At 48.5% G+C, this 96,491-nt stretch carries 72 protein-coding genes, 1 rRNA gene and 1 riboswitch; of the genes, 69 read left to right on the forward strand and 4 right to left on the reverse strand.

Translation table 11 applies throughout. From position 1 onward, the window contains the following. Both rrf and LCF57_RS21895 read left to right on the forward strand, forming a co-directional pair. A 5S ribosomal RNA gene (rrf, locus tag LCF57_RS21890) occupies positions 1-100 on the forward strand; the annotation flags it as partial. 231 nt (positions 101-331) lie between these two features. Beyond that, positions 332-751: a hypothetical protein gene (locus tag LCF57_RS21895; RefSeq protein ID WP_226002609.1), complete on the forward strand. Its 420-nt coding sequence runs from the start codon at positions 332-334 to the stop codon at positions 749-751. 371 nt (positions 752-1,122) lie between these two features. Here LCF57_RS21895 and LCF57_RS21900 read toward each other — a convergent pair whose 3' ends face one another. Continuing rightward, a complete protein-coding gene (locus tag LCF57_RS21900; protein ID WP_226002610.1) occupies positions 1,123-1,650 on the reverse strand; it encodes a hypothetical protein in 528 nt (175 codons plus the stop codon). Between the two features lie 396 nt (positions 1,651-2,046). Between LCF57_RS21900 and LCF57_RS21905 the strand changes: the two genes are divergently transcribed. From LCF57_RS21905 to rsmI, 10 genes are all read left to right on the forward strand, one after another. Next, on the forward strand, positions 2,047-2,232 hold the full coding sequence (locus LCF57_RS21905) for a sigma factor G inhibitor Gin (RefSeq protein ID WP_226002611.1): 186 nt from the start codon (positions 2,047-2,049) through the stop codon (positions 2,230-2,232). 144 nt (positions 2,233-2,376) lie between these two features. Beyond that, on the forward strand, positions 2,377-4,002 hold the full coding sequence (locus tag LCF57_RS21910) for an aminotransferase class I/II-fold pyridoxal phosphate-dependent enzyme (RefSeq protein ID WP_226002664.1): 1,626 nt from the start codon (positions 2,377-2,379) through the stop codon (positions 4,000-4,002). 63 nt (positions 4,003-4,065) lie between these two features. After that, on the forward strand, positions 4,066-4,713 hold the full coding sequence (gene tmk, locus LCF57_RS21915) for a dTMP kinase (RefSeq protein ID WP_226002612.1): 648 nt from the start codon (positions 4,066-4,068) through the stop codon (positions 4,711-4,713). Between the two features lie 74 nt (positions 4,714-4,787). After that, positions 4,788-5,117, forward strand: a complete 330-nt coding sequence (locus tag LCF57_RS21920) for a cyclic-di-AMP receptor (RefSeq protein ID WP_007427998.1) — start codon at positions 4,788-4,790, stop codon at positions 5,115-5,117. Positions 5,118-5,313: 196 nt separating this feature from the next. Then, a complete protein-coding gene (locus tag LCF57_RS21925) occupies positions 5,314-5,757 on the forward strand; it encodes a YaaR family protein (RefSeq protein WP_226002613.1) in 444 nt (147 codons plus the stop codon). A 127-nt stretch (positions 5,758-5,884) separates the two neighbouring features. After that, entirely contained in the window at positions 5,885-6,880 is a 996-nt protein-coding gene (holB, locus tag LCF57_RS21930; RefSeq protein ID WP_226002614.1) for a DNA polymerase III subunit delta', read from the forward strand. A 138-nt stretch (positions 6,881-7,018) separates the two neighbouring features. Further along, positions 7,019-7,819, forward strand: coding sequence for a stage 0 sporulation family protein (locus tag LCF57_RS21935; protein ID WP_226002615.1), 801 nt, complete (start codon positions 7,019-7,021; stop codon positions 7,817-7,819). Positions 7,820-7,846: 27 nt separating this feature from the next. After that, positions 7,847-8,221, forward strand: a complete 375-nt coding sequence (gene yabA, locus LCF57_RS21940) for a DNA replication initiation control protein YabA (protein ID WP_010349522.1) — start codon at positions 7,847-7,849, stop codon at positions 8,219-8,221. A gap of 90 nt (positions 8,222-8,311) precedes the next feature. Then, positions 8,312-9,067, forward strand: coding sequence for a tRNA1(Val) (adenine(37)-N6)-methyltransferase (locus tag LCF57_RS21945; protein WP_226002616.1), 756 nt, complete (start codon positions 8,312-8,314; stop codon positions 9,065-9,067). Next, the gene (gene rsmI, locus LCF57_RS21950) at positions 9,064-9,945 is read left to right on the forward strand and encodes a 16S rRNA (cytidine(1402)-2'-O)-methyltransferase (RefSeq protein ID WP_226002617.1); all 882 of its coding nucleotides are present in this window, start codon (positions 9,064-9,066) and stop codon (positions 9,943-9,945) included. Before LCF57_RS21945 ends, rsmI begins: the two co-directional genes overlap by 4 nt. 124 nt (positions 9,946-10,069) lie before the next feature. Here the strand turns inward: rsmI and LCF57_RS21955 are convergent, their stop codons facing one another. Continuing rightward, complete coding sequence (locus LCF57_RS21955) at positions 10,070-10,324, reverse strand: AbrB/MazE/SpoVT family DNA-binding domain-containing protein (RefSeq protein WP_007428005.1); 255 nt, start codon at positions 10,322-10,324, stop codon at positions 10,070-10,072. A gap of 332 nt (positions 10,325-10,656) precedes the next feature. Between LCF57_RS21955 and LCF57_RS21960 the strand changes: the two genes are divergently transcribed. The 13 genes from LCF57_RS21960 to LCF57_RS22020 all read left to right on the forward strand — a co-directional run bounded on the left by LCF57_RS21960 (position 10,657) and on the right by LCF57_RS22020 (position 23,244). Further along, positions 10,657-11,940 carry an HD domain-containing protein gene (locus LCF57_RS21960; protein WP_226002618.1) on the forward strand — a complete coding sequence of 428 codons (1,284 nt, stop codon included), beginning with the start codon at positions 10,657-10,659 and terminating at the stop codon, positions 11,938-11,940. A 42-nt stretch (positions 11,941-11,982) separates the two neighbouring features. Then, complete coding sequence (locus LCF57_RS21965; RefSeq protein WP_226002619.1) at positions 11,983-12,753, forward strand: TatD family hydrolase; 771 nt, start codon at positions 11,983-11,985, stop codon at positions 12,751-12,753. Between the two features lie 201 nt (positions 12,754-12,954). Continuing rightward, positions 12,955-13,234, forward strand: a riboswitch (cyclic di-AMP (ydaO/yuaA leader). 270 nt (positions 13,235-13,504) lie between these two features. Then, entirely contained in the window at positions 13,505-14,653 is a 1,149-nt protein-coding gene (locus LCF57_RS21970) for a 3D domain-containing protein (RefSeq protein WP_226002620.1), read from the forward strand. 146 nt (positions 14,654-14,799) lie between these two features. Continuing rightward, positions 14,800-15,345, forward strand: a complete 546-nt coding sequence (gene rnmV / locus LCF57_RS21975) for a ribonuclease M5 (protein WP_226002621.1) — start codon at positions 14,800-14,802, stop codon at positions 15,343-15,345. A gap of 7 nt (positions 15,346-15,352) precedes the next feature. Further along, entirely contained in the window at positions 15,353-16,237 is an 885-nt protein-coding gene (gene rsmA, locus LCF57_RS21980) for a 16S rRNA (adenine(1518)-N(6)/adenine(1519)-N(6))-dimethyltransferase RsmA (RefSeq protein ID WP_226002622.1), read from the forward strand. Positions 16,238-16,292: 55 nt separating this feature from the next. After that, positions 16,293-17,189, forward strand: a complete 897-nt coding sequence (gene yabG / locus LCF57_RS21985; RefSeq protein ID WP_226002665.1) for a sporulation peptidase YabG — start codon at positions 16,293-16,295, stop codon at positions 17,187-17,189. A gap of 205 nt (positions 17,190-17,394) precedes the next feature. Next, positions 17,395-17,676, forward strand: a complete 282-nt coding sequence (veg, locus tag LCF57_RS21990; RefSeq protein WP_007428012.1) for a biofilm formation stimulator Veg — start codon at positions 17,395-17,397, stop codon at positions 17,674-17,676. 164 nt (positions 17,677-17,840) lie between these two features. After that, on the forward strand, positions 17,841-18,020 hold the full coding sequence (locus tag LCF57_RS21995; protein WP_007428013.1) for a small, acid-soluble spore protein, alpha/beta type: 180 nt from the start codon (positions 17,841-17,843) through the stop codon (positions 18,018-18,020). Positions 18,021-18,163: 143 nt separating this feature from the next. After that, positions 18,164-19,018 carry a 4-(cytidine 5'-diphospho)-2-C-methyl-D-erythritol kinase gene (gene ispE / locus LCF57_RS22000; RefSeq protein ID WP_226002623.1) on the forward strand — a complete coding sequence of 285 codons (855 nt, stop codon included), beginning with the start codon at positions 18,164-18,166 and terminating at the stop codon, positions 19,016-19,018. 181 nt (positions 19,019-19,199) lie between these two features. Further along, a complete protein-coding gene (purR, locus tag LCF57_RS22005; protein WP_226002624.1) occupies positions 19,200-20,039 on the forward strand; it encodes a pur operon repressor in 840 nt (279 codons plus the stop codon). Positions 20,040-20,201: 162 nt separating this feature from the next. Beyond that, positions 20,202-20,489, forward strand: coding sequence for a septation regulator SpoVG (gene spoVG, locus LCF57_RS22010; RefSeq protein ID WP_007428016.1), 288 nt, complete (start codon positions 20,202-20,204; stop codon positions 20,487-20,489). 344 nt (positions 20,490-20,833) lie between these two features. Beyond that, positions 20,834-22,231 carry a bifunctional UDP-N-acetylglucosamine diphosphorylase/glucosamine-1-phosphate N-acetyltransferase GlmU gene (gene glmU / locus LCF57_RS22015; RefSeq protein ID WP_226002625.1) on the forward strand — a complete coding sequence of 466 codons (1,398 nt, stop codon included), beginning with the start codon at positions 20,834-20,836 and terminating at the stop codon, positions 22,229-22,231. 59 nt (positions 22,232-22,290) lie between these two features. Next, positions 22,291-23,244, forward strand: a complete 954-nt coding sequence (locus LCF57_RS22020) for a ribose-phosphate diphosphokinase (RefSeq protein ID WP_010349537.1) — start codon at positions 22,291-22,293, stop codon at positions 23,242-23,244. Positions 23,245-23,311: 67 nt separating this feature from the next. Here the strand turns inward: LCF57_RS22020 and LCF57_RS22025 are convergent, their stop codons facing one another. Further along, positions 23,312-23,512 carry a hypothetical protein gene (locus tag LCF57_RS22025; RefSeq protein WP_043890646.1) on the reverse strand — a complete coding sequence of 67 codons (201 nt, stop codon included), beginning with the start codon at positions 23,510-23,512 and terminating at the stop codon, positions 23,312-23,314. Between the two features lie 75 nt (positions 23,513-23,587). Here LCF57_RS22025 and pth point away from each other — a divergent pair, with 75 nt between their 5' ends. The 44 genes from pth (at position 23,588) to LCF57_RS22245 (ending at position 94,746) form a co-directional block, all read left to right on the forward strand. Continuing rightward, on the forward strand, positions 23,588-24,148 hold the full coding sequence (gene pth / locus LCF57_RS22030) for an aminoacyl-tRNA hydrolase (protein ID WP_226002626.1): 561 nt from the start codon (positions 23,588-23,590) through the stop codon (positions 24,146-24,148). An 85-nt stretch (positions 24,149-24,233) separates the two neighbouring features. Continuing rightward, positions 24,234-24,464: an anti-sigma-F factor Fin family protein gene (locus LCF57_RS22035; RefSeq protein ID WP_226002627.1), complete on the forward strand. Its 231-nt coding sequence runs from the start codon at positions 24,234-24,236 to the stop codon at positions 24,462-24,464. Between the two features lie 134 nt (positions 24,465-24,598). Next, a complete protein-coding gene (mfd, locus tag LCF57_RS22040; protein WP_226002628.1) occupies positions 24,599-28,126 on the forward strand; it encodes a transcription-repair coupling factor in 3,528 nt (1,175 codons plus the stop codon). Next, positions 28,110-29,228, forward strand: coding sequence for a peptidylprolyl isomerase (locus LCF57_RS22045; RefSeq protein ID WP_226002629.1), 1,119 nt, complete (start codon positions 28,110-28,112; stop codon positions 29,226-29,228). Before mfd ends, LCF57_RS22045 begins: the two co-directional genes overlap by 17 nt. A gap of 167 nt (positions 29,229-29,395) precedes the next feature. After that, on the forward strand, positions 29,396-29,938 hold the full coding sequence (gene spoVT, locus LCF57_RS22050) for a stage V sporulation protein T (protein ID WP_226002630.1): 543 nt from the start codon (positions 29,396-29,398) through the stop codon (positions 29,936-29,938). 140 nt (positions 29,939-30,078) lie between these two features. Then, positions 30,079-31,884 (forward strand): polysaccharide biosynthesis protein, encoded by a 1,806-nt coding sequence (locus tag LCF57_RS22055; protein ID WP_226002631.1) that lies wholly within the window; start codon positions 30,079-30,081, stop codon positions 31,882-31,884. Between the two features lie 155 nt (positions 31,885-32,039). Continuing rightward, on the forward strand, positions 32,040-33,539 hold the full coding sequence (gene mazG, locus LCF57_RS22060; protein ID WP_226002632.1) for a nucleoside triphosphate pyrophosphohydrolase: 1,500 nt from the start codon (positions 32,040-32,042) through the stop codon (positions 33,537-33,539). A gap of 386 nt (positions 33,540-33,925) precedes the next feature. Further along, positions 33,926-34,198: an HU family DNA-binding protein gene (locus LCF57_RS22065; protein ID WP_007428028.1), complete on the forward strand. Its 273-nt coding sequence runs from the start codon at positions 33,926-33,928 to the stop codon at positions 34,196-34,198. Continuing rightward, entirely contained in the window at positions 34,198-34,476 is a 279-nt protein-coding gene (locus tag LCF57_RS22070; RefSeq protein WP_226002633.1) for an RNA-binding S4 domain-containing protein, read from the forward strand. Before LCF57_RS22065 ends, LCF57_RS22070 begins: the two co-directional genes overlap by 1 nt. Positions 34,477-34,655: 179 nt before the next feature. Next, positions 34,656-34,940, forward strand: coding sequence for a sporulation protein YabP (gene yabP / locus LCF57_RS22075; RefSeq protein ID WP_025721301.1), 285 nt, complete (start codon positions 34,656-34,658; stop codon positions 34,938-34,940). Beyond that, the gene (yabQ, locus tag LCF57_RS22080) at positions 34,937-35,515 is read left to right on the forward strand and encodes a spore cortex biosynthesis protein YabQ (RefSeq protein ID WP_226002634.1); all 579 of its coding nucleotides are present in this window, start codon (positions 34,937-34,939) and stop codon (positions 35,513-35,515) included. The genes yabP and yabQ overlap by 4 nt, the downstream gene beginning before the upstream one ends. A 4-nt stretch (positions 35,516-35,519) precedes the next feature. Further along, entirely contained in the window at positions 35,520-35,849 is a 330-nt protein-coding gene (locus LCF57_RS22085) for an FtsB family cell division protein (protein WP_226002635.1), read from the forward strand. Between the two features lie 122 nt (positions 35,850-35,971). Next, complete coding sequence (locus LCF57_RS22090; RefSeq protein ID WP_025721295.1) at positions 35,972-36,490, forward strand: S1 domain-containing RNA-binding protein; 519 nt, start codon at positions 35,972-35,974, stop codon at positions 36,488-36,490. A gap of 505 nt (positions 36,491-36,995) precedes the next feature. Then, positions 36,996-39,503: a stage II sporulation protein E gene (spoIIE, locus tag LCF57_RS22095; RefSeq protein WP_226002636.1), complete on the forward strand. Its 2,508-nt coding sequence runs from the start codon at positions 36,996-36,998 to the stop codon at positions 39,501-39,503. Between the two features lie 126 nt (positions 39,504-39,629). Further along, complete coding sequence (locus LCF57_RS22100; protein WP_226002637.1) at positions 39,630-40,379, forward strand: vWA domain-containing protein; 750 nt, start codon at positions 39,630-39,632, stop codon at positions 40,377-40,379. Next, entirely contained in the window at positions 40,363-41,301 is a 939-nt protein-coding gene (locus tag LCF57_RS22105) for a protein kinase domain-containing protein (RefSeq protein ID WP_226002638.1), read from the forward strand. The genes LCF57_RS22100 and LCF57_RS22105 overlap by 17 nt, the downstream gene beginning before the upstream one ends. A 66-nt stretch (positions 41,302-41,367) precedes the next feature. Further along, positions 41,368-42,816, forward strand: coding sequence for a tRNA lysidine(34) synthetase TilS (gene tilS / locus LCF57_RS22110; protein WP_226002639.1), 1,449 nt, complete (start codon positions 41,368-41,370; stop codon positions 42,814-42,816). Positions 42,817-42,863: 47 nt separating this feature from the next. Then, a complete protein-coding gene (gene hpt / locus LCF57_RS22115; RefSeq protein WP_226002640.1) occupies positions 42,864-43,403 on the forward strand; it encodes a hypoxanthine phosphoribosyltransferase in 540 nt (179 codons plus the stop codon). A gap of 97 nt (positions 43,404-43,500) precedes the next feature. Beyond that, positions 43,501-45,540 (forward strand): ATP-dependent zinc metalloprotease FtsH, encoded by a 2,040-nt coding sequence (ftsH, locus tag LCF57_RS22120; RefSeq protein ID WP_226002641.1) that lies wholly within the window; start codon positions 43,501-43,503, stop codon positions 45,538-45,540. Between the two features lie 265 nt (positions 45,541-45,805). Beyond that, complete coding sequence (gene nadB, locus LCF57_RS22125) at positions 45,806-47,419, forward strand: L-aspartate oxidase (RefSeq protein ID WP_226002666.1); 1,614 nt, start codon at positions 45,806-45,808, stop codon at positions 47,417-47,419. Next, a complete protein-coding gene (gene nadC, locus LCF57_RS22130; RefSeq protein ID WP_226002642.1) occupies positions 47,409-48,299 on the forward strand; it encodes a carboxylating nicotinate-nucleotide diphosphorylase in 891 nt (296 codons plus the stop codon). Before nadB ends, nadC begins: the two co-directional genes overlap by 11 nt. A 6-nt stretch (positions 48,300-48,305) precedes the next feature. Then, positions 48,306-49,073, forward strand: a complete 768-nt coding sequence (locus LCF57_RS22135) for a type III pantothenate kinase (RefSeq protein WP_025716064.1) — start codon at positions 48,306-48,308, stop codon at positions 49,071-49,073. Between the two features lie 217 nt (positions 49,074-49,290). Beyond that, positions 49,291-50,175, forward strand: a complete 885-nt coding sequence (gene hslO, locus LCF57_RS22140; protein WP_226002643.1) for an Hsp33 family molecular chaperone HslO — start codon at positions 49,291-49,293, stop codon at positions 50,173-50,175. A gap of 20 nt (positions 50,176-50,195) precedes the next feature. Continuing rightward, on the forward strand, positions 50,196-51,140 hold the full coding sequence (locus LCF57_RS22145; protein WP_226002644.1) for a peptidyl-prolyl cis-trans isomerase: 945 nt from the start codon (positions 50,196-50,198) through the stop codon (positions 51,138-51,140). A gap of 227 nt (positions 51,141-51,367) precedes the next feature. Then, positions 51,368-52,306, forward strand: coding sequence for a cysteine synthase A (gene cysK, locus LCF57_RS22150; protein ID WP_226002645.1), 939 nt, complete (start codon positions 51,368-51,370; stop codon positions 52,304-52,306). 125 nt (positions 52,307-52,431) lie between these two features. After that, on the forward strand, positions 52,432-53,997 hold the full coding sequence (locus tag LCF57_RS22155) for an anthranilate synthase component I family protein (protein WP_226002646.1): 1,566 nt from the start codon (positions 52,432-52,434) through the stop codon (positions 53,995-53,997). A 5-nt stretch (positions 53,998-54,002) separates the two neighbouring features. Next, positions 54,003-54,578 (forward strand): aminodeoxychorismate/anthranilate synthase component II, encoded by a 576-nt coding sequence (pabA, locus tag LCF57_RS22160; protein WP_226002647.1) that lies wholly within the window; start codon positions 54,003-54,005, stop codon positions 54,576-54,578. A 3-nt stretch (positions 54,579-54,581) separates the two neighbouring features. Then, on the forward strand, positions 54,582-55,478 hold the full coding sequence (locus tag LCF57_RS22165) for an aminotransferase class IV (protein ID WP_226002648.1): 897 nt from the start codon (positions 54,582-54,584) through the stop codon (positions 55,476-55,478). Next, entirely contained in the window at positions 55,475-56,341 is an 867-nt protein-coding gene (gene folP / locus LCF57_RS22170; RefSeq protein ID WP_226002649.1) for a dihydropteroate synthase, read from the forward strand. The genes LCF57_RS22165 and folP overlap by 4 nt, the downstream gene beginning before the upstream one ends. Before the next feature lie 205 nt (positions 56,342-56,546). Then, entirely contained in the window at positions 56,547-56,909 is a 363-nt protein-coding gene (folB, locus tag LCF57_RS22175) for a dihydroneopterin aldolase (protein ID WP_025716858.1), read from the forward strand. Positions 56,910-56,917: 8 nt separating this feature from the next. Further along, a complete protein-coding gene (gene folK, locus LCF57_RS22180; RefSeq protein WP_226002650.1) occupies positions 56,918-57,475 on the forward strand; it encodes a 2-amino-4-hydroxy-6-hydroxymethyldihydropteridine diphosphokinase in 558 nt (185 codons plus the stop codon). Then, positions 57,418-57,618, forward strand: a complete 201-nt coding sequence (locus tag LCF57_RS22185; protein WP_226002651.1) for a helix-turn-helix domain-containing protein — start codon at positions 57,418-57,420, stop codon at positions 57,616-57,618. Before folK ends, LCF57_RS22185 begins: the two co-directional genes overlap by 58 nt. A 46-nt stretch (positions 57,619-57,664) precedes the next feature. Then, positions 57,665-58,693, forward strand: coding sequence for a tRNA dihydrouridine synthase DusB (gene dusB, locus LCF57_RS22190; RefSeq protein ID WP_226002652.1), 1,029 nt, complete (start codon positions 57,665-57,667; stop codon positions 58,691-58,693). 214 nt (positions 58,694-58,907) lie between these two features. Beyond that, positions 58,908-59,384, forward strand: coding sequence for a transcription elongation factor GreA (greA, locus tag LCF57_RS22195; protein WP_007428055.1), 477 nt, complete (start codon positions 58,908-58,910; stop codon positions 59,382-59,384). A 110-nt stretch (positions 59,385-59,494) separates the two neighbouring features. Then, positions 59,495-61,015: a lysine--tRNA ligase gene (gene lysS, locus LCF57_RS22200; protein WP_226002653.1), complete on the forward strand. Its 1,521-nt coding sequence runs from the start codon at positions 59,495-59,497 to the stop codon at positions 61,013-61,015. A gap of 95 nt (positions 61,016-61,110) precedes the next feature. After that, complete coding sequence (locus tag LCF57_RS22205; RefSeq protein WP_226002654.1) at positions 61,111-62,448, forward strand: TrkH family potassium uptake protein; 1,338 nt, start codon at positions 61,111-61,113, stop codon at positions 62,446-62,448. A gap of 294 nt (positions 62,449-62,742) precedes the next feature. Further along, entirely contained in the window at positions 62,743-63,270 is a 528-nt protein-coding gene (locus tag LCF57_RS22210) for a hypothetical protein (RefSeq protein WP_226002655.1), read from the forward strand. Positions 63,271-64,026: 756 nt separating this feature from the next. Next, positions 64,027-64,797, forward strand: a complete 771-nt coding sequence (fabI, locus tag LCF57_RS22215; protein WP_226002656.1) for an enoyl-ACP reductase FabI — start codon at positions 64,027-64,029, stop codon at positions 64,795-64,797. A 12-nt stretch (positions 64,798-64,809) separates the two neighbouring features. Further along, on the forward strand, positions 64,810-66,270 hold the full coding sequence (locus tag LCF57_RS22220; protein ID WP_226002657.1) for a class I adenylate-forming enzyme family protein: 1,461 nt from the start codon (positions 64,810-64,812) through the stop codon (positions 66,268-66,270). Positions 66,271-66,333: 63 nt separating this feature from the next. After that, positions 66,334-67,557: an aldehyde dehydrogenase family protein gene (locus LCF57_RS22225; protein ID WP_226002658.1), complete on the forward strand. Its 1,224-nt coding sequence runs from the start codon at positions 66,334-66,336 to the stop codon at positions 67,555-67,557. After that, positions 67,554-69,254 (forward strand): thiamine pyrophosphate-binding protein, encoded by a 1,701-nt coding sequence (locus tag LCF57_RS22230; protein ID WP_226002659.1) that lies wholly within the window; start codon positions 67,554-67,556, stop codon positions 69,252-69,254. Before LCF57_RS22225 ends, LCF57_RS22230 begins: the two co-directional genes overlap by 4 nt. A 23-nt stretch (positions 69,255-69,277) precedes the next feature. Then, positions 69,278-70,519, forward strand: coding sequence for a beta-ketoacyl-ACP synthase II (fabF, locus tag LCF57_RS22235; RefSeq protein WP_226002660.1), 1,242 nt, complete (start codon positions 69,278-69,280; stop codon positions 70,517-70,519). A 4-nt stretch (positions 70,520-70,523) separates the two neighbouring features. After that, positions 70,524-70,931 (forward strand): 3-hydroxyacyl-ACP dehydratase FabZ family protein, encoded by a 408-nt coding sequence (locus LCF57_RS22240; protein ID WP_226002661.1) that lies wholly within the window; start codon positions 70,524-70,526, stop codon positions 70,929-70,931. An 88-nt stretch (positions 70,932-71,019) separates the two neighbouring features. Beyond that, entirely contained in the window at positions 71,020-94,746 is a 23,727-nt protein-coding gene (locus LCF57_RS22245) for a non-ribosomal peptide synthetase (protein ID WP_226002662.1), read from the forward strand. A gap of 113 nt (positions 94,747-94,859) precedes the next feature. On the opposite strand, the gene LCF57_RS22250 is transcribed toward LCF57_RS22245, so the two are convergent. Beyond that, the gene (locus LCF57_RS22250) at positions 94,860-95,894 is read right to left on the reverse strand and encodes an alpha/beta hydrolase (protein ID WP_226002663.1); all 1,035 of its coding nucleotides are present in this window, start codon (positions 95,892-95,894) and stop codon (positions 94,860-94,862) included. Between the last annotated feature and the right edge of the window lie 597 nt (positions 95,895-96,491).

Genomic DNA, 96,491 nt, shown 5'->3' on the forward strand with positions numbered 1-96,491 from the left:
AGGGGTTCCACACGTACCCATCCCGAACACGACCGTTAAGCCCTCCAGCGCCGATGGTACTTGGACCGCAGGGTCCTGGGAGAGTAGGACGTTGCCAAGCAACAAATAAAGAGGATCATGATCTCAATGAGATTGTGATCCTTTTTTGCATATACATATATTTTAGAAATGTCCTTACAAAAGGAAGGTAACATTTTTGTTACGGAATGTAAGAGTAAACCCTGTATAATAGGTATTGAATCCCATACAAACACGCTGCATTATTGCAGAATTATGCAACTTCCTATGTTGGAGTTTGTATAATCAATCAGGCTGGTAAGGAGGGAAGATCATGCGGCGAAATAAATGGCTTGCTCTATTGGTGCTATTCAGTGTCGCTGTCGCGATTCTTACCGGGTGCGTGGAAGAGGAGCCTTCTTGGACATCGTTTGAGGGAGCAGCTAACGAGAAGACATTTCCGGTCCCCAAAGAAGCTAGTAAAACCGATCGGGCCAGCAGTAACTCGGATATGGACTATGTTCGCTATGCACTGCCAGCGTTGAAGGAAAGTGATAGCCTGCCTGCTCCTTATTTGGAGGAGATTGCAGCTTGGGGCTGGACGGAGGAACCGAATTTATCCACTTCTAATCAGAAGGTGTTTCAGAAAAATAAGCACATGGTGCATTTGTCTGTGCATGATGGTTCTTTTACTGTACTGGTTCCGAAGGATGGAAAGGCTGCTGCGAAGAGCAAAAGTGTTGACCTTAATTAGTGAGGGCACAATTTTCAGCAAGGGTGCAAGGGCATGCAGCACAAAAATTGTTGTATGTCATTGTTAACTCCAAATCATGTGGGTAGAATGATGTCTATAATACTGAATGAAGAGATTAGATAAGGGAGCACTCAAAACTGCTGTTGAAGTAGGGGAGTGGCTTCCTTTTATATATTATTTATAGGTCATATTTTCTATCTGCTAATGTTATGAGGATATAGATGATGGATACCCACTCTAGGGGGAAATAAAGGCAATGTTAACACAAAAAAGGAGCAACCTCACAAGGGTTGCTCCTTTTTGATATAGATGATTGGAGACAGTCAGATCGGACCTGGGTTTCTATCTGTATGAAAGATGATGTTAATAATTTATTGTTGATAATAGGAGGCATCTTCATCAGTGAATTTCAACATGCCGTCCTTTCTCTCGCCTGTAAGTCGACTCAGAATGTATAGACGTGGTGCAATAAGCCAGAGATGCCAGAAGATTAAGGATACAGTAAAGGCTGGTGGAGACCAGAGTATAAATACAGCTGACAAGCAAATGCCGATCCAGAGTGTATGTATGTGCACACGACGAAAGATACCGTAGCCTATGTATTGGTCTGTCATATATCCCAGCCAAGGCAGCTTGCGGTGGAATGTCCAGCGTTTGCGGAAAGCTGTTCCGCCACCTATGAATAGTACAGATCGCGAAATTACGAATTGTACCCATAAGGTCAAGAAAAAGGCGAGGGCAAACAAAAATACGCTGGTCCAGGAGAAGGCAAGAAGTAAAAAGAGAAGCATAATGACAGGCAGTGAAATGTGGCTCCATATCAACTGACGCGGTATACTGATTTTTTTAATGAGCTTATAGTGATAGTAGGTAGCTTTGGTTCCGGTTTCCTCTGTCATGCAAACAGTCCTTTCATTAATCTACTGCATCACAAGTGGCTTCCCGCCCACAGCCGGATAAAGGGACGGTACTTCGCTCATGCCGCTTTAAAGAAGCTTCAAATCGTTTTTATAAAAGTACAGAATGATTGGCATCTAGCGTTAGCTAACCTATTCTATAATTAGAGGGAAAGCTATCACTAATGAGTGTACAAGGCTCCCATGAAAGGGTATCCAGCCATAGGGGCTTTTCTTATTATATCGGCATCAGCGACAGTTTTTTAAACATACGCGTACAAACACCATAAGGGCCCAGAGGGAATATATATAGAGTATATCGTCGAGCTGGCTATGAAAAGGTTTAAAATAGTAGAAAGTGCCCCATACTAATAGTAAAAGAAACAAGGTGGGATGGATATGCATGATCAAAACGGCCACCGCTGCATTATATGCGGCCAACACAAGCATGAAGGCATTTTTATCGTTTCCGAGTTTATCTGCGATGCGTGTGAAGCTGAAATGGTGCACACGGATGCAACAGACGCCAAATATCATTTTTTTATTGATCAGCTTAAGCAAATTTGGGTTCAGAAAAATGCATAATATCCTTTGTCAGCTAGTCTTTAAAGGAATGCATTCCAAGGTCTGTCGATACGGGCCTTTTTTTCTGTGAGTAAAAGTAGGATTCCGCTTGATTTTACGATAAAATAGGGTAGATATAAAGCTTTGCTTCGGAAGGATTGCAGAATAATGGGGAAAAAGACGGGACATGCACCACTAATGGAAGCCCTCATACGTTATCGGGATAAGGGCAATGCTTCTTTTCATGTACCGGGTCACAAAAATGGACAAGTATATGAGCATGAAGATATCGCGTCTCTGCTCCAAGAGGTGATGTCGATTGATGCGACGGAAATTACGGGACTGGATGATTTGCATTACCCAGAAGATGTGATTCGTGAAGGGCAAGAACTGGCTGCGAAGTGTTTTGGTGCGGAGGAGAGCTTTTGGCTTGTTGGAGGAAGCACGGTCGGTAATTTGGCTATGATTCTGACTGTATGTACAAAGCCGGGAGATTTACTGCTGGTTCAGCGTAATGTACACAAGTCTGTCCTGAATGGTCTTATGCTGTCAGGGGCTACTGCGGTGTTCCTGGAGCCCGAAATAGATACGCTTAGTGGGTTGGCGGTTGCTCCGTCGACAGATACGGTAAAGGCTGCGCTAAAGGCCTATCCCTCGGCTAAAGGGGTGCTGCTTACGCTACCTAATTACTATGGGATGGGGTATGAGCTGGAGACAACGGCTAGAGCCTGTCATGCGGCCCATGTGCCGCTATTGGTAGATGAGGCACATGGCGCTCATTATGGTCTGCATCCTCGTTTGCCAGCCTCTGCTCTCTCCTGTGGGGCTGATGTAGTTGTTCAGTCGACACATAAAATGCTCCCAGCTATGACCATGGGGGCCATGCTGCATGTGCAGGGAGAGCGAGTCCATCGAGAGCTGCTCCGTCAGCGGCTAGCTATGGTGCAAAGCTCCAGCCCTTCGTATCCGTTAATGGCCTCTCTGGATTTGGCAAGATGGCATATTGATGTTCATGGCGAGGACGCCTTTACGGAGGGGTTAGCAGCGGTGGATGCTTTTAGAAAGGGTCTGGAGCAGCTCCCACGCTTTCGCTTGGTAGAGCCTACACAGCAAGTGGTACATGGGGAAGACGCTCATAAGGACAGCTCTGAAGGCTTAGAAAAGGACGGGGAGAGGACCAGCGGGTATTCAACCCAGGACCCCTTTAAAATAGTATTGTACGATACGTTGGGTGTATTGGATGGCTTTGGACTAAAGCATGAGCTGGAGACTTACGGATGTATTCCGGAGATGAGTGACGAAAAACATGTTGTTTTACTGTTTACGTTAGGCTCTACGGCCAGAGATGCGAGTCACCTGTTGCAGGCGTTTGTGCATATAAATAATGATATAAGGTTTAAGAAGACGGCTGGTGAGCTGTGTTCCATGGGGATGGAGCAGCATGGACTAGATTTGGATTTTTCCACGTGGAACAATGACCGCATGACAGCTTATTCTAATCCGGTGCAGTTTGGACTTCAACCGATTAACCCGGAACAGATAGAGGTCGTGCCTGTAGAGGACTCGGTCGGCAGGGTAGCTGCGGAAATGATTATCCCGTATCCTCCAGGAATTCCACTGCTATATGCAGGAGAGAAAATCACGGAGGCGAATGCTCTGCGGATGAGACGTCTACGTGATTTGGGAGCCAAGTGGCAAGGAGTAGCAGACGAAAGTATGCTTACGATTCGGGTATTCCGTTTAGAATATAGGTTAGACACGAGAGACTTAACGACAAATACAGAAGGCTGAATAAAAGAAGCATACGAGCCTGTGGGTGACTTTTATTTTTCAGACTGGAAAGCAGGGAACGATATGAATCGCAAAGGCATTTTTATTACGCTAGAAGGGGGAGATGGCTCCGGTAAAACAACCATGATCCAACGACTGGCCAAGTTCATGGAGGAGGAAGGGCGTCCTGTCATCACGACGAGGGAGCCAGGTGGCATCGAAATTTCTGAGAAGATTCGTGCTATCATTTTAGACCCGGCCCATACCAGTATGGATGCCCGGACAGAGGCGCTTTTATATGCGGCAGCCCGGCGCCAGCATTTGGTGGAGAAGGTAAAGCCGGCAATTGAGCAGGGAGCTATCGTATTATGCGATCGTTTTGTAGATAGCAGCTTGGTCTATCAAGGATTTGCAAGAGGAATCGGGATAGATGAGGTTGCTTCAATTAATCGTTTTGCGGTCGATGATTGGGAGCCGGATGCTACGTTTTATCTGGATATCGAACCCGAGTTGGGATTAGCGAGAATTAATGCATCACGGGGAGAGGGAATGGATCGCCTCGATATGGAGAGCATATCGTTTCATCATAAGGTGAGAGAGGCCTATCTGGAGCTTGCTCGTAAATTTCCGGAGCGAATTACGATTGTCGATGCATCTCCTGCACCGGAGCAGGTAGAGCAGATATTGAAGGATTTGCTGAAAAAGCGATTTATTCAGAATTTTAACGTGTAATTGTCGAAGGATATACGGTAAAATTGAGCTAGGGACAAGGTGATCCCTAATATGGCTTGAAGGAGGAATACAGGATGAAGCTGATTATTGCGATTGTACAGGATAAGGATAGTAATAGATTATCCAGCGGACTGGTGAAAGCTAATTTCCGTGCTACCAAATTGGCGAGCACAGGGGGATTTCTGCGTGCAGGTAATACGACGTTTATGATCGGTGTCGATGACAATCAGGTGGACTCATTGATGAATGTCATTCGCAGCAGTTGCAAGGTTCGTGAACAGCTGGTCACACCCGTTACCCCTATGAGCGGAACGACGGACTCCTATCTGCCATTGCCTGTTGAAGTACAGGTGGGCGGAGCTACGGTGTTCGTGATGCCTGTAGACCGTTTCGAGCATTTCTGAATCTACACAATAGGACCTATTCTGCCGATATGATAGGGGAAATGCCTGTGTCTTGCTCATATGATGGGAGTGAGGGCAGATCCACTAAAACGGCAGCGCTAAAGCGCAGTCCCCGGAAAGCCGATGGACCCTCAAGTTCCAGATTGAACTATTAAAGAGGGGAAAAGTGGAGCACCCGGGGAGAAAGCAGGTTTATATGAAAATAAATCCGGGCTACCGCCCTTTACAAAGTACATTGTCTACGAATGAGATGAGCACGAAGCCGATTCAGCCCAAGAGTTTTTCCGATGTTATGCAGCAAAATGGGGAGCAGGCTTCACAGCAGGAATTGAATCGGCGCTTTAAGGAAATTCAAATGCAGGGAGATCGTCTTGCACGCTCAATGACGATTCGTGAGCTAAAGGCCTATAAAATGCTGGTCAAACGGTTTTTGGAGGATACAGTTCGGCGAGGCGTGTCCATGAAGGATACGAAGGGCTGGGATCGGCGGGGGCGCAGCAAGCGTTATAAGCTGATTGATGAAGTGGATGAGTTATTGCTCAAGATGGCGGATGAGTTGCTCGAAACCGAGCAAGGGAAGATAGAGCTTTTGCAAGGAGTCGGCGAAATAAGAGGATTACTGATTAATCTCTCTTTTTAATGCGGACTTTATGTTATAAATGAATACAACGGGCTGTCGCCACGAAGAAATAATCTGCTTGCTGATCATGCTGGCAGATTATTTTTGACTATGTGGTGCATGTCGGCAGACGTGAAAGTGAGGAATTATGTCTTTCCAACATATAATGGGGCAGGATATAGCCAAAAAGATGCTGCAAAACGCGTTGCGGAATCACACGGTCAACCATGCCTATGTTTTTAGTGGTCCGCCGGGAAGCGGGCAAATGAAAATGGCGCAGACTTTTGCCAAGGCTTTATTTTGTGAGCAACGGACGGATGATGCATGTGGAGAGTGTTTGTCCTGTCGTAAGGTAGAACACGGGAATCACCCGGATTTGCATATTGTAGAGCCGGATGGAGCTACGATTAAAATTGACCAGATTCGTGGGCTTCAGCGTATATTTTCTTACAGATCAGAAAGCTCCAATCCGAAGGTATATATCATCCAGCGGGCGGATACCATGACAGTGCAAGCTGCAAACAGCCTGCTGAAATTTCTGGAGGAGCCCCAGTTACCCGTAGTCGGCATACTCATTTCTGAAAATGGACAGGCTTTACTGCCTACGATCCAATCACGGTCGCAGATGGTTCCTTTTCATGCTTTACATCCGGAAATGATGATGCAGGAGTTGATTGGGGAAGGCTATACGGCAGGGCTTGTCCGGTCGGTGGTTCATATGGCTTCGGGACTGGAAGCATGTAGAGAAATTCTCCAGCAGAATTGGTTTGCAGAAATTAGAAACGTAGTGTTACAATTAGTGAAGGAGTCCATGAGCCGGGGGAGTTCGTCCATTATTCTGGCTCAACAGAAGATTTTTAAAACTGGACTTTCTGAACACCTGGATATTCTGTTTCATCTGTTTCATTTGTGGTTTAAAGATATGCTTCATTTCCGTTACGGAAGGCACGAAAGCATTGTTTTCATAGATCATTTGGAGTCCGTCTCCAAATTGGCAATCACCCGCAGCACGGAACAATGGGTCTCTTATATGGATTTGGCCGCGAATTGCAGGAAGAAGCTCCGTTTTAACGTCAATGGACAATTATGCGTGGAGCAGCTTCTGATTGGTTTGTCCGATACAAGCGGTTCTATCACCGGCTAACAGGAAGGCGCGCTTGTTCCACTCTGCACAATCCGCGACGCCAGGTTCCCGGTTTGTGCGACAGTGAGACTTCAATTGCGGCCATTCGTACAATGTCGGCTTCAAATGAGGTTTAGTGGCATACAAGGGGGTTAATTTTTGTATAGTGTAGTGGGTGTCCGTTTCAAGAAGGCGGGCAAGACTTATTATTTTGACCCGCTGGATCTTCCAGTGGAGAAAGAAAACTGCGTCATTGTAGAGACCGCACGCGGTATTGAATATGGCAAGGTTGTGGTGGGCAAAAAAGAGGTAAATGACTCGGATGTTGTCCTGCCTTTAAAGAAAGTCATTCGTATTGCCGGAGATGATGACGCTCTTGTTGTAGAAGAGAATAAATTGGCGGCCAAGGATGCATTCGGTACGTGTTTAAATAAAATTAAAGACCATAGCCTTAAAATGAAACTGGTGGATGTAGAATTTACATTTGACCGCAATAAGATCATTTTTTATTTTACGGCAGAGGGTCGGGTGGATTTTCGAGAACTTGTAAAGGATTTGGCCAGTATCTTTCGTACACGGATTGAGCTGCGGCAGATCGGGGTACGGGATGAGGCTAAAATGCTCGGCGGGATCGGACCATGTGGACGTATTCTATGCTGTTCCTCATGGCTGGGAGATTTTGACCCGGTATCTATCAAGATGGCGAAGGATCAGAGCTTGTCGCTGAATCCGACGAAGATTTCCGGGTTGTGTGGAAGATTGATGTGCTGTCTCAAGTTCGAACATGATAACTACGAGAGCATGAAGGAAGAACTCCCTCAGGTGGGTAAGATGGTTATCACCTCTTTGGGGGAAGGTAAGGTTGTAGGCGTAAATGCAGGTCATCGTACGGTGCATGTTCAATTGTTTGAGATCAGCAAGGTCAAGGAACTTCCAATGGACGATGTAGTCGTCAAGTAAACCATTAGGTTGCTTCGGGGTGGAAACTTGGATAAATTAAATGTTTTTGCGCGTATTCACGAAATGGAAACCCAAATGGGACAGTTGTATAGCGATCTGGGTGAATTGAAACTGGCAGTGAAAGAGCTGCTGGAGGAAAATCAACGACTAACGATTGAAAACGAACAGGTGCGTAAGATGCTCAAGCGTGAAACCTCTGGAGAAGAAAAGCCGGCAAGCAAACCGAAGCTTCCTCCTCCAATCGTCATTAAAGATGAAGAGGGAACGGGCGAGGTCGTGGGCGAAGGCTACGACAATCTGGCACGGCTGTATCATGAAGGATTTCATATATGCAACGTGTATTACGGACATTTGCGAACAGAGGGCGATTGCCTCTTCTGTCTGTCATTTTTGAATAAATAAAAACAAGCCGTAGGAGTAAGATGCCTACGGCTTTTTTGTAAGGAAGTAAGAGTGAAGAGTGATTCTGGTTATAGAAGATGGGAGAGCACTATGTACGAAAATGAAAAGAAGTCCGAACGGATTGACGATCTGCTTTCACATAATTTGCGCATTATTCAAAGCGATGAGGTGTTCAGCTTCTCAATGGATGCAGTCCTGCTGGCACGGTTTGCTGGTATTCCGCAGCGTGGAAAGATTTTGGATCTGTGTACAGGTAATGGGGTTGTTCCTATACTACTTACGACACGAACCAAAGCAGCTATTGAGGGAATTGAGATTCAGCCTCGCTTGGCGGATATGGCTAGACGCAGTGTCAGTTTGAATGGATTGGAGGAAGTGATTCAGATTCGGGAAGGTGATCTGCGTGAGCTGGTTCAAATTACGGGACACGGTGTTTATGATGCAATTACCGTGAATCCCCCCTATATGCCGTTAAACGGCAGCGATTTGAAGGTGAACCCTCATCAGGCCATTGCGCGTCATGAAGTTAGCTGTACATTGGAAGAAGTTATTCAGGCGTGTACCCGGCTCGTTCGCAATGGGGGAAAAGTGTCCATGGTTCATCGCCCGCAGCGGTTGGGTGAAATTATATCTCTGATGCGTGCCCACAGTCTTGAACCGAAGCGGATTCGTTTTGTTCACCCACGGGCTCATATGGAGGCCAATATGGTATTGATTGAAGCGTTGCGTGACGGTAAGCCGGAGGTTCGTTTATTGCCCCCGCTCATTGTTTATCAGGAAAATGGGGATTATACTCAGGAAATAAGGGATATCTATGGGGAAGTAAGCAAGGAGGATTCAGTGTGAAAGCAGCTGTACAAAAAAGCTTTAGTACCAGCGAGGAAGAACGGGGCAAACTGTATCTCGTTGCAACACCGATTGGTAATTTGGACGATATGACCTTTAGGGCGATTAACACCCTAAAATCGTGCAGTATTATAGCGGCAGAGGACACACGGCAGACACGCAAACTGCTGACACATTTTGAAATTACGCCGGAAATGCTCTTCAGTTATCATGAGCATAATAAGGCTGCTAGTGGGCCTGAGTTAATACGGTATATAATAGAAGGAAAAAATTTGGCACTGGTCAGCGATGCTGGTTTACCAGCCATTTCAGACCCCGGTTCAGATTTGGTCAAGCTGGCATTGGAAGCGGAAATTAGCGTCATTCCCATTCCGGGAGCGAATGCGGCATTATCAGCTTTAATTGCCTCTGGGCTGGATACAGAAAGGTTCACCTTTGCTGGATTTCCACCACGGGAGAAAAAGGACCTGGAGAAGCTGCTGCAATCGTTTCAGGTATCTCACGGTACGATCCTTTTTTATGAATCGCCACATCGTATTGTGAAGACACTGACGGTATTAAAGGAAACATTGGGATTACGTAAAGTGGTGCTTGCGCGTGAGCTGACCAAGCTGCATGAAGAATGGGTGCGGGGAACGGTTGAGCAATGCCTTGTTCAACTGGAGGAGTATCCGCCGATTGGTGAATATTGTCTGGTGGTTGAGGGAAAGAACGAAGCGGAAGAGGAGCAGGAGCGTCAGGCATGGTGGCAGTCCTTATCCTTGGAGGCTCATGTCGCTCATTACGAGGCAGAGGGCCTTACACGCAAGGATGCGATGAAGCGTACAGCCACGGATCGCTCCATTTCCAAGAGGGATGTTTACAACGCACTTCTGTGAATACCTGTTCAGACAAAAAAGGGCCTTCCAACGGTTGGGTTCAAACCGTGGAAGGCAACAAGGAGTATATATGAAAAAGGTTAGAATTAACAATCTTTGATAAGTCTATTATATACTAAAATTCTCAGTTTGTCACAGGTGTTGGGATTTCAGAAATGCAATCTTGGCAAACAATTTTTCCTTTGAAGTAAATTACGTTCTCAGCATTGCCGCAGAAGATACAAGCAGGCTCGTATTTTTTAAGCATGATGCGCTCGCCATCAACATAAATTTCCAGGGCGTCTTTCTCTCCGATTCCCAGAGTACGGCGCAATTCGATTGGAATAACAACACGTCCGAGCTCGTCAACTTTTCTTACAATACCAGTGGATTTCATCATAATAAATCAGGCTCCTCTCGCCGTTTAAAATTAATATAAGTGTCATGATTCGACAAAATTTTCTCTTTTCTGATAATTACTATACCAACGATTCCCAAAACAGTCAACCTAAAAAAATTAGTAACAGGCTGATTATGCAAAAGTATTTGGATTAAAGAGCTTGATGTGTGTGTATTACCTTATTTTATAGATGATTTATCACGTTTGTCGATTTGGAAATGCTTAAAAACTATAATTCGACATATTACGACAAATAGTGTCGAATGGAGGAAACGATTTAGGATTTTATTGTATTTTAATCCATTATTCCGAATATTAAAGGAGTTGATATCTTGCACCAGCCACTTAGTGAAGAAAAAGTTTTTAAAGACCCGGTACATAACTATATCCATGTTCAGGATACAGTGATATGGCGGCTGATCAACACGCCGGAGTTCCAACGTTTGCGCCGCATCCGGCAGCTGGGTACATCTTATCTTACGTTTCATGGAGCGGAGCATAGTCGTTTTTCACATTCACTGGGCGTATATGAAATTACGAGGCGTATTATTTCGCAATTTGAACGCGGGGATTTTCCCGATTGGCCAAAGGAGGAAGGATTGGTTGCTCTGTGCGCCGCTCTGTTGCATGATGTGGGGCACGGTCCATTTTCCCATTCCATAGAAGAAGCCTTTCATATGAACCATGAGGATTGGACCTGTCGCATTGTATTAGGGGATACGGAGATCAACGCCGTGCTGCGGCAGGTCGATGAGGAGCTTCCGCAAAAGGTAGCTGCGGTTATTGCTAAGACGTATGACAAGCCAATCGTTGTTAACTTGGTAACCAGTCCGCTGGATGCCGACCGTATGGATTATTTGCTGCGAGATGCTCATTCGACAGGTGTCAATTACGGTACCATTGACTTGGATCGTATTTTGCGGCTGCTGCGCCCTCATAATGGAAGAATCGTCGTAAAGGAGTCGGGCATGCATGCCGTAGAGGATTATCTGATGTCACGCTATCAGATGTATTGGCAAATTTATTTTCATCCTGTAACACGCAGCTCGGAGATCCTTTTGCGTAAAATTTTCAAGCGGGCGAAGGAATTGTTTAAAAACGGATATGAGTTTGGTTTTCTGTTGGACCCGCTTCCGGACCTTCTCAAGGGAGAGCTTACGGTAGAACAGTATCTGATGCTCGATGAGTCTCTGATTCAGACGGTATTCAGCCAGTGGAAACGTGAAAAGGACGATATTTTAAGCGATTTGAGCGCTCGTTTTATGGATCGTAAATTGTATAAATATGTAGAGATTGAAAATATGGATACAGATACCATTGATAGTGTTCGAGGAGCTTTGGCCGAGGTCGGTTTACACCCGGAATATGATCTTGAAATTGATTTTCCGACCGATCTTCCTTATGATGTGTTTCGGAAGGGTGGCTCGACGGATAACCAGATTTTACTGCTTGGTCATCAGGGTGAAGTGAGAGAGATTTCCGAAGTGTCGGAAATTGTACGCTCTATTAGTGGCATTCACCGAGGGAAATATCATATGTATTATCCCCAAAATAAATTAAATGGGGTAAAAGACAGGCTTCCTGCTGAAATAAGGAATTATTTTGTCAAACAATAGACAACTATATAACAATGAAAGTAAAAAAAGGAGATCAGAACCTTGGAATTATTCGACACTCATACTCACTTGGATGCGCCGCAATTTGACGAAGACCGTGAAGAAGTTATAGCGCGTGCTGTCGAATCGGGAGTAACCCGGATGATTAATATCGGATTCAATCGGGAGACGATTCCATCTACCATGAAATTGGCCGAGACGTATGATTTTATTTACGCGGCAGTCGGATGGCACCCACAGGATGCCATTACAATGCAGGAGGGTGACCTGGAGTGGATTGCATCGTTATGCAGTCACAAAAAAGTTGTAGCCATCGGGGAGATTGGTCTAGATTATTATTGGGATACATCACCGAAGGATGTACAGCATCGTGTGCTGCGAAGTCAAATTGGTCTGGCTCGCGAGCTGAACATGCCCATTGTTATCCATAACCGGGATGCACATGAAGATATTATTAAGATTTTACGTGAGGAAAAAGCGAGCGAGGTTGGCGGAGTTATGCACTCTTTTTCGGGAAGCTGGGAGACAGCTAAAATGGTGCTGGATATGGGCTTTCACCTCTCCTTCGGTGGGCCAATTACGTTTAAAAATGCAAAGCAGCCCAAAGAGGTGCTTGCGCAGGTTCCGCTGGACCGTCTGCTCATTGAAACGGACGCACCTTATCTGACACCTCATCCATTTCGTGGAAAACGAAATGAGTCTGCACATGTGAGACTGGTAGCAGAGGCTGCTGCCCAAATCAAGGGGATTACGGTGGAGGAATTGGTGTCTATAACGACCCAAAATGCCTTGGAACGATTTGACATTCAGTGAAAAAGAGAAGAAACTAATCAAAATAATGAGATAGACGGAGCTAATCATGAATTTGTTGCAGGAAACTCGAGAATATTACAATATTTTAACCGAATATTTTAAAAAATGTACTTGAAACCTGCTTTACAACATGCATAGAAACAGGATATCATCTTTTCAGTGAATTGTTGTTTGAATGTAAACTCCAACAAGTCATTTCATGAACCAGTCTCGCTGAGTCCCTTTACAGGGAACGGGGGAACCAGTATGGCTTACTGCAGGTCCGGCATAAGGGACGAAGAGATGGTCTCTTTCGTCAGTCGGCTCGACCGAAGCTTTATCCCAAATGGGATAAACTAGGTGGAGAAGCCATATTTCGATTTCTTTCTGGGTCTTCGGGGTGAATGTGAAGGCGACCGCCATGAGCGGTTGACCCAAGCTAGGGCGACTCTCTACGTCCGAACCCGACAGCTAACCCCGTAAGCGTAACAAGAGAGAAGCCATCTCGTGCATGATTTTTCCGCATATTCACTACATGCCGGAAGCCACGAAAGAGCTCTCTAGTCTCTTTCTCTGGCTTTTTTTGTTGTGAATAAAAGAAAATCTGTCATCATACTGTGGTTAAACAGGGAGGACAGCATGCCGCGAAGACGGGTACATGGTGCAGGACAGTCGCAGTACGGGCTTGTCTTGTAGAAAATCTGTTATAGTCACGTCAAATCTCAACTATGTCTTACTCTAGACGGCGGGCTATGTAAGGAGGACGGAGGAAATGGGCATTTTCCAAAAAGAGGAGACCCATGAGTCACGCTCATCCAGCATGTCTTACGTATTACGTTGGAAGAAGGAAAATGTGCGCCAGGCTGCTTTGGTTGCTATTTTTCTAATTGCACTAACGATTATGATTTCAATTCTGGTGTACACTCAAGCTAAAAAACAGGTCTTTTTTGTCATCAATGGTAAGGCATCTGCGGTAGAAACCCGGGAATCCAAGCTCCAAGATTTGCTCAATGAGCATTCCATTTCACTTCAGCCGCATGATACGGTTTCTATGCCGCTGAACGGAGCAATACAGGATGGGGATCGCATCGTCATCAAACGTGCCAATCAAGTTAAAGTATCCTCAGGCAATGAGACGAAAAAGCTGTACACAACAGAAAATACAGTAGAGGGTGCCATTCGCACTTCGGGCTATAAATTATCGTCAAATGACAAGGTTTATCCTGCGTTGGATGCTTCTGTTTCGTCTAACATGGACATAAAAATCGTCCGCGTGAAGAAACAGCAGGTTGAACAAAAGAAACAAGTGCCTTATCAGGTCATCAAAACGTCCGATCCGAGTCTTTATAAAGGCGATAATCGGGTCATCCAAAGCGGTAAATCAGGTGTTGTAGTCCAGCACGTTCAGAAGGTATACCATGACGGAAAATTGGTATCCAAACAGCTGGTCAATAAGAAAGTCGCACAGAAGCGTGTAGATAAGGTAATTGCGGTAGGAACGAAGAAAAAACCGGTCGTTCTGGCTGCTTCTGTCGGTCCAGAAGATGCCGTTAAGGCGACACGGGTGAGTTCGGGCAATGCTGTCCGTAAAGCAGGTGTAGATTTTAAATACAGCAAAGTATTGCAAAACGTCTCCATGACGGCGTACTCCTCACAAGAGTCAGGTATCGGTACACGTACCGCTTCCGGCACACGTGTCACGGAAGGACGCACTATCGCTGTCGATCCAAGCATTATTCCAATCGGCTGGTGGGTGTATATTGAAGGGGTGGGCTTCCGCCGTGCGGAGGATACCGGTGGCGCCATTAAAGGCCACAAAATCGATGTGTATTATGAGAGTTTGAGCCGGGCTAATCAATTTGGTCGCAAGCACGGCAAAACCGTATATGTAATCGGGCCGGTAAAGCCTGAAATCAACTAAAACGGGTTGTGTATGTTCAGGGCGATGCGATAGTATTAACATCATAGTTATACCATGCTAAGAAGAGGATACCCTCTTCTTATTTTGTTTTCAAAAGCAGGGAAAGATAAATATAGCATGCTGTGTAGCAGTGGGGGGAAACGTAAATGATCAAGGAAGTGATCGTGGTCGAGGGTCGGGATGATACGGTGGCGATTCGCCGTGCTGTCGAGGCGGACACCATAGAAACTGGCGGCTCCGCCATTAATAAAATGACGTTGCGCAAAATTGCATTGGCGCAAGAGCGGCGGGGTGTCATTATTTTGACCGATCCCGATCATGCGGGAGAGCGCATCCGCAAAATTATCGCCTCCAAGGTACCTGGCTGTAAACAAGCCTTTATACCCGAAGCGGAAGCGACGCGCAAAGGGGATATTGGAGTGGAGAATGCCTCACCGGAGGCAATTAGACACGCTCTCGCACGAGTACATACGACGGTGGAAGGAGCCGCTCCACTGATTGAATGGGCGGATCTGATTGACGCCGGACTAATCACCCATCCGAACGCTGCTGCTCGTCGTATGGCGTTGGGCAATATACTGGGTATTGGCTATTGTAACGGAAAGCAGCTGTATAAACGGCTAGCTGTATTTCAGATCAGCCTTGAGGAATTTGCCAGTGCGCTGGCACAAATCGAAAGTGAAGGATTGTGATATCCGTATGACAGAGATTCAAGATATAGCGACACCGCGGCGTACGAAGGAAATTATTCAGCGGCACGGTTTTTCGTTCAAAAAGAGTTTGGGGCAAAATTTTCTGATTGATCAAAATATTCTAAACAAGATCGTGAGTGCTGCTGGCTTGGATGACACCAAGGGCGCACTTGAGATCGGTCCCGGGATTGGTGCTTTAACCGAAAAGCTGGCGCAATCGGCCAAGGTCGTAACTGCTGTCGAGATTGATCAGCGGCTGCTGCCTATTCTCGAGGAAGTGCTGGCTCCTTATGAGCACGTAAAGGTGCGTCACGGGGACGTGCTGAAGCTGGATTTGCGCGAGGTGTTCGCCTCTGATTTTGCAGGGGTCAGTAAAGTGAGCGTGGTGGCTAATCTGCCGTACTACGTGACTACACCGATTCTAATGAGACTTCTGGAGGACAAGCTCCCTCTGGAGAATATCGTGGTCATGATCCAAAAGGAAGTGGCTGAGCGTATGGCTGCGTCTCCGGGTACGAAGGATTATGGCAGCCTGAGCATTGCGGTCCAATATTATAGCGAACCTGAGCTGGTCTGCGTTGTACCGAATACGGTGTTCATTCCTCAGCCGAATGTAGAATCGGCAGTGATTCGTCTGCGTGTGCGAGAAACCCCTCCGGTGGAGGTGGGGGATGAGAAGCACTTTTTTGAAGTTATTCATGCCGCTTTTGCCCAGCGCCGCAAGACGATCTCTAATAACTTGAAAAGCCGCTTCTTCACCAAAGAGAATAGGGACACGCTGGAGCCGTTGTTGCATCAAGCTGGTATTGAACCTTCCCGTCGGGGTGAAACGCTAAGCATCGAGGAATTTGCGCGTCTCAGCGCCGTGCTGCTGGAGGCTGGGATTTCCTAAGCTGTAACCAAACTGTGCATTCACCCATACGATATAGGAGGGGTGATACAGTGTGATGATTTTAGGAGACTTGGTCGTTCGAAAATCGTATGGCGGAGATGTCACGTTTCGCGTCGAGGACATCCAGCGGGATAAAGCGATCATCAAGGGGACGGAATTTCGGCTGTTGGCTGATTCCCCGGTGAACGATCTGGTCAAGGTGCCTGCGGACCAGATTAGCGGTAAGACTCGGCAGGCCCATATTAAGGCTGGAGAGTCTCTTAATCTGTTGCAGCAGGCAAGGCAGCGGCAAGCTGCCCGCAGTCAGGCGGCGCTGATTGGAGAGTGGAGTGATCCGGTAGAGTCGACTTACTTTGAAATGCCCGGAAAGGTACTTCATCTGGATGGAGACCCTGGCTACTTGAAAAAATGTCTCAGCCTATATGAGCAGCTCCGTGTTCCCGCAGAGGGACATCACGTTCATGAATCGGCGATGGCCGACACGTTGTACCGGCTGCTTCCCCGTATTCGTCCAGATATCGTAGTCATTACTGGACATGACGGTGTACTGAAGCATCCTCAGCCTTATGACTTGTACAGTCTGAAAAGCTACAAAAATTCGCAAAATTTTGTGGCGGCGATTCAGGTAGCGAGACAATATGAACGTCATTTGGATTCACTGACGATTGTAGCAGGGGCGTGCCAATCCCATTTTGAGGCGCTGCTGCGTGCAGGAGCGAACTTTGCCAGTTCACCAGGGCGAATCCTGATTCACGCGCTGGACCCGGTTTACGTGGCTGCCAAGGCTGCCTTTACGTCAATCCGTGATACGGTCAACATGGGTGATCTGTTTCACCAGACGATCAGTGGCAGCCGTGGAGTGGGTGGTATTGAAACTAGGGGAAGTTATCGCATCGGCCTACCGAAGCTTGAAAACTTGTCGACCCTTAAAGTAACGCCTTCCGCTATCTAGGTTTGAGCGTGCGAATGCTGAATAGAATTTGCCTGAACAAAAGCCTCTGTCTGCAGGGGCTTTTTGTCATTTTTATACGGACCATTCCTGTTCGCAAAAATTTAAATTGACAACTTATTTTTCGTGTTGTTATAATATTTAGCTTGATTTGACAATCTCTCTAAAATTCGTTATAATGGACAAGGAAAGAGGTGGTCGTTAGGCAATGGCTAAAAATACGCTGTTGGAAATCAAACGCAGTCTCGACGCACATGTAGGGCAAAAAATTTTGCTGCGGGCTAACGGCGGACGCCGTAAGACCGTCGAACGAACTGGTGTCTTGGAAGAAACGTACCCTTCTGTTTTTATCGTCAAGCTGGATCAGGAGCAACAAACGTTTAAACGTGTCTCCTACAGCTATGCTGACATTCTTACCGAATCGGTGGAAGTCACTGTATATGATCCCGACTCCCATACAAGTGTAGTCGAGTATTTTGAAGCACCTTAATTGGTTTTACGTAATTTATACCAGCTTTGCAGGTTTAACGGCGGCTTCGTCATTCCAAATGACGAGGTCGTTTTGTATATGTGGAGAAGGATGAAGCCTGGCATCTCTGCGCATACTAAGGCGGGAATGATCTTCCTTATTCCATTGCCGAAGGAGGCGTATGCATGAGCCGAAGAAGACGGAGTGTTATGTCGGAGGAGCTGAAGTACGAGCTGGCCAAGGATCTCGGGTTTTACGATACGGTCAAGGAAGAAGGCTGGGGAGGCATTAAAGCCAAAGATGCGGGCAATATGGTCAAGCGGGCCATTCAGCTTGCGGAGCAGGCGGCTTCCCGCAAATCGTAATCATCGCTGGTGCTATGAAAAAGCGGGGATATCCGGTCTATACCGGGTAATCTCCGCTTTTTTGACCCTCATGACTTGACACGCTGAGTCTGATATAATATGTTAAGCTGTCTTGAGGGAAAAGTTGAAGGTGGGTGAACGCCTTGAAAATATACGAAAAAGCACCGGCGAAAATCAATTTAATGCTTGATGTTTTACACAAGCGGAATGATGGATATCACGAGGTCGAAATGATCATGACCATGGTCGATTTGTCCGATCGTTTGACGATGTCCGAGTTACCGCGTGACACCATTATTATTTCAAGCCAGGCCGGGTACATACCGTTGGATGAAAAGAATTTGGCCTTTCAGGCTGCACGCCTGATTAAGGAACGTTATAACGTGTCTACGGGGGTGCATATCCATCTGGATAAGCATATCCCGGTGGCGGCAGGATTGGCGGGCGGAAGTAGTGATGCCGCTGCCGCACTGCGTGGGTTGAACAAGCTGTGGAGGCTTGGCATTTCGGATGCAGAATTAAGAGTGCTGGGTGCGGAGCTGGGCTCTGATGTGCCTTTCTGTATTACAGGGGGCACAGCTTTAGCAAGCGGACGCGGAGAACTGCTCAAGCCGCTTCCGAACCCGCCCCAATGCTGGGTGGTTCTTGCCAAGCCGCCGATTAATGTATCGACCGCAGAAGTGTACGGACGCGTCAAAGCGGACCAGATTGCATACCACCCGTCTGCCCGGCAGATGGAGAATGCGATCCGTAACGCTTCTTTTACCGAAGTGTGCAATGCGCTGGGGAACGTACTGGAGGATGTAACACTGAAGCTCTACCCAGAGGTGGAGCATCTCAAAAACTCCATGATTCGGTTGGGAGCAGATGGTGTGCTGATGTCAGGCAGCGGACCTACAGTGTTCGGACTGGTATCGAAGGAAGCAAAAGTACCACGGATTTACAACGGCCTGAGAGGTTTTTGTAAAGATGTGTACGCAGTACGACTTTTGACCTGATTTTAATTATTTTTTGACGATTATAGTGGTAATCGTTGTACAAATACGTACGAAGATGATATATTTACTATTAAATATTCGGATTTTACTATATCACTTACATTCCGCCAGCAACCGGCCAGTCCGCCGGTGCTTTACTGTACGAAGCGGGCGGCAGGAGAATAGATCGCGAGGAATTGTTGTGAAGAAACTTAAAAGAAGCTCACGATTGGTGGAAATGACGCAATTTTTGTTGTCACGGCCGCATACGCTGGTGCCTCTTACTCATTTTGCGGATCGCTATGGGGCGGCCAAGTCATCTATAAGCGAGGATCTGGCCATCATTAAGGAAGTATTCGAGGATGAGGGCATTGGCGAGCTTCTGACGCTTGCAGGAGCGGCAGGAGGCGTTAAGCTCATCCCAAGGCTTTCCAGGCAGCATGCGCTTGCGTTTGCAAACGACCTGTGTGCCCAACTGGAGCAGCCTGATCGCATATTGCCAGGGGGATATCTCTATCTGTCCGATTTATTGGGTCAACCGGCGATGATGAACGAAGCGGGTAAAATATTTGCGACCGCTTTTGCGAATCGCCAGATTGATGTGGTAATGACGGTGGAGACGAAGGGGATTCCTCTGGCCTATGCAACGGGGGCGCAGCTCAATTTGCCAGTCGTTCTCGTACGGCGTGACCATCAGGTGACAGAAGGCTCGGCTGTAAGTATTAATTATGTTTCAGGATCGCAAAAGAGCCTGCATACGATGTCTTTGTCCAGACGTGCGATGCGCGAGAAATCACGTGTGCTCATCGTGGATGATTTTATGAAGGCGGGCGGGACGATTCAGGGAATGGTCGATTTGCTGGCTGAGTTTGATGCTGAGGTAGCCGGAGTAGGTGTGCTGGTAGAATCGGGCGAGGTCGAGAATGAAGAGCGCCTGCTGCACGATTATATTTCATTGGCTAATTTGACGGCAGTCGATTCTCGAAGCAAACAAATTACGGTCAAGCTGGGTAATTATTTTGATGACTTAACAGGGCAGTAAATTGTCACAATCCATCATAAAATACCTAAATATGTCGAAAAGAAATCTTTTCAAAAAAATTACCTGAATTTAGGATACGAATTGTCCAAAAAAAGAAGGAATTCGAATTGCTGTGTGGAATAATACACCAAGTCCTATTTGGAAAAAGGTGGTGAAACACATATGCAGATTACGGATGTTAGACTTCGCCGAGTGAACTCAGAGGGAAGAATGAAGGCGATTGCATCCATTACGATTGATAACGAGTTTGTTGTTCATGACATCCGAGTTATCGACGGTAATAACGGAATGTTCGTGGCTATGCCAAGCAAACGAACTCCGGACGGAGAGTTTCGCGATATCGCTCACCCGATATCTTCAGGAACCCGTGAGAAGATCCAGGCTGCTGTTTTGACTGAGTACGAACGCGCAGCTGTGGATGAAGAAGTCGCTATTGAAGAAGGCGCTTAATTCGCCTAAAACAGGATTGGGGTATAAAAGAAAAGAGAGCCACTAACTGTGGCTCTCTTTTCTTTTTGTCTGGAATGAGATATATTCTTTAGTGAGTTAACAGTCAGTTTTAAGGCAACTTGGAGTCATCCGGGCTGCCGAAGCGGCTTTTTCATAAGACAGGGACTGGGCAGCTATGCGCCCCGGGGATGAATGTCCAGCACAAGCTGGCCTGAAAAAATAGCCATTAACCAAAGGTTCGCCGTTATTTTTCAGGAGGATTGTGAAAAGTTAAGCAAAATCTGATCTGGGAATTAACGTTTTAGCCAAGAGGTAACTGTTATTTTCAGGATAGGAGGTTGGACTTGTTGGAAAGGTTGGCAGTCATTCTTGCCGCAGGGCAGGGAAAACGTATGAAATCCAAATTATATAAAGTTCTGCATCCGGTGTGCGGAAAACCGATGGTTGGCCATGTACTCGACACGGTTCGTGAAATCGGGGTATCCCGAAGTGTAGTTGTCGTAGGTCACGGTGCAGAAGCGGTACAGTCTTACTTGGGGCCGTCAGCAGAATATGCGCTTCAGGCAGAGCAATTGGGAACAGGCCATGCCGTCAAGCAGGCCAAAGACTTGCTCGGTCAGGAGAAGGGTACGACCATCGTCATCTGTGGAGACACTCCACTGATCACAGCGGAAACGCTGGAGGGCTTGGTTCAACTGCACGAAGGCCGTGGAGCGGCTGCTACGATTCTGACCGCTGAGATGGATGACCCGAAAGGATATGGACGAGTTATCCGTGATACTTCAGGAGCCGTGCTCAAAATTGTAGAGCAGAAGGATTGTTCACCTGAGGAGGATGCTGTTCGGGAGATCAACACGGGAACGTACTGTTTTGACAATGCCAAGCTGTTCGCAGCGCTGGACAAGGTAACGAACACCAATGCGCAGCAGGAATACTACCTGACAGATGTCATTGGTATTTTGCATGGCGAAGGTGAGCAGATCGAGGCATATTTGACAGATGACGTGTCGGAATCCATCGGTGTGAACGACAGAGTCGCTTTGTCGGTGGCTGAGGGTTATATGCGTGAACGTATCGTGCGTAAGCACATGTTGAATGGTGTCACTATCATTGATCCGTCCTCTACCTATATCGGGAGCGAGGTTGTCATTGGTTCCGATACGGTGCTGTATCCGAACACATGGCTGCATGGTCAGACGCAAATTGGCGAAGATTGTGTCATTGGCCCGCAGGCTGAGATTCAGAATACGATTGTTCATTCGGGCGCAACGGTAAAACATTCGGTGTTGAACGAAGCGGAAGTGGGAAGCAGCACGTCTGTAGGTCCGTTTGCTTATCTGCGTCCAGGCGCGAAGCTTGGCGAACATGTGAAGATTGGTGATTTTGTTGAGGTGAAAAATGCGACCATTGGGGATCATTCCAAGGTGTCTCATTTGAGCTATGTCGGTGATGCCAAGGTGGGAACAAACGTAAATATTGGCTGCGGGGCAATAACGGTCAATTATGATGGATATAATAAATCCATTACAGAAATTGAAGACGATGCCTTTATTGGCAGCAATGTGAATCTGATCGCCCCGATTAAGATTGGAAAAGGTGCTTATGTCGTAGCAGGCTCCACTGTAACACATGCTGTCCCTGATAATGATTTGGCCATTGCCAGACCACGTCAAGAGAACAAAGCCGGATATGCGGATAAAATCCGCGCGCGTGCCAAAGCGAAGAAAAAAAGATCAGAATGACCTTAATCAGCAAGCTGTTGAATCTGTAATGAATGAACCAGCACGGAGGGTTTCTATTAATGACTTATTGCGATTCCAAACTCAAAATATTTACTTGTAACTCCAATCCGAAGTTAGCCCACCAGATTGCGGACTACATCGGAATCCCAATGGGGGAATCCCATACCACATCGTTTAGTGATGGTGAAATCCAGGTTAAGCTGTCGGAAAGCGTACGCGGCTGTCATGTGTATGTTGTACAGTCCACTTGTCTGCCGGTTAACGATAATTTGATGGAGCTATTGGTTATGATTGATGCACTTAAACGCGCTTCTGCGAAAAGCATCAATGTCGTTATGCCATATTACGGTTATGCTCGTCAGGATCGTAAAGCCCGTTCGCGTGATCCGATTACAGCGAAGCTTGTGGCCAACCTGATTGAAAAGGCAGGAGCTCACCGCGTAATCAGTATGGATTTGCATGCCATGCAGATTCAGGGATTCTTTGATATTCCAGTGGATCATATGCTGGGAGCGCCAATTTTGGCCCAATATTTCCGTTCCAAACAAATTGAGAACCCGATTGTCGTTTCACCCGATCATGGCGGGGTTGTTCGTGCGCGCAAGCTGGCGGACTTCCTGAGTGCGCCGCTCGCTATTATTGATAAGCGTCGTCCAGAGCCAAATGTCAGTGAAGTCATGAACATTATCGGGAACATCGAAGGAAAAACGGCTATTTTAATTGATGATATCATTGATACAGCCGGAACGATTGTGTTGGGGGCAAATGCGCTTAAAGAGGGCGGCGTCAAAGACGTATATGCGTGCTGTACACATGCCGTGCTGTCCGGTCCTGCGATGGAAAGACTGGAGAATTCGCCATTAAAAGAGGTGGTCGTGACGGATACTATTCCGATCGTTCACCCGAATCCGACAAGCAAGCTGAAGGTACTGTCTGTGGCCCCGTTAATGGGAGAAGCCATCATCCGTGTGCATGAAGAATTGTCGATCAGCAAACTGTTTGAAATCGAATAGCGCTGGCTCATTAAAAAAGGGGTTGCTTTTTCCATACGGAAAAGGTAACCCCTATCAGCATGTCAGGCTAAAAGCCTGGCCGAGAAATAAATGTAAAGCGTTGACGATTGTATAGCGTGTCCTCTATTTCGACAAAATGCTCATTAAAACGTGCAATGATGCCAATCTGGATGTGTACATTCCCGTCATAAATCTGGACAGGAACGGAATGTTTTAAATGATATAGAAAATGGCTGTCGTATAAGAGGATATCACCCTGATTGAGCATACCGGCACGCACCTTCCTGTTCAATATAACTATTTTACCAAAAAATAAAGACTTCGAAAGAGGGTGTGATGGTTAATGAAGTGGATTGTAGGATTGGGCAACCCCGGTCCCCAATACGAGAAAACGAGACATAATGTGGGGTTTATGGCGTTAGATGCACTTGCCTCACGTCATAACATCCAGATCAATCAAAGCAAGTGTAAGGCGTTGATTGGAGAGGGGCATATCGGCGGCGTAAAAACCGTACTGATCAAGCCAATGACGTATATGAATCTCTCAGGCGAGTCTTTGCGTGCTTATATGGACTACTATAAAGCGGACCTCGAAGATTTGATCGTCGTGTATGATGATCTGGATACAGAGGTTGGTAAAATAAGATTGCGTTACCAAGGTAGCGCAGGCGGCCATAACGGCATCAAATCGATCATTCAGCATACAGGAACACAGTCCTTCAACCGGATTCGCATGGGCATTTCCCGCCCAGAGCCTGGACATGCTATTGTCGATTACGTTCTGGGGACATTCCCCAAGAAGGAAAAGGATTTGTTGAACGGTATGATAGAGGATACGTGCAACGCCCTGGAATATAGCTTGAGTCATCCTTTTGAACGAACGATGGCTGAATTCAATAAGTAGTTCAGGCAGAGGCAGACGGGCTTAAATGGAAGATTGTTGGACATACTGAAAGGTATAGAAAACTTTCAGGAGGCATATACATTACATGATTGTTAATTATGTATGCAGACATTGTCGAACTTTCTTGGGACGCATTGATTCCGCGGCAGTAACCGAAGAAAGGTTGGGCTTCCATTCCTTGACCCCTGCCGAGCGTAGAGATATAATAGCGTATAATTCGGGCGGCGAAGTGACTGTCAAAGTCATTTGCGAGCATTGCAGTCAAGCGCTGGAAAATAATCCAGAGCTGAGTTTGCTCACAAATCCGCTCCAATAACAGGTATTCAACTGGTCAGATGTACCAGCTTGAGAGGTGAAGCGGATTTTTCGCTTATGGAGCCTTGGCAGCATTGCTGAGGCTTCTTTTTCGGTTTACATGTAACTATTTATAAGCATAAAGGGGTGCCTTTTTTGTTACAAGCACTTATTCAGGCTTTTACGAAGGATGCTGATTATGCATCCATTGCAGCAGGCATATCATCAGGCATGAAGGAACAGCTGATATCGGGTTTATCAGGCTCTTCAAGGCAGGTACTGATGGCCGCGCTTGCCGAAGATACCGGGCGACCGTTAATGGTCATGACGCACAATATGTTTTCCGCTCAAAAAATAGCAGATGATTTGCAGGAAGCGCTTTCTCCTGATCAGGTTTTACTGTACCCTGCTAACGAACTGGTAGCTGCTGAAGCAGCGATATCCAGTCCAGAGACATTATCCCAACGAATTGACGTATTGATACGATGCGCCCAGGGTTTCCGTGGGGTTGTTGTTGTGCCTTTTTCCGGTGTTCGGCGTTTACTGCCGGTTCCGGAAACATGGCGTGAGGCTCGTATCGAGCTGAAAGAAGGCGAGACGATTCAGCTAGAATCGTTTTTGCTGCATATGGTTGAAATGGGATACCAGCGTGTAGAGCGTGTAGAGTCACGTGGTGAGATGAGTGTACGCGGGGGAATTATTGATTTCTATCCGATGACAACCCGTTGGGGCTATCGTGTAGAGCTGTTTGATGATGAAATTGACTCTATCCGTATGTTTGATCCGCAGGATCAGCGTTCAGTAGAAAAGGTACAGAATGTGATCGTAACGCCGTGCAAGGAAGTTATTGCCAGCAACCAGCGTATGGATCAGGCGGCGGATGCCGCTGCCATTCTACTGGAGGAGCAGCTGGGCAAAATGAGTGATCGTCAAGCCAAGCAGCATCTGAAAGAAGAGATTCATCGTGAAATTGAGCTGCTACGTGAGCATGTGTATTTTGACGAAATCTATAAATATATCTCTCTTCTGTATCCTGAGCGCAAAACCTTGGCAGATTACATGCCGGAGGATACGATCCTGGTGATTGACGAACCGGCGCGAATGCTGGAAACAGCCAAACAACTGGAGCGGGACGAGTCTGAATGGAATCTGCATTTGCTTCAAAACGGTAAAACGTTACCGCAATTAGAGCTGTCGGATAACTCGGATAATCTGTTGTACAATCGGAGATTTCAGACCCTGTTCCTGTCGATCTTCCTCCGTCAGGTTCCGCATACCCAGCCGCAAAATATTTTGAATTTCATATGCCGAGGCATGCAGGATTTCCACGGTCAAATGAATGTGCTTAAGACGGAAATGGATCGTTGGCGCAAGGCGGGTACACAAGTTATGATGCTGGCAAGTGGCGATGAACGACTGGATCGGATGCGTCGGGTGCTTCAAGACTACGGTATTGATGAGCCTACGATGGCTATTGGCAATCTGCAAAGCGGCTTTGAGATGCCATCTATTCATTTGGCGGTCATTACCGAGGGCGAAATGTTCTCTCAGAAGCAGCGCAAAGCGCGTAAGCAGGGCCGCCATGTGGACAACGCTGAACGGATTAAGAGCTACAGCGAGCTGAAGGTGGGCGATTATGTCGTACACCAGAATCATGGGATCGGGAAATACATGGGGATCGGCACGCTGGAGGTTGGCGGTATCCATAAGGATTACATGCACATTCTCTATGCGGGCGGCGATAAGCTGTCTGTGCCGATTGAACAGATTGATCTGATTCAGAAGTATGTTGGCTCGGAGGACAAAGAGCCCAAGATTTATAAGCTGGGCGGCAATGAGTGGACACGAGTTAAAAGTAAGGTGCGCAGCTCGGTTCAGGACATTGCGGATGACTTGATCAAGCTGTATGCAGAGCGCCAATCGGCACCGGGGTTTGCTTTTGAAAAGGATTCACCGGAGCAGCAGGAATTTGAGGATATGTTCCCGTATGAAGAGACCCGTGACCAGGTTCGGGCTATTGAAGAAATTAAGAAGGACATGGAGCAGAGCCGTCCGATGGATCGTTTGCTGTGCGGCGATGTAGGCTACGGCAAGACCGAAGTCGCTATTCGGGCTGCCTTTAAGTCTGCTATTGAGGGCAAACAGGTAGCGGTGCTGGTACCAACGACGATTTTGGCACAGCAGCATTATGAGACGTTCCGTGAACGTTTTTCCGGGTATCCGTTCAACATTCAGGTGTTGAGCCGTTTCCGTTCGCGCAAAGAACAGAATGAGACGACCAAGGGAGTTCGACAAGGCACTGTTGATATCGTCATCGGAACCCACCGTCTACTTTCACAGGATCTGGTGTTTAAGGATCTGGGGCTGCTGATTGTCGATGAGGAGCAACGTTTTGGCGTGACCCACAAGGAAAAGCTGAAAAAGCTGAAAACGAATGTAGACGTATTGACGTTAACGGCTACGCCTATCCCGCGTACGTTGCATATGTCCATGCTGGGTGTGCGTGACCTGTCGGTCATTGAGACCCCGCCGGAAAACCGTTTTCCGGTGCAGACTTATGTGGTTGAGCACAGCCAGACGCTGGTACGCGAGGCCATTGAACGTGAGATGGCACGTGGAGGGCAGGTATATTACCTGTACAATCGTGTGCAGGGCATTCAGGAAATGGCTGCAGAGATCAATGCGCTCGTGCCGGAGGCCAAGGTGGGTGTAGGCCATGGACAAATGTCGGAAACCGAGCTGGAGAAGACGATTTTGGACTTCCTGGATGGTGAATATGATGTATTGGTCAGCACCAGCATTATCGAAACCGGAGTGGATATCCCGAATGTGAATACGCTCATTGTGCATGATGCTGATAAAATGGGGCTGTCCCAGCTTTATCAGCTCCGTGGCCGTGTAGGCCGTTCTAACCGGATCGCCTATGCTTATTTCACGTACCAGCGGGATAAGGTGCTAACGGAAGTAGCGGAGAAGCGTCTTCAGTCTATCAAGGAGTTTACGGAGCTGGGCTCCGGGTTCAAGATTGCAATGCGCGACTTGTCCATTCGCGGAGCGGGTAACTTGCTGGGCGCAGAGCAGCATGGATTCATCGCATCCGTCGGTTTTGACCTTTATTCGCAAATGCTCGCTGAGGAGATTAATAAACGTAAAGTCAGCGTGCTTGGAGAAGAGGACCTGTCGAATCGGAATTGGAGTACGTCGATTGATTTGAGCGTCGATGCTTACCTGCCGGGAGACTATATTTATGACAGTATTCAGAAGATTGAAATTTATAAAAAGGTTGCGGCAGTCAGTACCTTTGACGAGGCTTCCGAGCTGGAGGATGAACTGGTCGATCGGTTTGGCGATCTGCCGGAGGCTGTGCGTCATTTGTTGGCCGTGGCCCGTCTCAAGGTATATGGGCGCATGTATGGCATCGAGTCCATTGTCCAACGGGATGACAATATGGTGTTGAAGTTTCATGAAGGGCGCCAGCAGGCGCTACAGACTGCCAAGCTTGCCGAAATTGGCAATCGCTTTGAAAGACGTGTACAATTTGAACAGGGCACTTCTATGAGCGCACGCATAAAGGGTAAGGGTCTAAATGATGCACAGCTGCTAGAGCTGTTGGAGCAATTTTTGAGTGCATTGAAAGAAGCATTCACATTGAAGGAGGAACTGCAAAATGTCACAACTAAATAAAAGAAAACCTTGGAGAATGCTCTCCTTGGGCATGGCAGCACTGCTGGCTATATCTGTGCTGGCAGCTTGTACCAAGCAGGCTGACGAGAGTAAAGTCAAAGAAGGGCCAAAGGACAACAGTAAGACTGTCGTTACCTATACGGGCGGAACCATTACGGAAAATGAGTTCAACCAAGAAATCAGCATGATGAAATTTTTGTACCCGGAGTATGAAGCTGCGTTAGCTTCGGATCAGGTGCGGGAGCAAATTGCAAAGCAGGAAGTAGTGTACAAGCTTCTGGCGGCCAAAGCGGATGACAAGTCCAAGGAACAGGGTGCCAAGGAAGGGAACGAACAGCTGGAGCAGTATAAAAAGTCGGTCGGAGAAGATAAGTTCAAGAAGTTTTTAAGTGATAAAAAGCTGACTGAACAAGGTGTGAAAGATTACTTTACGCGCGTAATGACCGTAATCAACAGTGAAACGAACAAAGTAACAGACGATCAGTTGAAGCAGGAATTTGAGAAAAATAAAGATCAATTCACGACGGCAAGCGTGCGCCATGTGTTGATTAATTTCCAAGATCCAAAAACGAAGAAGGAACGCAATAAAGAAGATGCCCTCAAGCTGGCTAAAGAAGTGAAGGCAAAGCTGGACGGAGGAGCGGATTTTGCGACGATTGCCAAAAAATATTCAGAAGACCCAGGCTCTGCGTCTAATGGTGGTCTGTATGAAAATGCATCCGTAGCACAATGGGTACCTGCTTTTAAAAAGGCAGCCGAAACCCAGCCGATTAACAAAATCGGTGATCCGGTGGAAACGGAATACGGATATCACATCATCAAAGTGGAATCCCGCAATGAGCCTACGTTTGAAAAATTGAAGGACAACGAAAAGGCTGCCCTGAAAAACAAACTGGCCGGGGAAAGTATCCAAAGCTTTACGGACAAAGAATTGGCTAAGCTTAATTTGAAAATGAATCTGCCGAAGGCACCTGCCGCGGAAGAGAAAAGCGGCACTACTTCGGGCATCGGCAGCACGACTGCACCAAGCGGAACAACAGGTGGCACCAGTGATACCAAGGCAGGAACAGCCAAAGATGGGGCTACAAACGAAGGTAAATAACTGAACATGCATAAGGAATTGGGAACAGATGAATACTATGGTCAGATATCACCATAAACACCATGACCGTGACGTTCTTCGTGACCGCTTCCGGGGGAGTGGAAGCGTCTTTCGATACCGTCAGTAGTTGACTAAATTCTTCTTGGGAAAGTGGGGCAACATGTGAAATGAAAGCTACTGGTATAGTTCGCCGTATTGATGACCTTGGGCGCGTGGTTATTCCGAAGGAAATTCGCCGCACCTTGAGAATTCGTGAAGGAGATCCGCTCGAGATTTTTGTGGATCGTGACGGAGAAGTCATTTTGAAAAAGTATTCACCTATCGGTGAGCTTGGTGATTTCGCCAAAGAATATGCTGAGTCCCTGTTTGAAAGCACAGGCCATATTACGATGATTACTGATCGAGACACCATTATTACGGTGGCTGGGGGCTCCAAAAAAGAGTTCTTGGACAAGCCGATCGGCAGCATTATCGAAAATAGTATGGATAATCGCAAAACGGTGCTGGAAACAACCAGCGGCTCCTATGAGCTAACCCGTGACCACGAAGAAACAATCTCGTCCTTTGTGACGGCTCCCATTGTTTCCGGTGGTGATCCCATTGGTTCGGTTATTTTGCTGAACAAGGACGAGAAAGTAAAAATGTCCGAAATGGAGATCAAAATGGCCGAAACGGCCGCTGGCTTCCTGGGCAAGCAAATGGAGCAGTAACACCCCGTTTTACCCCTGTATGGCGCACAGGATGGCGTAAGCCGTCCTCCGCTGTACAGGGCTTTTTTCTTTCCAGGAGAAGAGGCGGTATAATAGGAATCGTGAAAGAGGCATATTTCAGGTAGGAGTGGAGACGGGGAATGCAGGAAAATCGCGCCGCTTCGCGGTTGCTACGGGGTGCTGTCATTTTGACACTGGCGGCGGTAGCGAGCAAGCTGATCGGCACATTGCAAAAAATTCCGCTACAAAATATCGGCGGCGACGGTGTGTTTGGTATTTATAATACGGTTTATCCTTTTTACACGCTGTTAATTACCATTGCAGCTGCTGGATTTCCGGCAGCGATATCCAAATTTGTAGCTGAGTATGAGGCGGTGGGAAATCAGGCAGCAGGGCAACGGGTTGCTCGGCTATCTTCGCTTGTATTGGGCATCTTTGGTTTGGTTCTAGGGGTGCTGATGTATACGTGTGCGCCGCTAATCAGTCTGTGGATCGATAATGCTCATGTCATACCCTCGGTGAGGGCGGCGGCGGTTGCTTTTTTGTTCGTGCCGGTTATGGCAGGGCTGAGGGGATATTTTCAAGGCTTGCAAAATATGATCCCGACCGCTGTCTCTCAAGTGACGGAGCAGGCGGTACGGGTAAGTGTGATGATCATACTGCTGCTGCTCATGCTGTCGCAAGGAGCGGGCGCAGATATGATTGCCGCCGGAGCTGTGTTTGGTTCAGCCGCTGGCGGTGCAGCAGGGTTGGTCGTCATGCTGTTATTCTGGCGCAACCACAGGAGGAAGCCTCAAAGCCAGGGGAGGTCGCCTGAACAGGTCTCGCAGGCCGTTGGGAAGATAGAACAAAGGGGCATACAGGAGACTGCATCTGGGCGTGCTGACGTCCTGAAAACAACGACGGGCCATTTGGCGAGTGGCAGTCGTGCTGTCGTATCCGGTGTGCTCGAGAGTGCAGCCGGGACAATGCAGGAACGGGCTGGAGTAGCCCACCGTACTGAGAGCTATGGCTCTTTGCTAAAAGCATTGCTGCGTTATGCCTTGCCTGTTTGCCTTGGAGCGCTGGCCGTTCCGTTAATTAGTCTGGTAGACACGTTTACCGTCCCCCGCTTGTTAAAGCAGGAGGGCTTGGACGATACGGCGGCTATGGTGGCCTTCGGTGTCTATAACCGGGGTCTGCCGCTCGTACAACTGGTCATGATGTTTGCCACCACCCTGTCGGCATTGTTCATCCCATCGCTGGCAGAGGCCCGGGTGACCGGTGGCACGGAGCTGGCCCGCCGTCAGTGCGAGCAATCGCTACGCTGGTTTTGGCTGCTGGGGCTGGCCGCTGCGACAGGCTTGGTCGTGCTGGCCGTACCCGTTAATGTTATGCTGTACGCGGACGATACCGGCAGCGAGATCATGCGCTGGATGGCGCTGACCGCCGTAGGCGGTACGCTCAGCATCATCTCGGCTGCGCTGCTGCAAGGGCTTGGCGCAGTTCGCGCGCCAGCTCTGGCGATGCTCGCTGCCGCCGCAGCCAAAGCGCTGCTGAACTGGCTGCTTGTGCCGGAGCTCGGCACGGCTGGAGCCGCCATCGCGGGAGCCGTCGCCTATTTGCTGGCGGCGGTGATCAACATCGCGCTGCTGGCCCGTCTCGTGGGCCTGCGCGGAAGCTGGTCCGCCAGCGTGCTCAAGCCGGCGGCGCTGCTGATCGCCTTAGCCTGCGCAGCTATAGCGGCGTCGTGGGGCATCGGCGCTGTGCTGGGTGCCTTGGGCTGGACCGCTGGCGGCCGTGCCACAGCAGCAGCGGAAAGCCTGCTGGGCGTAGCAGCAGGCGCCGTGGTGTTCGTGATCGGCCTCGCTCGCTTGCGGCTGATCACGGAGGCTGAGCTTGTGGCAGTGCCCAAGCTCGGACGCCCGCTGGCAGCCGTGCTGCGCCGGCTGCGCGTGCTGGCATAGCCTTGGCAATGCCGCTTACGGAACAGAGCGGCATTGCCATTTTATGAGCCTATACAACTTTGTGGTATAGTAAATGCCAAAGCAAAGGAAGCAGAAGTGGGATGCGCTGTGTGTTTTCGGAGCATGCCTTGTTTCTGCGGAACGGAGGATTGGATATGAGCGTAACATTAACGGTCGTAGGCTTGGGCTCGGGAGATCCCGATCAGCTTACGATAGGGATATTGAACAAAATGCGGGGCGCTTCGGCGCTGTATCTGCGGACAAGGGAGCATCCGGCGGTTAAAGTGCTGGATGAGTTTGAAGTGGCTTTTGAGTCGTTTGACACGGTGTATGAGACAAAGGAATCTTTTCCAGAGGTATATGAGGAAATTACCAGCCAATTGATTGCAGTGGCTGCTAAGGCGGCGGACGGAAGCGAAATTGTCTATGCGGTTCCCGGTCACCCGATGGTGGCTGAAGCAGCGGTACAGCTGCTTAAGGAACGTTGTCCTGGGGAGGGCATTGAGCTGAACATCCTCGGTGGCGAAAGCTTTCTGGATGAAGCTTTTGTACGTCTTGGATTTGATCCGATTGAGGGTTTCCAACTGCTCGATGCGGGTACACTGGATGCGAGTTGGCTTCAGCCTCAGCTACATACGCTGATCGGACAAGTGTATGACACCTTTACTGCATCCGATGTGAAGCTGTGTCTGATGGAACGTTATCCTGACGATTACGAAGTGTATGTCGGTCACGCTCTTGGGGTAGAAGGTGAGGAAACGGTACATAAGGTGCCTCTGTACGAGCTGGATCGGGTGGAGGGCTACGGAAACCTGTCTCTGGTGTATATACCCCGTAGTGAGGATGAAGCGCTCAAACGGCGATCTTTTGACCGTCTGCACGAGATTGTCGATATTTTACGCAGCCCGGAAGGGTGTCCGTGGGATCGTGAACAGACCCATCAGTCCATCCGCAAAAATCTGATTGAGGAAACGTATGAAGTCATCGAAACGATAGATGAGGATGACCCTGAGCATATGAAGGAAGAGCTGGGCGACTTGTTGCTGCAAATTTTGCTGCATGCTCAAATGGAAGAGGAAGTTGGAACCTTCAATGTGTATGACGTGATTCAAGGACTGAATGATAAGCTCATTTTCCGCCATCCGCACGTATTTGGTGACAACCAGGCGAATGATGCGGAAGAGGCGCTGCAAAACTGGGAGCAGATGAAAGCCGAGGAAAAACGGCTTAAAGGGACAGCGTCCGCACAGCCTTCTGTACTCGATGGTGTCCCACGTGATTTGCCTGCGCTCATGAAATCATACAAGCTTCAGAAAAAAGCAGCTAAAGTGGGCTTCAACTGGGATAGCATCGAAGGTGTATTTGACAAACTGGACGAAGAAGTGGCTGAATTGAAGGAGGCGGTCCGTGAAGGCCATTCCGTAGAAGCGCAATTGCTGGAGCTAGGTGATGTATTATTCGTTGCTGTGAATGCAGCTCGATTTATGGAAGTAGACCCCGAAGAGGCGTTGTCTGCCACCAATCGAAAATTTGTAAAACGATTCCAGTATATTGAGCAAAAATTACGCGAGCAGGGACGTCGTCCTGAGGACAGCAGCGTAGAAGAAATGGAAACCTACTGGCAGGAAGCGAAAAAGCTCCTTGACAGAGCTTGATCACACCGCCCTTTTGAACAATGATTCGGTCAGAAAGCGACAGAAGACACAGGTAAAGAGAGGCAACCTATGGACTGCACAGGCCAGCAAAGGAGGCGTGTGCAGGGTTAAAAACATGCCTGGTTTGAGAAGACTTGCCAATGGGGAGCGTTTTGTAGTAGGATGTTGGCTTAACTGGGGTCCAATAAAAAAACGCCTGCTATTGCAGGATTTTTAGGGACAAGCCAGAATAACTTGTAGTAATTCTGAAAATAACTGTAGCTTACAGACAAACGTGTTACAGTTGAATTCAGAGAGGCTTCGGCCGCAGCTTGACCTCACGTCTGCTCCAGGTATGGACATGCAGCGTGATGATTACTTTTTGATATTTGGGAGGCTTTTATCTTATGAACAAGACAGATTTGATCAACAATATTTCCAGCAAAAGCGGTTTGAGCAAACGTGACGTTGAAGCTGTATTGAATGGCGTTCTTGGTGAAATTACAGATGCACTCGCTAGTGGCGACAAAGTGCAACTGATCGGCTTTGGTACTTTCGAAACGCGTAAACGTTCCAGCCGTACAGGTCGCAACCCACAAACTGGCAACACGATTGAAATTCCAGAATCGACCGTTCCTGCTTTTAAAGCCGGTAATAAGCTTAAAGAAGCCGTTAACTAATGCGTCTTGATAAATTCTTGAAAGTCTCGCGGCTGATTAAGCGGCGTACCGTAGCCAAGGATGTCTCCGAACAGGGGAGAGTGGTGGTGAACGGACGCGAAGCCAAGCCGAGCAGTGCGGTCAAAGTAGGCGATGAAATCACCGTCCAATTTGGCCAAAAGCTGGTGACTGTGCGAGTGGAACGGCTCGCCGACACTACACGCAAGGACGAGGCTGCAAGTATGTACACTTTGGTGAAAGAAGAGCCTATTGCCAGGGAGAGCGATTTGAACTGGTAAGCAGGCATCGAATTTTCTCATCACGCTGTACATGAAAGCACTCCTTCATCATCTGATGAAGGGGTGCTTTTTTTAGGTGATAAGCTTCCTGCTTTCAAAGCAGGCTGGTATAGAGCAAAAGCAGTTCTAAATCATATGGCTCCCCTCATAAGCTAAGAACAGAAGGAGGGGTACATGCCATGATTGAACAAGGGAAGCCCAAGCACCATGATTTGCATATGCAAAGCCGCAAGCAGCTCGATATTTCAGGCGTCAGCAATGTGGAGAGCTTTGACAGTGAAGAGTTTCTGCTTCAGACCGAGCTGGGCCATCTCACCATTCGCGGACAACATTTACATATCAAAAACCTCAGTCTGGAAGAGGGGCTGTTGTCCATTGAAGGTCAGATTAATTCCCTCGTCTACCTGGAGCCCGGGGCCCCAGCCAAAAATGGAAAAAGCCTATTCGGCAAGCTCTTCAAATGAATCCTTACACACAATGGCTGACGTTGACATGGATGCTGCTGTCGGGCATTGCAATGGGAGTGGTGTTTGACAGCTACCGGGTGCTGTCCATCCGCTTTCATTTTGCCCGTTGGAGCGTTCATATGTTGGACGTGCTGTACTGGGTGGCCTCGGCGCTGTTTATTTTCCGTGTGCTGTACGCGAGCAATCGCGGTGAGCTGCGGTTTTATGTCTTTTTAGGACTACTTTTGGGGGTTTGGCTCTATTTTTGGGCCTTTAGTGTTACAACCCAACGTTTTGTGGTAATGTTATTAGAGATAGTCCGCAGACTGACGTTGATCGTGAACAGCATACTGCGCATCCTGATTGTTCTTCCGGTGTTGGCGCTGTATCGGCTGGTACGCAAGCTGGTCGGATGGACATGGGCACTTATTGTGTTCCTGGGAAGGATGCTGATATACATCTTGATGCCAGTTTGGAAGCCGATCCTATGGCTGATCGGTCCACTCAAAGCGCGCTGGAGGACTCCAGAATCGCTCGTGAAGCTCGGCATCAGAGTGAAAAACACAGCAAAAAGATGGTTTGGAAGGAGGTAGTATCATGCGTAATTCGTCTGTAGATCGCCATTCATCTCCTACGTCCAAGTCCAACGCGGGCGGGCGCAGGCGAATCATGATTTGGTTGCTATCGCTTGCCGCCTTTGGTAGTTGGGCTATTTTCACCTTTTTTTCACAAGGGATGATTATGGCTGATCGAAGTGAACAGCTCACCCAGAAGGAAAAGCAAAAGCAAGCTGCTACACAAAAAGAACAACAGCTTCAAACCGAAGTGAATCGTCTCAAAGACCCCGAGTACATTGGAGAGATTGCCAGAAGCAAGTACGGTCTCTACAAACCGGAAGAGACGCCAATCATCGGAGATCAGAAATAGGAGCATTATCAGGCCAATGCTTAGTTGACCTTAGTTCCGCCATTTTGTATAATCAAATCACCACAGCGGGATTTTTTTGCAAAAAATCGGTTGTATATTTTAAGGGAGGATCATTTTATTCTATGGCAATTGAAGTGGGCACCAAGTTAGAGGGCAAAGTGACAGGCATCACGCATTTTGGAGCATTTGTGGATTTGTCTGGAGGTGTCACGGGTCTCGTTCACATCTCGGAAATCGCCGATAACTACGTTAAGGATGTTAACGACCACCTGAAGATTAATGATGTCGTGACGGTGAAAGTCATTAATGTTGACAAAGATGGCAAAATTGGACTTTCCATTAAGCAAACGATTGACAAGCCGGCAAGTGAAGCCCGTCCACCAAGAGCTCCAAGACCGGAGCGTACAGGAGGAACAGGCGGAGGAGACCGTTTCGGCGGCGGAGGTTCAGGTCCGAGTCAGGGACGCGGTGGTGGTGGTTTCAACCGCGATCGTGGAGGCCGTTCTTTCAAGCCTGCACCGGGTAAACCTTCATTTGAGGATAAAATGTCACGCTTCCTGAAAGATAGTGAGGAACGCATTTCGTCGCTGAAAAAGAACACCGAGGGTAAACGCGGAGGACGCGGCGCGAAGCGTGTTTAATTCACTTTGACAACCGTATCAACCATACACGGAAAACCGTACAGTCGAAAGACTGCTACGGTTTTTTTGCGTTTTACCGACAACACATGAGGCAGGCAAGCGCTGCAGGGGATGCAGGCAGCCGTCATCCTGCGAGCCTATGATGAGAATCGTGATTTGGTGAAGAATCAAAGAGCAATCGTGCTGGAAAATGCATGTTTTTTTTGTCGTGTGGACCTAATCGTCCGACAAACTCCAACGGTTTTCCGTCTATCTTCTGTGCAAATCGCTAGTCTGGATGTGGTGATGGACGACAGGGAGAGGCTACGAAGGTGAAGGATTGAATGGAACTTCCATACCCTTCCATACGGGCGGAGCCTGATTTTCAGGGGGATGCTCTGTCCTTTCGCGCAGAACGTTTTTTTGTCGGAAATTTCTTGGAATAAGACGTGAGGTTCTGACAAACTTTCTCAATCGTTCCGGTTTAAGATGGGAACATCAAATTGATGAATGGGGTGCCTGACGCATGATGGAGAAATGGAACGTGGTACAATTTCCGGGTTTGAAATCTAGAAAGTCCAGATCCAAAGAACGTACGGAAGGTTGGACTTCCAGACTCAAGAAGCGACTGGATTCACATAAAGCGGTGCAATGGATGATGGCGCAAAGATGGATGCTGCTATTGTCGGCTATGGGGCTTTTACTGGGGCGCGCCATGATTTTGGACGAGCTTTCCCCTTTTGCCCTCGCTTATTTTGCGGTCATTACATTCCTCCGCCGTGATCTGATGCTGCCTATAGCTGTATCGGTATTGCTGGGTAGCTTGTTGGCTCCCTATCCATCGTTGTTCATGATTGGAGGAGAGCTGATTGTATTTTATCTCTTGTTTCGCGGGCTACGAGCCTTTGATCGTCTGGAATTATCCTATGCTCCGCTTATGGTTTTCCTATCTGTGTTCATGGTCAATTTATTTAACGCCGTGATGGCTCCGTCCTTCACATGGTATGATCTTGTCATTGTGGGAACGGATGCGGTCCTCAGCTTTATGCTTACACTGGTGTTCACGCAGGCTATTCCACTGTTTACGTATCGAAAAAAGACAAGCCAGCTCAAGAATGAGGAAATTCTGTGTCTCATTATTTTACTGGCCTCTGTTATGACAGGAGCGGTAGGATGGACCCTTCATTCACTGTCTGTCGATCATATCCTGTCGCGCTATTTGGTCTTGGTGTTTGCTTTGGTGGGAGGCGCCTCACTAGGTGCTTCGGTTGGTGTGATTACCGGTTTAATTCTAAGCTTGGCCAATATGTCCGCGATTGTGCAGATGAGCTTACTTGCTTTTGCAGGCTTACTGGCAGGGATGCTGCGTGAAGGGCGAAAGGGTGCTGTTGCACTTGGGATGCTACTGGGCTCTTCCATTCTAACAATCTATTTGGATGGGACGGGAGATGTACTGACATCGACTTGGGAGAGCTGTGCGGCGATTCTATTATTCTTAATAACTCCAAAAAGTTTCTTTAAAGCGGTTTCTACCTACGTCCCCGGTACGCAGGATCACGCCAAGTCCCAGCATGAATATGCCAAAAGGGTTCGTGACCTCACCGCAGAGCGGGTAACGAAATTTTCCCGTGTATTCAGTCAGCTATCCCGCAGCTTTCATCAGATATCTGCGAGTGAGGGCGCAAAGCCGGACGGAGAAATCGAGCATTTTATGAACGCCGTAGCGGAAGGCACGTGCGCCTCCTGCTTTAAGTGCGAGCAGTGCTGGGACGGCAAGTTTATGCAAACTCATCAGTATATGACGGAAATGATGAGCGCCATTGAGGATAATCCTGATTTGGAGCCGGAGCAGATGCCGCCGCAATGGAGCAAGGCATGCGCCAAAACGGGCGCTGTACTGCAGGTAATGAAGCAGCAGTATAGTCTCTATCAACATAATATGCAGTGGAAGCGCCAAGTATACGACAGTCGTCAGCTTGTTGCTGACCAGCTATCGGGCGTATCACAGATTATGGAGGATCTGGCGCGGGAAATTCAGCGCGAAGGACAGACCATGCATCGACAGGAGGAGCAAATACGGGAAGCGCTTGAGCGGCTGGGCTTATCCATCCAATCGATTGAGATTATTAACCTGGATGCAGGCCAGGTAGAAATCGAGATTGTCCATGCCTATACAAGGGGATTCGATGAATGTCGGAAAATCATTGCTCCATTGCTATCGGATATATTGGACGAGCATATCGCAGTGATGCGCGAAACGGCGGCAGATCGCCGCCAAGGCTTGGCCACCGTCATGTTTGGCTCTGCCAAGACGTATGAGGTGGCTACAGGGGTGGCGAGCGCCGCCAAGGGAGGGGATTTTTTCTCAGGAGACAGCTATAGCATGATGGAGCTAGGGAACGGCACCTTTGCAGTCTCCTTAAGCGATGGGATGGGGAATGGGGAGCGTGCGCAGCAGGAGAGCAGCGCCGCCCTTGATATTTTGGAGGAATTATTGCAGTCGGGTATGGATGAAAAATTGGCGATCAAGTCGGTGAACTCTGTCCTGATGCTGCGATCACCCGAGGAAATGTATGCTACCGTAGATATGGCGCTGATTGACCAGTATACGGCCCGAACAACCTTTATGAAAATTGGGTCTACGCCGAGCTTTATTAAAAGGGGGGAGGAGGTCATTCCTGTATCTGCCAGTAATTTGCCAATTGGCATTATACAGGATATTGAGGTGGATTTGGTGTCACTTCAACTACAGCCGGGGGATATTCTCATCATGATTACAGACGGTATATACGATTCGCCGGGTTATGCGGTCAATAAGGAAATATGGATGAAGCGCATGATCCAGGAGATTGAAAGTGATGATCCGCAGGAGCTGGCCGACTGCTTGCTGGAACGGGTTATTCGTTACCAGCAAAATCAAATCTATGATGATATGACGGTTGTTGTTAGTAAAATCGATCATTATCGTCCAGAGTGGGCGACCCTGCATGTACCGGGTATGAGCTGGGCAGAGCGTCCACGGACGGTGAGTTAAACCGACATTGCCCGGGAAATTCCTTCCTCGTTCTTAAAAATCCGCATTCTTCGTTTGAATCGTTCCGTAATAGGCAAAGATAGAATCTATCGGGATAGATTAAGAGGAAGCGGAGGTCAAAAAGCGATGAAGCAAATTTTGATCATTACAGATGGATGTTCCAATGTAGGGGTTAGTCCGGTCATAGCGGCTGCTCAGGCTTTACAGGAAGGCATTACAGTGAATGTCGCCGGAGTCATAGATTATGGAACCATAGGTGAGCTTGGCAGTACGGAGATTCGCGAAATTGCTAAAGCTGGAGGAGGGTTCAGCCAAATCGTAGGCACAAAGCAGTTGGCACAGACCATGCAGATGATGACGCGTAAAACGGTCGTTCAAACGATTCAGCAGGCGGTTAATAGAGAGTTAACGCATATTTTGGGTGAGGGTGGCGCCCGGCATATCGGTGAACTGCCTCCAGCCAAACGGGCTCAGGTGGTTGAGGTGATGGACGAGCTGACAGAGACAAGCGCTCTGGAAATTGCTTTACTCATTGATGCCAGTGCGAGCATGAAGCCCAAACTGCCTGCTGTAGAGGACAGCATTCGCGATTTGCTGCTCAGTTTGCAGTCCAGGAGTGGACTCAGCCGCATCTCTGTATTTCATTTTCCAGGTGGCCGAATGGGTGAAGACGCGGTAATGGATATCGGCTGGACCTCTGAGCTCAGCCAGATCAAATCGCTATTCGGACGTCTGCGGATGAAAGGAGCCACGCCGACAGGTCCAGCGATTTTACAAGTGATTGATTATTACCGATATGTTACACTAGGGGAACAGAAAGATATGGAAGAATCCTATGATAAAGGAGAAGGGATGCTCGGTGACTACGTCGTCTGATCCCGTTCTTGCACCCGGAACGGTCATCAAGGGCAAGTGGAAGCGGAGCAGCTATGTCATTCAGCGTCTGCTGGGCCGGGGAGCGAACGGAACTGTATATTTGGTAAAAGAAGCACAGGGCGATCGGCAATTTGCTCTGAAAATGGGAAGAAACACGCTTGATCTGCAATCAGAGATTAATGTGCTGACTACATTGCAGTCTCAGGGGACCAAAGCCGTGTTCCAAAAAAATGGGAATCCCTCCTTTTTGTTTGAAGTCGACGATGTGGTGTTACGCAGTGGGGAGATCCCCTTTTATGTCATGCGATATATTAAGGGCGATCCGCTTCATCGTTTTGTTGCAGCCAAAGGGGCGGAATGGTATGGTGTGGCTGGAACCGGTATACTCAATCGTCTGGCGGAGCTGCATCAGGCAGGATGGGTGTTTGGCGACCTGAAGCCGCAAAATATTTTGGTCAATGCCTATGGAGAAGCCGAACTAATTGATTATGGCGGAGTATCCCTTGCAGGTCGGAGTGTAAAACAATTTACAGAATGGTATGACAGGGGATTCTGGAATGCTGGCAACCGAAATGCCGATCCCCAGTATGACCTGTTTGCCTTTGCTCTTCTAACGATTCATATATTGGAGGGCGAATCCTTAAAGGCGGCTGCCAGCAGGCTGCCACAGCTACGCAATACGGCAGAATTGACGGTCATCATTCGTCGCAGCCGTGTATTACGTCCCTACGCCGAATGGCTGCTCGGTGCAGTGCGCGGAGAATATTCCGATACTCGTGCGGCGGCCCGATCTTGGTCGCGTCTGGCTTCAGCACATGTCAGGCAATCGTCGGCCAAACGAGGGAATCCACGCTGGCTGGGATATGCTTTTACGGTTTCACTTTTGCTGCTGGCTGGGGCGCTCTGGATAGCGTTGCGGTAGCAGCATGACTTACATAAGATAACAGATGATCATCATTTTTACGGTCGGGAGAAGAGAGGGTCGTCAATGGGAACAACCAAACCGACCGGTGTTGTACAGGAAGTGCTCGCCCTCGCGCGAGATCATTCACTGTGGAGCCCCGGAGACTGCATTGTGGTTGCTGTATCCGGTGGGCCGGATTCGGTGGCCCTTTTGCACATTTTACATGAAATATCCGTTATACATATGCCTTTGCAGCTCATCTGTGCTCACGTTCATCATGGCTTCAGGCCAGAGGAATCGGATGCGGAAGCTGAAGAGGTGCAGCGCATAGCCCGAAAGCTGGAGCTTCCGTTTGAAATGATTCGGGTGGATGTGCCCGTCTATATGAAGGAAAGCGGGAAAGGTCCACAGGAAGCAGCCCGTGAGCTGCGTTATTCCTTTTTGCATGATACAGCTGCCAAGTGGGGAGCACAGCATATTGCGATGGCCCATCATGGCGACGATCAGGCCGAAACAGTTCTCCTGCACTTGCTGCGCGGCAGCGGTCCAGCGGGTTTGGCGGGTATGCGTCTGGCACGCACAGAAAAAAATGTGCAACTCATTCGCCCGTTGCTGCGTATGTACAAAGCTGACCTGATTGAGTTCTGCAGATTTTATGGCCTTTCCTATGTGACGGACAGCACCAATTTAACCTCCAAATACCGTCGTAACGCCATCCGCATGGATGTGCTTCCTTTTTTGGGGCAATATAATGAGCAACTGACATCATCCCTCAACCGGCTGGCCGAAACGATGGCTGAAGAAAATGATTTTGTGGAGGCATCAACGCTATCGGTATATGAGGAATTGGTACGCTTGGATAGCGGCAGGTACATGTTTTCCATTGCTTCCTATCGCAAGCTACCCGTTGCTTTACAACGGAGGTTGATTAAACTAATATTGAATTATCTGCCTTCGGACAGTGAAAATTTAGATTTTCGTAAAATTGAGACCGTTCGACTGAAACTTCTTCAGGAACAACCGTCCACGTGGAGCTTGGACTTGGGTGGCGGTGCGGTTGGAGTCCGCGAATATGACCAAGCGGGTTTGTTTGACCGAACGCGAGGATTTATGAGCGAATGGTGTTATGGACTAGACGTATTGCCTATGTCTGGCGAGCTTGAATTGCCTGAGGCGGGTGGTGTACTTCGTTGGCAAAGAACCTCCTATTCGGATGGACTCTATCCTGCGAATGAGAAGGAGGCATGGTTTGACGCGGATGAATTGATTTTGCCGCTAACCGTACGCTCACGATTACCTGGAGATGCCATGCATGTCATGGGATTAAACGGAAGAAAAAAGGTTAAAGATATTTTCATTGATGGAAAGATTCCTCCTTCACTGCGTTCCGTTATTCCCGTCGTATGTGACCACTCTGGAGCTATTCTCTGGATTCCAGGCGTGCGGCGTTCTGTACATGCTGCGGTGCAAAAGCACACGTCTTCGGTTATATACATGTCATGGCAAATACTGGAGAACCCGGAGCACCAATAACCGCACAGGAACGGCTTTCATAGTATAAACTTAGGAGGGTTACACCGTTGCAGAATGATATTCAGGAAGTATTGATCAGCGAAGAAGAAATTCAGGGTAAAATTAAGGAATTGGGCGCACAGCTCAGCGTAAAATATGAAGGAAAGAATCCATTGGTGATTTGCGTGCTGAAGGGTGCGTTTATCTTTATGGCTGATTTGGTTAAATCCATTACAGTGCCGTTGGAGCTTGATTTCATGGCTGTATCAAGTTATGGAGTGTCCACGAAATCCTCGGGAGTCGTTAAAATCATTAAGGATTTGGACGCATCGGTTGAAGGACGCGACGTCCTGATTGTCGAAGATATTATCGACAGCGGCCTGACGCTGACGCATTTGATTGAACTGCTTAAGAATCGTAATGCCAATTCGGTATGTGTCGTAACCTTGTTTGACAAGCCTGCACGCCGGACCGTTAATCTTGAAGCAGATTATACCGGGTTTACGCTTCCGGATGCATTTGTTGTCGGCTATGGTCTGGATTATGCCGAGCACTACCGGAACCTCCCATACATAGGGATTTTGAAGCCGGAAATCTACACCAGCTAATCTCAGCCTCCAGTCCTAGGACTAAATAAGGCCCTTTGTTGAGAAGGACTTACAGGCTATGGTAAAATAACTTAAGTGTCTCGAGAGGAGGTAGGGGATGAATCGGTTCATCCGGAATTCTGGTTTTTATTTGATTCTTTTTTTAGTTGTGGTGGGTATCGTTCAGTTTGTTAGCAACAGTAACGAAGCCTCCGATCTCCCTAGATATGACCAATTACGGCAAGAGGTTAAAGCTAATAACATCTCTAAAGTAACGGTCCAATTTGACGGTTACGCCTATCTTGTAACCGGTGCATATAAGAAGCAGCCGGCTGATGCTAAATCCATCAATTTTTCCGTATATGTTCCGCCAACGGATCAAGCACTAAGTGAACTGGTTAATGCCAGCGAAACGAACGGGTTTGAATACGTACAGAAGAAGATGGAAGGCGAAAGCATCTGGTTGACGTTTTTGACTTCTATTATTCCTTTGGTGATCATGTTCCTGCTGTTCTTCTTCCTGTTTAATCAGGCACAGGGCGGTGGCGGCAAAGTTATGAACTTTGGTAAGAGCAAAGCCCGTCTTTATAACGAAGAGAAGAAGAAGGTTACCTTCGAGGACGTGGCAGGGGCTGACGAAGAGAAGCAGGAGCTTGTCGAAGTCGTAGAATTCTTGAAGGACCCGCGTAAGTTCGCTGCTGTGGGCGCTCGTATTCCAAAGGGTGTCCTGTTAGTGGGCCCTCCGGGAACAGGTAAAACACTCTTGGCCAGAGCCGTTGCAGGCGAGGCAGGAGTACCGTTTTTCAGCATTTCGGGTTCTGATTTTGTAGAAATGTTCGTCGGTGTCGGTGCTTCCCGTGTTCGCGATTTGTTTGAAAATGCGAAGAAGAACGCACCATGTATCATTTTCATCGATGAGATTGATGCCGTTGGACGTCAACGTGGCGCTGGATTGGGTGGCGGACACGATGAACGTGAGCAAACGCTCAACCAATTGCTCGTAGAGATGGATGGATTCGGCGCAAACGAAGGTATCATTATCGTAGCCGCTACAAACCGTCCGGATATTCTGGACCCGGCATTGCTTCGTCCGGGGCGTTTTGACCGTCAAATTACGGTTGACCGTCCAGATGTTAAAGGCCGCGAAGCTGTATTGCATGTACACGCACGCAACAAGCCATTGACGAAGGATGTTAAATTGGATGTAATCGCGAAACGTACAACAGGATTTACAGGCGCTGATCTGGAAAATCTGTTGAACGAAGCTGCCTTGCTGGCAGCCCGTCGTAACCGCAGAGATATTTCTATGCGAGAAGTAGATGAAGCCATCGACCGTGTAATCGTAGGTACAGAAAAACGCAGCCGCGTAATCAGTGACCGCGAGAAACGAATTGTTGCTTACCATGAAGCAGGCCATACGATTATCGGCTATTTCTTGGAAAACGCCGACATGGTTCACAAGGTAACGATTATTCCACGTGGACGTGCAGGCGGGTATGTCATCATGCTTCCGAAGGAAGATCGCATGCTGACAACCAAGCAGGAATTGCTGGACAAAATTACTGGCTTGCTGGGTGGACGTGTATCCGAGGAGCTGTTTATCGGCGAAATCGGTACGGGAGCCTACAGTGACTTCCAGCAGGCAACAAGCATCGCACGCAGCATGATTGTGGAATACGGTATGAGTGAGAAGCTCGGCCCAATGCAGTTCGGTACTTCACAAGGTCAGGTCTTCCTTGGACGGGATATCGGTCATGAGCAGAACTACAGTGATCAGATCGCTTATCAGATTGACCAAGAGATGAATCGCTTCATCACGGATTCTTATGAACGTGCTAGAGAGCTCCTGACCAAGCATTCCAAAGAGGTTCATCTGATCGCTCAAACTCTGTTGAAAGAAGAAACCTTGGAACTTGAACAAATTAAACGTTTGATCGAGACAGGTTCTTTGGATGGCAGCACGAATGAGGGTGAAGGAACACCGGAAAGCGGTGAGCCTGTGATCGATAACATTGGGGACGTTCGTGTACGTATTCAAGGCAAGGATGACGAGCCTAAGAATACAGCGGATCAACCGAATGATATCCCTAACCTGCAGAAGCCAGAAGATGATAACAATTCAGGCAACTCCGGTGGCACTCCACCGACAACAACCTGATAGTTAAATTAGCGTATATAAGCTCCGGGAAACCAGTAACTTTGGTTTTCCGGAGCTTTTTACAATATGGAAGATTATTACTGACGTGATTTGACAGACCGAGGAACGTTGTGTACATTTATTGTTAAATAAACGGCTGTTGTCTTCTTAGTATAAACAAGCCAACAGCCGCTGCAATTGACTTTCTATCCTTTTGAACATATACCGTGAGCGCATACTGTACAACTTATAGTGTGCGCTATTCTCTGTGAAATCAGGTGAAGGCATGATTCCAAGATATCTAGTTGATTTTGATGTAGCGGAATTGACTAAATTGGAAGCCGACGTGTTAATTATCGGCTCAGGCATTGCAGGCTTATATACGGCGATTAAGGCCGCGGAGGATCGGAACGTGTTGCTGATCACCAAGAAGGCTTTGATGGAGAGCAACACACGTTATGCACAAGGCGGCATCGCCGCTGTCACATCGGACGAGGACACACCTGCTTCTCATATGCAGGATACCCTGATTGCCGGTGCAGGTTTGTGTGAACCGGAGGCAGTCAGGGCGCTAGTTCATGAAGGTCCAGATGGTATACAGGAGCTAATACGTTTGGGGACGGCCTTTGATCGGAGGAATGGTGAACTTGCGCTGACACAGGAAGGTGCGCATAGTCATCGGCGCATTCTGCATGCGAACGGAGATGCTACCGGTTATGAAGTTGTTCGTGCGCTGTCAGAGCAGGTTGCTGCTCATCCCGCTATCGAAGTGTGGGAAGAGTGTATGGTCATCGACCTGCTGACGGAGCAAGGCGAGTGTATTGGGGCTCTCGTCCAAAATCCAGATGGCGAAAGATTGTTCGTAACTGCAAACGCAACGATTTTATGCTCGGGAGGAAGCGGGCAATTATTCCGTTATACAACCAACCCGGATATCGCAACTGGTGATGGTATCGCTATGGCATATCGTGCAGGAGCGATTGTGCGCGATATGGAGTTCGTACAGTTTCATCCGACGGCGCTGTGCTATCCGGGTGCTCCGAGGTTTCTGATTTCAGAAGCGGTACGGGGAGAAGGGGCTGTGCTACGCAATATTCATGGAGAACGGTTCATGGAGCAGTATGATTCTCGGCAAGAGCTTGCGCCTAGAGATATCGTAGCCCGTGCTATCGTCCATGAAATGGAACGTACCCAAGCTGCATTTGTATACCTGGATATTACACATGAGCCGCCTGAGCGGGTTAAGCAACGTTTTCCAACGATTTACCGGACATGCCTGTCCTATGGCTTGGATATGACCACAGACTGGATTCCGATTGCGCCTGCCGCGCATTATATGATGGGTGGCGTTCAGACCAATTTGTATGGGGAGAGCTCTATTGCTCGTTTGTTCGCCTGTGGGGAGGTTTCTTCTACAGGTGTTCACGGAGCCAATCGTTTGGCGAGTAATTCGTTATCTGAAGCTATCGTATTCGGCAGCAGAATTATTGAGCGGCTGCATTCTTTGCCACCGCTTGTCGGTCATACGTTATTAGCTTACAGCGAAAACCGTGCAGAGCTCCTGGCTTCATCTGTCGTAGAGGAGCGGCACAAGCTGCAAGAAACAATGGTTCGTTATGCTGGAGTGCGTCGGCATGGGGAAGGGCTTCAAGCAGCGTTAGATGAGCTGCGTGGCCAAATGCCTATTTTTAAGACTGTGGTCACTAGTCGGGAAGAGATCGAATTTGCCAATTTGCTCACCTGTGCTTTGTTAGTCACAGACGGTGCGTTGATGCGCGAGGAGAGTCGGGGTGCGCATTATCGCGAGGATTTCCCTAAGACAGATGATAGCGTGTGGCACAAGCATGTTCAGCAGCGACGCGAGCAAGGCATAACGGAGGAGTGTGTACATGACATCTAACAGCGAGCATTATGGAGAGTTTAGCGGATATCAGGAGGAGCTGTTGGCACAGATTCGCAACTGGCTGCGAGAAGATACGGGTTCCGGCGATGTGACCACACGCTGGACGATTGAGCAGGGTCACCAGTCGAAGGCTGTAATTCATGCCAAGGAGCCTGGCATTGTTGCTGGGTTGCCTGTGGCTGCACTTGTATTTCAGGTAGTCGATCCTTCCTTGTCATTCACTCCATTGGTGACCGATGGACAGGCGATCGAAAAGGGGAGCATTCTGGCGGAAGTGAATGGGAGTACCCATGCCATTTTAACCGGAGAGCGACTGGCACTCAATTTGCTGCAACGGATGTCCGGCATTGCAACGCGGACTCAATCTTTTGTAGATCAATTGCAAGGGCTTTCCACCCGCTTGGTGGACACACGCAAAACAACACCAGGACATCGACTGCTGGAGAAATACGCTGTTCGTGTGGGCGGCGGCTCCAATCATCGCTTTGGGCTGTACGATGCTGTTATGATTAAGGATAATCATATTAAAGGCGCGGGCGGGATTGCACAGGCAGTAAGTCGAGCGCGTGCTCATATACCGCACACCATGACCATTGAAGTTGAGACGGAGAACATGAAGCAAGTTCAGGAAGCTCTGGATGCCGGGGCGGATATTATTATGCTGGATAACATGTCCGTCCAGGATATGAAGGAAGCAGTTCGTTTCATTCGTGAACGGACTCCACATGTCAAAACGGAAGCCTCAGGCAATGTATCGCTGGATACCGTACGTGCGATGGCTGAGAGCGGCGTAGATGTGATTTCTGTAGGCAGGCTGACATACTCCTTTCATAACCTGGATATCAGTCTTGACCTTAACGCAAAGAAAGTTAGGTGACACCCATTGATTCTTGTAGTGGATGTAGGGAATACCAATATTGTGCTAGGGATGTACGAGGGGACCGAGCTGCTGCATCATTACCGTATCAGTACCTCCAGACAGGCAACCGCAGATGAATACGGCGTACTTATACATAATCTTTTTAGTATGGGTGGCGTATTAAAGGATGACATTCAAGGGGTTATTATATCCTCTGTTGTTCCGCCGTTGGTTCGTGTATTAGAGGACATGTGTGATAAATACATAGGCAGAACACCATTAATCGTCGGACCGGGAATCAAAACCGGTCTTAACCTGCGTTATGAAAATCCGCGTGAAGTAGGGGCTGACCGGATCGTGAACGCAGTTGCTGCGGTCGAGCGGTTCGGCGGGCCACTGGTTGTGGTGGATTTTGGAACGGCAACGACGTTTGATTGTATCGATGACAAGGGAAACTACTTGGGCGGAGTGATTGTGCCAGGTATCGGAATTTCGACGGAGGCATTGTATCAACGGGCTTCCAAGCTGCCCCGCATCGAGCTGGAAAAACCCAAAAAGGTTATTGGTCGTAATACGATTCATGCCATGCAAGCCGGGATTATTTTCGGTTACGCGGGGCAAGTGGATGGTATTGTGAAGCGCATAAAGGAAGAAATGCAGGCAGAGCCTACGGTTATTGCTACCGGAGGACTTGCTGAGCTCATCGCATCCGAGACGCAGAGCATTCAGAAGGTATTGCCGATGTTGACGCTCGAAGGCTTGCGCATCATTTACCAACGCAACGCTGAATAAAAAAGTGGATATAAGCTGCCGCTGAGGCCAGCCGATGATTTTATCGGTTTGGATTAGCGGCGTTTTTCGTCTATACTGAAATATGTTACGTTTTTGAACGATTCGCGTGATCTGTCAATACAGGTTGTTTATATAGCAGGAAATCATGCTTTAATTAGCGCAAACACGAACAAAAATAAGCAGCGTAGCTGCCCTGGAGCATAGGGAGGATATCAATATGGAAAAGAAACAGGATCGGCTTATTCGCGGAACAGCCATGGATGGAAGGGTTAGAGCTTTTGCTGTTCGTACAACACAGTTGGTAGAGGAATTGCGGAGAAGACATGATACGTATCCTACTGCTACCGCTGCTTTGGGACGTACGCTCACAGCGGGTGCCATTATGGGCTCTATGCTAAAAGGCAAAGAGCGACTGACTATCCAAGTTAAAGGTAACGGGCCGATTGGGCAAATCATCGTGGATGCCAATGCTGTAGGTGAGGTGCGAGGCTATGTTGCCGAACCGCATGTACATTTGCCGAGCAACAGCATGGGTAAGCTGGATGTAGCAGGTGCCGTCGGTACAGAAGGCTTTATTCATATCATTAAGGATTTGGGATTAAAAGAACCTTATCGCGGTAGTATTCCGATTATTTCCGGTGAATTGGGTGAAGACTTCACCTATTATTTTGCCAAATCAGAGCAGACACCATCGGCGGTGGGCTTAGGTGTGTTGGTGGATACCGATAACTCCGTTATTGTGGCAGGCGGGTTCATTATTCAGTTGCTTCCCGGCTTGAATGATGACGAGATTACAGCCATTGAAAATGCGGTCGGCTCACTTCCACCGGTTACAGCTCTGCTGGATCAAGGACTGGAGCTTGATGAAATGCTGCGCTGGATGCTGCCGGACGTTCGGGTTCTCGACGAGACGGATATTCATTTTCAATGTGAATGCTCACGGGAACGTGTGGAAAAAACCTTGGTCAGCTTGGGAGAAAGTGAATTGACACAGTTAATTGAGGAAGAGGGACAAGCCGAAGTTGTGTGCCACTTCTGTAATGAGGCTTATCAGTTTAATAAGGACGATTTGCAAAATCTGTTAAATCAGGCCAAAGCCTAACCGGATAGGCGGTGCGAGCGATGACTACACGGGAGAAAGGATTATGGACGGCTGTCATTATCCTGACCGTTAGCGTCACCGCCTTGGGTGGTCTGATCATGCTTCGGGGGCTGGTAAAGCCGGGTGATATAAGCAAGGATGACGGCGATCATACTGTGGCGGAGATCGGTCAGGAAGGCATATCGGAGGAACAGTGGGTTGTAGAACTGAAGAAGCGATACGGAGCCAATACGCTGTTGCAAATGTTGAATCGTAAAGTCGTGCAAGCTGAAACCAAGCGCCTTGGTATTAAGGTCACCCAAGAGGATCTACAGCAGGTGCTGGAGCAGGACAGTCAAGGGTATGCTTCATCTCAAGCCTATTTTGAGGAAATGCAGCAGCAGCTTGGTCTAGGTCCGGTTGATTTGCGGAATGAAGCGGAATACCGGATTGGCTTGGAGAAAATAGCCACGCAGGGTATTCAAATTCAGGAAGCGGAGATTGATGAGTATTGGAAGCAGCATCCCGAGCAATTTGCTGCGGGTAAGCAGATCAAACTGGCAGCCCTTTATGTGTCTAAAGCCGAGGAAGCAGAGGCGTTACTCGAACGGGTCAAACAAGGGGAAAGGTTTGATGCACTGGTTCAAGAGCTTTCAGATCAGCCCTTTGGGAAGAATATCAGCGGACAGCTGGGATGGGTGGATGAGTATGATCCATTTCAACCGGAGACGATTATGAAGGCAGCGAGAGAACTAAGCTCTGGGGATGTTGCGGGTCCCATCTCTGTTGACGATGGTTATGCCGTGATCTACGTACAGGATATCCGCCTGAAAGCTTCTCCAGACAAGCAACAGATTCGGCAGCAAATCCGTCGATCTCTTGCGCTTGCTCAGGCGGCTCCTTTGGAAGAGGTCGAGAAAAGCCTGCGTGATAAGTATGGAGCGCGTATTTTATCCGATAAAGATATGCCCTCTGCTTCTCTATAAGTATGGCAAGAAGTTTTTGGATTGAGGAAGCACGGTGCTGAAGACGCGGGTCAGCAGCATCGTGTTTTTATCGCTTGTATTGACATTGGAATTGAAGATTGTTATGATTAGCGTATAAAACCAACTATTTTTATCGGAAATTAAATGAGTAGCATAAAAGCAAGAATGATCTACAAATGTGATTTCGTAATTTTTAATATAACATCACAGTCAGGGAGGAACTTATTATGGCTAAAGTCGTTAATAACATTACCGAACTTATTGGGGAAACTCCCCTTGTTCGCCTGAATCGGATCGTACCGGAAGATAGTGCTGAAATTTATTTGAAACTTGAATATCAAAACCCTGGCTCCAGTGTAAAAGACCGTATTGCCATTAGTATGGTAGAGGAAGCTGAACGTGAAGGGCTGCTTAAACCAGGTGGTACAATTATTGAAGCAACTAGCGGTAATACAGGAATCGGTTTAGCTATGGTTGCTGCTGCGAAGGGCTACAAGGCAGTAATCGTTATGCCAGAAACGATGAGTATAGAACGCCGTAACCTGCTGCGTGCTTACGGAGCTGATCTTGTGTTGACACCTGGATCGGAAGGCATGAACGGTTCCGTTAAGAAAATGGAAGAGCTGCTGAGTGAAAATCCGGATTATTTTGCTGCAGAGCAGTTCAAAAATAAAGCTAACATTAAAATTCACCGTGAAACGACGGGTCCTGAGATTGTGGAAGCGATTCGTTCCATCGGCGGAACTTTGGATGCTTTTGTAGCAGGCGTGGGTACAGGCGGAACTATCTCTGGTGCCGGAGAAGTGCTTAAGAAAGAATTCCCCGAAATTAAAATTGTCGCTGTAGAGCCGGCTTCTTCTCCATTATTAGCTGGCGGTAAGCCAGGGCCCCACAAAATTCAGGGACTGGGTGCCAACTTTATTCCTGAAATTTTGAACCGTGATATCTATGATGAAATTATTCATGTAGAAAACGATGAAGCTTTCGAGGTAGCGCGTAAAGTAGCCAAGGAAGAAGGCATTTTGTCGGGTATTTCCTCCGGTGCGGCTGTTCACGCGGCTTTGAAGCTGGCTAAGCAATTGGGCAAGGGTAAACGAATTGTTGTCATTATTCCAAGTAATGGCGAACGTTACCTGAGTACACCACTATACAATTTCGAGCTGTAATTATGTCGTAATTGTGTATACTATATGTAAGGAATCCCTCATTTCCCTGTTGCCAGGGGATGGGGGTTTCTTTTTAAGGAGAATACAGACTTTTCGCAAAGAAATGGAAGGGGAAGCGCACACGGATGAAATCGACAGCTAGAGTGACGGCCGCGCAGTGGCAGGTTTGGCAGGAGGAGGGCTGGAGTATACTTCCTTATATTGCTGAGTATCAGTTACCCGTGGGCGGTTTACCGTTATCATGGCGAAAGGCATGGGAGGATTCATCGCCTTATGCCTTCTTGCTGGAGAGCGGTAAAGGCGGGAGATACACCTATCTGGGCTTAAATCCGGTTGCCTTATTGGAAGGCAAGGGAGAACATGCAGTTTGGACGGATCTACAAAATGGGGAGCATGGTGATATATATGGTCAACCTCTGACCGTTATGAACGACTGGATTGCCCCCTACCGTGCGCCGCATGTACCTGGCCTGCCTTTTTTCACTGGAGGATTTGCGGGTTATCTGGGCTACGATGTAGCTCGCTCGCTGGAGCGTTTGCCCATTCAGGCTGCAGATGATACAGACATACCTGATTATGTATGGATGCGAGTAAATGAGCTGTGGATTTATGATCACGAAAAATCGTGTGTATATTGTGCTGTTCATGCTGCGCTGGCTGAGCCCAAAAACATACTTTCCGAGCTTTATGCGGAAGCTGTCCGGCGGGCAGAACGGATGTTGATTCAGTGGAAGAAAATCATGGATGGCGGAGAGACCGATCCAGCGTATTCTCGGCGCTGTACAAGGCTTGCCGAAGCCGAGTCGTTGACTGTTCATCATGAATCTGAAGGTTGGGAAGCAGCATTCGACCAGACCGATTTTGAGCATGCTGTGAAACGTGTACAGGAATATATCGCACAGGGTGACGTATTTCAGGTGAACCTGTCGATTCGCCAGCAACGTACGCTTGCAGCCCGCCCAGAGGATATATATGAATGGCTGCGTCTGTTGAATCCTTCTCCTTATATGGGAATGCTGCGTACGCCGGATTTACAGATCGTCAGTGGCTCGCCGGAGCTGCTGGTGAAGCTTGAGGAAGGATGTGTCAGCGCACGACCTATTGCGGGCACGAGAAGAAGGGGGCTGACACCGGATGAGGACGCCGCTATGGCTGCCGAGCTTCTCTCGAGTGAAAAAGAACGTGCCGAGCACATTATGCTCGTTGATCTGGAACGTAACGATATCGGCCGGATTGCCGAATATGGCTCGGTCCATGTGCCTGAGCTGCTGACTGTCGAATATTATTCGCATGTAATGCACCTGGTTTCCCAGGTCGAGGGAAAATTAGCCCCCGGTCGCACGGCCATAGATGTGATTGCCGCTACCTTCCCAGGCGGAACTATTACCGGCGCACCCAAGGTGCGCACGATGGAAATCATTGAAGAATTAGAGCCTGTCCGGCGAGGTCCTTATACAGGTTCTCTTGGATGGATTGACTATAACGGTAATATGGAATTAAATATTATAATAAGAACACTAGCTGTCAAAGGCAGCACTGCCTATTTACAGACAGGTGCGGGGATCGTTATTGATTCAGACCCGTACAGGGAATATCGGGAATGTCGGAACAAGGCCAGAGCTGTCATGAAGGCGGTACAATGTGGTGAAGAAGAAGCTGCTTTGAACAGGAGCGGTATCATAGGAGGGTGAGTCGTATGATTTTGGTGATTGATAATTATGATTCGTTTACGTACAATCTTGTTCAATATTTGGGTGAGCTTGGCGAAGAAGTAACCGTAAAGCGGAACGATGAGATTGATGTGAAAGGCATAGAAGAGCTGGCACCAGAGCATATTTTGATCTCGCCGGGCCCCTGCACGCCGAACGAGGCGGGGATATCGTTGGATGTGATCGGTCATTTTAAAGGTCGTATCCCGATCTTTGGCGTCTGTCTCGGTCACCAGGCCATCGGACAGGCTTTTGGCGGTAAGGTTATCCGGGCTGAACGGCTCATGCACGGTAAAACATCACCGATTCTCCATCACAATACGTCGGTATTCGAAGGCTTGCCATCACCGTTCACAGCGACCCGGTATCATTCGCTGCTGGTGGAGCGTGAGAGCCTGCCTGAATGTCTGGAGATTACCGCTGAAACTGCAGAGGGTGAAATTATGGGTTTGCGGCATAAAGAATTCGCCGTAGAAGGAGTCCAGTTCCATCCCGAATCCATTATTACCGACTACGGGCATCAACTGCTGCGCAATTTCCTAAAACGCAAGGTAGGCGTCTGATTCATGAAATATATCGGAGTCAACGGCGTCCTCACGGAAGCCGCAAAAGCCGTGATTCACGTTAGTGATCACGGTTTTTTATACGGCATGGGCTTGTTTGAAACGTTTCGCACCTACAAAGGTGTTCCATTCCTGCTGGATCGGCATCTGCATAGACTGGCAGAAGGCTGCCGCATGCTCGGCATTCCTTTTCAACCGGACGAGGAGCGGCTTACGGGACATATCCAAGGTCTAATGGTGGCAAATGGACTGGACGAGGCCTATATCCGCTACACCGTGTCAGCGGGGGAAGAGGTGCTAGGCTTGCCATCCGGTGATTACACGCGGCCCAACCATATTTTGTTCGTCAAGCCGCTGCCCTCGACAAATACACAGGCCGGGGAACCGACTTCCCCATCGGCGCTTCAGTTGTTGCGAACCCCAAGGAACACTCCAGAGGGTGAGATTCGCTTAAAATCACTCCATTATATGAACAATATTCTTGCGAAGCGGGAGCTTCAGCAGTACACCGCTGCTGTCCAGCATAAGGCCGAAGGGATGATGCTTACGGCAAATGGTTTTCTGGCAGAGGGAATGGTCAGCAACCTGTTCTTTGTACGACAGGATACGTTGTATACGCCTGACTTGTCTACGGGAATTCTGCCAGGCATTACGCGTGAGTTCGTTTTGGAGCTCGCTCAATTGCGAGGCATTCCCTATGAGCAAGGCTTGTACCGTTGGGACGAGCTGCAGCAGGCTGATGAAATTTTTATGACCAACTCCATACAAGAAATACGTCCTGTCCATCTGCTGCTGGAGCCGGACGGAGGGATACATCACATATCGGATTCCTTGGCACCGACCGGGCCCATAACAGCCTTGCTGTTGCACGACTATAGACAGAAAGCAGGGATCAAGTGAATATACCAACTCTTTATCAACGCAGCTATCGAATGGGGAACGCCGAGCTTACGCTCGGACATGCCACACAGATCATGGGTATACTGAATGTAACCCCGGATTCATTTTCCGATGGGGGGTTACATTATAATCCAGAACTGGCTGTTTTACATGCCTTGAAGCTGGTGGAAGATGGAGCCGATATTATTGATATTGGTGGAGAATCTACACGCCCGGGTCATGAACCGGTAGGTGTGAACGAGGAGCTGGCTCGGGTCATTCCGGTTATCCAGGCGATCCATCGTATCGCACCGCATATTCCGTTATCGGTGGATACTTACAAAGCCGAGGTGGCACGGCAGGCACTTGAAGCGGGCGCACATATCATTAATGATGTGTGGGGTTTTAAGGCAGACCCCGACATGGCGCGTGTGGCTGCACAATTCGATTGTCCAGTTATTTTGATGCATAATCGTCATGATCGTAACTATAGCGATTTGGTATCTGATATGTTATCCGATTTAAAAGAAAGCATCAGCTTGGCACTGGATGCAGGTGTACGAAAGGAACAGATTATTTTAGACCCAGGCATCGGTTTTGCCAAGGATTACGATGAAAACATTCATGCTATGACTTCTCTCGATACGTTGAGTCAGCTAGGCTTTCCGCTGTTATTGGCTACGTCGCGCAAAAGATTTATCCGTACAGCACTGGATTTGCCTGTGGATGATGTGGTGGAGGGTACAGCGGCTACGGTAGCCTTTGGTATTGCTCAAGGGTGCCAGATTGTGCGTGTACACGATGTGGCACAAATCAAGCGCACGGTACGTATGTGTGACGCGATGGTGTACGGGTCTAGAAATACACTGAGTTATGGTGGGTAAAGCCCGCTTCATGAATGCTTTGATCCTGCGATCGCTGTTGCAACGGGATTCTTTGGATTATCAAACCATGTAGAGGTAAGAATCCCGTTGCAAAGGCGAACGCTCCGCTTCTTCGGATTCAAATCCTTCATTACGCTACTACCAGCATAAAGTCACTGTATTTTCAGAAAAAAATCAAATAAAAAAACAGGGGGCCTACCCACGAATGGATAAAATGGTTTTGCATCGTATGGAGTATTACGGATATCACGGCGTTTTTCCCGAGGAACGCAAGCTGGGACAGCGTTTCTACATTGATTTGGAATTGGAGCTTGATCTGCGTGAGGCGGGCGAGCAGGACGCATTGGACAAAACGGTTAATTACGCTGAGGTGCATTACACCGTTAAAGATATTGTAGAAAAGGAATCTTACCAATTGATTGAAGCTTTAGGCGAACGTATTGCATCTTCCTTACTGGACACTTATACTAGTGTAAATGCATTGACTGTCAAAGTCACAAAGCCGCATCCGCCGTTTGATATTCATTTTGGAGGCGTGACGGTTGAGCTTTATCGCGCAAGAAAGTAGGAACGTACATGAACGCACATTCGACCTCTGAGGCATCAGAGGCTTATATTGCTTTAGGGGCTAATTTGGGGGAGCGTGAGCTTACCCTGTATGAAGCCATCACGGCGCTGGACGAACATCCGAGTATACGGGTGCTGCGTTGCTCCAGCCTGTACGAAACAGAGCCTGTCGGGTATCTGGATCAGCCTTCTTTTTTGAATATGACGGCAGCCGTATCTACAACACTCACTCCCGAGGAGCTTCTGGCTTTTATGCTGGAGGTGGAGAGTCGTCTGGGTAGAGTAAGGCATATTCCTAACGGTCCGCGCACGATTGATCTGGATCTGTTATGGATGGAAGCCGCGCGGCTGGCTACACCGGATTTGGAGCTTCCTCATCCCCGCATGTTGGAGCGTGCTTTTGTGCTTGTGCCATTGGCTGACATCGTTCCGAATCAAGATCCATCCGGTCTGTACAGTATCGTGCATACTGCATTGAATTCATTGGATGGAAAGGATGGCATACAGTTTTGGAAAACATGCAGCTGGCGCAACGGCTCCGCGCCTTCCGAAAGCTTAAAGGAATAACACAGCAGGAGTTGGCTAAACGAACCGGTATATCCTTGGCCGTATTGGGTGCTATGGAGCGGGGTAATCGTACAATAGAGCCTGACATGCTGAGCATTATTGCCCGAACCCTAGAAATTGAAGTCCGGGAACTGACGGAATAACGATAAGTGAACGATATATAAAGAAGGAATAAAGGAGTGAAGGAAATTGTTGAAAATCGGCGGTATTGAAATGAAAAACCAAGTCGTCCTGGCTCCGATGGCAGGCGTGTGTAATCCTGCTTTTCGCCTGATCGCCAAGGAATTTGGCACAGGTCTGGTCTGTGCGGAAATGGTTAGTGATAAGGCGATTATTCACGGAAATAAACGTACGCGCGAAATGCTGTTTGTGGATGAGCGCGAGAAGCCGCTTAGCCTGCAAATTTTCGGGGGAGACCGTGAATCCCTGGTGGAGGCAGCGAAGGTCGTAGATCAGGAGACGAACGCGGATATTATTGACATTAATATGGGCTGCCCGGTTCCCAAGGTGACCAAATGTGATGCAGGTGCTCGTTGGCTGCTGGACCCCAATAAGATCTATGAAATGGTATCTGCTGTTGTGGAGTCTGTGAGTAAGCCAGTTACGGTGAAAATGCGTATCGGCTGGGATAGCGAGCATATTTATGCCGTAGAGAATGCCCGCGCCGTAGAACGTGCCGGAGGTCAGGCTGTGAGCGTGCATGGCCGCACACGGGAGCAGCTGTATACGGGGCACGCGAACTGGGATATCATAAAAGAGGTTAAAGAAGCGGTCTCCATTCCTGTAATTGGTAATGGTGATGTGGCAACACCGGAAGATGCCCGCCGCATGCTGGATTTGACCAATTGTGATGGTGTTATGATCGGACGCGGCGCTCTGGGTAACCCGTGGATGCTGTATCGTACGATTGAATATTTGCAAACGGGTGAGCTTTTGCCTGATCCTTCACCGGAAGAAAAAATCCGTATTGCCATTCTGCACATGGATCGTCTGGTGGCACTGAAAGGCGAAGCAGTGGCTGTCCGCGAAATGCGCAAGCATCTGGCTTGGTATCTTAAAGGGCTAAAAGGCTCTGCGCGCATTAAGGACGTCATTATGGAAGAAACCAAACGTGATGATATGGTGCGTATTTTGGATCAATTTGTATCTCAATTGCACATGGTAGAAAACGATGAGCCTTCTGCAAGCGCTGCTTCTCCTGCCGCTGTTGCGCAATAATGAAGCCGTTTCTGTCTTCGTGTGCGATTGACTTTTCCAAGTGCTTGCCCTATAATCGTTCAGTATAAAATCTTGATGTATGCTACAAATTGTGTGCAGCTCTTAAGACAACAGCAGGAAATGTTCTCATTCCCTCAGAGTGGCATATGATGTTTTGAAAGCGTGCATTCCGATGCACTTTTAAACTTTTCCCATGACAGGAGAATCGGTTAAGATGAGCGATAAAGAAGTCATTCTGACACAGGAAGGCCTTAGAAAGCTCGAAGATGAGCTTGAGAACTTAAAGTCTGTCAAACGCCGTGAAGTGGCGGAACGGATTAAGGTAGCCATCGGATACGGGGATATCAGTGAAAACTCCGAGTATGAGGATGCAAAGAACGAGCAGGCTTTTATTGAAGGCCGCATCATTACGCTAGAAAAAATGCTACGCAATGCCCGCATTATCAATAGTGATGAAATTGACACCGATGTTGTGGGAGTAGGCGCAACCGTGACCGTGGAAGATTTGGAATTCGGAGATATAACAGAATATGCGATCGTCGGTTCCGCTGAATCGGATCCGCTTCAGAACAAAATTTCCAATGAAAGTCCGGTTGGCAAGGCAATCCTTGGTAAGAAAAAGGGAACTGTTGTGGATGTCACTGTTCCAGCAGGAGTTATTCAATATAAAATCGTAGATATCAAGAAATAAGAAACGAACCTTGGAATTAAATTCAAAAGCTTCCACAAGGAAGCTTTTTTTCTCTACACCCGGATGGACCCCGGCCCGTCTACTCATAATGAAGGAGCTGATTTAGCACCATGTCGGATGAAACTATTAATCAGGAATCACAGGAAAATCGCGAGGAATTAAGTGAATTGTTGCAAATTCGCCGCGCCAAATTGGACGAGCTTCGCTCATTGGGCATTGATCCCTTTGGACGTAAATACATACGCACGGCTGAAGCGGGCGCACTGCTAAGCAAGTATGACAGCCTGACCAAGGAAGAACTGGAAGAAAAGAATCTTGAAGTTAGCATCGCAGGCCGCATCATGGCTAAACGGGTGATGGGTAAAGCCAGTTTTGCTCATATACAGGATCTTAGCGGACGTATTCAAATTTATGTTCGTCAAGACAGTGTTCCGGAAGAACAGTATAAAGCATTCAGTATTTTGGATCTGGGCGATATTGTCGGTATTAAGGGTGTACTGTTTAAGACCAAAACGGGAGAAACTACAATTAAGGCTCAGGATATTGTGGTTTTGTCCAAATCCCTGTACCCATTACCGGAGAAATATCATGGTCTGAAGGATGTTGAATTGCGTTACCGTCAGCGTTATGTTGATCTGGTTATGAACCCGGAAGTACAAAAAACGTTCATTACACGTTCCCGTATTATTCAATCCATGCGTCGTTATTTGGACTCCCTCGGCTATTTGGAAGTTGAGACTCCAACGTTACATTCCATTGCCGGCGGGGCGGCAGCCAAGCCGTTTATTACACACCATAATGCGTTGGACATGCAGCTTTATATGCGTATTGCCATTGAACTTCATCTGAAACGACTGATTGTCGGCGGAATGGAGAAAGTATACGAGATCGGACGCGTTTACCGTAATGAAGGTGTTTCAACACGCCACAATCCCGAGTTTACAATGATTGAGCTGTATGAAGCGTATGCTGACTACCAGGATATCATGCAATTAACGGAAAATATGGTTGCTCATATTGCGCAGGAAGTGCTTGGCACACAACACATTCAATATCAAGGTCATGAAGTAGATCTGACACCACAATGGCGCAGAGTGTCGATGGTGGATGCTGTTAAAGAAGTAACAGGCGTGGATTTTGGAGCACACCTGAGTAATGAAGAAGCTCATCGCCTTGCGAAGGAGCATAATGTAAAGGTAGAGCCACATATGACCTTTGGCCATATCCTGAACGCTTTCTTTGAAGAATTCGTAGAAGAAACACTCATTCAGCCGACCTTTATTACAGGGCATCCGGTTGAAATCTCGCCGCTGGCGAAGAGAAATGAGCAAGATCCGCGCTTTACGGATCGTTTTGAGCTGTTCGTAGTAGCTCGTGAGCATGCGAATGCATTCACCGAGCTAAATGATCCGATTGACCAGCGCCAGCGTTTTGAAGCACAATTGCTGGAACGTGAGCATGGCAATGACGAGGCTCATGAAATGGATGACGACTTTATCCGTGCATTGGAATACGGTATGCCGCCGACGGGCGGACTGGGTATCGGCATCGACCGGTTGGTTATGTTGCTGACAGATGCACCGTCCATTCGCGACGTGCTGCTTTTCCCGCATATGCGTAACCAACAGTAGAATAACATAACATTATGGATATAGAGGATCAGCCGGGCTTCCTTCCCGTGTCTTGTTCCTCTTTTTCATAAGAATGGATGGAGAGAATACTTCTAATGAAACGCAGCGACAAGCTTGCCCGGTTCGCATCGCCTCCTTTTATATTGGTCATCGGATACTTGCTGATTATCGCATTGGGTACTTTGCTGCTGATGCTTCCTATTTCCAATCATAGTGGACATGTTCCGTATTGGATTGATTCGCTGTTTATGTCTGTTTCCGCTGCTTGTGTCACCGGATTGGTCGTGGTGGACGTGAATTCAACCTATACGATGTTTGGAGAAACGGTCATCATGGCGTTAATGCAGCTGGGAGGCCTCGGTTTTATGACCTTGGCGACCTTGTTTGCATTGTTGCTGGGGCGACGGTTGTCATTGAAGGATCGGCTTCTGCTGAAGGAAGCGATTAATGCCGATAGCATGGAAGGAATCGTACGCATTATTCGCAAGGTGCTGATTTTCTCTTTTACCATTGAGGCTATAGCTGCCGTAGTCATGGCTTTGCGGTGGATGAGGGAGATGCCTGTTGGACAAGCGCTATACTATGGAATATTCCATTCGGTATCTCTTTTTAACAATGGGGGCTTCGACCTGTTTGGAAGCAGCTTTCAACAGTATGCCGGGGATTTTGTATTCAATATCATTGCATCTGTGCTTGTCATTTCAGGGGGACTGGGCTTTCTTGTACTAAGCGACCTGTTCGATTTTCGCCGCACCCGGAGACTGAGTCTTCACTCCAAAATGGTGTTAAGTGTGTCGGGTGGGCTTATTGTAATCGGGGCGTTGGTTATATTCATTTTTGAGTTTACCAATGCTCGTACCCTGGGCTCGCTGAATTGGGAGGGCAAAATGTACGCTTCTGTCTTTCAATCCGTATCTACACGCTCCTCTGGAACAAGCACAGTAGATATCAGCGGGTTGAGACAGGCCAGTCAGTTCTTTATCATGCTGCTGATGATTATCGGAGCTTCACCGGGCTCCACCGGGGGTGGAATCAAAACAACCACATTTCTACTGATGATTGGAGCATTGTTGGCTGTCATGCGAGGTCAGAAGGAAATCGTGTTCTTCCGCCATAGAGTTCCCAACGACATCATGATGCGAGCGTTGACCATTATTATACTGGCGCTTTTTATATTCTCAATTGTGGTTATGCTGCTCTTAATGACAGAGGATGCACCCTTTCTCTCCCTTGCATTTGAGGCGGCTTCCGCAATCGGAACGGTAGGCCTGTCTGTAGGAGTAACGCCTGGACTGTCTGACGCAGGCAAGCTGATCATTTGTGTGACCATGTTCATTGGTAGAATTGGCCCTCTTACGATTGCCTATGCTCTTCGTCCACGCTCGACCAAGACGTTGTACCGTCGTCCCGAAGGGCATATCGTAATTGGATAGCTCAAATAGTATAAAAAGATGCACCCGTGCTAATTACACGGGTGCATCTTTTTTTTATTTTACATCATCATCATGTAATGTGCAGCATATCATGAAAAGTATCCAATCTGGAAAAATGAGGAATCCCGGACTTGATAGGCACTATTTTTTGCAGAAAAAAGGCTATTTGTTTCCTTTTATGTAATTATTGACAAGACACTAGGAATATTATGTATAATATTGTATGATAGTGGGCGTGAAAGGGGGATAGCTGAGGGGGAATACCAACTTCTAATTTGAAAGGAATCATCTATTATGTATTTATTCATTATTAGTGCTGAAGTTTTATTTTGGGTTTTTGTTGTTCTAGGGTTGATCGCAAGATATATGTTTGGCTTAAAGAAATTAGGCGGTCTTCTTTTACTGTGTACTCCTATTATTGATATCCTGTTACTGATTGCAGTGTTTATCACAGTAAGCAGCGGCATGGAGATTACGACCGCTACGGGTCTGGCGGCCTGCTATCTTGGTATTACAATAGCATTTGGTCATAGGTTAATTAAATGGGCGGATGTGCGGTTCTCTCATTGGTTTGGCAAGGGGCCGAAGCCTGAACCCAAGTATGGCGCTGCTCATGCAAAAGAGGAACGGGTGGGGTGGTTGCTTCACTTGTTGGGCTGGGCCATCGGCAATGCTTTGTTACTCGCGATCATTGTGTATGTAGATGATCCACAGCGTACGGCTTCCTTGGAGGGCATTATGAGAACATGGGCGATCGTTCTGGCCATCGACTTTATTGTTTCCTTTAGCTATACCCTGGCTCCAAAGAAAAATAAGGCGTAGCCCCGGTAGTATAAGGCTTTCCATTCAGATGAAATAAGACCGGTCACTCAGGATGTTCAAATCGGAAGGGTCGTTGATGGTAAAAATGAAGTTTTCACTTCCGGTAGTTCGATGAGTCCGTCGCTATTGTAGGAAAAATAACAAATATGATAATTTTATGTTGAACTCGCTTAAACAGTCACCTCATTTTTGCCTCTCTACCTCATTACTCGCATGGATTCCTTCCGATTTGAACACAGACCAACCAGAAGAAGTACAGCTCTCGTAAGCTGACAGACAGCATGCATTGTGTTCTCCGGACCTTTTAAAGACGGAGCATGTTAAAACGACTTTATTGGTCTAGGGTTGGATTTCTTATTCAGTATGAAATTTTATGGTTTCACTATAGTTATTTTTTAGCTTTTGGAGCGATGCTGCGCCATTAACGGCAGTAGTTTTGCGGTCAATTTTACGTGAATGATAAGACCCAGCTCATTGGTGTTGCTGGGTATGGCAGGACAAGCCATCGTATGAAGCGCGCTTAAATTCCCGAAGGAATGGGACCTGTGATTCCTGCCGAATTCATCCGCGGAATAGTGTCCTGTCAATCATCATGAAAGTTTCAATGAAATCTTGTATTTGCCTAAAACGTCGCTTGTTTAACTTTGGCAACTGACATGATAATATTCCAGGAAACATTACATATGTCTATATGTGTAGGCATACTAAAAAAGTTGTTTTTTTGTTTGAAAATGTAAAATAAGAAAGGTGGTTTCTGTGGCAGCACTGCTGAGCGGTAAAAACATTTTGATTATGGGCGTGGCTAACAACAGGAGTATTGCCTGGGGGACAGCCCAATCTTTAGCTGCTGAGGGAGCAAAGCTCATTTTTACTTACGAAAATGAGAGGGTTGCAGATCGGGTGCTAAAGCTCGTTGAAACAATCCCGGGGTCCGTTGTCTGTCCTTGTAATGTACAAAACGATGAAGAATTGGATGCACTGACGGATTTTCTAAAGGAGAAAGTAGGCGTCCTGCATGGTTATTTTCACAGTGTTGCCTATGCGAAGGCTGAGGATTTGGATGGCCTGTTCGTCGACACTTCTCGCGAGGGATTCGCCATTGCTCAAGAAATCAGTGCCTACTCTCTGGCTGCTGTTTCCCGACGGGTTTACCCGCTGATGACGGAGGGTGGAAGTATCGTCACCATGACGTATATTGGTGCAGAACGAGCGATCAAGAATTACAACGTTATGGGTGTGGCGAAGGCTTCACTGGAAGCTAGCATGCGCTATCTGTCGAACGATCTGGGTACTTATGGTATTCGTGTTAATGCGATTTCAGCTGGTCCCATACGGACTTTGGCCGCTTATGGCATTAAGGATTTTAGCACGATGCTAAAGCATATTGAAGAGACGACGCCCCTACGCAAGACAGTTGATACGTCCGAAGTCGGAGATACCGCGTTATTCCTATTTTCCCATTTATCGAGAGGCATTACGGGAGAAGTTATCCATGTTGATGCAGGATACCACATTACAGGGATGTAAGGAGGGAACGCTGTGCTTGTTACGCATACGGACTGCCGTATTATCTCACCTGAAGGGATTATGACAAGGGAGCGACTGGAGCGGGACGTCGCGATCTTTTCCCGTATGTTGGCTCTTCGAGGAATTTCTGAAGAAGGCAGAGTGATACTAAAAGCGGTCAATTCTTATTATTTTATTGTGTCTCTGTTCTCCCTGTGCAACATTGCTGTTTCGGTGACTGTAGTGGACGAGCAGACCGTACATGATGAAATAGCTCAAATTTACGACGAAGCAGATGCCTGCTGTATCCTGACCGATTGCGACCCAGGACTTTCTCATGCTTCTGTTATTCTAATTCAAGATCTAATCCAAGAAGAAGCAGTGCACCCACATTGGGTTGGAGAGCCGGAAATCCATGGCATCGACTTTAACAAGTGGTGCGAGCGATCAGATGCCCTCATTCTGTATTCTTCAGGTACGACGGGTAAACCCAAGGGAATCGTGAAAGCTGGATCAGCTTTCATGGACAATATCAGGCATTCCATACACGCCATGAACTACCTACCGTCTGACCATATGCTCCCCGTTGTACCGTTTTCTCACTTCTATGGTATTTCACTTATTTTCTCCTGGTGGTTAACCTCATGTTCTCTCATCATCTGCAATCCTAAAAACCTCTGGAGCGTCATTGCAAGTATTACGAAAGACCGGGCGACGGTCGTAGACGCTAACCCCTCGGCTTTTTACACCTTGTTGCGTATGTTAAACCGAAAACCCGAACAACTGGAAATGATCAAGGAATCTCCGGTGCGCATGTGGTGCGTAGGCGGTTCCCCACTTACCCAAGACCTCGAAGAGAAATTTAACAACATATTTGGACAGCCCCTTCTGAATGGTTACGGCCTTTCTGAATTGGGCAACGTTACGCTGGGGACGCTGGAGTGTCCGCAAGGCTGTGGCAAACCGTTGCCTGGTGTGGACCTGAAAATACTTGATGCTGCTGGTAGCCAGCAGGCGGATGGTATCGTAGGCGAAGTGTGGATACGCAGTGCCGGATGCATGGAAGGTTACCTGAATCGTCCAGACCTGACGCAGTCCGTTCTACAGGACGGCTGGTTCAAGACGGGGGATCTGGGCTATCTGGATGACGAAATGTTGTATGTCATTGGCCGCAGCGGTAAGACGGTCAACCGGATGGGCTATATGGTATCTCCGGTCTATATCGAGGATCGGATTGGTTCGTTGGGTTACCGATCTTGCGTGATCACCTTGGAGGACGAGGCTAAAGGGACCTTGCTGGTTGCATTTATCGAAAGCGAATCCTCACAGGCCTTGTCTGTACTCCGCAAAGAAATGAATCGGGTACTTCCTTCATACATGTTTCCCGATCTTTTGCTTCCACTCGCCCATTTTCCTTTAAATCGCAATGGGAAAGTAGATCGGCTGGAAATGGAGCGCATTGCCCTGGAGAAAGCTGCTTCACGCAAAGTGTAAGTGTTGAGGAAACTGAGGCCGAAATATTACCAAAAATCGCATAAAAGAAAAGGAGAGTGCACCATGAGTATGAATCCGGAACTGGCAAAAAACACGCTTTTTTTGGAAAGGCATGAAGCAATTCTAAAGTGCCTCAATTATTTGATCGAGTATCGGCAGGAAGTCATGGATATTCTTACGCAATTTTCATCCTATCGGGCCGCCAATGCAGAAATTGATTCTACGATCCTCACACTCCAAGGTGCCTTGCAAGAAGTGCAGACCTATCAGCCAGGCTGGCAGCGTTCTATGGCTGTATTTATGCCTTCCAACGTTATTTTGTACTCCTATGCATTATACCTGTTGATTCCGTCCCTGTACGTTGAGAATATAGACTTTCGTCCTTCTTCTCACGTAAATGAGTACGTCAGCATGCTGCATGAAAAGCTTCAGGCAGTACATGGATTACCCATCTATATTCGTAAAGTTAGCCAGAAGGTGTTCTTGGAGAATTCCGTGATGCCAGCTGATATTGTGGTGTTCACCGGGAGCTATACCAATGCCGAGAAGATCAAGAAACAAATTCGAAAGGACCAGCTCTACATCTTCTACGGACAAGGGATAAATCCTTTCATCATCGGCCCTGATGCCGATCTGGAGCTGGCGGTTACCGATGTGATCCGAATGAGATTGTTCAATTCTGGACAGGACTGCCTGGGACCCGACATCATTCTGGTACATCAAGATGTGACGGAGGATTTCAAAAACTTGCTAATTCAGCGGCTTGATCAGCTGGTGTTTGGAGCCAACAATGATCCGGACGCGAACTATACTCCTATTTTCTATAAAGATGCGCTGTATTCGGTCTCTGAATATTTTAATACGAACGATAAATATATCATTTACGGCGGCGGCATTGATTTCCGTACGAAAAAGATGGAGCCGACTGTTGTATATAGTGAACTAGATCAGGACTTGGAAATTATTGAGTATTTTTCACCGGTCTTCAACGTGGTTAGTTATCGTGATGACGAGCAGCTGATCAAGCGTATATCCTCCAGTTATTTCAGTGAACGTGCGATGGGCTGTAGCTTATACGGTTCAGAGCATCTGGCGGACGTTTTGCGAAAGAAGCACACGCTGACCATAAATCAGACGCTTGAGGACGTGGATCAGGGCAATAAGCCCTTTGGTGGCTACGGCACAATGTCGAACTATATTTTTTACGATTTTAAGCTCGTTTCGAAGCCAATTTTAATTTCTGAAATTGTCGCAGAATATTTGTCGGAAAAGAGGAGTTTGGTATGACTGCGAGTTTATCCCCATGGGACGCCATCATTGGCTACTTAAAATCGGCTGGGGTTCGGCATCTCTTTGGATTACCAAGTGATGATCTCAAAATCGTATCGTCACTCCCCTCATCCGGTATGGATTTTATTCTATGCAAAGATCAGCGTAATGCTGTGTTCATGGCAGCAGGCTATGCGCTCACAACCAATCAGATGTCCGTATGTGTTGTGGGTAAAGGCCCTGCGCTCAGTAATACAATCACGGGGCTGCTGGAAGCGAAGAACCTTGGTGCTCCGCTTTTGCTTTTGGCGCTTGGCACCGGAGGAGACAAGCTGGGTACCCGTTCCTTTCAGGAAGCCGATCAAATCTCACTCGTGAAGCCGCTTGTCAAATGGGCTTATCGTGTCGAGCATGTGGATCGACTTGTATGGGCGATGGAGCGAGCAGCTTTTTTGGCCATCAATGGAGCCCCGGGTCCTGTCTATATTGAGCTACCCGAAAACCTGATGGACCAGCCTGTGCCGATGGAGCTTCAGTACGCCCCGCCCGAGAAGCTTTCGTGTTCTCCGTCTCTGCGGGAGCTGGATGCGGCTTGGGCAATTATAAAGACGGCGCGCAGGCCCCTCATTCTAGTCGGAGGGGGAATGAAGTCAGAGACGAACGATGTCATTGAGTTGTTCGCTCACCAACATGGAGCAGCCTTGTTCGCAACCGCCTCGGGACGGGGTGTAGTGGATGAAGACCATGAACTTTTCTGTGGTGTTGCCGGACTCTACACGGATATCAGCATGAGACAAATTTGGGAGGAATCTGATGTAGTGATCACGCTGGGCAGCCGCTTGGAAGAAACGGCTACGTTCGAGTGGGATATTTGGCTACAGGATACACCTTTGATTCAAGTTAATGTAGAGCTGGAGGATTTTGCGCACGAATACAGGGGTATCAAGGTGCTTGGTGATGGATATGCAGCAGTGGAGCAATGGCATGATCGGCTAGGGCAGAAGCCTGATGGAGTGTGGCTTGAAACGATCAGGAGCTGTAAAGAGAAGGCTTTTTCTCACAGGGCTATTTATCTGGAGGAATTGAAAAAGGCTCCTGGAATCCACGTTCCAGAGCTGTTGGAAATCATTCAGACGGAGTTTCCTGAAAATCTAGTGCTTCTTCAAGAGAATGGATTGCAGGATATGTGGTCTTACTTTTATCCATATTTTCGATTTGCCGCAGGTTCTCTTTCGATTGTTCCCAGTGACCAAACGAGTCTTGGATTTGGTGCGGCCGCTGCTCTGGGGGCAAGTTTGGCAACTGAATGTCCAGTAGTGGCACTTGTAGGTGACGGTGCGTTCAATCTCTTCTTTTCGGATTTTATGACAGCGGTGGAGTATCAAATACCGTTAATCTATCTCGTGCTCAATAATGGCGGTTATGGTTGGTTGCAGAATCAGATGAATTATAAGCACTTACCAGGGCAGTCCCTGCCATTTGTTTCTGAGGCGGCCAAGACAGGAATTCAAATTCCCCAGTATGAGTTTGTCGAGAGCCTTGCAATCCGCAGCAAGGGGGAGGCCCGGGAACAGCTTCAGCTTGCTTGGCAAAAGTATCAGGAGAATAAGCTTGTGGTCGTCGAGGTATATGCTGATCTTGCAGATGTGCATGAAAAAATCAGGCATGTGTATGGCGACTTTCCTCTCTACGAGCAACAGGCTTCCAAGAATTAATTTCAGCGAAGGACGTGGGTACAGTGAGAAGACGTGTTGTAGTGACAGGACAGGGAGTCGTAACGCCAGTCGGGCATAATCTTACGGATTTTTGGAATTCATTGTTGGAAGGGAAAAGTGGAATCGGACCTGTCACTGCTTTCGATACAGCGGACATTCCGACAAAGATTGGTGCACAGGTTACGGGCTTTGATCCGCTGCAATATATGAGCAAGAAGGAAGCTAATAAAGTCGCACAGTTCACTCAGTTTGCCTTGGCGGCTGCCCGGCAGGCAGTGGAACAATCGAAATTAGTGATTGATGAGCGGAATGCAGGCCGAGTGGGTGTTATTGTCGGCTCTGGAGCAGGCGGTCTTGATGTAATAGAGGAGAACTATGGAAAACTAACAAAGCTTGGCCCCAAAAGGGTTTCTCCTTATTTTGTTTCCTCCATGATGATTAATTCAGCGCCTGGTGAAATATCCATTGCTATTGGAGCCAAGGGACCTTCCTTTGCTGTGGTTACGGCTTGTGCCACAGGAAGTAATGCCATTGGTGAAGCATTACGTACGATCCAGTATGGTACGGCTGATGTCGTGGTCGCTGGAGGAGCAGAAGCTAATTTCAGTCAGCTTGATTTGGCCTCTTTTGCGAATATTCATGCTCTCTCTAGACGCAATGAAGAACCGCAAAAGGCCAGTCGCCCGTTTGATGTGGACCGCGATGGATTCGTCATCGGTGGAGGAGCAGGAGTTTTGGTACTGGAGGAGATGGAGTATGCCTTGAACCGCGGGGCCACCATTTTGGCCGAAGTTGTGGGTTACGGATGCACAACCGATGCGTATCATATCACGGCTCCGGATCCCTCGGGCTCCGGTCCGGCAGAAGCGATCAATATCGCACTGCAGGATGGTGGCTTGACACCGCAGGAAATCGACTACGTCAATGCTCACGGTACGAGTACGCCATTTAATGACCGTATGGAGATTAACGCTATCCAGAAGGTATTCGGGGAGCATGCCCCCCGTTTGGCGATATCGTCTATTAAATCTATGACAGGCCATTTAATGGGCGGAGCAGGGGCAGTCGAATTAATCGCAACTGTACAGAGCGTGATTCACAGCAAAGTACCACCGACACTCAACTGCGACAACCCTGAAGCGCCTGAATTGAATTTTGTACCGCATGTATATCAGGAGCGCGAGGTCCGGGCAGCGATTAGCAATTCTTTTGGTTTCGGAGGGCACAACGTCTGCCTTGCTGTTCGCAAGTGGGAGGGGAGATAAGCCTGTGAGCGAAGAGCTGATCCATATCCCGGATGTGCTTCCGCACAGGTATCCCTTTCTTCTGCTGGATGGCGTGACGGGGTACGAAACGTCGCAATGGGCGAAGGGATACAAGCTTATTACCAGGAGTGAATGGTTTATTACAGAGGCTAATCCATACATGCCTCCTATGCTGATCGTAGAATCGCTCGCACAATTGGCGGCATTCACTGCAATTGATAAAAAAGGTATTTCATATCTGACCAACCTCAATGGAATTCGATTCCATAGCTTGGCGAAGCCAGGGGACCGAATTGATCTCTATTTTGAAGTGATCAAGCGTCGGCGGGGGTATACACTCGGCAGCGGTCGTGCTTCTGTAGGCGAGCGTTTGGTAGCTGAGGCGGACGAAATTGTTTCACTTGATCAATGACCGAAAAGAGCGCAGTTAATCTGTCTTTTGTGTCCTCCTGACTGCTTGCAGCGGGAGGATTTCACATCACTGAATAGGAGTGAACGAGATGAATGACATGCAATTATATGATTTAACAAATGCGCAGAAACGTATATGGTATACGGAATTACTCTATCCAGATACGTCAGTATCACAGCTTTCCGGTACAGCTAAGATGAAAGGCCGTATCAATATCGCCGCCTTCATGCAGTCCATTAATTTGATTATCAAACAGTATGATGCGTTCCGCATTCGTATCACCTCAGTGGATGGAGTGCCCCAGCAGTATGTCGTTCCTTATGAAGAGAGACAGTTGGAGTGCCTGGATCTTACCCACTATGAAAGTATATCTGAGGTGGAAGCCTTACTTGAGCAGCACAAAAGAAAACCCCTGCAACTGCTGGATTCTGAACTCTTTCAGTTTTTGATTGTGAAGATTAGCGAGGAAGAGTATTGGATTAATATCAAGATGCACCATATTATTTCTGACGGGATTTCTATGGTGATCTACGGCAATCAGTTGACAGAGTTTTATACGCAGTTAACTCAAGGAAATGAACCGACGCTGAATGATGATTGCTCTTATATTCAATATATTGCAGAAGAGAGCACATATGAGCTTTCTGACAGATACCAAAAGGACAAGGCATACTGGCTGGATAAATTTTCAGATTTACCTGAACTCACGGGCTGGAAGTCGTACAATCCGTTATCTCTGAGCACCCAGGCCGTACGGGAGCATTTTACCGTGCCAGAGGTGCTATATCACGAGCTGCAGACATTTTGCCAACAGAACAGAATTTCTCTCTTCCAGTTCTTCATGGGTGCAATGTATATCTATATACACAAAGTGACGAATCAGCCGGATGTGGTGATTGGTACCTCGTTTGCTAACCGCGGGAACAAAAAAGAGAAGCAAAAGATTGGTATGTTCGTCAGTACGGCTGCAGCTAGAACATACGTTGAAAAGGACATGGATGTATTAAGCTTCTTGCAGGATGTAGCCAGAGATCAGATGTCAATCCTGCGGCATCAGAAATATCCATATAATCAGTTAATACAAGATCTAAGAGAAATGCATGGCAACAAGGATATTCAGCGGCTTTTTGGTGTTTCAATGGAATACCGTCTTATCAATTGGGTTGATTTGGATGAAGTGCGCATTTTGACGGACTATGATTTCTGCGGCGATGAAGTGAATGATTTCGTGCTTCATATCGTGGAGATCCTGGATGAAGGCGAGCTGGTACTGGATGTCGATTACCGGGCAAAGCTGTTTGAACGTGGTGAAGTAACGGACATGGTTTCCCAGCTGCTTACGATTGCCGATCAGATCATTCATGCACCGCAGCTTTCCATCGCAGAGGTAACCCTGCTGGGAGAAGCGGATGAGCAATCGATTTTGGCTCTCTCCGAAGGGATTGTAGCTGATTATCCGCGCGAAAAGACAATTCATGGCTTATTCGAAGAACAAGCCGAGCGCACGCCAGATCATGTTGCCGTTCAGATGGGCGAGCAGTGCATTACATACCGAGCTCTAAACGAGCAGGCTAACCAGCTTGCGAGATATTTGCGCTCTGAGGGAGTAGGAGCAGATACACTCGTAGGGATCATGGCTGACCGTTCCTTGGAGATGATTGTCGGCATTATGGCCATCTTGAAAGCAGGAGGTGCCTATGTACCGATTGATCCTGATTATCCCGAAGAACGTATCCATTATATGCTGGAGGATTCGGGAGTCGAGCTGTTGCTCACCCAAAGCCATCTATGGGAGTGCACCACTTTTGACGGAAAGCTTGTGAATCTGGACGAAGCTGCATCTTATACAGGAGACGCTTCAAATCTGGAGAGCATTTCGGGAGCTGGCAATCTGGCCTATGTGATCTACACGTCGGGTACAACCGGCAAGCCAAAGGGAACGCTGATTGAGCATAAAAATGTAGTTCGACTGCTCTTTAACGATAAAAATTTATTTGATTTCAGCGCCCAGGACACGTGGACGCTATTCCACTCGTTCTGCTTCGATTTTTCCGTGTGGGAGATGTATGGAGCCCTTCTCTACGGAGGGAAATTGGTGATTGTTCCGTCTCTCACAGCCAAGAGCCCAGCAGCTTTCCTGCAGTTGTTGAAAGACAACCAAGTCACCATTTTGAATCAGACGCCGACGTATTTTTATCAGGTGATACAGGAAGAATTAGTGCACTCTTCGACAGAGCTTAGCCTCAGAAAAATCATTTTTGGTGGAGAGGCCTTAAGTCCATCTCTTCTGAGAAACTGGCGGGTTAAGTATCCTGATGTGCAGTTGATTAATATGTACGGAATTACGGAAACAACAGTCCATGTCACCTACAAGGAAATCACAGAACATGAGATTGAAGCGGGAAAAAGCAATATTGGCAGAACGATTCCGACACTTAGCGCTTACATTTTCGATGAGCAAAGACGCCTGCAGCCTGTCGGGGTTCCGGGGGAGCTATACATCGCGGGCGATGGACTTGCCCGAGGGTATTTGAACCGTCCAGAGTTGACGGCCGAGAAATTCGTAGAGCATCCGTTTAACGCGGGGGAGCGGATGTATCGTACTGGAGATCTGGCTCGCTGGTTGCCTGATGGTAATATCGAATATTTGGGTCGGATCGACCATCAGGTCAAAATTCGCGGCTACCGAATTGAGCTTGGCGAGGTGGAAGCCCAAATTCTCAAGGCTCCGAATGTTCGGGAAACGATTGTTCTTGCAAGGGACGACGAACAGGGCCAAAAATTGCTGTGCGCCTACTACGTAGCCTCCACCGACCTTTCGCCGAGCGAATTGAGATCTCAACTGGCTGTGGAACTACCCGCTTATATGATCCCCTCTTATTTTGTCCGACTGGAGCAAATGCCGCTTACGCCAAATGGCAAGCTGGATCGCCGCGCGCTGCCAGCTCCTGAAGGCAGTGTCCAATCCAGTGAGGTTTATTTGGCTCCGAGAACTGCTGCGGAAGCGCAGTTGGCGCTAATCTGGCAAGATATCCTGGGAGTCGCCCGTGTCGGCGTCAGAGATAATTTCTTTGAAATTGGTGGACACTCTTTGCGGGCGACATTGCTCGTTTCGCGGATTCAAAAAGAGCTGGGATGCAGCATTTCGCTGCGTGAAGTGTTTCAGTCGCCTACGGTCGAGTCCATGGCACGACTGGTCAAAGAACGCATTCCGACCGTGTATGAATCCATCTCGCAGGCGGAGGAAAGCGAAGCATATCCCGTATCCTCAGCGCAGAAGCGGTTATATGTGCTGAGACAAATGGACGGAGGAGAGCTCAGCTACAATATGCCTGGAGCCTTCACAGTGGATGGGCCGTTGGATCGCGTTCGGCTGGAATCTGCGTTCCAGACGCTGATCCAGCGTCACGAATCCCTGAGAACCGGCTTCTATATGAAGGAGGGAGAGCTTGTTCAGCGTGTGCATAGGGATGTGCCGTTCACGCTGGATTACACAGAAGCTTCGGTGGAGGAGACGGATTCGCTCATAAACGGCTTTATCCGTGCCTTTGATCTTAGCCAGGCTCCATTACTGCGTGTTGGCTTGGTGAAGCTGGAAGAGGAACGACATCTGTTGCTGTTTGATATGCATCACATCATTTCAGATGGGGTTTCCATTCATATATTGGTGGAGGAACTCACTCAATTGTATCAAGGAGAACAGCTGCCAGAGCTGTACATCCAGTACAAGGACTATGCCGTGTGGCAACAGGAACAGTCGGAGAGAGAGTGGCAAGAGCATGAAGCGTACTGGCTACAGGCCTTTGAAGGGGAGCTTCCGGTACTTGATTTACCTACAGACTTTCAAAGACCTTCTGTTCGGAGCTTCGAGGGTAGCCGAATTGATTTTACATTGAATGAGTCCGGTAATAAGGCCATACAAGAGCTTGCATCCCGTACAGGTACTACGCTGTATATGGTGTTGCTGGCGGCTTATTCGGTGCTGCTGCACAAATATACAGGCCAGGAGGACATCATCGTTGGTTCTCCGGTGGCTGGAAGACCACAGGCTGAGCTTGAGGGTATCATCGGGATGTTTGTCAATACATTGGCCTTGCGTAGTTATCCGGCGGGAGATAAGACCTTTCAGGATTATCTTCTCGAGATCAAGGAAACGGCGCTCAAGGCGTTCGAGCATCAGGACTATCCTTTGGAAAAACTGATTGAGAAGCTGGGCGTAGGACGTGATATCAGCCGTAATCCACTCTTTGACACCCTGTTGGTATTGCAAAATACGGAGCAGGAAGAGCAGGAAATGGATGGATTGCGCTTTACTCCTTACATGCTGGAGACAGTCACGGCAAAATTTGATCTGTCCCTGAATGTAGAGGAGCAAGGGCCAGAGCTAGCCTTTGGTTTGGAGTATAGTACGGCTCTATATAAGCAAGAGAGTGTAGAGCGACTTGCTGTGCACTTGCTCCGGGTTCTGCATGCGGTTGCTGCCAATCCCCAGTTGAAGCTGGCTGAGATCGAGATGATCACACCGGAGGAAAAGGTACAGATCATTGAAGAATTTAACGCGACATCGGCTCCTTATCCAAGTGAGAAGACCATTCACGAGCTGTTCGCAGAACAAGTAAAACGTACACCAGAGCAGACGGCGCTTGTATTCGGCGATGTTCGGCTAACCTACCTCGAATTGGAAGAGAAGGCGGGACGACTGGCCCAAACGCTGCGTCGGTTGGGAACGTTGAAGGAGCAGCCAGTCGCCGTGATGGGCGGACGAAGCATCGAGATGGTCATTGGTATGCTCGCGGTGCTTCAGGCAGGCGGAGCCTATGTGCCTATTGATCCTGACTACCCGGAAGATCGGGTTCGTTATATGCTCGATGATTCAGCTGCCAAACTAATGCTGGTACAAAAGGGCGAGTATGGAAATATAGACTACGGTATTCCGATTGTCGATCTCAGCAGTGAAGAGGCTTATGCAGCTGAGCCTGCCCGGCCGGAGACTGCCCAGGGATCGCATGGACTTGCCTATGTCATCTATACATCGGGCACGACGGGGAGACCGAAGGGTGTTATGGTTGAACACCGGAACGTGGTCCGTCTGGTCAAAGAGACCAGCTATGTGGAGTTGAATGAATCCACACGAATTTTGCAGACGGGAGCCGTGGCCTTCGATGCTTCCACTTTCGAAATATGGGGAGCGCTGCTTAACGGCGGACAGCTCTATTTCGTGGAGAACGACGACATCCTGATTGCTGATAGGCTCAAAGCGGCCATTGCCAAGTACGGGATTACGACGCTGTGGCTCACTTCGCCGCTTTTCAATCAGCTTTCACTGCAGGACGAGTACCTGTTTAGAGGGCTAAAAACATTGTTGGTCGGCGGTGACGTACTGTCCATATCTCATATGAACCGTGTAATCGAGGCCAATCCTGATCTTGTCCCTATCAATTGCTATGGTCCGACAGAGAATACGACCTTCTCTACCACCTACAAGATTCCGGGTCGTGCCGAAGGGGTAGTGCCGATTGGTCGCTCAATTAGTAATTCAACCGCTTATGTGGTCAATGGATCGCTTCAATTACAACCCATTGGCGCTTGGGGCGAACTGATTGTCGGCGGTGAGGGGGTAGCGCGCGGATATCTCAATCGTCCTGATCTCACGGCAGAAAAATTTGTCCCTAGTCCCGTAAAGGACGGAGAAGCCTGCTACCGAACTGGCGATCTGGTACGCTGGCTTCCAGATGGGAACCTGGAATTTAAGGGAAGAATTGATGAACAGGTCAAAATACGTGGCTACCGCATCGAGCTCCCCGAAATCGAGGCTCAGCTGGCCAAGGTGGAGTCGGTCATCGAGGCCTTGGTGGTCGTTCGCGCGGATGATCTTGGAGAGAAGCAGCTTTGCGCTTATTATGTAGCGGATCGTGTGCTCACGGCAGGAGAAGTGCGTCTTGCCTTATCGCAGGTGCTTCCGAGTTATATGATTCCGTCTTATTTTGTGCAACTGGATCGTATGCCATTAACGTCGAATGGGAAAGTGGACCGCAGGTCTCTGCCGGCTCCTCAAGTTGGTGCGCATACGGGACGGAAGTATACGCCTCCCCGTACACCGGCCGAAGAAGCCCTGGCGTCTGTTTGGCAAGGGGTATTGGGTGCCGAACAGGTGGGTATCCATGACAATTTCTTCGAATTAGGAGGAGACTCCATCAAGGCCATTCAGGTTTCGTCACGGCTACTACAGACCGGTTATCGGTTAGAGATGAAGGAGCTGTTCAAATCTCCAACCATTGCGGAACTGAGCACGCAAATACAAACGGCTGTGCGCATGGCTGAACAGGGAACTGTGCGTGGAGCGGCTTGTTTGACTCCAGTTCAACGGTGGTTCTTTGGGCGGAAGCAGGCAGAGCCCCATCACTTTAATCAAGCGGTCATGCTGTATCGTGAACAGGGATTTGAGGAAAAGACCTTGCATCATGTGCTGAGGAAACTCGCCGAGCATCATGACGCCCTTCGCATGGTTTTTCGTCAGACAGAGCATGGGTACGAGGCATGGAATCGTGGTCTTGAAGAAGGAGAGCTGTATGGCCTGCTTACCGCTGATTTACGGAATGAATCTAATCCGGTCGCAGCCATCACAGCGCTGTCGGACGATATTCAGCGCAGCATCAATCTGGCGGAAGGTCCGCTGCTGAAGCTAGGACTTTTCCATTGTCAGGACGGAGACCATCTCCTGATCGTGATCCACCATTTGGTGGTAGACGGTGTATCCTGGCGGATTTTGTTTGAGGATATCGCAGCAGGCTATGAACAGGTGACTCAAGGACAAGCGCTGGTGTTCCCGCAGAAGACGGACTCCTTCCGTGACTGGGGCGATGCGCTTTCCCGTTATTCGGAAAGCCAAGAAATCGAAATTCATCAGGCGTATTGGAGAGAGGTGGAAGGTCAGCAACTTGAGCAGTTACCGAAGGATGAGGCTGTAGAGAGCCTTCTTTTACGGGATAGCAAAGTGGTAACAGCACAATGGACTGTAGAGGAAACCGACCAATTGCTGAGAAAAGCTCACCGTGCTTACCAAACGGAGACGAATGATCTGCTATTGACCGCTCTGGGCATGGCCGTATCCAAGTGGTCCGGCATTGGAAAGATTGCTGTGAACCTTGAAGGCCACGGTCGTGAACCGATTATACCGAATATCGACATTACCCGTACCGTTGGCTGGTTTACAAGCCAATATCCGGTGATTTTAGACTTGGGCGATAACCTGGAAGTGGCAGCCTTGATCAAGTCTGTGAAAGAAGGACTGCGCCAAATTCCGAACAAAGGTATCGGATACGGGTTGCTCAAAAGCATGGCAAGTCAGGTGGACGCAGACAGCTTCAGCTTGCAGCCTGAGATTTCTTTTAACTATCTGGGGCAATTTGATCAGGATTTGCAAGGAAGCTCATTGCAGATTTCACCCTATCCGACCGGAAGCGCCCAAAGCTTGTTGGGGGAACCAGCCTATACGCTAGATATCAATGGCATGGTGACGGACGGAGCCCTGACTCTGACAATTACCTATAACGGAAAACAGTATAAGTCATCTACGATGGAACAGCTCGCTGGATATATTGAAGAAAGCTTGCGACAGCTTCTCCAGCATTGCGTAAACCAGGAAAGAACCGTATTGACACCAAGCGACGTGCTTGCAAAGGGTCTAAGCATTGCCGACCTGGAAGAGCTCTCCAAGCAAACCAGCCACATTGGCGATATTGAGAATGTATACAGTCTGACGCCGATGCAGAAGGGCATGCTGTTTCATGATATGTTTGAGCCGCATACAGGTGCTTATTTTGAGCAGGCTGCCTTTGATTTTAAGGGTAGCTTTGATCCGGCCGCCTTTGGACAGAGTTTGGATGCCTTAGTGGAGCGTCATGCCATCCTGCGCACGAACTTTTATAGCGGATGGGGCAGCGAGCCTTTACAGGTTGTTTTTCGGCACAGAGGCGCCAAGCTGGTGTACGAAGACCTGCGGGAGATGGACGCAACGCAGCGCGAAGCTTATTTGAAGACATTTGCTGCAAAGGACAAGGCACAGGGCTTCAATCTATCTGAAGATGAGCTTCTACGTGTTTCGATTTTGTGTACAGGTGAAGATAGCTTCCGTCTCTTATGGAGCTTTCACCACATCGTCATGGATGGATGGTGTGTTCCGTTAATTACGCAGGAGGTGTTTGAACATTATTTTGCCCTCCTGGAAGGAAGAGAGCCTCAGTTGGCAGAGGTTCAGCCGTACAGTCGATATATCGAATGGCTGGAGCAGCAGGATGAAGCAGCTGCGTCCAACTATTGGAGTCGATATCTGGCCGGTTACGAGCAGCAGACGCTTTTACCTCAAGTCAGGGAAGCAAGTAAAGGGGAAGGGTATGTATCAGAGAAGCAGAATTACATCCTCGGCAGGGAATTAACTGGACGTCTGGAGAAGGTAGCCAGAGATGCTCATGTCACGATGAATATATTGCTACAATCCGTATGGGGCATTGCACTTCAACGCTATAACGGTAGCCGGGATGTCGTATACGGAAGTGTAGTATCAGGCAGACCAGCAGAAATTCCGGGCATTGATCGGATGATCGGTTTGTTCATCAATACGATTCCAGTCCGTGTGAAGACGGAGGAAAATCTCCCCTTCTCAGTTTTGATGAAGCAGCAGCAGGAACAATTTATGGCTTCTCATATGTATGACACCTACCCGCTGTTTGAGATTCAGGCTCAGACTGATCAGAAACAGGACTTAATCTCACATATTATGGTGTTTGAGAACTATCCTGTTGAGGAGGAGGTAGAGCGTCTGGGTGGTGGCGAGGCTGACTTTGAGATTGAGGACGCCGAGCTTCTGGAGCAAACGAATTACGATTTTAATTTAATTATCCTGCCTGGCAAAGAGATGAGATTGCTATTCCAGTACAATGCACTTGTGTATGATCAAGTGACGATTGAGCAAATCAAGGGACATCTGGTTCACCTCATGGAACAAGTTGTGGAGAACCCTGCAATTTCCGTGGATGCTCTGGAATTGGTCACGCCGCAGGAGAGAGAGCAGATTCTGAACGTATGGGGAAACACGAAAGTCAGTTATGAGCACTGTAACACGTTCCACGGGCTGTTGGAGGAACAGGCGGGACGAACGCCAGAGGCGACTGCCATTGTGTTCGAGGATGAGATGCTGACCTATGCCGAGCTCAATGCAAAAGCCAACGGACTGGCAAGAAAACTGCGTAATCAGGGAATCCAGACGGGAGATCTGGTGGGGCTGATTGCTGAACGGTCGTCCGAAATGATCGTTGGAATCTACGGCATTATGAAAGCCGGAGGTGCCTATGTTCCAATTGATCCAGAGTATCCGAAAGAACGGATCAGTTACATGCTTGAAGATTCCGGAGCAAAGCTGATCCTTACACAGGCCCGCCTCTTGGAGCATCTTGGATGGACGGAAAATGTTTTGTTGCTGGATGAACCATCGACATATGATGCCGATACCTCGAATTTGAAGGATACCGTTGGCCCGGATGATCTGGCTTACGTGATCTATACTTCAGGTACGACGGGTCAGCCTAAGGGCGTATTAGTCGAACATCGGGGACTACAAAATCTTTTGGATGTATACGGGGCACACTTCGAAGTTACACCGCAGGATCGGATCGTTCAGTTTGCAAGTCTGTCATTTGATGCATCGGTTTCGGAAGTTTTAACGGCACTAAGCCATGGGGCTGCTCTCTGCATCCCTTCTACACAAGACATTTTAGATTATGCCTTGTTCGAACAGTTCATAAACGACAAGGGAATTACGATAGCGACTCTGCCACCAGCTTACGCTATCCACCTTGAGCCGGAACGCCTGCCAGCACTGCGATGCCTGCTTACTGCTGGATCGGCCGCGTCTATCGAGTTGATCGAAAAGTGGAGGAAGCATGTACGCTACTCCAATGGCTACGGCCCAACGGAGGACTCTATTTGTACCACAATCTGGTCTGTTCCGGATAGCGAGGAAGCACTGGAAATGGTATCCATTGGCCGACCTATTGCTAATCATAGTGTGTACGTGTTGGATGAGCATCTCAGATTGCAGCCTGTCGGCGTAGTTGGAGAGCTATGCATCTCGGGTATCGGATTAGCACGGGGGTATCATAACCAGTCTGCGTTAATGGATGAGAAGTTCGTCGAAAATCCGTTCACTCCAGGGGAGCGTATGTATCGGACGGGCGACTTGGTTCGCTGGTTACCGAACGGTACCATCGAATACGTGGGCCGAATAGATCATCAAGTCAAAATTCGCGGCTATCGGATCGAGCTGGGCGAGGTAGAAGCACAAATGCTCAGAGTGCAGTCCGTTCAGGAAGTCGTGGCCATGGCTGTGGAAGGCGATGACGGTCAGAAGGATCTGGTCGCTTACTTCGTAGCCGCTCGGGAGCTGGAGGTATCCGAGCTTCGGGCAGTTCTATCGGAGATGTTACCTGGATATATGATCCCTTCCCGCTTCATACAACTGGAGGATATGCCTCTGACGTCGAACGGAAAAATCGATCGAAAAGCATTGCAGGGAGAGCGCGGATGGGCAGTTGCTTCATCTGTAGCTCCGAAGACACCTGTGGAAATTCAATTAGCTGAAATTTGGCAAGAAGTATTGGGTGTAGAGAACGCGGGAGTGAAGGATAATTTCTTCCATTTTGGAGGTCACTCACTGCGTGCAGCTCTGTTAGTCTCACGAATTCGCAAGGAAATGAACCGCGAGATTAGTCTGAGAGAAGTGTTCGAGTCTCCTACAATTGAAGGATTGGCTCGTGCTATTGAGGGCTATACACCGCTCAATTTTGAAGAAATTCCTTCGGCAGGAGTGCGTGAGCACTACCCACTATCCTCAGCCCAAAAACGGCTGTTTATTCTAAGTCAGCTGGAAGGCGGAGAGCTGAGCTACAATATGCCGGGAATCCTTACGGTTGAGGGAGCCTTGGATCGGGAACGGCTGGAGCAGGCATTCCGTCGTCTGATTCATCGCCATGGTTCGCTGCGGACCCGTTTTGTGACTGTTAACGGTGAACCCGTACAGCAGACCCTGCCGGATGTGCCGTTTGCTGTGGAATATGCGGAGTTGAGCGAGAAGGAGGCAGAAGCTTCCCTTCAGCAATTTGTCCGTCCTTTTGATCTTGGCGAGGCCCCATTGCTGCGGGTCGGCCTCATCCGGATTGCACATGAGCGCCATTTACTGTTGTTTGACATGCATCATATTGTCTCAGATGGGGTTTCTATGAATATTCTCATAGAAGAGTTTCTCCGCTTCTACCAAGAGGAGGACTTATTACCTGCGCTACAGATCCAGTACACAGACTATGCCGTATGGCAGCAAGAGCAACTGGGAAGCGAACGTCTCAAAGCCCAGGAAGCCTACTGGCTGGATGCATTCCGTGGAAGCTTGCCAGTGCTGGATTTGCCGGGAGATGAAGTCCGTCCTGCGGTGCGAAGCTTTGCGGGGGATCGGATCGACTTCTGTATTGATTCTTCTCTGAGCGGTTCACTCCAGGAGCTGGCCACTCGAACGGGTTCTACGCTGTTCATGGTACTGCTGGCAGCCTATACAGCGCTCTTGCACAAGTACACAGGTCAGGAAGATGTCATTGTCGGTTCACCTGTGGCGGGAAGATCCCATGCCACACTCGAAGGCCTCATCGGTATGTTCGTCGGTACGCTAGCACTGCGTACTTATCCGGAAGGAGAGAAGCCTTTCGAGACTTATCTGCAGGAAGTGAAGGAAACAGCGCTGCAGGCCTATGAAAACCAGGATTATCCGTTCGAGGAGCTGGTCGAAAAGCTGGAGCTTCAGCGTGACCTGAGCCGCAACCCGTTATTTGATACGATGTTTGTCCTGCAAAATATCGAGCAGGGAGAACAAGAAATAGAGGGATTGCGGTTCACTCCTTACGATAACGTGCATCCTGCTGCCAAGTTCGACCTCACGCTGACCGTGAGTGAAGCGGATGGGGCATTAAGCTGCACGCTTGAGTACTCGACTGCGATCTACAAGCGAGAGACTGCCGAGCGGATGGCAGGCCACTTTGTACGGCTTATTCAGGAAGCCACCGCCAATCCGGCAATGCCGTTGTCATCCCTTGATATCGTGACACCTCAGGAAAAATCAAGGCTGATGAAAGATCCAGACGGAGCCAAAGCAGATTATCCTCGTGACAAGACGATTCATGCGCTGTTCGAGGAACAGGCTGTCCGTACTCCGGATGCAGTAGCAGTCGTATGTGAAGAGGCAACCCTGTCCTACAGAGAGCTGAACGAGCGGGCCAACGGACTTGCCAGAACGCTGAGGGAGCGTGGTTTGCAACCAGACGGTTTGGCTGGGATCATGGCGGATCGTTCCCTTGAAATGGTCGTCGGGATTTTGGCCATTTTGAAGGCGGGCGGAGCCTATGTCCCTGTTGACCCTGAATATCCAGAGGACCGCATTCGCTTTATGCTTGAGGATTCGGGAGCCAAGCTACTGCTGACACAAACGCATCTGGAGAAACGTGTCTCCTTCGCCGGGGATATCGTCAACCTGGACGAGACCACTTCCTACAAGGAAGATGTCTCAAACCTCAAGCCTGCAGCCGGACCAGAGCATCTTGCCTACGTCATCTATACATCGGGTACTACAGGCAAGCCAAAGGGAACGCTGATCGAGCACAAAAATGTAGTTCGCCTGCTCTTTAATGATAAAAATATGTTTGATTTCGGTCCTCAGGATACGTGGACACTGTTCCATTCATTCTGTTTTGACTTCTCCGTATGGGAAATGTACGGGGCATTGCTGAATGGAGGACGTCTGGTCATCGTTCCATCGCTCACCGCGAAGAGTCCAGATCGTTTCTTGCAATTGCTTAAGGACCAGAAGGTCACCGTCTTGAACCAGACGCCGACATATTTCTATCAGTTACTACAGGAAGAGCTTGGTCATCACGCGGCAGAACTGAGTCTCCGCATGATTATCTTCGGTGGAGAGGCATTAAGCCCGGCCTTGCTCAGGGACTGGAGAACGAAGTATCCGCAAGTGCAGCTCATCAACATGTACGGCATTACCGAAACGACCGTGCATGTAACATACAAGGAAATTACGGAGCTGGAAATTGAACAGGGCCGCAGCAATATCGGTACCACGATTCCGACGCTGCGTGCATACATTCTGGATGAACAACGCCGTCCACAGCCGATTGGCATTCCAGGTGAACTCTACGTGGCGGGCGAAGGCCTGGCGCGCGGCTACCTGAACCGACCGGAATTGACGGAAGAGAAGTTTGTTGCTCATCCGTTTGAAGCGGGCGAGCGTATGTACCGCTCGGGTGACCTGGCACGCTGGCTGCCTGATGGAAGCATGGAGTATTTGGGACGGATTGACCATCAGGTTAAAATCCGGGGTTATCGCATCGAGCTGGGCGAAGTGGAAGCGAAGCTGCTCCATGCTCCGTCTGTAAGGGAGGCTGTAGTGCTCGCCCGGGAGGATGGAAGTGGACAAAAAGTCCTTGTCGGCTATTTCACAGCCGATCAGATGCTGACGGTAGCCGAATTGAGAAAAGCCTTGGCGGCAGAGCTGCCAGCTTATATGATTCCATCTTACTTCATGCAATTGGAACAGATGCCATTGACGCCAAATGGCAAGCTGGATCGCAAAGCACTTCCGGCTCCAGAGGCCAATGTGCAGACTGGAGCAGTTTATGAACCACCAAGGACGAAGGCTGAGGAAGCCTTGGTGTCCGTATGGCAAGGGGTGCTGGGAGCACAGCAGGTCGGCATCCATGATCATTTCTTTGATCTGGGTGGTGACTCCATCAAGGCGATCCAGGTATCCTCGAGATTGTTCCAAGCCGGGTATAAGCTAGAGATGAAGGATCTCTTCAAATATCCGACAATTGCTGAGCTAAGCCCGCATCTTCAAGCAGCCGGACGCACAGCAGAGCAGGGTGAAATTAAAGGCGCAGCAGAGTTGATGCCAATTCAGCGGTGGTTCTTTGAACGTCATACAGAGGAGCCGCATCATTACAATCATGCCGTTATGCTCTATCGGAAAGACGGCTTTGATGAAGCTGCACTCCGGTTGACGATGACCCAAATTGCTACCCACCATGACGCGCTGCGTATGGTCTTCCGGTCTACAGAGGCCGGTTATGCAGCCTGGAATCGTGGAACGGACGAGGGCGAGCTCTATACATTGGATATAGCTGATGTGCGACAGGCAGATGATCAGGCAGCTGCCGTTCAAGCCAAAGCCGATGCCATCCAGGCAAGCTTCCACCTGGAAGACGGCCCACTGTTCAAGCTAGGCTTGTTCCATTGTGAAGATGGGGACCATTTATTAATTGTTATCCATCACCTTCTAGTTGACGGGGTATCCTGGCGCATCCTGTTTGAGGACATCGCAATGGGATACGAGCAGGCGTTGAATGGACAAGAAATTGTTCTTCCGCAAAAGACAGATTCGTATCTTGTATGGTCTGAACAAGCGGCGAAGTATGCAGCAGGGCCTGCCCTAGACAAGGAGCGTGCATACTGGCAGCAGATCGAGGATTCAACTCTGGCTCCACTGCCAAAAGACGAAGATCAAGAGCCAGGCACCATTCGAAATACCGAGTCGGTTACGGTAACGTGGTCTGCTGAGGAAACAGATCTGCTGCTGCGACAAGCGAACCGCGCGTATCATACGGAGACGAATGATTTGCTCTTGACTGCTTTGGGGGCTGCCATTCAGCGCTGGACAGGCATGGAGCGGATTCTGGTCAATCTTGAAGGGCATGGACGGGAAATGATCATACCGGAACTGGATATTACCCGTACCGTGGGCTGGTTTACAACCCAGTATCCGGTTCTGCTGAACCTGCAAGGCGGACAGGAAGTATCTGCGCGAATCAAGCGCATCAAGGAGAGTTTGCGAGAGGTTCCGCACAAAGGCATCGGCTACGGTCTTCTGAAGTATATGGCACCGGAGGAAAGTGTCGGATTCAGGATAGAGCCTGAGATTTCCTTCAACTATCTTGGACAGTTTGATCAGGATTTGGAGGGTAATGCCCTTAGCCTATCCACACATTCCGTCGGTAAGGCGCTCAGCGATCACACACCACAGCAATATGCTTTGGATGTGAATGGCATGATTGCCGAAGGCCAGCTATCACTGACGATTACGTACAGCAGCAGACAGTATCGCAAGGAGACGGTGAATCATTTTGCTGAATTATTACAGTCAAGCCTTAGCGAGGTCATCCGGCATTGTGTGGCTCAGGAGCGCTCACAGCTTACGCCAAGTGATGTTCTGTTCCAGGGATTAACACTGGAGCAGCTTGATCAACTCACGGCGCAGTCGGCCCACATTGGAGAGATTGAGGATGTGTACAAGCTGACGCCGATGCAGAAGGGGATGCTGTTTCACAGTCTGCTGGAGCCGGACTCCTCTTCATACTTCGAGCAGGCTACGTTCGAGCTGCGCGGCAGCTTCGATGTAGATATCTTCTTCGAGAGCTTCCAGGCTCTGGCACAAAGACATGCCATACTCCGTACCGGCTTTTACAACAATATCGCTGATGTACCGCTGCAAGTTGTCTTTAAGCAACGGTCAATCCCTCTGCGCTACGTAGATCTGCGTTCCGCTACGTTGCAGGAGCAAGAAGCCCAGATCAAGGCTTACACTGCTGAGGATATGGCTAAGGGCTTTAGTTTGTCGGAGGACCCGTTGATGCGAGTAACCGTCCTGCAAACGGAGCAAAGCTCCCTGGTATTATGGAGCTTCCATCATATTGTTATGGATGGCTGGTGCATCCCGATCATTACACAGGAGCTGTTCGATTATTATTCTGCCCTGCGCCAGCAAGTGCAGCCTGTGCTGCCGCCAGCTCAGCCTTATAGCCGTTATATTGAGTGGCTTGATGCACAGGATAATGAAGAAGCTTCAACGTATTGGAGCCAATACCTCGAAGACTATGACGGAAATACCGTATTGCCGGAAGGCAAAACGAAATCTCAAGCCAAAGAAGCGGGCTATGTTCTGAATGAGCATGTTCTCCATCTGGGTGCATCCTTGACCGGTAAAATGGATGTTGTCGCGAAGCGCAATCACGTGACCGTCAACACACTCATGCAGACAGCCTGGGGACTGATACTTCAACGTTACAATGCCAGCTCGGATGTGGTTTTCGGCGGCGTTGTATCAGGTAGACCGGCTGAGATTGCAGGTATCGAAAATATGGTGGGTCTGTTCATTAACACAGTACCTATCCGTGTGCAGTCCTCCAAAGACGAAGCCTTTGTCGAGATCATGAAACGTACACAGGCACAATCGCTGGCAGGCCGTGCTTATGATACCTACCCGCTGTATGAGATTCAGGGGAAAACAACCCAAAAGCAGGACCTGATTTCTCATATTATGATCTTTGAAAATTATCCGCTCGACGAACAGGTGGAGCAATCGGGTAATCAAAATGAAGACAATCTCGAAGTCGCGAACTTCACCATGTTTGAACAAACGAACTATGACTTTAACCTGGTTGTGATTCCAGGCGAGGATATCAAGGTCTGCATTCGTTACAACGCTTTGGTCTATGAGCAAGAAAGTATTGCGCGGATCGGAGATCATTTGTTGCAAATGCTTGATCAGGTAGCTACTCGTCCGCAAGCGACGATACAGGAACTGGAGATTGTAACGCCGGAGGAGCGTACGAAACTGCTTGACTGGGGCGGCAAGGCCCAGGCCTATCCAAGTGATCAGGGTCTGCATACCTTGTTTGAAGAACAGGTTGTCCGTACGCCGGATAAGATTGCGGCTGTAAACGGCGACATCCAGATCACGTATCGGGAGCTGAACGAGCAGGCGAACAGGCTGGCCTCCACCTTGATAGCCCAGGGACTACGAAGTGAACAAGTGGTAGGTCTGTTGGCAGATCGTTCTGTGGAACTGCTTGTTGCCATCATGGGTGTGCTCAAAGCGGGCGGAGCCTATGTACCTATTGATCCTGAATATCCGCAGGAACGGATTCAATATATTCTGAAGGATTCCGGTGCTGAGATTCTGCTCACACAGAGCCACCTGACGGAGCTGGCTTCCTTTGAGGGAACGGTTATGGAATTGGATTCCCCGCACATCTACGGAACCGGAGTGGATAATCCTAATATTCCTGTTGGAGGAAACGATCTGGTGTACTTAATCTATACATCGGGTACAACCGGAAATCCGAAGGGAACCATGATTAACCACAAGGGGATCGTGAACTACATCTGGTGGGCCAACAAGGTCTATTGTGCTGGAAAACCAACGGATTTCCCGCTTTACTCATCCATTTCGTTTGACCTGACGCTGACGTCGATTTTTACTCCATTAATGAATGGAGGATTAGTACGGATATATGATGGTATAGATAAAGCGGAGGTTGTACAGCATATTTTGCGCGAAAATGCGGTGGATATTCTCAAGCTGACGCCGACTCATCTCAGTCTTATTAAAGATATGGCCATCCCAGCGGAAAGTCGCATTCAGCAGCTCATTGTGGGTGGAGAGAATTTGACCACATATTTATCGAAAACCATCACAGATCTCTTTGGTGGCAACATCAAAATCTACAATGAATACGGTCCAACCGAAACGGTCGTCGGCTGCATGATTCACCTTTACGATCCTGCCAAGGATACACGTGAATCCGTACCGATTGGATTGCCGGCAGACAATATATATATTCATATCCTGGATGAACAGCTTCGTCTCGTACCGTTAGGCGTGGAAGGTGAAATGTACATCGCCGGGGACGGGGTGGCCCGTGGATATCTGAACCGACCTGAGCTTAGCGCAGAAAAATTCATTAGAAATCCGTTCGCTGCGGAAGGAAATATGTATCGAACCGGGGATTTGGCGCGTCGCCTTCCTAATGGAGACATTGAGTACATTGGGCGTATTGACCATCAAGTTAAAATACGGGGCTATCGTATTGAGCTTGGTGAGATTGAGGCCAAGCTGCTGGACATTCCACTTGTCGAGGAAGCTCTCGTTGTTGCGTGGGCAGACGCCAATGGACAGAAATCGCTGTGCGCCTACTTCGTAGCTGACCGGGAAATGTCTGTCAGTGAGCTCAGAAACGAACTGTCTGCCGGACTGCCTGCATATATGATCCCGTCTTACTTCGTCCAACTGGACGTGATGCCTTTGACACCGAATGGCAAGCTGGATCGTAAGGCACTGCCTGAACCAAACTCAGGTGTAAAGGCAGGTGCAGACTTTACCGCTCCGCGGACGGATGTTGAGACCATTTTGGCATCGATCTGGCAAGGTGTGCTCGGCGTTCCGCTTGTCGGCATACATGATAATTTCTTTGAGCTTGGAGGCGACTCGATCAAATCCATCCAAGTATCTTCAAGGCTTCTCCAAGCAGGCTATAAGCTTGAGATGAAGGACTTGTTCGGCTATCCGACAATTGCAGAGCTGGCACAGCGCGTTAGCGCAGTCAGCCGAATTGCGGACCAAGGCGAGGTACACGGAGCAGTAAGACTGGGACCTGCCCAGCGCAGATTCTTCGAAGAGCAGTCGATGGACCTGCACCACTTTAATCAGTCGGTCATGCTGTACCGACGAGAAGGCTTCAACACCGATGCGCTCGCCGAGGTTGTTCGGAAAATTGCAGAGCATCATGATGCTCTGCGGCTGGTGTTCCGCCAAGGAGAGCGGGGATTTGGAGCCTGGAGCCGCAGCTTGGGTGAGGGTGAGCTTTATAGCCTCCAGATCCACGATCTGCAGGATGAAGAAGACCCGGCTTCGGCAGTAGAAGCAGGTGCGGAAGCCATTCAGCGCAGCATTTCTCTGGAGGCTGGACCTCTCTTTAGACTGGGTCTGTTCCGCTGCGCGGACGGCGAACATCTGTTAATTGCTATTCATCACCTGGCTGTTGATGGCGTATCCTGGCGTATTCTTTTTGAGGACCTGCAGGAAGGCTACGAGCAGGCAGTGCGCGGAGAAGCTGTGAAGCTTCCGCAGAAGACAGATTCGTACCGTGCATGGGTAGAGGGAATTTCACAATACGCTAACAGCCCGGCGGCTGAACAAGAACGCAGCTATTGGGCAGATATAGAAGGAGATGGCTTTGCCCCTCTTCCAAAGAACAAGGCAGACGGCGCTCTTCTCATCAAAGACAGCGAGGCTGTTACGGTGAAATGGTCGCCAGAAGAGACAGAGCAGTTCCTGAAAGAAGCGAATCGCACTTACAACACGGAAGTTAACGATCTGCTCCTGACGGCTCTCGGTATGGCTGTTCACGAGTGGACGGGAATCGAACGTGTAGGCATCCTTTTGGAAGGGCATGGACGGGAGCCTGTTGTACCGGAACTGGATATCACTCGTACAATAGGTTGGTTTACAAGCCAATACCCTGTCGCCCTTGAGATGGGAGGGGAACTGGAGATCGGCGCCAGAATCAAGCGCATCAAGGAAGGCTTGCGTCGTATTCCGAACAAGGGTGTCGGATATGGTATTTTAAAATATTTAAGCGACGTATCCGATGTCTCCTCCTTCTCGGCTGAACCGGAGATTACCTTCAACTACCTGGGGCAGTTCGACCAGGATCTTGCAGGGGGATCGATGGAGGTATCGCCTTACTCCGTGGGATCTGAAGTCAGTGAGCAGATGGTGCAGCACCAGGCTTTGAACATTAATGGACTGATTGCCGAAGGACAACTTCAACTTTCGGTCAGCTATAACCGTCAGCAGTTCGATACAGAGTCGGTGACGAAGTTTGTCGGCATCCTGAAAGGACACCTCAGCGAAGTCATTGGACATTGTGTACGCAAGGAAAGAACGGAACTTACACCAAGCGACGTACTCCTCAAAGAAATCAGCTTGGAACAAATTGAAGAGCTGGAAGAGCAGACACGGCATATCGGCACGATTGAAAATATGTATAAACTGACGCCGATGCAAAAGGGAATGCTGTTCCACAGCTTGCTGGAGCCTCATTCAGAAGTCTACTTTGAGCAAGCCAAATTTGAAATTCAGGGAGCATTCTATCCTGAGGATTTCAAACGCAGCTTAAAGCATCTGATGAAACGGCATGCCATATTGAGAACGAATTTCCATGCCGGATGGGGCGATTTCCCTATACAGATTGTGTTCAAAGAGAGACCGTGCGACTTCGTATACGAGGACCTGCACGAGCTGGAATCCAGTGAAATTGAGGCGCGTCTTGCAGCTTATACTGCTCAGGACAAAGCAAGAGGTTTTGACCTTGCTGAAGGAGCATTGCTGCGCGTGGCCGTTCTACGGACGGCAAAAGAGGCTTACCATCTACTGTGGAGCTCTCATCACATCATTTTGGATGGTTGGTGTATGCCGCTGGTGCTTCAGGAAGTGTTTGAGACATACGGAGTTCTGCGTGAGCAAAGGGAGCCTGAGCTTCCTGCTGCTGTATCGTACAGCCAGTACATTCAATGGCTGGAGCAACAAGGTGAGGAAGAAGCATCCTCATACTGGAGAGGATATCTGGAAGGCTACGAGCAGCAGACGAAGCTGCCGCAGGCGATAACACAGCCATCGACAAAGGCAGAGGCCTACGTGTCGGAAAAGCTTGTTTTCACGTTGGATGCAGAACTGACCGAACGGCTGGAACAAGTGGCCAAGCAAAACCAGGTAACGATGAATACGCTGATGCAAGCAGCCTGGGGAATCGTGTTGCAGCGCTACAATAGAAGCCGGGATGTCGTCTTCGGAAATGTGGTATCGGGGAGACCTGCCGAGATTCCGGGTATTGAAAGCATGATTGGTCTCTTCATTAATACAGTTCCGGTTCGGGTACAGGCCGAGGGAAGCGATTCGTTCTCCCATGTGATGAAAAGACAGCAGGAATTATATTTGGCAGGACATGCTTATGAGTCCTATCCGCTCTACGAGATTCAAGCACAGAGCGAACAGAAGCAGAATTTAATTTCCCATATTATGGTATTTGAGAATTACCCGGTAGAGGAGCATCTGGAAGAGAAAATTGCCAGTGAAGAGGCTGAATACAAAATTACGGATGTTCAGATGTTTGAACAGACGAATTATGATTTTAACCTCATTGTGCTGCCGGGCCGTAATCTGGAATTCTTGTACCGGTACAATGCCCGCGTCTATGATCGGGAGAGCGTGCAACGGATTCAAGGGCACTTGATGAAGATTCTGGAAAGCGTATCTGTTCATCCTGCCGTCCGTATTGATGAGCTGGAGATGATTACACCGGAAGAGAAATCGCAGATTATAGAGGTATGGGGCGATACAGCGGCTCCTTATCCGCGTGAGAAGACCCTTCACCGTATATTTGAGGAAAAGGCGGCGCTCACACCAGATCGTACAGCACTTATTTACGGCGAAACGGAGCTTACCTACGGAGAACTTCATCAGCAGGCGAACCGCCTTGCACGTACGTTGCGTGCCCAAGGGGTCAGACCGGACCAACCGGTCGGCATCATGGTTGAGCGCTCGCTGGAGATGATTATTGGTATCCATGCCATTCTAAAAGCGGGTGGGGCCTATGTGCCGATTGATCCGGAATTCCCGGAAGATCGCATTCGTCACATGTTGGAGGATTCGGGAGCGAAGCTTCTACTGACGAAGAACCATCTCAAAGATCTCTTTCCGTTTGCTGGTACGCTCCTGGCACTCGATGATCCGCAGGTGTATCATGCGGATGACTCGAATCTCGAGCCAATCGCGGGGCCGGAGAATCTGGCGTATATCATTTACACGTCAGGTTCAACCGGCAAGCCGAAAGGCGTCATGATTGAGCACCGTTCCGCCGTCCATACGCTGAGCCAGTTGGAAGCTGAATATCCGATGTTGGCAGGTGACCGATTCCTGCTGAAAACGACATTCACCTTTGACTTCTCCGTGCCGGAGCTGTTCTGCTGGTTCTTTGGGCAGGGAACCCTCGTGATCCTGCCACAGGGCGCGGATAAAGACCCGCTGGCATTGCTGGAGGCCGTGGATACGTGCCGTATCACGCATCTCAATCTGGTGCCGTCGATGCTCAGTGTTCTCGTCCAATATTTGAAAGAAAGCGGAACCCAGGGATTCCTTACGCTGAAATACCTGTTTGCCTGCGGCGAGACGCTGCCTGCCAAACTTGTAGAAGAGTACTATAAAGTATCTCCACACGCAGTGCTGGAGAACATCTATGGTCCTACGGAAGCGGCCGTATATGCGACCCGATATACAACGAGCCCTGAGACCGCTGCTCTAACGCATGTGCCTATCGGTAAACCGTACGCGAACGTCCAAGTTTGGATGATGGATAGTGCTTCTCAGGTATCACCTGTAGGTGTACCGGGAGAACTCTGCATTGCAGGTGAAGGGGTAGCGCGGGGGTATTTCAACCAGCCAGACCTGACGGCAGAGAAGTTCATTTCTCACCCGTACAAACCGGGAGCACGGATTTACCGGACAGGCGATTTGGCCCGATGGCTGCCCGACGGAAATATTGAGTATTTGGGGCGGATCGATCACCAGGTAAAAATCCGGGGTTACCGCATTGAACTGGGAGAAGTAGAAGCACAAATTCTTAAAGTGCCATCAGTGCAAGAAGCGGTCGTTCTTGCACTGGCTGATGCAGCTGGAAGTACTCAGCTTTGCGCGTACTTTGTGGCTGAAGAGGGGCTTGCAGCCCATGTGTTACGCGAGGCGCTGGCCAGCGAACTGCCAAGCTACATGATACCGACTGCTTTTGTACAGTTGGAACAAATGCCGCTGAATCCGAATGGAAAATTGGATCGCAAAGCGCTGCCAGCACCTGAATCACTCCTGCGGAGCACAGCGGAATATATTCCGCCGCGTACATCGACGGAAGTAGAACTGGCGCAGATTTGGGCCGAGGTGCTTGGCGTACAGGATATCGGGGTCAAAGATCATTTCTTCGAACTTGGAGGCCACTCCCTGAAAGTTTTGGGATTGATCCAAAAGATATCATCTGGCATGGGTGTCCAGCTCCCGCTCCAACTCGTGTTCAATCTGCCGACTGTGGAGCAAATGGCCCATGAAATATCCAAGCTACGGACAAAAGATGCTCCTGACGAAGAAGAAATGGAAATTATCCACTTCCCAGGGAAAGGAACGCTCAAAGTATTTTGCTTCCCGCCTCGGGTCGGCTACTCTCTGGGATACTATGAGATGGCTAGGGAGCTGGAAAGAGATTGTGAGGTATATGGGCTGGAATTCATCGGCGATCGTTATCAGGGTCAAGACATGCTGGATCGATACATCGATGCCATCGTAGGTATTCAACCAGAGGGACCCTACGTCTTCCTGGGATACTCACTCGGAGGAAACCTCGCCTTCGAGGTGGTCAAAGCCATGGAAAGCCGAGGCCATCAGGTTAGCGACCTTATCATGGTGGATGCTATGAGAAAGACGTCCAAGGATGAATCAACACCAGAGCAGCTTGAAGAGATTGTCGAGGTGGTGCTGGACAGCATTGGAGACCAGTACAAATCATTCCTCGCCGATCCAGCTGACAGGGAGCGAGTCAGAGACAAAATGTTGATTTACTCCATCTACCGCAATGAGCTTATTAATGCAGGTGAAGTTCAGGCGAATATCCATGCCTTGGTTGCAGAAGACGATAGTATGGGTCCGGTGACATCATCAGATAAACTGCTATGGCAACAAGCAACGCTTGGTCAATACGAAGAATACGGAGTCATCGGTACGCACGATGTGCTGCTTGATTCCGGTTATGTTGGGGAAAATGCTAAAGTGCTGAGACAGATACTTGGCAAGGTTGCAGAAGCATCCTCTAAAAACAAGCCCATTTTGTCCTAAGATCCATCAACGATAATAAGTGTTGGGCAGCAAAGACGCCCGGGTTCCTTTATATAGGAGAAACCCGGGCGTCTTTTGTGTTTTATGCACCCCTCTACATGTAGAGTAGGTCTCTAATGATCTGTGTTTGTCTTAGCAGCGGTTGACCGAGGGGGATTGATCTTGGAGATTAGCTCACGGATGACCTGAATAACAAGCTCTGGTTGATCATGGATAATCATATGCTCGCTCTTCTTGGCGACAATAAATTTGCTGTTTGTAGAGATTTTGAGCATCTCGCGCTGTCCAATTTGCCAGCTTTGTTCGATCTGGTCATTTCCGCGCTTACTAATACCGAACTGAGTCAAATTTTGCTGGACACCCCGGGCAATCACGCGCACAGGGAGGTTTCCCAAATGCTGCCCACGTATGGCATTTTCGGTCGTGCTCGCCAGATCCCCCTCCTCGGCAACAGATCTGAAGTATTTGGGGGAAGCGACAATATTCACAAACGACTTCCTATCCTGATCCTCGACACGACCAGTTAGCATAAAATTAGGGAACAAACGAAAAGCCCCAACCCTTTCTAGGAGAATTGATATTAACGGCGAGGGATTGACCTTAGGTCGTTCCTTGGCATAGATCTCCTGGGTTCGGCGAGCGTCATTCTCGGGCCTGGCATCCACCAGAACCAATCCTACTATCTCATCTCTGTACGTTTGCGCGTACAGCCTTGAGTACATGCCTCCGAGGGAATGGCCTACAAGGATATAAGGAGCTTGGATGTCTGCATTCTTTAAGGCCACATGAAGCTCTCGAACGATGTTTTCCCCGGTGCGTGGAGTAGCAGCCTCCTCACTCCATGCATAGCCTGCACGATCATAGGATACAACGGTGGCGAATGATGACAGCTTTTTGGGAATATCCCTCCATGACAGGCTGCTTTCCCCGCTCCCTGATTCAAGCAATATTGTCGGGGAGCCGCTACCAAGTTTACGAATATGAAGTCGATAGCCTCCGGCATCAACCAATTCCCCCGGAGGTGGGTATTGCAATTTATCCTGTTTGGATGCAATCCACTCATACACAAATCCAGAGATAAAGACAAGCAGTAAGCAAGAGATGACAAAAAACACAATTCTTGTCCATGTTCGCCTTCGTTGCTTCATTAAAAGATCTACTCCTCTATACTGTTATTTAATCATCAGCTGATCTCATACGAAACAAATTGTTCTTGTTGTGGCTATAGCTTGCTGAAGATTTCAGATAATCCATCAAAATGAAGTTCCTAGTATCCGTCTTTCTCATATCATTTTTTACCCATCCTTTCTTTGTTAAATCATCAATATTAAAGAAACATAAGACTTAGCACTTGAGCTGTACTGAGTAACACGGTGTTTTAGGGCGTGAAACAATTAATAAAAAAGCTTGCATTTAAAAATTTAGTATGGTATATTCTAATTCCGGCCAAGAAGTACAATATTGCGAGCGAGAGTCACAAAAGAATTTTGAAAAAAAAGCTTGCAAAGTTGGTTCGGACATGATATGATATAAGAGTTGATGAGGCGATGGGCTGATTCAACGAAAAAGAAGTGTTTGATCTTTGAAAACTGAACAACGAGTGAGCAATGATTTTGTTCGCAAAATCAACAATGAGATATTTTTATCTCGTCAGTTTCAACATGAGCTAATCGCTCTTTCTATAACCAACTTCGGTTGGTCTTTATTGGAGAGTTTGATCCTGGCTCAGGACGAACGCTGGCGGC

The sequence above is a fragment of the Paenibacillus sp. BJ-4 genome, from assembly GCF_020404765.1.
In the GTDB taxonomy this organism is placed as follows: domain Bacteria; phylum Bacillota; class Bacilli; order Paenibacillales; family Paenibacillaceae; genus Paenibacillus.

Coding starts and splice junctions, on each gene's coding strand:
- LCF57_RS21895 (WP_226002609.1), top strand. CDS start 332: ATGCGGCGAAATAAATGGCTTGCTCTATTGGTGCTATTCAGTGTCGCT.
- LCF57_RS21900 (WP_226002610.1), bottom strand. CDS start 1,650: ATGACAGAGGAAACCGGAACCAAAGCTACCTACTATCACTATAAGCTC.
- LCF57_RS21905 (WP_226002611.1), top strand. CDS start 2,047: ATGCATGATCAAAACGGCCACCGCTGCATTATATGCGGCCAACACAAG.
- tmk (WP_226002612.1), top strand. CDS start 4,066: ATGAATCGCAAAGGCATTTTTATTACGCTAGAAGGGGGAGATGGCTCC.
- LCF57_RS21920 (WP_007427998.1), top strand. CDS start 4,788: ATGAAGCTGATTATTGCGATTGTACAGGATAAGGATAGTAATAGATTA.
- LCF57_RS21925 (WP_226002613.1), top strand. CDS start 5,314: ATGAAAATAAATCCGGGCTACCGCCCTTTACAAAGTACATTGTCTACG.
- holB (WP_226002614.1), top strand. CDS start 5,885: ATGTCTTTCCAACATATAATGGGGCAGGATATAGCCAAAAAGATGCTG.
- LCF57_RS21945 (WP_226002616.1), top strand. CDS start 8,312: ATGTACGAAAATGAAAAGAAGTCCGAACGGATTGACGATCTGCTTTCA.
- LCF57_RS21955 (WP_007428005.1), bottom strand. CDS start 10,324: ATGATGAAATCCACTGGTATTGTAAGAAAAGTTGACGAGCTCGGACGT.
- LCF57_RS21970 (WP_226002620.1), top strand. CDS start 13,505: ATGGGCATTTTCCAAAAAGAGGAGACCCATGAGTCACGCTCATCCAGC.
- rnmV (WP_226002621.1), top strand. CDS start 14,800: ATGATCAAGGAAGTGATCGTGGTCGAGGGTCGGGATGATACGGTGGCG.
- rsmA (WP_226002622.1), top strand. CDS start 15,353: ATGACAGAGATTCAAGATATAGCGACACCGCGGCGTACGAAGGAAATT.
- yabG (WP_226002665.1), top strand. CDS start 16,293: ATGATTTTAGGAGACTTGGTCGTTCGAAAATCGTATGGCGGAGATGTC.
- veg (WP_007428012.1), top strand. CDS start 17,395: ATGGCTAAAAATACGCTGTTGGAAATCAAACGCAGTCTCGACGCACAT.
- LCF57_RS21995 (WP_007428013.1), top strand. CDS start 17,841: ATGAGCCGAAGAAGACGGAGTGTTATGTCGGAGGAGCTGAAGTACGAG.
- spoVG (WP_007428016.1), top strand. CDS start 20,202: ATGCAGATTACGGATGTTAGACTTCGCCGAGTGAACTCAGAGGGAAGA.
- LCF57_RS22020 (WP_010349537.1), top strand. CDS start 22,291: ATGACTTATTGCGATTCCAAACTCAAAATATTTACTTGTAACTCCAAT.
- LCF57_RS22025 (WP_043890646.1), bottom strand. CDS start 23,512: ATGCTCAATCAGGGTGATATCCTCTTATACGACAGCCATTTTCTATAT.
- pth (WP_226002626.1), top strand. CDS start 23,588: ATGAAGTGGATTGTAGGATTGGGCAACCCCGGTCCCCAATACGAGAAA.
- LCF57_RS22035 (WP_226002627.1), top strand. CDS start 24,234: ATGATTGTTAATTATGTATGCAGACATTGTCGAACTTTCTTGGGACGC.
- LCF57_RS22045 (WP_226002629.1), top strand. CDS start 28,110: ATGTCACAACTAAATAAAAGAAAACCTTGGAGAATGCTCTCCTTGGGC.
- spoVT (WP_226002630.1), top strand. CDS start 29,396: ATGAAAGCTACTGGTATAGTTCGCCGTATTGATGACCTTGGGCGCGTG.
- LCF57_RS22055 (WP_226002631.1), top strand. CDS start 30,079: ATGCAGGAAAATCGCGCCGCTTCGCGGTTGCTACGGGGTGCTGTCATT.
- mazG (WP_226002632.1), top strand. CDS start 32,040: ATGAGCGTAACATTAACGGTCGTAGGCTTGGGCTCGGGAGATCCCGAT.
- LCF57_RS22065 (WP_007428028.1), top strand. CDS start 33,926: ATGAACAAGACAGATTTGATCAACAATATTTCCAGCAAAAGCGGTTTG.
- LCF57_RS22070 (WP_226002633.1), top strand. CDS start 34,198: ATGCGTCTTGATAAATTCTTGAAAGTCTCGCGGCTGATTAAGCGGCGT.
- yabP (WP_025721301.1), top strand. CDS start 34,656: ATGATTGAACAAGGGAAGCCCAAGCACCATGATTTGCATATGCAAAGC.
- yabQ (WP_226002634.1), top strand. CDS start 34,937: ATGAATCCTTACACACAATGGCTGACGTTGACATGGATGCTGCTGTCG.
- LCF57_RS22085 (WP_226002635.1), top strand. CDS start 35,520: ATGCGTAATTCGTCTGTAGATCGCCATTCATCTCCTACGTCCAAGTCC.
- LCF57_RS22090 (WP_025721295.1), top strand. CDS start 35,972: ATGGCAATTGAAGTGGGCACCAAGTTAGAGGGCAAAGTGACAGGCATC.
- spoIIE (WP_226002636.1), top strand. CDS start 36,996: ATGATGGAGAAATGGAACGTGGTACAATTTCCGGGTTTGAAATCTAGA.
- LCF57_RS22100 (WP_226002637.1), top strand. CDS start 39,630: ATGAAGCAAATTTTGATCATTACAGATGGATGTTCCAATGTAGGGGTT.
- tilS (WP_226002639.1), top strand. CDS start 41,368: ATGGGAACAACCAAACCGACCGGTGTTGTACAGGAAGTGCTCGCCCTC.
- ftsH (WP_226002641.1), top strand. CDS start 43,501: ATGAATCGGTTCATCCGGAATTCTGGTTTTTATTTGATTCTTTTTTTA.
- nadB (WP_226002666.1), top strand. CDS start 45,806: ATGATTCCAAGATATCTAGTTGATTTTGATGTAGCGGAATTGACTAAA.
- nadC (WP_226002642.1), top strand. CDS start 47,409: ATGACATCTAACAGCGAGCATTATGGAGAGTTTAGCGGATATCAGGAG.
- hslO (WP_226002643.1), top strand. CDS start 49,291: ATGGAAAAGAAACAGGATCGGCTTATTCGCGGAACAGCCATGGATGGA.
- LCF57_RS22145 (WP_226002644.1), top strand. CDS start 50,196: ATGACTACACGGGAGAAAGGATTATGGACGGCTGTCATTATCCTGACC.
- cysK (WP_226002645.1), top strand. CDS start 51,368: ATGGCTAAAGTCGTTAATAACATTACCGAACTTATTGGGGAAACTCCC.
- LCF57_RS22155 (WP_226002646.1), top strand. CDS start 52,432: ATGAAATCGACAGCTAGAGTGACGGCCGCGCAGTGGCAGGTTTGGCAG.
- pabA (WP_226002647.1), top strand. CDS start 54,003: ATGATTTTGGTGATTGATAATTATGATTCGTTTACGTACAATCTTGTT.
- LCF57_RS22165 (WP_226002648.1), top strand. CDS start 54,582: ATGAAATATATCGGAGTCAACGGCGTCCTCACGGAAGCCGCAAAAGCC.
- folB (WP_025716858.1), top strand. CDS start 56,547: ATGGATAAAATGGTTTTGCATCGTATGGAGTATTACGGATATCACGGC.
- folK (WP_226002650.1), top strand. CDS start 56,918: ATGAACGCACATTCGACCTCTGAGGCATCAGAGGCTTATATTGCTTTA.
- greA (WP_007428055.1), top strand. CDS start 58,908: ATGAGCGATAAAGAAGTCATTCTGACACAGGAAGGCCTTAGAAAGCTC.
- lysS (WP_226002653.1), top strand. CDS start 59,495: ATGTCGGATGAAACTATTAATCAGGAATCACAGGAAAATCGCGAGGAA.
- LCF57_RS22205 (WP_226002654.1), top strand. CDS start 61,111: ATGAAACGCAGCGACAAGCTTGCCCGGTTCGCATCGCCTCCTTTTATA.
- LCF57_RS22210 (WP_226002655.1), top strand. CDS start 62,743: ATGTATTTATTCATTATTAGTGCTGAAGTTTTATTTTGGGTTTTTGTT.
- LCF57_RS22225 (WP_226002658.1), top strand. CDS start 66,334: ATGAGTATGAATCCGGAACTGGCAAAAAACACGCTTTTTTTGGAAAGG.
- LCF57_RS22230 (WP_226002659.1), top strand. CDS start 67,554: ATGACTGCGAGTTTATCCCCATGGGACGCCATCATTGGCTACTTAAAA.
- LCF57_RS22245 (WP_226002662.1), top strand. CDS start 71,020: ATGAATGACATGCAATTATATGATTTAACAAATGCGCAGAAACGTATA.
- LCF57_RS22250 (WP_226002663.1), bottom strand. CDS start 95,894: ATGAAGCAACGAAGGCGAACATGGACAAGAATTGTGTTTTTTGTCATC.